Origin of the sequence: Pseudaminobacter soli (ex Li et al. 2025) (assembly GCF_029892515.1) — a bacterium.
Lineage (GTDB): Bacteria > Pseudomonadota > Alphaproteobacteria > Rhizobiales > Rhizobiaceae > Pseudaminobacter > Pseudaminobacter soli_A.
Map to the genome: position 1 here is coordinate 114,707 of NZ_JARXVF010000002.1, position 115,343 is coordinate 230,049.

Here is a 115,343-nt window from a genome sequence, read left to right on the forward strand (position 1 = left end):
CCTCGATGAGCTGCTTGATGTTCTGCATGACCTTGTGGGTCTGCTCGACGGGGTCGTGGCTGTTGATGTTCTTGGCAGTGTCGAGGTCCTGCGGGCACTGGCCGCGCAGGAAAATCGTTGTGCCGCGCGCCACCACCGCCTGACAAAGGTCGTTGTCGAGTTTCTGCTCGGGATAGGTGTCTTTGGTGTTGAACTTGCGAACTCGTTTATGCGCCACGTTGGTCTCCATCAGATCGGGCTCGAGGTCAGGATATCCGTCGCGCATCGTTTGGCTCGACGGCTTTCGCGCAAAAGCCCCTGCGACCGCAGCCCGCATTTCTCGGTCAATTATCCCCAGCGCGGACAGGCTCTAAAGAACAGTCTTTCTCATCCCTGCTAAGGATGCTCCTAATCAGGGGACGGGAGCCCGAGGGCGCCGGGCTTCACCGCCATGGGACCAGAAAGCTTACGCGGGCTCGGTCTCACGCTTTGCAGCGTGATACGCCAGGTACTTGCGCTGCGTTGAGATGCGATCTGCCAGATGCTTGGCGTCGTGCCAGACACCCCAGATGAAGCTGGACCCCCTGCGGGACTGCCATGGCAGTCCCAGGAAATAGATCCCCGGCTCTACCGACACGCCGCGTTGGTGCTTCGGCCTGCCCTTGTCGTCGAAGGCGTCAACCTTCAACCAGCTGTAATCGACTGTATAACCCGTCGCCCAGATGATCGAGGTAATCCCGGCCTCCGCCAGATTCAATTCCAGAACAGGATTGGACACGCACTCGGGATCCGGATCGAGCTTGCGGGCGTCGGGCTCTTCGGGAAGATCAAGGCCGTTGCGGGCGACATAGGCGTCGGCTTCGTCTAGCAGCGACATCAGATTGGCATCCCCGCGTGCAATGTTCTGGCCGAGATCGCGCGCGAAGGTCATGACGCCATCATTGTAGGTTTCCGTCCGTCCGACCAACCTCATGCCCTGCGCGGCAAGACGCCGGAAGTCGATCGTCTCCCCGCCACGTGCACCGCTCACCGCGATCGTGACATGCTCGGTACCAGGCCCGGGCGTTTCGGCATCCCACTTGCCAAGAACCCCCAGCCACCAGCAAAAATCACGCCCGCGATAGCCGCGGGGAGGGCGGTCGTGCGGACCGACCGAGAGATAGACGCGTTTTCCCGCGCGAACGAGCTCGTCCGCGATCTGTACGCCCGAGGACCCCGCGCCAACCACCAGTACCGCTCCCTCGGGCAACTGCCCAGGATTGCGGTAGGCGCTGGAATGGATCTGCAAAAGCCTAGCATCTTCAGGCACGAGGTTCGGAAAGATGGGGTGCTGGAAGGGGCCGGTGGCGGCGACCACGTTGGCGGCCTCGATGACACCATGCGAGGTTTCGACACGGAAGCCGGGCCGACCCACGTTCTTTCGCACTTCCTTCACTTCCACCCCACAGCGGATCGGGGCGGCGATCCTTTCCGCATAGGCGACGAAATAGTCCGCGACCTCTTCCTTGCCGACAAAGGCATCGGGATCGGCACCGGGAAACTCCATGCCCGGAAACCGGTCATGCCAGGCAGGACCGTTGGCAACTAGCGAGTCCCACCTTTCGGAGCGCCAGCGCTCGGCAATGCGGTGCCGTTCAAGGACAAGATGAGGCACGCCGCACTTGCTCAGATGCTCGCTCATGGCCACCCCCGCCTGGCCACCACCAACAATAAGCGTATCTACTTTCTCAACTGACATTTCAGTGTCCCTTCTTGGGCCCCCGAGAATTTCTGCGGATGCGGCGGAGGTCTGGTCGAGGGTTTACTGGAGGGGCCTGAACGCGAAAATTACGATTTCATGTTGCAGTGGTTAGCCTGTCCCTAAATGCCGGGGAGGGATCGCTGAGGCGCGGGGAATGAATCTCCGATGTAAGGGATAGCAATTTCCGAATTTCGCCTGCGCGCGACCGCCAAATATAGTTGCGGCAGTCATCGCGCCGCAGCGCGGGACGCAAGCTTGCCGCTTCCCATTCGAGATCATCTTCATGGATATGAACCGCGCGCTCCAACAGAAGAAGGCGGTGGAGATCAAAGGCGTCTCCAAGGCGTTCGGTACCTACCAGGCGCTGAAGCCCGTCACCTTCGACATATACGAGAACGAGTTCTTCACGCTGCTTGGCCCTTCCGGCTGCGGCAAGACCACGCTGCTGAGGATGATCGCCGGTTTCGAACAGCCCAGCACGGGAGAGATCTCGTTGCGCGGCTCGAACATACAGGGTCAGCCGCCCCACAAGCGGCGCGTCAACACCGTCTTCCAAAGCTATGCGCTGTTCCCGCACATGACGCTGGAGCAGAACGTCGCCTTCGGGCTGGAGAACCTCGGTTGGGCGAAGGACAAGCGCGAGGCTCGCGTGGCCGACATGCTGCGCCTCGTTCACATGGACAAGTTCGCCGCGCGCAGGCCGCAGCAACTGTCAGGTGGCCAGCGGCAGCGCATTGCGCTCGCCCGAGCGCTGGCGCCGGAGCCGGAGGTGCTGCTGCTGGACGAACCGCTCTCAGCACTCGACCTGAAGTTGAGGCAGGCCATGCGTGATGAATTGCGCACCTTGCAGCGCCAGACCGGCATCACCTTCGTCTTCGTCACCCACGACCAGGAAGAAGCGCTCGACATGTCGGACCGCATCTGTGTGCTGGGCGATGGCGAGATCCAGCAATTGGGGACGCCGGCCGACGTCTACGAGGAGCCCTCGAACCGCTTTGTCGCCGACTTCATCGGCGAGACCAATTTCCTCGATGCCCAGGTGATCTCGGTGGATGGCGAGCGCGCCACAGTGTCGATCCCATTCGGAATGACGTTGAACGTGCTCCATAAGGGGGCCGTCGCCGGCGGCAAGGCCGTGATGTCGATCCGCCCCGAAAAGATCAACCTGCCTTCGCAGGACGGGCAGGTCTCCGTCGCCGGCACCATCGTTAGCGCCAATTATCTCGGCGGATATACCCACTACCTGGTGGACGCGGGCGGTGCGCAGCTGCGCGTTTCCAAACGCAATAGTGTCAGCCGCGACCGCATGCTGGAGGTTGGACGGCCGATCACCGTTAGCTTTGCGGCGGAGTCCGCAAGGGTGCTGGGCGCATGACGCGGCGGCCGAAATCGCCGGGCTGGAACGTGCTGGGCCTGCTGCCGGCTCAGCTCATCATGTTACTGACCCTCATCATCCCGGTCGGCATCATTGTCGTGGTGTCGTTCTCCACGCGCGGGCCCTATGGCGGCTTCGACTTCATCTTTACCACCGCTCCCTACAAGCAAATCCTGTTCAACGAGGGTTGGACCGGTGAACTCGAGTTCAATCCGCAATATCTGATCGTGGTGGCCCGCACGGTCGTCCTGTCACTGGTAACGACCGCCATCTGTACGCTGCTGAGCTTTCCGGTCGCCTATTTCATCTCGCTGCAGAAAGCTTCGGTGAAGATGGCGCTAATCTATCTCGTCACCTTGCCTTTCTGGGTGTCGATGATCGTGCGCGTCTATTCCTGGATCATCATCCTCGGTAACGACGGCGTCATCGCCAAGGCATTGCGTGCGTTGGGTCTCGTCGACAACATGGGCAGCCTGCTGTTCACCGACACTGCCATGCTGGTAGGCTTGGTCTACAGCTACATCCCGTTGATGATCCTGCCGGTCTTTGCCTCGATCGAGAAACTCGATCCTGCGTTGGTCGAGGCCTCGCACGACCTATACGGCAGTCGCTTCACCACGCTGCGCCGCGTGATACTGCCGCTCTGCAAGCCTGGAATGGTGGCCGGCGCGATCCTCGTCTTCGTGCCCAGTCTCGGGGCGGTGCTTGAGCCGACGCTTCTGGGCGGCGGCAAGACGATGATGATGGGCAATCTGATCCAGCTACAGTTCGGCGCGGCCCGCAACTGGCCGCTTGGGGCAGCCATTTCGATCGTGCTGATGTCGGCGGTGCTGATCTTCTTGATGTGGCGGGGGCTTCAGGCAATGCGCAAGGACGGGCGGGAGGGCGACGCATGAGCGACGGCAATGTCAGACGCTATCCGGGCTTTGGCCTCTTCAGCCTGCTCTTCTTCGTCTACCTTTATCTGCCCATCGCGGTGGTGATCTTCTATTCATTCAACGCCAACCGCATCGTCGCGAACTGGGGCGGTTTCTCGCTTCACTGGTATACGACGGCACTCTCGAACACCGCGCTGATGGATGCGGTCAAGACATCGCTGCTGGTCGCCGCCATAGCCACTGCGGTTTCCACGGTCGTCGCGCTGATGGCAGCCCTTGTTCTGGTGCGCGGCAAGAACGTGCGCTTCCCCCGCGTGTCCGAAACGATCGTCAACCTGCCGCTGCTGTTGCCGGAGATCGTCGTGGCGGTGGCAGTGCTGATCCTGTTCTCGCAGCTGGGGCTCACCAACGGCCTCCTGAAACTGACCATCGCCCACACCACCTTCTGCATTCCCTTTGCATTCCTGCCGATCCGCGCCCGCCTGCAGGGCATGGACGCGGACCTTGAGGAGGCGGCGCGCGATCTCTATGCGTCGAGCTGGGTTGCCTTCCGGCGGGTCACGCTGCCGCTTATCCTGCCCGGCGTGTTTGCTGGCGCGATGCTCGCCTTCGTTATTTCCATGGATGACTTCATCACCAGCAGCCTGCTGAACTCGGGCGGCGCGACCACGTTGCCGGTCTACATCTTCTCGCTCATCAAGCAAGGCGTGTCGCCGCAGCTCAACGCCATCTCGACACTGATCATGATCGTATCGGTGGCGCTGGCGACCGTGGCTTTCCTGCTTCAGCGCAGGCAGTAGAAGAGAGCGAAGTTTTTCCTAACCAACGCGTCGGGCAAATCAAATTTATCAGCCCGGCCCGTTTGCTATCGTTCTTCTACAAAAGCACCTCAGAGGGAAAAACATGTCTGTACGCACCCGCATCGCAGCGCTTGCCGCGGCTAGCGCCATGAGCCTTCTTGCCACCGTCTCTGCCCAGGCCGAAGGCACGCTCTCGATCTATGCCTGGGCCGATTCCATCTCGCCCGATATGGTAGCCAAGTTCGAGAAGGAAACCGGCATCAAGGTCACGGTGGACGCTTTCTCCTCCAACGAGGACCTGCTGACCAAACTCCAGGCGGGATCGTCGGGCTATGACATCGTCACGCCCTCGCAGCACTTCGTGAAGATCATGGTCGACAGCGGTCTGCTCGAGGATATCGGCGCTTCATCGATGTCCGCCTTCCAGCAGATCCTGCCCGAATGGCAGAAGCAGTGGTGGGACCCAACCGGCAACTATTCGGTGCCGCTCGCCTTCGGCAATGCCGGCTTCACCGTCAACCGCGATCTCTACAAAGGCCCCGTGGATAGCTGGAAGATCTATTTCGAACCGTCCGAGGAACTGAAGGGTAAGATTGCCAGCCTGGCCCAGCCTGACGAGGTGATCCCAGCCGCCGAGAATTATCTCGGGATCCCCTATTGCAGCGAGGACCCGAAAGAGATGAAGCGGGTGCTCGACCTGCTGCAGGCGCAGAAGCCGTTCGTGGCCGCTTATTCCAGTGACAACATCGAGAACCGCGTCGGCAGCGGCGAAGTGGCGATGCACTTCTGGTGGGACGGCAACACCATGCGGCTGCGCCGCAACGACAAGGCAAACGTCGAATATGCCATGCCCAAGGAAGGGCTGGTGGGTTGGCTGGATTCCTATGTTGTTCCGAAGGGTGCGGCAAACATCGAGAACGCCAAGAAGTTCATCAACTTCATGGCGCAGTTGGACAACGCCACCGAGCAGTACAACTACTACGGCCATTCCTCGCCGGTGCAGGTCGATCACGACAAGGCACTCTACAACAAGGAAAACGCGCCGGAGCTGTTCCCGACCGTACCCGTCAAGATGGGGCAGGCCTGCTCGCCCGCCGCACAGGAACTCGTCACCAAGGTCTGGACGCAGCTTCTCCAGTAGGTGGGACTCCGGTGACCCTGAGACGACGGCATCGATCATGACCGAAACATATGACTACATCGTCGTCGGCTCAGGCTCGGCGGGTTGCGTGCTCGCAAACCGCCTTAGCGCCGATCCGGCCATCCGGGTCTGCCTGATCGAAGGTGGCGGCAGCGACCGTAGCCTGCGCGTGAAGGTGCCGGCCGGCATCCTGTCGCTCTATGGCAACCCGAATTTCGACTATTGCTATGTCGGCGTGCCGCAGCCGTACCTCAACAACCGGAGGATTCCGGTCAACCGCGGCAAGGCACTCGGCGGCTCCACCTCGATCAATTCGATGGTCTACATCCGAGGCGCCGCAGCCGATTATGACGAATGGGCTGAACTCGGCTGCCAGGGCTGGTCCTACGCCGATGTCCTGCCGGTTTTCAAACGCCTGGAATGCAACCTGCTGGCGCAGGACCGGCGCTTCCACGGCACGGAAGGCGAGCTTCTGGTCGACAATCCACGCGACCCGAACGCCTTGTGCCATATGTTCGTGGCGGCCGGCAGGGACGCGGGCCTCCCGGAAAACACCGACTTCAATGCCGAAAGCCAGTTCGGCCTCGGCGTTTACAACGTCACGCAGGATCGGGGGCAGCGCTTCAGCGCCTTCACCGCCTTCGTGCGTCCGGCCATGAGCCGTCCGAACCTGACGGTCCTGAGCGGATGTGAAGCCCGCACTGTGGTTGTTTCGGGCAAGCGGGCCATCGGGGTGCGCGTTCGGCATCAGGGTACCGAGCGCGTGTTGACCGCTTCCCGCGAGGTAGTGCTTTCGGCCGGCGCGATCAACTCGCCGCAGATACTGCTGGAATCCGGTATTGGCCCCGCCGGGGAACTGCAACGGATCGGGATCGAACCGGTGCACGATCTGCCAGGCGTCGGCAAAAACCTTCAGGACCATGTGGACGGCATGATCACCGTCCGTTCGTCCAGCACGCGCACGCTCGGCCTCTCTGTCTCCAACCTGCCTCGCATGCTAGCCGCGCCCTTCCAGTATGTCGCGCGCCGCAAGGGGATGCTCACCACCAACTATGTCGAGGCGGGCGGTTTCGCGCGCACCAGATACGCTGAGGGCGTGCCCGACATCCAATTCCATTTTGTGCCGGGCTACCGCAGTCATCGCGGCAGGCTGGTGGAGTACGGCCATGGCTACGCAATTCACACCTGCGTGTTGCGACCGAGAAGCGTCGGCGAAATCACGCTTTCGAGCGATGCGTCCAAGCGCCAGGCGCTGATCGACCACCGCTTCTTCTCCGACGAGCACGACGCGAAAGTTCTCGTCGAAGGCATCAAGATCGCGCGCAGCATCTTAGCTTCGCAGGCTTTTGACGCGGTGCGGGGAGTGGAAATGTTGCCCGGCAAAGATGTGCGTTCCGACGACGAGATCCTGGCTTATCTGCGCGCCGAGGCGCTGACCGTCTATCACCCGGTGGGCACCTGCAAGATGGGCACTGGCGACATGGCCGTGGTCGATCCCCGGACATTGAAAGTGCGCGGCATCGACGGGCTGCGCGTCGCTGACGCCTCGATCATGCCGAAACTGATCGGCGGCAATACCAACGCGCCATCCATGATGATCGGCCAAATGGCGTCAGATATGATTTTGAGGCGCAACGTGGCCGCGTGAAGGCTCTCTTGGACCTTGATGAATCTTGCTGGGTAGTTCCCGGCGGTCAGGCCACGAGGGGAAATACCGCGTTGACCTGGCCTGTGCCAGACGACGTGAAGTAGTCCGTCAGGATTTCGGCACTTCCTGAATATTGCCCGCCACCGAGCGCGCCGAAGAGCATGGCTGTGTCGTGCATGAAGCCTTCGCCGTGACAAAGCTTCGAATAGAGCGGCAGCATCTTCACGAACTCCTCATTGCGCCCCTCGCGCCATAGGTCGAGAACGCGCAGATCCACCTGTTTGTAAAATTCGTCCGAGATGGTGTGAATACCAGCGGGCGCGTTGTTGTTGTCATGAATGCGGTGGGAGAGCGAGCCGCTCGCGAGAAGAGCGACGTTTTGGTTGCTAGCCTCGATGACTTTGCGCACGGCCTGGCCGATGCGAAAGCTCTCGTCCATCTCGTGCCAAGGGCACCAGGCGGCTATGGAAAGAACCCGGAAGCGGCCATCGGCATTGATGTAGCGCATCGGAACCAACGTGCCGTATTCCAACTCCAACGTGTCGACGTGGTGTGACATCATTCGGATGCCATCTGCCGAAACCAGCTTTGCGATTTCGTCGCCCAGTTCCGGCGCGCCGGAATAGTCGTATTCGAGGTTCTGGATGAAGTGTGGGAACTCATTGCTGGTATAGACGCCCTTGTATCGTTCGCGGGCGTTCACGTGGTAGGCGGTATTCACCAGCCAATGCGTGTCCAAGACCACAATGGTGTCAACGCCGAGGGCGTCGCAGCGGCGGCCGATTTCCTTCAGGCCGTCGATTGCCTGCTCGCGGCAACCGTGGTTCGGACCGGGCATTTCGGAAAGGAACATCGACGGTACGTGAGTGATCTTCGCGGCCAGCGACAGCTTGCCCATGGCTTTCCCCCTTCGTGCTTTGCCGGAATGCGAACGTTTCCAGCGCTACCAACACGTCACCGCAAGATTGCACCGCGTGCTTTGATCCAAATCAATTACTGAATATGTTAATTATAAATGGGGCGATGCCTATGGACTGCGACGCGAAAATAGCCGCCCAGTTCTAGCATCTCCGTATCCTCGACCTTGTTTCTCCACATCGCCCGAAAGATGGTCGACCTATGTTGTCTAGTCTTCTCGGGGGCAGCTTAATCGTAACGTCAAGGATGACGATGAGAGGGCGCTTTGGCGGTTGCGTTCCAGGCGCACGAGGCAGATCGAAAAACTCGCTTGGTGTATCCGACAAAGCCATCGAATGGATGTGTGGTCGGCATCAATTCCTGAGTTTCATTTCCGTCTCGGTGGATGACAGAAATCGCGATTGACAGTGAGTATGGCCATTAATAAGTTCGGTGACAGAACGAATTAAAGAGGCCATGGTGAGCGACAGCTTGCGCATATCCCGGAAGTTCTCGCAGCGCTCCGTTATGGAAGCGATCGTGCAGGGTGGCCCCATATCGCGGGCATCCATTGCCAAGCAGACGGGGCTTTCCAAGCAGACGATTTCAGAGATTGTCCGCGTACTGGAGCAGGAGGGGTGGGTCCAGGAAACAGGCCGCACCAGCGGTCATGTCGGTCGGACGGCGGTGACCTACGAACTCATCTATGATGCCGCGTATATCGTCGCAGTTGATCTCGGCGGCACGAAGGTGCGGGTCGCGATCACAGACCTCGCTTGCCAGATCTTTGCTGAAGATACGGCTCCCACAGACCCGCGTGGGGGCCACTTTATCGTTGACCAGATTGCAGCTCTTGCCTTTCAGGCGGCCGCGCGTCAGGGCATTTCCCGCGAAAAGATCAAGCTCGCCGTTATCGGCGTGCCAGGGGCGCCCGACAGCGCCACCGGTCGCGTACTTCTCGCACCCAACATCACCGATTTCGATACCATGGATGTGGTCGGTGCCTTCGAGAAGGCGTTCGGATTCGATGCAATGCTCGAGAATGACGTGAATCTGGCCGTTCTCGGTGAGAACTGGCTTGGGCAGGGGCAGGGCATCGACAACCTTGCCTATGTTGCGCTCGGAACTGGCGTTGGTAGCGGTCTAATGGTCGGCGGTCACCTTGTCCGCGGCGCTATCAACGCCGCCGGTGAAATGGGCTTCCTGCCGCTTGGTGCTGATCCGTTTGAGGCTGAATCGTTGCGAACCGGTGCCTTCGAGCGTGCCGTCGCCTCTCATGGCATCATGGAGCGCTACACCGCACTCACGGGCAAGCATCTTGATGTGCCAGCCATCTTCGAGGGTGCGGCGCATGACGACACTGCGGCGCTGACAGTGCTGGACGACACCGCCCGGCACCTTGCCCGGGGCATCGGCGCGATCGCGGCGATCGCCAACCCGGAAAAGGTGATCCTTGGCGGCTCGATCGGCCTTCGGCCGGAGATCTTGTCGCGGGTCAAGACCTTCTTGCCTCAGTGTTTCCCCTATCCTGTCGATGTCGAGACGGGCGAACTGGGGTCGCGGGCGGCGATCATCGGGGCGGCGGCGATCGGCCTTGGTCAACTGCACAACGCGCTTTTCGGCGTCGATGCACCCGACGGCCGGATCTCTTTGCCCAAGGTGGACATGCACTCGCTCAAGGAGCCGGTGTGATGGCGAACTCGAACGCCCTTGTTGCCCGTCTGCGCGCCGCGCTCGACCAGGATGCTGCGCTTGAACTCTTTCGTGGAGCCATTGGACGGCAGAGCATCACCGGCAACGAGGCCAATTTTGTTGCCTATCTCAAGGACAGGATGGAAGCGCTTGGCGTTTCAACGCTGAGTACTGCAGACTTTCTCCCGGGGCGACCGAATATCTGGGGCGAACGCAAGGGAGCGGGGGGCGGCAAGCGCCTGCTCTTCATCGGACACACCGATACGGTGCATGTCGACGGCTGGCGCGAGCACTGGGCCGGCACCGAACGCGAGGACCCATTCGCCGCGCCGATCATCGATGACGCTGTTTGGGGACGCGGCTCAGGTGATCTCAAAGCAGGCATCTCGGCTTCGCTCGCAGCCCTGGCGCTGCTCGACAAGGCAGGCATTCGACTTGCCGGAGACGTATCCTTCGCTTTTGTAGGTGACGAAGAAAGCGGTCAGCCAGGAACTGGCGTCTCGGCAGGCGTCAAGGATTTTGTTGCTCGCATCGAAAGCGGGGAGGTGGCGCGTCCCGACTTCACCGTTTATGTCGAGCCGACGCGGCTTGCCGTTTATCCGGCTCAGATCGGCTTCTTCATCGCGGACATCAGCATAACCGGCAAATCGGCATATTTCGGCGTACCGGAACTCGGTAAGGATGCGTTGCGTGCTGGTCATGCAGCGATGACAGCGCTTTGGGCGCACTCCGACGAGGTCGCCGCACGGGCCGAGCATGAATTGGTTGGCCGCGGCTTCCTTTTGATCACCGGACTTACCGGCGGCGGCTATATCGCCGTGCCGGAACGCTGCACCCTGTCGCTGATCCGCAAGCTGCTCCCAGGTGAGAACCTCGACACCGCTGCAGCTGAAATCGAGGCTGCCGTGCGTTCGGCCATCACCGATCCTGAGATCAAGGTCGAGTTCGCCTATCCTGCAGGGCGCGACCATGTGCTCGGGGGTACCGCCGCGGAAATCGACCCGGCCAGGCCCGAGGTCGCGATGCTGTCGGGCGTGCTGTCAGATGTGCTTGAAGGACGCGGCCGGATCGAAGGCGCCCCATTCTGGTCGGAATCGCCGTTCTTCGTGAACCGACTGGGCGTTCCGGCTGTCTATTGTGCACCCGGCGACATCCGCAACTGCCACACATACGACGAACACGTCGAGGTGGAGGAATATCTCGCCGGCGTCATCGCCTTTGCCGCCTTCATGGCCCGCTACTGCGGGGTGATCGAGTGAACAGCCAACTTCGCTAAATCTGATCGGGAGGAAGACATGATAGTGAGGAAAATGCTTGCGGCAGCTCTGACCAGCTGCCTGTTGTTTGGCGCCGGTGCCGCGTGTGCCCAGACCGTGGGGCCGTCGGGAGAAACTGCGACGCCGAGCGCCGACGTCAGTCTGTCGGATGCTGACATTGGGGCGCTTAGGGGAAAAGGCTACAAAGCCGCGCTTCTTTGGCACACCTCGTCTGATTTCACCAATGCCGTATCGGCCGGTGCCAAGGATGAGTTTGCTCGTGCCGGGGTGGAAATTGCGGTGACGACCGACGCCGGTTTTGATGCCGCGCGTCAGCGGAGCGACATCGAAACAGCGCTCGCGGCTAAGCCCAACGTCATTCTGGCGCTGCCTCTCGACCCCGCCACCTCGGCCGAGGCATTCCGCCAGGCGGTGAAGGATGGCACCAAGCTGGTGTTCCTGTCGAACCTGCCCAGTGGCTACAAACACGGCGCCGACTATGCCGCGATTGTCACCGACGACTTGTTCCAGATGGGCAAGCAGGCCGCCGATGCGCTGGCCAAGGCGATCGGTGGCAAGGGCAAGGTTGGCTACATCTTCCACGACGCCACCTACTATGTCACCAACCAGCGCGACCAGGCGTTCAAGTCGACGATCGAGAAGGACTATCCGGATATCAAGATCGTCGCCGAGCAAGGCATTTCCGATCCGGCGCGTGCCGAGGAACTGGCCAGCGCGATGCTGCTGCAAAATCCTGATCTCGATGGCGTCTACGTCACCTGGGCCGAGCCTGCCGATGGTGTGCTCACGGCCTTGCGTGCGAGTGGCAACGCAAAGACCAAGGTCGTGACGCTCGACCTGGCCGAGCCTGTCGCACTCGACATGGTCAAGGGCGGCAATGTCACGGCGCTGGTTGCCGACAAGGCCTATGAACTTGGACGCGCCATGGCCGCTGCCGGCCTCAAGTCACTGCTGGACCAGCAGACGCCGGCCTTCATCGTCGCCCCGGCTCTTACAGTGACGAAGGAAAATGTGGCCGATGGTTGGAAGGAATCCCTGAACCGTGATGCGCCGCAATCGGTGCTCGACGCTGCTAAGTAAATCCATACCCCGGGAGCAGTCCGCTGCCGGAAGCCATTTTCTAGGAGGAACAATCATGAATACGGGATTGAGAGGGCTTGCCCTCTTTGCTGGTCTGCTCGCAGCTACCACTGCATTTGCGGCTGGTGGTGCGACCAAGGGGCCAAACGGCGAACAGCCGACTCCGGCAAACAGCGTTGTGCTGACGCCGGATCAGGAACAGAAAATCAAGGACGGGAAATATACTGCCGCGCTCGTGTGGCACGAGATGAGCGAGTACACCAATGCGGTGAATGCGGGCGCACATGATGAGTTCAAGCGTCTCGGCATAGAGGTGATCGCCCAGACGGATGCCGGCTTCGACGCTGCCCGCCAGAAGGCCGATGTCGAGACAGTGATGGCCAAAAAGCCGTCGATCATCGTCTCGTTGCCGGTTGATCCAGCCACGGCCTCGGTCGTCTATGATCCGGCGCGCGACGCTGGCGTAAAGCTTGCCTTCGTCGACAACTCGCCTGCCGGCTATGTTCACGGCAAGGACTATGTCACGATCGTCTCCGACGACCTGTTCCAGATGGGCAACAAGGCCGCAGTTGCCATGGCCGACGCGCTCGGCGCCAAAGGCAAGCTGGGCTACATCTTCCACGACGCTGACTTCTACGTCACCAACCAGCGCGACGGTGCCTTCAAGACGACCATCGAGCAGGACTATCCCGACATGAAGATCGTCGCGGAAGCCGGTATGGCTGACCCCGCGCGCAGCGAGGAAATCGCCCAGGCGATGGTTACCCAGCACCCGGACCTCGATGGTATCTACGTGACCTGGGCGGAGCCGGCGCTGAGTGTACTGTCGGCGCTGCGCAGCGCGGGCAACACGCACACCAAGATCGTGACGCTCGACCTCAACGAGCCTGCGGCACTTGACATGGTCAAGGGCGGAAACATCGCCGCGCTCGTGGCTGACGAGGCATACAACATCGGCGTCACCGCAGCTCGCGCCGCGGCCGGTTCCCTACTCGGCGTCGACGCGAAGCCCTTCCTGGTCGTGGATTCGCTGGCCGTCACCAAGGCTAATGTCGCCGACGGCTGGAAGAAGTCACTCAACAAGGAAATGCCCGCGAGCGTCACCGACGCTGCGAAGTAAAATCCAGCGGGGGGACGGGCTCCCCCTGCATTCTGGAGGAAGAACGATGCCCTTAGCCAATACGAGCGTGACCGGCCAGCCAGCCGGTTTCGCCAGCCGTATCAATCTGCAGCAGTATGTCGTTTATCTCGGCTTCGTGGCGATCTTCCTGTTCTTCGCCGTCGTGTTGAGAGACAGTGGCTTTCTGACCGTCCGCAACCTCTCGAACATCGTGCTGCAGACCACACCGGCCACCATAATGGCGATCGGATTGGTGTTCGTCATGTCGGCTGGCGAGATCGATCTTTCTATCGGTTCCACCGTCGCGGTGGCTGCACTTGCCGCGGCAGTCACGGTGAACGAATACGGGATCTTTGCCGGCGTGCTTGCCGGTCTTGGGTCGGGCCTGCTTATCGGCCTGCTCAACGGCGCGCTGGTTGCCTATGTGCGGCTGCCTTCGTTCCTGGTGACCTTGGCGACGATGGGTTTGTTTGCAGGGGTCGCCCGCTCGATGACAAACCTGCGTTCCATCCCTGTCACCGACAGCACATTCACCGGCTTCTTCGGCTCTGGCGCCTTCCTTGGAATTCCTTCCTTGATCTGGTGGACGGCGATCGCCGTAGCCGTCGGCCACATAATCTATCGCGAAACGCGCTTCGGTGCCCACGTGCTGGCCATCGGCGACAATAATCGCGCGGCGAGTGTATCGGGCATCAGCGTTCCGCGCATAAGGCTCGCCGTGCTTACGCTCAGCGGCTGCCTCGCTGGCCTCGCCGGCCTGCTCTATGCCGGCCGACTTCAGGCGGCCAAGTATACGCTCGGCGAGACTGATTTGATGACGGTCATCGCCGCAGTCATCGTCGGCGGCACGCTGCTCAACGGTGGCAAGGGCTCCATTGTCGGCGCTCTCGTTGGCTCACTGATGATGGGCATGCTCAACAACGGCCTGATCCTGATGGGCCTTTCCGTTTCCGACCAGATGATCGTTCGCGGTCTTATCATCCTCGCCGCGGTGGCCGTATCGCTGCGCGAAAAGTCCCGCTGATGGAGATGTTTCATGTTTCTTGACGTCCTGCGCCGCCGCAACCCGGCCTTCATTGAAGCCGCAATGGCACTGCACCAAGAAGGCAAGATTCCTGCTAACGCCTATGTGCTCGACCTCGATGCAGTCGAGCGTAACGCCCGCGTCCTCAGCGACGAGGCGCGCCGCCACGGCCTCAAGATCTTCGCTATGACCAAGCAGGTCGGTCGTTCGAGCTCCTTCTGCCAGGCCGTCAAACGCGGCGGCATCGACGGGGCTGTGGCGGTCGACATGGCCTGCGCCCGCGCCACGCATAGGGCAGGGCTGAAGGTCGCTCATCTCGGCCATCTCCAGCAGGTGGCGCGTGCCGAGGCAGCGGCCGCGGCGGCGACTTTCAAGCCGGACTACTGGACGGTGTTCAACGACACAAAGGCCGCGGAGGCTGCTGCCGGAGCCAATGCCGCGGGTCGCACGCAGGACCTGCTTGCGCGTATCCATGCCGAGGGCGACACCTTCTATCGCGGTCACGAGGGCGGCTTCGACGCTGCAGACGTGGTATCCGTCGCGGACCGGTTCGATGCGCTCGCAGGTGGCCGCTTTGCCGGTATCACGACCTTCCCGGCATTGCTGTTCGACCATTCGAGCCGCAAGGTTTTGCCGACGAACAACCTTGCCACCCTTTCCAAGGCAGCCGAAGCCTTGGCCAAGGCTGGCCGCAAGGGCATAGAGGTCAACGCTCCGGGGACTACGTCGAGCGTCATGCTCGCTGCACTTGCCGAAGCCGGTGCCACGCAGTGCGAGCCGGGCAATGGCTTGCATGGCACGACGGCCCTCCATGTCATGGAAGACCTGCCCGAACTGCCTGCGGTGCTTTATCTGACCGAGGTTTCCCACCTTTCCGGCGGCAAGGCCTACTGCTTCGGTGGTGGGTTCTATATTGACCCGATTTTCCCCGACTATGACGTCCAGGCTGTTGTCGGCAGTGACCCGACGACGGCAGCTGGCGCCGTGCGCAGCGTCGAGGTGCCGCCACCCTCGGCTATCGACTATTACGCCATGATCGACGCCAGCGGCGCGAATGCGCCGAAGCCGGGCGACACGGCGGTGTTCGGGTTCCGTGGCCAAGCCTTCGTCACCCGCGCCTACGTCGTCGGCGTCTCCGGCATCTCGAAAGGCGCGCCAAAGGTGGAAACGATCGAGAACGGCTTCGGCGAAACAGCCGCTTGGCCGGTCTAGGAGGTTCGGGATGACAGCGATGAACGCAGCAGAACCCATTCTCAAGCTGAACGATATCCGCAAGACCTTCGGCGGCATCACCGCGATCGAGAATTTCTCACTCGACATCTTTCCGGGTGAGATCGTAGCACTTGTTGGCGACAATGGCGCCGGCAAGTCGACCCTGATCAAGATCATCTCCGGGGTGTATACGCCGACCTCCGGGACAATCACCATTGAAGGTGAGACGGTGGCCATGTCCAACGCGACCATGGCGCGGGCGCATGGCATCGAGGTCGTCTACCAGGACCTTGCGCTGGCCGACCAACAGACGGTCTACATGAACATGTTCCTTGGCCGCGAGCCGGTGAACAGTTTCGGCCTGCTCGATCGCCGCAAGATGATCGCCGAGACCGAGCAACTGGTGAAAGAACTGGATGTTCGTATTCCTTCGGCGTACGCCACGATCCGTGACCTCTCAGGTGGTCAGCGCCAGGGCGTCGCGATTGCCCGCGCCACCCACTGGGCTAGTAAACTCATCCTGCTCGATGAGCCGACGGCAGCGCTCGGCGTGGCCGAAACCGCGAAAGTCGAAGAGATCGTCCAGTCGCTCAAGCAGCGGAATATTGGCGTGCTCATCATCAGCCATAGCCTCGATCAGGTATTCAAGCTCTCCGACCGCATTTGCGTGCTGAGGCGTGGTCGACAGATTGGCGTCCGCGAGACGGCAAAGACCGACAAGAACGAGATTATCGCGATGATCACGGGCCTGCAGCACCATTAGGTGCTGCAGTTGATCTATGAGGGGCCGCAGCGGCTGTACCTCATCCGCCAAGTTGGATGAGGCACGAAGCCCCTTCGTCATTCGCCCGGCCGGAACGCCTTGCAGCCATCCTCGAAGACGTCGAAGAACCGGTGGCAGATGTCCAGCCGCGTCGATTCCTCGCCGTCGTCCATCATCTGGTCTATCCGCCAATAGACTGGCTCTGCCTCGCCAGCATCAAATTCGGCGCGGCCCTCGCAGTAGCGCGAAGCGGAAATATAGGTCGTTGCGGTCGCATACTGGTTCGCGGAGGCGGGTGGCGCTGCCAACACATCCGCTACGGGGGCGAGTTCGACGAAGCGGCGCCCCGAGGCCATCTGTTCGACATTCCCAAGGTGCCCACGGATTTGCCCCCGTATCACCTCGTCCATGCAGGCTGGCGGTTCGGCGGCAAACGCATTCGTGGCGAAGGCGGCGGCTGCGACGAGCATCGACGTCCGGATGCCCCTGAACGCGGAGCGGAAGGGATTTCCTGCTCCTTCCGACTTGGAACGGTTTTCCGCAACCTTTTTGAGCATCGTCCTGTCCATGTTCATCCCCCAAGGTGCCGACAGTTTGTCACCATCTTATCCGTTCCAGCGACATTTGCCTCAACCGTTCGGTTGAGGTGCATGGGTCACCGTTAGCCTACACTCTCATCGACGGCCGTTCGCGGCCGATCTACCGGTTGAGGTTAGGTTCTGGAATCATGGTTAGTAAGGACAGCCTCGTCGCAGCCTTTGCCGCTCTCATAGCCATTCGGCTCGCAAGCGTGACCGAAGCCGGCACCACTTTGCAATCGGCGGGCGATGGTGGACCCAGGAAAGCCGGCCACGTGTTCGGTAGTTTCAGTGTCGACCAACGAGCGACCTGCTCGTAGTCGGACCTTCGACAAGCGCCATTCCAGTAAGTGGTCTGCTTGAAAACCATGCCCGCGGATCGCACGACGCGGCAGTGCAGGCGACTGCGAAAAAGGATCGTGGTGACAGCGCGGCACGTGTTGTACTGGCTGCGCGCTCGATCGGAGGGTGGAAACGCGTTCGTCTGTGGAAATACACCAAACAGGAACAATACCAGTTTAATATCAGAAAAGAAATTTGGTAAGGAATGGGCCCCTGGAGGGCGTTTCCCATGACCGATCAGCCAATCCTCGACTTCCTCGCCAGGCAGCTTTCATATCAGAGCGACGAGCCGCTCTACCGACGGCTGGAAGACGCCATAAAGCAGGCTGTCGCCTCCTCGCATGTCAAGCGCGGCGCCGTCATTCCCAGCGAGCGTGTGCTGAGCGAGGCGCTCGGAATTTCGCGCGTCACGGTCCGCAAGGCGATTGACGGCCTCGTATCGGACGGGTTGCTCGACCGCCGCCAGGGCGCCAAGACAGTGGTTTCGTCACGCTTTGAAAAGTCGCTGGCGACCATGACCAGTTTCTCCGAGGATATGCGCTCGCGCGGGCTGGAACCCGGTTGCGTTTGGATTTCGCGCGAGATTTCACGGCCTTCGCCGGCCGAAATGATGGCCTTGGGCATCTCCGGCAGTGAGAAGGTGGTGCGCCTAAGGCGCCTGCGGACGGCCGATGGCACCCCGATCGCCATCGAGATCGCGACCCTTCCGGCCCGCTTCGTGCCCGACCCGCGGGAGGTCAAGGAATCGCTCTACGAATATCTCGAAGCTACCGGTGCCTTGCCGGTGCGGGCGCTGCAGCGCATGCAGGCCAAGCCCGCAACCGAGGAGGAGCGTCTGCTCCTCGCAACGCCGGGGGACATCTCGCTGCTGGTCATGGAGCGCCGCTGCTTCCTCGCCGACGGCCAGATCGTCGAGTTCACCCAGACCAAATATCGCGGCGACGTCTACGACTTTGTCATCGAGCTGATACGATAATACCAGTTGAAGGCCTGTTGCAATCTGGTCTTATATTGTTACCGTCAGGGCGTCATAGGAGATGCTCGGCGTGCCGCTTGATATCGAAACCCTGAGGAATGGCCTCATCGTGTCCTGCCAGCCGGTGAAGGGCGGTGCGATGGACAATGCGGCGATGGTTGTCGGCTTCGCGCTGGCGGCAATCGACGGGGGCGCCGCCGGTCTGCGCATTGAATCGGCCGACTATGTCGCCGCCGTGCGCGCCGCCACCGACAAGCCCATCATCGGCCTGGTCAAGCGTGACCTTGACGACAGCCCGGTCCGCATCACCCCGTGGCTGGAGGATGTCGACGCGCTCGCCGCCGCAGGGGCCGACATCATCGCCTATGACGCCACCCAGCGCACCCGCCCGGTGCCCAGCAAGGCGCTTGTCGAACGCATCCATGCCCATGGCCGCGTCGCCATGGCCGACTGCTCGATCATTGCGGACGCCGGGCAGGCGCTGGCCGAGGGCGCCGATGTTCTTGGCTCCACGCTCGCCGGCTACATCGGCCCGGTCGAACCCACTGAGCCCGATCTCGAACTGATCTCGGCTATGCGCAAGCTCACCCCGCATGTCGTGGCCGAGGGCAATGTGCGCACGCCCGCCCTGGCCCAGGAAGCGCTTGCCGCGGGCGCGGCGATGGTCGTCGTCGGCTCGGCCATCACCCGGCCCGAACATGTCACCCAGTGGTTCCGTGCCGCGCTTGATGAAACTATCGCCAGGGAGGGAGCCTGATCGCCATGGAGCGCTCCAACACCATCCTCGCGCTCGACATCGGCGGCACCAAGATGCTCGCCGCGCTGGTTGTTGGAGATGCGGTGCTCGAAACCAAGAAGATGCCGACGCCGCGCAGCGGCGACCCCGAGCAATGGCTCGTTTCCCTGTTCGACGCGATTGCCGGCTGGAAGGGCCGCTACGACAAGGTCGGCGTCGCCGTCACCGGCATCATCGACGACGGCTGCTGGTCGCCGCTCAACCGCAAGACGCTCGACATCCCGGACCGCTTCCCGCTGGTCAAGACGGTCGCTCGACTGTCGGGCTGCGAAGCCGTGCTCGCCGCCAACGACGCCCAGGCCGCGGCCTGGGGCGAATATTCTCTCGGGGCCGGCCAGGGCCAGGATCTTGTGTTTCTGACCATCTCCACCGGCATCGGTGGCGGCATCGTCATCAACGGCCGCCTGCTCGGCGGGCTTGCCGGTCATTTCGGCCTTCTCCGCAGCCTCGACGAAGGTGCCGGCGTGCTCGAGGACCTCGTCTCCGGGAACTGGATTGCCGCCCAGGCGGCTCCTCACCAGCCCGGCGCCACCGCCCGCGAGGTCTTCGCGGCCGCGGCGACAGGACAGAGCTGGGCAAACGACATCATCCAGGCGTCGGTGCGCCAGACCGCGCTCCTGTGCCGAAACATCCAGCTCATGCTCGACCCTGCCCGCATCGTCATCGGCGGCGGCATCGGTCTGGCGCCGGGCTATCTCGAATCCGTCCGGCAGGCGCTGGGAAGCCTGCCGCCACGGCTCGCCCCGCAACTTCACGCCGCCGCACTCGCGGAGAGCGCCGGCGTCGTGGGCATTGCGGACCTTGCAAGACAAAAGAACTGACCCGGAGGAGATTTCGAAATGCCATTTGCCAAGATGAGGAAGGGCGGACTGCTCGCCGTCACCATCGCCAGCCTGCTGGCAAGCCCCGCATTCGCCAAAGTGACCGTGCTTGGCTGGCCGGGCGGTCCCGAGGAAACGGCCCTGCGCGCCGCTGCCGCCGCCTACAACGCCAAGGCTGATGTCGCCGATAATGACAAGGTCGAACTGCTGTTCTTCAATCGCGACGGCTTCTGGGACAAGCTGCAGGCCGACCTCGCGGCCGGCTCGAAGGCCTTCGACGCCAACCTGCTCGCCACCTACTCCATCGGCCGCTATGCGCCCTTCATGGAGCCGGTCGAACTGTCGGACGAAGCCAAGGCCGTCTATGGCGACTCGGTGCTCACCACCATGCAGTACGAAGGCAAGCAGTACGGCGTCCCGACCGACCTGTCGCTGCACTTCATGTACTACCGCAAGGACCTGATCGACGCGCTGCTCAAGGACGACGCCGCCAAGGCCAAGTTCGCGGAGATCTCCGAGAAGCATCTCGGCAAGAAACTCGAGCCGAAGAACCCGGAGGAGTGGACCTGGGATGACTATGCCGCGACCGCCCTCTACTTCACCCAGGCGGTGAACCCGGACAGCCCGACCCGTTACGGCACCGTGCTGCAACTAAAGAACCTGCTGTTCAACATGATGGTGTTCCAGTCGCTGCCGCGCGCCTATGGCGGCAATTGGATGGACGCCGACGGCAAGATCACGGTCAACTCCGACGCCTATCGCAAGGGCCTCGAGACCTACAAGCTGCTCTACGATGCTGGCGCCACGCCGCGCGACTCGCTGTCCTACGAGTTCGCCGAGGCCAATGCCGCATACGCCTCGGGCCAGGTCGCCGCGATGGTGCAGTGGAATGCTGCCGCTTCCGACCTGACCTCGAAGGAGAAGTCGCCGGCCGTCGCCGAGGTCACCGCGACCAAAGCGCCGCCTGCCGGCCCGGAAGGTCGCTTCACCCACATCCACGGCCTCGGCTTCGGTCTCAACAAGAACGCCGAGAACAAGGAAGGCGCCAAGGCCTTCATCAAGTGGCTGTCGTCCAAGGAAGCGGCGCTGATCTACGCCAAGAACAGCGGCGCACCGGCGCTAACGCCTGACGTGGTCAAGGAAGTCGCCGCCGAGCGTCCCGACCTGGTCCAGCTCGGCGAGTTCGCCTCCAAGTACGGCTACGTCATGAATGGCGGCACCTCGGCCAAGGCGCTTTCGGTCTACGAGCTCCAGGCCAAGGAGTTCACCGGCTACTGGTCGGGTCAGCAGTCGCTCGACGACGCGCTGAAAAACACCGAAAAGGGCATGGCCGAACTGCTCAAGTAAGCAAGCCGGCCGATGGCGGCGGCCCCGCCGCCATCGGCCCATCCCCTCACAGGTTCAGGACTCGGCACCTCCGCCACTTGCATGTTGTGGCGATCCTGGTGCGTTCTGTTTTCCCGCCGTGCGGGTCGGGTCAGAATGCCGAGTCCTGAGCCTGTGGAAGGGCGGGCCGCGAGGCCTTCCTGACTTCGGTCCAACCAGCCACTGTCGCTTCCATCGGAAGCCAGCCTTAGATCGATTGATGACAACGCTGACGCGACGCGCCCCTTCTTCCGAATTCAAGCTGCTAACGACGCCGCTGGTTCTGTTCCTGCTGGTGTTCCTCGGCTTCCCGGCAATCGTCAACCTCGTCTATTCGGTCTCCGAGGTCACCTTCGAGAACCTGCGGAATCCTCAGGTCACCGGCTTCGCCAACTTCGCCTCCGTCTGGAACGATGCCTCTTTCTGGCAGGCGAGTTGGTTCTCGCTGCGCTTCGGCCTGCTCGCCGCCGTCCTCGAATGCGCGCTCGGGCTGTTTCTCGCAATTTTCCTGTCGCCGCTGATCGAAAAGCGCAGCTGGCTGATGGCGATCCTGATGCTGCCGCTGATGGTGGCGCCGGCACTGGTCGGCCTGATGTATCGCCTCGTCCTGCACGAGTTCGTAGGCCCGGTGCCCTACTATCTCTGGACCTGGTTCGGGGCCAGCTTCTCGTTCCTGGGCCCGACCTCCGCCTTCTGGACGCTGATTGTGGTCGAGACCCTGCAGTGGACGCCTTTCGCGCTGCTCCTGTTCTACATGGCCTATCAGGCGATCCCGAAAGAGATCGTCGAGGCCTCCGCCATGGATGGCGCCCGCTATCGCCATCGGCTCTGGTACATCGAACTGCCGCTGATGGCGCCGACCATCGTCGTCGCCCTGCTGATCCGCTTCATCGACGGCTTCCGCGTCTTCGACAACGTCTATGTGCTGACCGGCAGCGGCCCCGGCGGCTCTACCGCCTCGCTCTCGATCTACATCTACGAGGCCTTCTTCAAGCAGGGTGCCATCGGCAACGCGGTTGCGGCTTCCGTCATCCTGTTCGCGGTGTCCTTCGCCGTGCTCTACGGCCTCAACTACCTCGCCAGCCGCCGCAGGGGAGCTATCAGATGATCACCGCCCTCCGCTGGCTCGTCTTCGCCGTCGCTGCCTTCGCGATGAACTTTCCGATCCTGGTGACGCTCGCCACCTCGTTCAAGAGCGCGCGCGAGTTGTCGACCAATCCCGGCCTCTGGGTCTATGCGCCGACGCTGGAAAACTACGCCGCTGTCTTCACCGTCTCCGACCGGCTAAACATCTTCCTCTACCTGTTCAACAGCATCGCCGTCGCCCTGCTCGGCACCGGCCTGGCGGTGGCGCTCGCCTTGCCCGCAGCCTATGCGATTGCGCGTGGCAAGGTCGGCGAGCGAACGCTGCTACCCTTCATCGTCAACCTGCGCGCCGTGCCGCTGATCATCTTCGCCATCCCCCTCTACATGATGTTCCAGTGGCTGGGGCTGCTCGACACCCGCCTCGGCCTCGGCCTGATCCTCACCATCGTCAACCTACCGCTGGCGCTAGTCATCCTCGCCAACGCCATCCGCGACGTGCCTGGTGAACTCGACGAGGCCGCCCTGATGGACGGCGCCGGCCGTACGCAGATCCTGTTCAGCGTAATCGCCCCGGTGTGCCGGCCGGCCATCGTCACCAGCCTGATCTTCGGCTTCATCACCGCCTGGAATGAGTTCCTGTTCGGCCTGATGCTGACCACCTCCGAGGCGGTGCCGATCACTGTTGGCGCGTCCTTCTTCTTCGCCGCCAGCGGCGGTGGCGTGCAGTGGGGTGTGGCGTCCGCTGTCATGGTCGTCGGCGCGCTGCCGCCGATCCTCCTTGGCCTCATCATGTATCGCCAGATCAGCGGCTCCATGACTGCCGGTGCGGTCAAAGGCTGAGCTCTCGGAGGAACCTATGAGTACGATTTCGCTGCGGAAGGCGGGCAAACAATATGGCGCCACCGAGATCATAGGGGATCTCAATCTGGAGATCGCCGACGGCGAGTTCGTCGTCATCGTCGGCCCCTCTGGCCAATTCCTCAAGGCCGGCGATCATGCGCAGCAGTATTTTGAGAGTTCTCTATTGACTCATTCATAGCTCGCCGGTTATTGATTAGATCAATAGCCAGGGAGTTATGCGTTTTGATGCCGTCCAGTTACGACATGCTCTTCAAGACCCTCGGGGATCCGACCCGACGGGCGATCTTCGAGCGGTTATGCCGCGAAGGTGAGTAGACGGTTAGCGCCATAACCGCCCAGGCCGGCATCTCGCAGCCGGCCGTCTCGAAGCATCTTGGCGTCCTGAAAAAGGCCGGTCTGGTGAAAGATCGCCACCACGGCCGCCAGACGCATTACAGCGCGCGGCCCGGAGCTCTCGTCCCGCTGACCGATTGGGCCGAGCAAATGACCGGCTTCTGGCAGAGCCGGTTTGATACCCTCGAAGACTTGCTGAAAAGGATGGATCAATGAACGAAGCCGTGACCGAAACGCTCTCAGTCGTCGTCGAACGCGAGATTGCGTATCCGCCGGAGAAAATCTGGCGTGCGCTCACCCAGCCCCATTTGATCGAGGAGTGGCTGATGAAGAACGATTTTGCGCCGGTAGTGGGCCACCGCTTTGATCTCCGCGCCGACTGGGGCGGCGTTAGCTGCGAGGTACTCCAAATCGAGCCAGGCAAGACCTTGTCCTACACATGGAGCGCCGCAGGGCTCGACAGTATCGTCACCTGGACTCTCACGCCCTCGGACACCGGGACCCAGCTGCGTATGGAGCAGACGGGTTTCCGGCCGGATCAGCAGCAGGCCTATTACGGCGCGAAGGCCGGGTGGCCGCGGTTCCTCGAAAATCTGGAGCAGATATTGGCGCGGATCGACTGAAATCCGTCGGGCCGATTGAGAGTTTCGTCGCAAAGGAGGTCATATTGAATTGGAACGCATGGATTCGGCAAAGCCACCGCTGGCTGTCGATTGCTTTTACGGCGACTGTTATCGCCAACTTCCTCGTACGGGCTTTTGGTGAGCCTCCCGCTTGGGTGACCTACTCGCCGCTGCCGCCGCTGTTCTTGCTGCTGTTCAGCGGCCTGTACATGTTCGCGCTTCCCTATGTCGCCGGACGGCGCAGCGTGCGACGCGTCACCGGGCAGGGGTGAACACAAGGAACAAGAGGAATCGGCCGCGCTTGCGCGGCCGACACTGTGGGCAATTTTCTCAGTTAGCAGATTGCTTGTTAGGCCTTGAAGCGGTCAAACGCGGTAAGGCGCCTGACCGGTGGGTCGGCTTCATCCCACCGATAGATTTCCGAGCGCAGGTAGCGGAGTTCGTTCTCGAGTGCATCTTCCGCAAGCTCGATCCACCAGGATTTCGGTCGCCCGTCACTGCCGTCAGACCAGCGATAGCCGCGCGCTTTCAGGTGGTCCTTCATGTCGAACGGGCTGTTTGCCGCAAAGATGCGAACGCGGGATCGCTGGCTGGCTGCGTAGAGCTCGGCAAACGGCGTGCGTCCCGGCTCTCCCTCACTCTGCGCGAGAACCTCGAGCAGGGCAAAGCAGTCATCGACGGCTCGGTGGCCCTCGTGAAAATAGCCCGCTTGGCCGATCAGATAGCCGAGTTTGGTGCCTTCGAAGCCGCGAAACGCCCAATCGACTTCCGAAACCGAGCAGGCCCAGGCTTTCCCAGCGAAGATTGACGAGAAGGCCTCGCAGAATGGCCGATCGAAGCTGGCGTTGTGGGCGATAACGAGATCAGCAGGTTCGACGATGGCGCGAAGCCGGTGGACATCAATCATCTGACCGGCGACCATGTTGTCGGTAATGCCGGTCAGACGCGTGATCTCCGGTGGGATCGAAATGCTCGGTTGCTGCAATCCTCCGTAGACGCCGATGACATCGCCGATATTGCCAGCCTCATCAAATGTGAAGGCAATGGCGCCGATCTCAATAATCTCGTCCTTGCGGTGATTGAGGCCGGTGGTCTCGGTGTCGAGGATTACGCCCTTCAAGGGATATCCAGGCCGCGAGGCCGCCATGACAGGACGAGGCTCGAGCATTTTCAAGATGCGGTAGCGACCGGTCGCCTGCAGGTGCCGCACCATGTCGTCTTCATTCAATCCAGGCGATGGCGGGTGTTTCATCGCCGACGGAACAGACTTCTTTCCAGGAGCCGTCGCTTTCGAAACAAACAAATCGAACTGCTGCGCCATTCACCTATCTCGAGCTCATGCTCAAAAATTCTCCGGACTGCATCGTCGGTCAAATTCGCTATAAGGCATCCACCCGAACAAATCAGGAGAAAACATGGAAACCGTGGAAATCAGCAACCGTAGCGATTTCGCCCTGTGGGCGATTCAGCGGGCGCAGGAAATCGTTACGGTAGAAGGTGCCACCTTTGCGATTGCCGCTCGTGACATGAACGAGGAAGCCCTGACGGAGACCGCCGCCGCGCTTGGCAAGGCGATCAGTGACGCCATGCTTGAGGTCTTCGACGGCCTGATAGGTGACTAGGCGGTGTGGACGGATTGCCGCATGTATTGCGTTTGGGATTCCTGACTTGAGCTTTGTCTGATTCATGGAGTGCCGACTGATTTGGAGGTCGGTAAGGGAGCGTCATGAAGGTATATTTCCATCCAGATCAGCTTCTTCATCACCCACAGTCCTATTACTCGCGCGGCAAGATGCGGGTCCCGCAGGAGGTGCCGAACAGGGCCGAGCGGCTGTTGCAGGCCGCCCTCGACATCGGCATGACCAGGGAGACCCCGGCCGATTTCGGGGTCGAGCCGCTTGCCGCGGTCCACAGCCGCGCATACCTCGCTTTCCTCGCAGAGGCTCACGCCCGCTGGAAAGAAGTCCCGGAGGACTGGGGCGACGAAGTCATGTCCAACATCTTCGTCCGCGAGCCGAACGCGATGCGGGGGGTTCTCGCCCAGGCAGGTCGTTACCTTGCCGACGGCAGTTGCCCGATCGGCCCCCAGACCTGGCGCTCGGCCTATTGGTCGGCGCAAAGTGCTGTGGCAGGAGCCCGTGCGCTCGTCGATGGTGAAAAGGCGGCCTACGCGCTCTGCCGTCCACCAGGTCACCACGCCCGCGTCGACGCGGCCGGCGGCTTCTGCTACCTCGACAACGCCGCCATCGCCGCCCAGGAACTGCGGACACGGTTCGGACGGGTCGCGATCCTGGACACCGACATGCATCACGGGCAGGGTATCCAGGAAATCTTCTACGACAGGAGCGACGTGCTCTATGTCTCCATCCACGGCGACCCCACGAACTTCTATCCGGCCGTTGCGGGGTTCGAAGACGAGCGCGGCCGGGCGGAGGGCGAAGGGTTCAACCTCAACCTTCCGATGCCCCACGGTTCCGGCGAGGGCGTTTTCTTCGAACGGTTGGCGACGGCCATCGATGCCGTCGCCGACTTCCGCGCGGACGCTCTGGTGCTGTCGCTCGGCTTCGATATCTACGAGTTGGACCCACAAGCGAAGGTCGCCGTTTCGACCGCCGGGTTTGCGCGTTTGGGCGCGGCCATACGAGCGATGAACCTTCCCTGCCTCATTGTGCAGGAAGGCGGATATCATCTGTCGTCACTGCATGAGAATGCACATGCGTTCTTCGGTCATCCGGACGATTGGACAGGCATTTGATTTTGCGCTCATTCCGATCATTTGATAATTTCCCGACGACCAACCAATCGCACACAGGCCAGATCGAAACCAGCACCTACCGTATCCCTGGCACGAACCGGTGAAGGTGATGTGGAACTGGGCGAGGAGGTATACGCCTCAGGCCGGCCATCGCTGGCCGCATCGAGTCGCTGCGCGGTATAGCTCGCCGCGGTGGCGAGTATCACCCGGACGCGGTCGCAGCCTGGTTCGATTTCCACGGCGACCTCAATACGCCTGAGGCAAGCGCGACAGGGTATCCGGACTTGGGGCTTGCGATCGCATGCCTCAAAGTCGGGCGTCACTGGTGCCATTTTTATCCGCTCTTTCGCCGCGAGTTGCTCCTTTTCTCTCGGGTCAATACCGACCTTTCGAATGGCTTCCCATTCGCGAGCTTTTCCCGGGCTTGCGCGAGAGTGGTGTAGCCTGGCCCAGCTATCTCTTCGTCCGTTTCAGCAAATGTTCCAAGCTTGCGTGAGGGGGCGCTTGTGACTCCCTGCTTCCAACGTGCGAACTATAGAATGTCTTGGATCTCGGCGTCACTCGGATGCAAAGATATGTGGTTTTACCCGCGTCCGAGACCTCGTACATGCCGATAAAGACCGAGATTGGCTTGATAGCGGCCAGTCCGTTTCTTGAGATTGGAAGGGACAGGCCGCCGTCAGAGGGCGCTACTTCAGCGGCAAAAACAGCTCCGCGACCGTTTCATGTGCCGGCACCTCCGGGAAGAAGGAAAGCCGCTGGCAATAGATCGGGAAGTCGCGTGCTTCCTCGCCGCTGGCCGGAAGCCAGTCGCGATAAAGGTAGAGCGCGGCGGGCTCCAGATTGTCGGTGTTGCCGACGATACGTAGGACCGCGCAGCGGCCACCAGGGATCTCGCCGGCTTTGATGTGCTCGCCGTTCGGCTCGATCGGCGGGTTGGTCCCGACACAAAGGTCCACGCTATAATCTGCTGGCGACGCGGGACGCCGCTCGGAACGCCAGACGTTGAAGGTCGGACTTGTCTTGGGGTGCAGGCCAGCGGCCTTGCGCCACGCGATGAACCGCTGGATGGTGGCGCCGAGCGTCGCCGGGTCGCCCCGATGCTCCATGATCGCCACCGGCGTGGGGGGCACATCGCGGATCGTCACGTCGTCAGGGGTAAAAGTCTTCTGCATGAGCTTGTTCCTCGCGTTGTCGAGAGGCCCGAAGGCCGCAAGCCACGGCTCCAAGTCGGGAGACTTCCGGAACGATGAAGGCGATTGCCCGAACCGTTGCCGAAAAGCGCGGGCGAAGGCATCCGGTGCCTCGTAACCGGCATCCATCGCTATGTCCGTGACGGATTGGGCGTCCGTGTAGGCCAGCCGGTACGAAGCGCGCTTCATACGGGCAAGCTGGACATAGCGATGCACGGACAACCCGAAGGTCGCCGTGAACTGCCGGTGGAAATGAAACTTCGAGAAGGCCGCAACACCGCTCACCGTTTCGAGGTCCAGATCACTGTCAAGATGCCGGTCAATATAGTCCAGCACCCGCCGCATCCGGGCCTGATAGTTTTGAAGCGCCGCCTTCATCGTCCCTGCTCCGTGGCTACCCCAGTTAGGCGCACGCAGATGTGACGCGCTCGACCGATCTTGCGGTTTTGTCACGGCTCGCAGAACATCGCCAAGGACCGCTTGCGGGCACGCCCAATTTATGGATGAACGGCGAAAAGGGGGCGTTTGCAGACTGGTGGCTTTCATACCGTGCCGCACTCTGATTCAAGCTCAAAATGAGCCGATATGACCAGACCGACTTCGAATGGCACGTGACCAAGCCGCTGCTGCCCAACAAGCCGTTCCCCACCGTCTTGCTCGCGATCCTGGCTGTTGTCTCAACAACGGCGTGTATGCAATAGCCATGCGTACCGCCTCTGCGTCGCTCCGTTGGTCAAACCATCGGATTGCCATTGGACGAGGTTTCGGGGACCGCCTCCTTGACGTCCCAATGCTCCACCAGTCGTCCGTTCATGATGCGATAGACATCGACAACAGCCGTTCCGCGATCATCCGCGTTGGCCTGGAACAAGGTATGCGCAACGACAAGATCGTCATCGGCGATCAGGCGCGCGATGGTGAAATGCCCTTCCGGCACGGCCTCGAACAGTGGGCCGAGGAAGGCTTCCAAAGCAGCGCGACCATTGCCGACATGCGGATTGTGCTGAATGTAGTCGTCGGCAACGAAGTCGGCGACCGCGCCGAGACTTTTAGCGTTCCAGACCTTGGCGTAAAAGTCTGCGACGAGCGTCTTGTGGGTGTCGAGTTTAGTGGTCATTGCGTTCTCCTTTAGATTGGGAAATCAGGTTCGATCCGGACAGCTTATGTTGCGGTGGCCAGACTGGCGGGCTTCGCCGCTGCCCGGCTCGACAAAGCGAGCGCGGCGATCGCGAGAGCGAGAAAGCCGATGGAAGCGAGCGGCAGGGATGAAAGTCCGAACACCGGATAGAGGGTGCCGGCCGTAAACGATCCTGCGGCCATGCCGACGTAAATGGCGGAGGAATTGAGAGCGAGCACAAGACCCCGCGCCTCCGGTGCAAGTTCGACCATGCGGCGCTGCTGCGAGGGCATGAAAAGATCGCTTGCCGTAGCCCACACGATCAGCAATGCGAGAGCTGCCGGATACCAGGCAGGCGCGAGGAAGAGAGTTGCGAACACGAGGGTCAGCGCCGTGAGTGCAACCGTGACGGCGCGGTTTGCAGACCAGCGTTGGGAAACCCATCGCGCGACGTAGTTCCCGCCGATGCCAGCAAGGCCGAAGATCATCAGCGCTGTTGACACGGCCTCGGGTCCAGCGCCGAAACGGTCACGTAAGATCAGCGTGATCATGGTGTAGGTGACGAACACGCCGGACATTTCCAGCACCATCACGGCGATACCAGCGGCGGTCGCCGGTCGCCTGGCGATAGCGGCCAGATCGCTCGGACGAACGCGCTCGCCGCCCTCGCGGTTATCGACAAAGATCGCGATCAGGCCAGCCGCGATGAGCGTCGCGACACCGATCAGGGCAAAAGTTGGTCGCCACCCAAGCGCCGCGCCGCCCCATGCCGAAAGTGGCACGCCGAGAACAGAGGCGATCGTCATGCCGCTGAAAACGACGGCGAGCGCGTGCCCCTGGCGCTCTTGCGCGACCAGGCTCGCGCCAAGCGCGGATGCGACTGGCCCGATCGCGGCGGCACCAAGGCCGGCGCAGACACGAGCGGCGAACAATACTGCGTAGTTCGGCGCGAGCGCTGTGCCGAAAGCGCCGACGGCCATGAGAGCAAGCCCGATCAGGATCAATGTCCGGCGCGGCCATTGGCCGGCGACCATCTGCAATCCGGGCGCGCTGACAGCGAAGGTGACGGCAAGCATCGAAACCAGCATCGCGACAGCGCCGCGCTCGAGTGAGAGCGATGCTGCGATCTCGGGTAGCGTGCCGACGATGGCGAGCGTGCCGGTTCCCATCGTGAAATAGGAAAGGCTCAAAATGCGAAGAGAGATGTTTGTCGAGCGCTCGGTCATGTGGCCCTCCATGCGGCTTCAGATGCGTTGGACGTGACTTAGCGCGAAGCGATGGTATACTTGAAATCGATTGTCGGTATGGGACCAATAGCCATGAGTGATACGAGAGGCATTGACCTCAATCTGCTGCGGTCCCTGGACGTGCTGATTGAGGAGGCCAATGTCACACACGCCGCCGCGCGCCTCGGCGTGACGCAACCGGGATTGTCGGCGCAACTCGCGCGCCTGCGTGCCATCTTTGACGATCCACTGCTTGTTCCGTCCGAAAAAGGGCGCGGCATGTTGCCGACGAGTCGCGCGCTGGAACTCCGGGAACCCTTGCACGCCGCGCTGAAAGACCTGGAGGCGGTCATCCGCACCCCAGCGCAGTTCGACCCGCGAACGGATGCGCGAACCTTCGCGATCGCCACTACGGACAACGCCGTCGTTGTGCTCGGATTGCCGTTGATCGAGCGCCTTCGCGAAGCGGCCGGTCGAGGGATCAGGCTCTCATTCGCTAACAGCGGGATCGATGTGGCCACCGAATTGGAGCGCGGCGAGATCGACCTGCTCGTCGGCTCGGACCGCATGGTCCCGCCGGCAATGAAGGCGCGCAAGCTGCTGGAGGAAAGCTATGTGATGGTCCAGCGCAAGGGCCATCCGCGCGGCCGTGCGCCGCTCGATCTCGATGCGTATTGCAAGCTGGAGCATGTTCTGGTGTCAACCAGTGGCGGAAGCTTTCACGGCTTCATCGACGAACAGCTCGAAAAGCTCGGCTATCGGCGCAGCGTGACGCTATCGGTTCATCAATTCGTCATGGCACCGATGATCGTCGCATCAACGGACTTCGTTTCGACACTGCCACGACGGTTCGCAGCCCGCTTCGCGGATCGGCTGGACTTATTCGAGCTGCCGTTCTCCGCGCAGGGCTTCAGCCTGTTTGCCGCATGGCATCCGCGCGCCCATGCCGACCCGGCATTGATGTGGCTGCGAAATCAACTGATCGAGATAGCAAGAGAATGATTTCGTCGAACGAAAACGGAACGCTGCTGGAGGGAATGAACAATCGCGTTACAATCCCAACCCCCGCTGCCGCCCGATCTGCCACGAAACCGAGCCGCCTTGCACTACGCCCATAACCGCGCGAGCATCGCGGTAATCTCGGCCCTGATCTCGTCCGCATCTTGATCCGCGTCGATCCAGGCTCCATGCAGATAACTTGCGCGGTGGAAAAAGCGAGGCTTCCACCACCACTGTTACGAGACCTGCCACGTCATTGATAATTGCAAGCGGGGGCATGTCCATGCCGATCACAATCGCACGTGGGTGGCAGGAACATGTACGGGCGCGGGCATGACGTTCTTGTTCGTCGAGGCGAGTGAGGGCGCACGCCGCCTCTTTGAACGTCGCGGCTTTCGCATCGATGCTCGAAACGACTACACGATCAACGGTGTCGCGATCCACAACTGCCGCATGTCAAAGCTGATCCCTTGAAGTGGAGCCTTGGGAAGTCTGGAGCTCGCTTGTGTGGCCCGAAAGCCGTCCGTCTCCCTTCCACCCAACGAAGCCGATCGTCGTTTGCCTCGCGCTGCCGTCTCACCCGTATTGCATTTCTGCCTGGGTCGACCACAGGCACCGCCCGCTGATGCCCTTCATCCTCAGGCGACGCGAAGGCAAGCAAGAGCCCGTTCAGTGTGTGTTCTGCAGGCCCGTCAGGATCTGGTATGCGGCCTTCACGCGCGCCGGGATGGGGTAGTTCTTATTGGCCAGCATGACGATCCCGATGTCCTTGGCGGGAACAAAGGCGACATAGGCACCGAAGCCGTTCGTCGAGCCGTTCTTATTGATCAGCACGTCCTTCCTGGGCGGTAGCGGCGGAGAAAGTCTCATCGCCGCATTGGCCTCCAGGGTCATCTTGGCGGAATTCCCGGCAAGCAGACGATCGAGGCCCAACGGCCACGGATACATCTCCCATCCCAAACCCTGCGTCATCTCCCCGACCTGGTAGTACCCAACTTGCGTCGATGCGATCGCGCTCTGGAACGTGTCGTCGAGCTCTGAGTTGTCCATGTTCGCCTCGACGAAGCGGATCATGTCGGCCGCCGTCGTCTTCACGCCGTAAGCCTCCGCGTCGAGGATTCCGGGCGTCACACGGATCGGCCTGCCGTCCTTGGAATAACCGAAGGCATAGTCGCGCATCCGGCCCTGCGGGACCCGGATATAGGTATGGGTGAGGCCGAGCGCCGGAAAAAGGTCTTCTTTCATTAGGTCTTCGAAATTCTTGCTCATGCTTCTGGCGGCGAGATAGCCGAACAGGCCGATGCTCGGGTTCGAATAGCGCCGATGAGTGCCCACGGCATGGTCTGGTCGCCAGGCTTTGTAATAGGTGATCATCTCTTCCTGATCGCTGACATCGTCCGGAAACTGCAGGGGCAGCCCGCCCGCCGTGTAGGTCGCGAGGTCAAGAAGACTGATATTGTCGAAGGCGCTGCCGGCGAGCGCCGGCAGATATTGGCTCGCGTTATCGGAAAGCGACAGAGCGCCGCGCACCTGCGCATAAGATCCCAGCGTTGCGGTAAGGGTCTTGCTGATCGAACCGATCTCGAAAAGTGTGTCCTCGCTGACTTTTTGCCCGCTCGCCTTCGATGCGAGGCCGTAGTTGAAGAAATGGCGCTTTCCCCCGACCGTGACCGCCACGGCCATCCCAGGGATACCGTGCGCTTTCATGACGGGCCGGATCGCCCCGTCCACGACACGAGCGATCTCGTTCTGGTCCTGATTGCCGGCAGCGTGGGCGGATGCGCCGTAAAGCATGGCCGCGGTTGTCAAAATTCCGAGCTTTTGAAGGGAATTGATTCTCATCACAGATACACCATCCTCCTGTTTGTGTGGTCGGCCGCGCTTGCGGCCTTGGTGGCCCTCGCTGCCAGGATGTAGGTATGCGGAAGCTTGGCCCTCGCCAAACGATGAATTCTCTGCACTGTCATGAGAAAATCTTGGCCAGGAGATTCGACCGATGGAAGTTTCGCAACTGCCCCTCAACGCCCTGCGGGCCTTCGAAGCGTCGGCGCGCCTCGGCAGTTTCACGCGCGCCGGCCTTGAATTGCGGGTCACGCAGACCGCGATCAGCCACCAGGTCAAGGCACTGGAAGAGACACTTGGTGCAACTCTGTTCAAACGCCTTCCGCGCGGAATATCCCTGACCGACGAGGGGCACGCGCTGTTGCCGGTGCTCACCGACGCGTTCCGTCGCATGAGTGCCACGCTCAGCCAATTCGAAGAAGGCAATTACCGGGAGATCCTCACTGTCGGCGTAGTCGGTACATTTGCGATCGGCTGGCTCCTGCCGCGATTGAACACGTTCAAGCAGCAGCATCCGCACGTGGATCTGCGCCTCAAAACGAACAACAACCGTGCCGACATGCTCCTCGACGGCTTGGATTTTTTTATTCGGTTCGGTGATGGCGCATGGAATGGAACCTCGGTGGTCCACCTAATGGACGCTCCGCTCTCGCCGGTTTGCATGCCGTCGGTTGGTGCGCGCCTTGGCAGCCCGGCGGACTTGGCGAACGAGGACCTGCTGCGGTCTTACCGGATCGACGAATGGCCCCGCTGGTTCAGATCCGCGGGGATCGAGCCGCCGAGCATTCGTGGCTGGATATTCGATTCCTCCCGGGCCCTTGTGGAAGCGGCAGCACAAGGGGCGGGGATTGCTCTCGTCCCTGTGGCTATGTTCGCTCGGGAGATCGGCGAGCGGCGGATCATTCAGCCCTTCGACATAGCAGTGTCCGCGGGAAGCTATTGGCTGACGCATTTCAAGGCCCAAACCGAAACGCCGGCGATGAAGGCTTTTCGGAACTGGATCTTGGCTGAGATAGATGGAAGCGCCAAAGCGGGCGGTCCGAATCCGGGTCGGATAGCCATGCGAGCGCGACAGCAAGAGGCTTGATTGCAATGACGTGCATGGAAGAACGCGCGCCACAACACCATGTCGCGTGGGACAACATGGCGAACATTTGTAGTCCGCCGCCCACGTTGCCCCCAGGGGGCGAAATCTGGTCGCTGGTTTTGAAGCCGGGCGGGCAGTTTTCGGTGCGCGCCCGCACAACTGTACGATCGGACTGCTCGTGCCGACGAAGTTGGAAACCCGGATATTGTCATTGCCATTCACCGTCACCGCCCACGGGCGTGGGAGACCGCCACCTGTGAACGGTGAGCCCGGATAAGGGCTGCCATCCGCCGCGGGAGCGTGTGAGGGCATCCTTTGGGTCGGTGACAATTTCACGATCGGTTGGCAGGGCACTAATGCATTGTGGAAGGGCCACGCCACCAAATTCGACCCGAACGGCAAGCCGCTTTCGCCGATCACCGGCGGCGGGACGGAGCACCGACTGTCCTCGCAGGCTACGCCGTGCGCAGGTTCCAAGACTCAGCTAAACCAAGCTGGTTTGCATCTGGACCTAAACGAAATTGATGGCAGAGACTGATCTCTATCTTCCACTGAAGGCCTTCATGGAAGGCGCTGGTTATTCCGTCAAAGGCGAGGTTAACGGCTGTGACCTGGTCGGAGTGAAAGACAGCGACCCGCCCGTGCTCATCGTTTGCGAGATGAAGCTGACCGTTAATCTTGAGTTGATCATGCAGGGCGTCAACCGGGCGGCAATCTGCGACGAGGTTTGGCTTGCGGCGCGATCCTCCAAGGCCGGAAAAGGTCGGGAGCACGACGCGCGTTTCCGTAATCTGTGCCGGCGTCTTGGCTTCGGGCTCATAGCCGTTTCAGCGTCTGGAACGGTGGAGGTCATCGTCGCGCCATTTGCAGCAACGCCTCGCCGAGATCCCAAAAGGCGCTCTCGGCTTCTTGAGGAGCACCGGCGTCGGGTAGGAGATCCCCAGAAGGGCGGAGGTCGCGGCAAGCCGATCATGACCGCCTACAGGCAGGACTGCATGCTATGCGCGACGTCGTTGCTGAACGGACCACAAAGCCCCAAACAGCTACAGACACTGGTTGCGAGAGCGCCGACAATCCTGCGAAGCAATGTATATGGGTGGTTTGTGCGGGAGAGTAGGGGAATCTACGGCCTAACGGACCTCGGCAGGGCCGCTGTGCTGCCATCTCAGGATTGATCGGCCGCTTGCGAGCCGGATGACGCGCTCAGCGCCATTTCAAGAATGTCCGCTTTGGGGGAGCGGCGACTATCACATCGACCAACATGGGGCGCGAAGAACATGCACTGCGCTGCCCATAAGAATCTGCTGCGGGTCACAACTCGACTGAGGACGGCCCATAGATAAACTTGGAGCTATCCAGCATTAAATCGCTATCCGAAGCAAATGTCGGTATCGGTGGTTGCGAGCCCCCGCAACCACTTCCAATATAACTCACTCGCCGTCCCGATTTGATCATCGGGGCGGCGAACGTGTATCACGGCTGATGAGCGATATGTCGAGCCCGACGCGCCGTTGAGCGGCAGCGCACAGGCTGGTCGTCCCTGGATGACTAATGTGCGCGGGGGCACCAGCTATCTCGCGCCTGCCACCTTGAGGCCGGCCAGGATCGTTGCTTCCACCCAAGCATTGCCCTGGCCGGCCCTGCCGGTCCCACCAAACCGGCATCCGGGAGATTTGATCCGAAGCCCGCGCCGGCCGGAAAAAGCCGGTCAAGGCGGCTTCCACAACAAGCTGCGCCTTGACCGACTTCACCGCCCGGGCTTCCTTGCAGAGAAGCGTCGGGCGGAATTCGGCGGGCTGATCGCCCGCCGTTGAGGCTGGGCTGGGGCGGACAGCACTCATCCTGCGCTGTCAAATCCTCATGCGCGGCTGCCGCTTCGCCCGCTCACGTTCCCAGGAAAAAATCTCCCGGCGTCATGCGGCGTCCGATCCGCACCAGGTCGTCGCGGGCCGAGCGGATTTGTGGCCAGGGAAAGTCCGAAGAACATTCTTGCCATGCCTCGCCCTCGCGCATCACCGCATCGAGCTTGCCCGCCACGCCGGCAAGCGAGGTTGCCGGTGTCGTCGATAGCTCTTCCAGCAAGACGTTGATCCGCCGGAAGCCTTCCTGCTCGGCCCTCAGCCCCGAAAAGTAACCGATCTCTTCGGCCACAGCCTCGAACCGCGCCTTCTTGGATGCAAGCTCGGCTTTTACCTTCGCGCGAATAGAGGCCATATCCGTTCGCGTGCCGACCACTCGGTCGAGCCCTTCCATCGAGCAAACATAGACCGGCTCGCCTCCCGGAACGGTGACCGTCGTCCCCAGGCAATCCACCCGGTCGGCTAGCGCCACTTCCAGTTCTTGCTGCCGACGGCACAAAAGCTGGACCCTCTCATGCACGGCAGCCCACTCGCGCCACAGCGAAACAGCAGGGTCGGTTGCCGCGCCCGGTGACGCAAGAGTTTGCGCCTGCGCATCTTGCCAAAGCGTCCAGCCGGTTACGGCGGCAACACCGCCCCAAAGCGCCACCCGACGCGTGACGGAGACAAATCTCGTGCTATGGTCGGAATCAGCCATGATCCGAGCTCCCTTACAGCTTAGGTTGTGGTCAGGCCGGGTGATGTGTTGCCTCACATCGCTCGGCTGCATTCTAGTCTAAGCACCGGAACTCACCGGCATTGGCGGTTACGGGATGCTTATGCCAAAGAGATTCCTACCACATACACTACAAAAGATCATTTTGCAATCATATGATATGAAAACGATCACTGGTGCTCAAATAAGAGCTGCGCGTGCATTGATACGATGGAGCGCGGAGGAACTAGCCAGCGCGGCGAGCGTGGGCATCGCCACAGTCAGGCGTGCAGAAGCCGAGGATGGATTACCATCAACGACAATTGCGAATCTGACAGCGATCCGTCATGCCCTCGAAGCAGCGGGTGTGAAGTTCCTCTCGGAGAATAGCGATGGTCCCGGTGTGAGGCTTACGCGCGCCCCCGGAAAAGAATGATCCCGCAGGCGAGTGAAAGACGCTAACTCAAAGACGACGTTTGCCCTTCGGGCGACAAATGGCCGCTTCGCGCCCCATGTCGGCCGTAGGGTTGACTTTTGCCGTTGCCCAAAAGCAGACATCGTCGGCTAGCACGCTGCAGGTCACGGCGCGGCGGCGCGATGGTCCGGGCTGCAAGCCTTCGGGTTGGATGGTGAGGTGGTGCTTCATTTCTTCCCCACAGGTTACGGAAGGTTCTATCGACCTCGACTAGCCATGACGCAATTATTGATCCGACCTTCAGACAACGCGCATGCCACCTTGCAGAAAAGTTCGCGACTGCGTGCCGCCGTCGCGGGTCACGATTGTGGAAATGCTTCAGCCGAAGGTGAAGGCGTAGGCCTCGACGCCGGGATCGAGGAATTGGATCTCGAAATTCCGCGCTTCAACATCTCCGGACTGGCGGACGAGTTGGTAGAGCCTGGTCGAGGTCACCGTGCCGTTGCCGGCTGCATCGGTATCCGCGCCGTGGTCGGCCCCCGGCGCCTTGCCGTCGATCGTCACCTGGAAGCGGACGGGTTTGCCGGAAGCGTCGGGGCCGAGGACGAGATGCAGGTCACGCGCACTGAACCGGTAAGCGATGCTGCCATATGCCTGATCGAGCGTCGCCTGTTCCGCTCCAACGGTCCAGGTACCTGAGAGGCCCCATTCGTTAAGACCCGGTTTTTCGACCAAATATTGGCGAGCGGCATCGGCGCGCAGGCTTTCCCGCGAGGCGAAGTTGGTGGCGCGTTCGTAGCCAAGATAGGTCTCGCCGGATCGGATGTTCTTCAGGTCCGGACTAACCTCGGCACCCTTCGTATCCGGGATCACCAGAGCACTCGTCGCTACGTCGCTGCCGGCCTCGCGCAGCAGGTCCTGGATCGCCTGCTCGGTCTGGCGGTATTTGCCTTCGCCAAAGTGATGATAGCGGACCTGGCCCTTGGCATCGATCAGGTAATGGGCTGGCCAGTAGTTGTTTTCGAAGGCACGCCAGATCTTGTAGTCGTTGTCGATCGCGACCGGATAGCCGATGTTGAAGTCGCTGACGGCCCTTTTAACGTTGTCGATCTTCTTCTCGAAGGCGAATTCGGGGGCATGCACGCCGATCACCACGAGACCCTGATCCTTGTACTTCTCGGCCCAAGCGCGGACGAAGGGCGTGGTGCGGATGCAGTTGATGCAGGAATAGGTCCAGAAATCGACGAGCACGACCTTGCCACGCAACTGTTCGGTGGTGAGTGGCGGCGAGTTCAGCCATTCGACCGCGCCGTTCAGCGAAGGCGCACGACCCTCGATCGGCAGGTTGGCGCGGAACGGCCGGGTAGTGTCGGCAGCCGTCATCATGCTGTTGCTGGCGACTTCGGCCGGTGCAGCGGCATCCTGGCTTGCACGCAGCCGGTCGAGGAGCGCCTGTTCGAAGGAGGCGGTGCTGGCATAGGAAAGCCGTGCCAGGAAGCCGGTGTCGAGACCGAGCGCAATGGCGGCAACGCCGGCCAGAACCGCAGCGCCCAGGACCTGGCGGATGCGCTCGCTCATGCCGAGTGACCGCTTCATGCCGGCAAAGACCTTGCCTCCGACAAGGAGAGCGACGGCAAGCGAGGTAGCCGCGCCGGCGGCATAGGCGAGCAGCAGGAAGGTGGTTCCAAGGTTGGCTCCCTGCAGGGCGGCGCCCGTCAGCACGAGGCCGAGGATCGGTCCGGCGCAGGGCGCCCAGAGCAGACCGGTCGCCACGCCCAATATCAGCGAGCTTGCGGCGGCCGGCGCGGACCCGGATTTGCCCGAGGCGTTCAGCAGCCGGTTGCCAAGATCGACGATCGGCTGGGCGATGGTGCTCGCGACACGGGGCGAAAGCAGACTGACGCCGAAGACGGCAAGCAGTGCGATTGCGGCGAGGCGTCCGTATTCGTTGGCATGGATTGCCCAGTTGCCGCCGACCGCAGCAAGCGAGGCAACGACGGCGAACGTGGCGGCCATGCCGATGAGCATCGGCAGCGTGCTGCGAATGAAAGGCTGCCCCGCGCGGGCGAAGACGAAGGGGAGGATCGGCAGGATGCAAGGGCTGAGAATGGTCAGCACCCCGCCGAAATAAGCGATGACAAGAAGCGACATGATCGTTTCCTTTGAAACCGAGGTTCGGGCTCTGGGCAGCGATGCGGCTCGACCAGCAACGAGGCCAATCTGGTCGGTGTGACGTATCCCGGATGTGTCCGGCTTTAAGGGGAAATGTATCGAAGTGTAGGGATTGCCCCGGGGGGCTACAGAGCGAGACAATCGGCCGGCAAAGACGGGTCGCCGGCCTGCGTTGCGTTCGGCGAATTGTATCAGAACGTATCCGGACGGCCGTATGCTACATTGGAATGCAATTGCGCTCCGGCTGGCACACATCGGGGATACATGCCGCGGGTCTTCTGACGACCGTGATCAACACGGATCGGGGGAGAACCGTGGGAGACGTTGCGCCGCATGCAGATCCTTCTGTTTATGCCGGCAGGTTCTCCGGAACGCACGAACATCGAAACATCAGCGATAGCATCGGCCACAACCTGCCGCAGTAAGCACCGGAGGCCCTGCCAAGGCTGTTCTGGATGTTGCGAGGCTCTAGGTCACGATCACCTGCCGCGAGGAGATTTCCGCGCTTCGCGGCAACCGAATCCGGGTCTAAAGAAGAGGGCGTTGCGTCGCCATATCGAAAGAGGATTTGAAGGTCCGAAAATGGAGCATATCGATCATATCCTGATCGTCGATGACGACCGCGAAATCCGCGAGCTGGTGTCGAGCTATCTGAAGAAGAACGGTCTTCGGGCGACGGTGGCCGCCGACGGGCGCCAGATGCGCAGTTTCCTCGAGAGCAATGCGGTCGACCTGATCGTGCTCGACGTGATGATGCCGGGCGACGACGGGCTGGTCCTGTGTCGTGAACTGCGCGCCGGCAAGCACAAGGCGACGCCAATCCTGATGCTGACAGCCCGCAGCGACGAGATGGATCGCATCATCGGGCTCGAAATGGGTGCCGACGACTATCTGCCGAAGCCGTTTGCGGCGCGTGAACTGCTCGCCCGCATCAAGGCCGTATTGCGCCGGACGCGCATGCTGCCGCCTAACCTGCAAATCAGCGAAGCCGGCCAGATCCTGACCTTCGGTGACTGGCGTCTCGATACGGTCGGCCGGCATCTCCTCGACAAGCAAGGCACGGAGATTGCGCTGAGCGGTGCGGAATACCGTCTGCTGCGCGTCTTTATCGACCACCCCCAGCGCGTTCTCAACCGCGACCAGTTGCTGAACCTCACTCAGGGCCGCGATGCCGAGCTGTTCGACCGCTCGATCGACCTTCTCGTCAGCCGGCTGCGCCAGCGGCTCGGCGACGATGCGCGCGAGCCAACCTACATCAAGACCGTGCGGGCGGAAGGATATGTCTTTTCCGTCCCTGTCGAGATTTCGGAGCCGAGGGCATGACGGTCGGCGACACGTCGCGTCGTGGCTGGTGGCCGAGCACGCTTCGTTCGCGGCTTTTCCTCATCCTGTTCGCCGGGCTGGCAATCGCTTACGGCCTGTCGTTCAGCATCCTTTTCCTCGAACGCTACATGTCAGCCAAGGCCGTCATGCTCGGCACATTGGAAAGCGATCTGGCGACCTCGATCGCCGTGATCGACCGCCTCCCGGCCAATGAACGTCACGATTGGCTCGATCGTCTTAGCCGTGGCAATTATCGCCTCGTGCTCGGCCCCGGACTGCCCGGTGTGCCGGACATGTCGGGCCGCGGCGCCGAGATCGCCGAGCGGATCGAAGAGGCGGCTGGCCACAAATTCCCCTTACGGATCGAGTCCATTCCCGGCGACAGCAAACGGTTGCAGGGGCATCTGACGCTGTCCGACGGTTCGCCCCTGACGATCGACGTCACCCCGACCGGCGTGATGCCAATCGCCGAATGGCTTCCTTACGTCTTTGCCGTGCAGATGGCGCTTCTGCTGCTTTGCACCTGGTTTGCGGTTCGCCAGGCGATCCGCCCGCTCGGAGAGCTGGCCGCGGCAGCGGATGCGCTCGACCCGAACAAAAAGGGCGAGCCGATGAGCGAGGCCGGGCCGAGCGAAGTGTCTCACGCTGCACGCGCGTTTAACGCGATGCGTGAGCGGATCGCCCACTATCTCGAAGAGCGGGTGCAGATCCTCGCGGCGATTTCCCACGACCTTCAGACTCCCATCACCCGCATGCGGTTACGCGCCGATATGGCGGACGACTCGCCCGAAAAGGACAAGCTCGTCAATGATCTGCGAGAAATCGAGCGACTGGTGCAGGACGGCATTGCCTATGCCCGCAGTTCGCACGGCAATGGCGAAAAGACCTCCCGGATCGATCTTTCCTCCTTCATCGACAGCATCGCCTATGACTATCAGGACACTGGAAAGGTGGTGACCGTACTCGGCATCGTGCAGGGCACTGCCTCGACCAAGCCGCATGCACTGCGCCGCATCCTCACCAACTTCATCGACAATGCGATTAAGTTTGCCGGCGCTGCCGAGCTTACCGTCGAACGGAAAGGTGAGGGCGATATCGTCATCACAGTGCTGGATCGCGGGCCGGGTATTCCGGAGGATATGCTGAATGCCGCGATGCAGCCCTTTTTCCGGCTGGAGCAGTCCCGTAACCGCGAAACCGGCGGCACGGGGCTCGGGCTTGCCATTGCTCAGCAATTGGCGGGCACGATCGGCGGCTCCGTCCGCCTCTACAATCGCACTGGCGGTGGGCTTGCGGCGGAAGTGACGTTCCACTGAGCAAAAATCCTGGCTCTTTGTGTGGGAAGATGTCCTGCCCCCCTGTAGCTACGCTTTGATACAACTCCGGCATCTTGAGAAACATGCCGGATACGTTGGTCCTCCAAAACACTCCCCGTCAGCGGATGTCGCAGGTTGCGACGAAACAAAGGAGTGTTCCATGACGAAGATTGAAAAGGTTCTCTATACCGGCAAGACCCACACCACCGGCGGACGCGAGGGCTTCGCCCGCAGCGATGACGCCGCGCTGGACATCAAGCTTTCGACTCCTGGAAGTGGGCGGCCGGGCTCCAACCCGGAACAACTCTTTGCCGCCGGCTGGTCCGCTTGTTTTATCGGCGCGATGACCAAGGCGGCTGGCAAGCGGCAGATGCGGCTTCCAGCCGACACCGCTGTGGACGCGGAGGTGGATCTGGGCACGACGGAAGGCGACTTCTTCCTTCAGGCGAGGCTGGCAGTCAATCTGCCGGGCATCGAGCCCGAACTTGCGCAAGCAATCATTGAGGAAGCTCATCAGATTTGCCCTTATTCCAAGGCCACCCGCGGCAATATCAGCGTCGAACTGAGCATTGTGTGATGACAAGCAAAAAACCTTTGGGTCTGAGATGGGTGGCAATTGGCCTCATCGGCGCAGGTGTCTTGGCGACGCCGTGTATATATGACACTACGTCAAACGAACCCTCGCCGCTCGCGGGGCTCGTTGACCTGTCCGCTAGCACCGGGTTTTCCGGCTCCAGCGTGTATCAATTTACCAAAGGCGCTCATACTGCGATGGTGAAGGGAGCCGCTCTCGACCTTGCGCACGCCGCACCACCGTGAACAATGTCCAGCCGGGTACCTCCGATACAGACATCAATATTGATGCGATCGGAATGTTATCCGATCGGAGCCCGCACATCCTAAGGAGATCGCAGCGTTGATTTCCTACTTGGTCCGGGACGAGCCCACTTATTTGGCTTGCGCAAGCCTGACACTCGAGGGCGGTTACACGCTCTGACAAAGCCTATCATGGGAGCGCCGACTTCCGGCGCTCTCATTCGACCCGTCACCTCTACTTACTCAGGTAGGAGGAATGCGGCTGCGGCTGAATCTAGGCGAGTGGCGGGCTTTTCCCGTTCAAGGCGCCATCGAAAAGCGGACAGACAGCTCTCGGCCCATTGCGGTCGTGAATCAGCATGACCTGAGCTTCTGCAAAGGGTGGGAAGCTGACGTAGAAACGGACGAGTTGCTCGGTATCGAGAGTGGGAACTCTGCCGTAGATTACGCCAGCTTCGTGATGGCCAAGAGACCAGAGATGACGGTGCCCGCTAATCAAGCGCGACCACGGCTTCCACCTCGAAGAGCATGGTGTCAATTGCAAGCTTTGGAACGGGAACCAGAGTCTGTGCCGGCAGCGCCTCGCCGAACATTTCCTTGACGTTCTTGGTCAACACCTCAAGCTTGGACATATCGTGATCGACCACGAAAACCGTGAGCTTGGCGACCTGATCCGGCCTGGCACCAAGCGCATCGAGGGCGGTGCTTAAATTTGCGTAGGCCTGCCTAACCTGGACAGCGAAGTCGGGCGACAAGGCCCCAGTGCTGTCTTGGCCGCCCTGTCCGGAGATGTACGCCACCCGGGCTTCGCGAGGCACAATCACCGCCGTGCTGTAGCCATTCGGTGTCGGGTCGTAGAGGTTCTGCGGATTGACGATGGTCAGCTTGAGATCATTCTCATTCGCTGCCGTCGCAGTGGGAACTCCCATGGTCATGATGATTAGCCCTCCGATAAGTAGGCGCTTGATGGCGCGTGACATGATTTTCTCTTGGTTCTGACGACCGCGAGCAACGTAGCCTCGCGGCCTGTAGGATTGAACTTTAACCCATCGCCCGTATAACCGACTCGTACGACGTACGATTCAATTGCATCGTACGTCGTACGAGTCAATCGTTCAGAATCGACATTCGTTGCATTGTCGGCCAAAAATCGACGTTCAGATCAGCAAGGAAGACCGATGCCAGCCAAACGTAGCGGCGCTCAGAGCAAACGGCCTCAACGGAAAGGTATGTCCGTGCAGGAGCCGCACAGTGAACCGCCTCTCTCTCTGGAACGGATCGTGGCGATCGCGGTAGAACTGCTGGACGCCCAAGGACTCGACGGATTGAAGATGCGTCGGCTGGCCGATCGCCTCGGCTCGGGCGCGATGAGCCTATATTGGCACGTCGACAACAAAGAGGAGGTCCTTGATCTGGCGCTTGACACGGTGCTGGAATATCGCAGACCGCCGCAAATAGCCGAGTCCCAAGACTGGCGCGGGGAAGTCGTTGATATGCTCGAAGACTGGCGCGCCAGCATGCTGCGCCATCCTTGGTCGGCATCGCTGTTGCCGCGCCGGGCACTCGGCCCGAACATCCTCGGTCGCTTGGAACTGTTGAGCAAGACCTTGTCCGGAGCCGGTGTAACTGACGCGGATTTGAACGTCGCAATATGGTCGCTCTGGAACTATGTGATCGGCGCTACCATCACTCGGGCAAGCTTCGACCTGTCTGACGACGACATGGCCGCCGCACAGCAGCGCCTTACACGTCTCAGCCAACACTGCCCGACAATCGAACGCTCTCGTCTGTTGTTGGATAACGATTGGGACGGCGCTTTCAGGAAAGGCCTAGACTTCCTGCTCGATGGCCTCGCTCCGGGACCATGAACATTCGTCAATTCCTGGACGAAACCGTGCCGGATTCCATGCGCGCGTTCGATCCTGCGTCGAAGGCTGTCGTCGAATATGGCGGGCGCGGTGCCGTGTCAGTGGGCGATCATCGCACGGCCATCATTGCTTTGCCCAGTTCCTTGTGCAGTCGCGCCTGTTCGTCGGGACTGAGCTTCATCGGCTCGGCGCATCTATTCGATAAGAAGATATATCCGGAGCTATCACTCTCGCTTGGATCAGTCGCTGGCGGGAGAAGAAAAGCCTAGGCCGAAATCAGCGCCGCCGAATGCTAGCCCGCTAATGCAAGGTGGCGGGCTTTTCCCGTTTCATGGCGCCGTTTTCCCTGACCTGACCGTCAATTCGGTCCGAGCTAGTCTGGATCGATGGTCTGGGAACTGCCGCCTCGGTCTCCGGGGCAGCCCTTTTTGCGGGAAGTTACAGGGCAGACCGCCTATCACAATTCGTCGCTGGCGACGTCGGGACGACCGATTGAGCAAACCTCGGATCTCAGCACCGCCGAACGCTAGCCCGCTAACGCAGGTGATGGGCTTTTCTCGTATCATGGCCGCCGCTTTCACCGAAAACCTGACCGACTGTTCTGCCCACTGCTCCATGGTCTGGGAGCACCACATTCGCCAAGGGGAATTGCCCGCTTGATCTCCGAGGCGGGCTTGCGCGAAGTGCCTGGCGTGATCAGCGGCTTCCATCGGACGCCAGACAAGCCCGCCCGTCGTCTCAACCGAGGCGGCGGGCTTTGCATGCCTTCTATTTTGAACGTCTGCCCGCCACAGCATTGACTGGGCGCCTGCGCGCCTGGTCGGCGGATTGCTCTTTGCTGTCCTTGGATGGGGCGTTGCGCTTGTTCTTCCTTGAGCCCATGGCGGGCTCTGCGGCCTCCCTTGCAAGGCGAGCCTGACGAAGGCGTTGTGTCTTCGCTTCTCGGTTTACAACCTCCGCGTCGACTATCTCACGAGCGATCCTTGTCGTTGTCTCGTTGTCCCGCTTGGCCCGTTTCGACATGAAACTGTCCTTGGCTCCATTCATCATGGTCATCCTAGGGACGAAAAAGGTCGGGAAGTTTCCGATCTTCAGCAGAAGGCCAGACGGCCAACAAATTCGCGGTCAAAGACCGGGAACACTATTGCGTCATGCCGCCTGCAGGTTATCTGCCGAGATCTTTCCCTTGCGGGGGTCGCGCACCACTTCGAATGAAAGCTTCTGGCCCTCGACGAGGGTACGCATGCCGGCGCGCTCGACGGCGGAAATGTGGACGAAAACGTCCGGGCCGCCCTCATCCGGGGCGATAAAGCCAAAGCCTTTGGCGGAATTGAAGAATTTTACTGTTCCGGTGGCCATGAGGTTTCCTTTCAAATCGGTGCTCAATGACGGTTGGCCGAGCCAAAAAGCTAGTTGTCGATATTGAGAAGGAAATCGTCTGGGCACCAAGGCGCAGAAACAACGTTCGTCAGCAAGATCGATGCGAAGATATAGGCGCGCCCCTGGATTGCGGCAATCCGCGCGCCCGCTGCCGGGCCGCTCAACTGCACTGGCTCCGCAGCCGATGGGGGCTCGTTCGAAGTGCGGCATCAGTTCCGGCCGCGGGCTACGCAGCGGCAGGCCACCGCGGTGTTATTTGGGATTTCGGCTGAAGGAGTTCGGGGCCGCCGTCTCAACGACCAAAGGCGACGGCCCCGACCGGAAGGCAACTTAGTTGCCGTTGCCGTTGCCGTTACCGTTGTACCAGCCGGGGTTCATGTTGCCGTTGTAATTGCCGTTCCAGGAGCCCCAGTTCCTGTTGCCGTTGCCATTGCAGCGTTGATTTCCTACTTGGTCCGGGACGAGCCCACTTATTTGGCTTGCGCAAGCTGACACTCGAGGGCGGTTACACGCTCTGACAAAGCCTATCATGGGAGCGCCGACTTCCGGCGCTCTCATTCGACCCGTCACCTCGATCGGCAGCTTTCGTGAATCCGCTAGCTACCTCCGAATGTCCGAGATGAACTCGGATGCCGAATGGCAGCTAGTCGCCAATCGGGATCGAAACCGGACAGGCTGCTAACGGCCGGTTGGAGGTGTGCATGACGGCTTCGCGCCCAAGTCGGCCATTCGCATAGGCTTCGCCACTTCCTGAAAGCTGACATTGCTGGCTTAACGCTGCAGGTCGCCGACGCATCCACAAAACGCATTGATTAAGTCCGGTTCAGTGCCTCTCCATCATTCAGGGCGGGCAGGCTGACCGGCCATTTCAGTGATGATTTCAAACGCGATGCGGTGGCTCAGATCACCGAACGGGGCTATCCATGGGCTCACCCATCCAGCCAGGCTGCGAGACCGTCCAGCGTCTGCAGTCCGTATTCCACCGCGCCGAAGCCGATGACCACCTGACGCCGTTCGCGGCTGGGGTGGAGCTGGCGCATGGTCAGGACCGTCTTACCGTCGGCCTGCTCGTCGAAGGTCACCGTGACGCGGAAACGGTTGGGGTCGTCAGGGTTGGGCGTACCATGATCCATCACGATCCGCTCGTTCGGCACGATCTCCAGGAAACGCATGAGATTGGGAAAGCGCTGTTGCTTGCCCTCGAACATGCCCACCATGTCGAAACGCCAGACCCCGCCTTCGCGTATATCGGCTTCGTGGCTCTCGATGCTGACGGCGGTCGGGCCGAACCATTGGGCGAGCGCCTCAGGCTTCATCCAGGCGGCAAACACCTTGCTGCGCGGGTGGTTCAGAAGCTTCACCAGCACGATCTCGCGATCGAGCGACCAGCTCTCAAATGGGCTTGCCACGTCTTTCATTCATCCCTCTTTCGTCGTGTCCAGGTAGACTTCCAGCCGCTCCAGCCGCATGGCCCAGTTCCGGCGCTCCGCTTCCATCCAGTTCGCCGCCTCGTCGAAGCGCGCCTTCACCAACCGGCACCAGCGGCGGCGCCCGCGCTTCTCGCTGGCGATCAGCCCGCACTCCTCCAGCACCCGGAGATGCTGGGCGAAGGAGGGCAGCGCCATGTCGAACGGTTCGGCCAGAATGCTGACCGGCAACTCGCCCTCGGCCAGCCGTGACACCACCGCGCGGCGGGTCGGGTCGCTGAGAGCGTGAAAGGCAAGGTCGAGAGGGGTCGAATGGTAAGGCATGTGTATGCGTAAAATGGCTGGAGCCATCGGTCAACGACAAAAAGGCACTTGCCTTAGCATTCGCGTTCGACATAAAGGTATCTACCTTAGTAATCAGCCCGCACCGGGCGACCACAAGCAGGAGGCCCCCGTGGCAGTTCGTGTCGATCTCAACATCTCCCTCGACGGTTTCGCGACAACGACGGACCAGACGCCCGAGCAGCCGATGGGTGAGGACTGGATGCGCCTCGTCGGTGCTTATATGGCGACAAGGACTTTCCGCGAGCGCCTGTTCAAGGACACTAGCGGTCAAGGGACGACCGGCATCGACGACCAATATGCCAGCGCGTATTTCGACAATATCGGCGCAGAGATCATGGGCGCCGGCATGTTCGGGCTGCACAATTTCCCCAATGATCCGGACTGGAAGGGCTGGTGGGGCGACGAGCCGCCATTCCGCTGCCCGGTCTTCGTGCTTACCCACAGCAAGCGGCCCTCGATCGAAATGGCTGGCGGCACGACATTCCATTTCATCGACACAACGCCGGCCGAGGCGCTCCGGCAGGCTGTTGCCGTCGCGGGTGGAAAGGACGTGCGGGTTGGCGGCGGAGCCAGCACCGTCCGCGATTTCCTCAGGGCGGGGCACGTCGACCGCCTCCATGTCGCCATCGCCCCAATCCTGCTCGGACGCGGCATCCGTCTCTGGGACGATCTGCGTGACTTCGAGCTTGGCTATACGGTAGAGTCAGAAACGGCAGAGAGCGGCACCATTCACTTGACATTTCGACGCTAACCCTAGCGCGTGAACAGCGCGATCATGAACTGCCCGCAGGCGCCCACAATGTCAGCTTTTCGAATAGTCAACCCAGATGCCGACATTCTGGTTCCGGCCTCCTCCCGCCTTGCAAAGCCTATGAAGTTTCGCTCGGCGTATCCGAGCGTCTCATGAAGCGGCCGGGTGGCAGGCCGACATGACGGCTGAAGGCCGTGCTGAACGTGCTCGCAGAGCCGTAGCCGATGCGTCTGGCCACCTCGTCGAGCGCCACCCCTCCGCTGCGCAACAGGTTCTTTGCGGCGGCCATGCGCCAGGCGAGCAAATACGCCATCGGCCGGACCCCGACCATGCGGACGAAGCGGTCGAAGAAAGCGGAACGGGACATGCCCGCCTCGCGCGCGAGGTCGGGGATGGTCCAGGACCGTTCGACATCGCCGTGCATGCTGCGCAGTGCGGCGGCGATCCGGGGATCGCCCAGACCGCGCAGGAGGCCGGGCTGGGCTGCCTGCGCCGGCGCGGCCCGAAGCGCCTCGATCAGGAGGATTTCCACGAGGCGCTCAAGAATAAGGTCGCGGCCAATGTCGTCGCGCGCCGCCTCCTCGCCGACGAGACGGACCAATTGGCTCAGCCGCGGAATCCCACGGATGTGGATCATGCGCGGCAAGAGCGAGACGACGAGTGCGGCATCCGGCGAACCGAAGGAGAAATAGCCTCCGAATTGCCGGACATCGGGCGGCCCATTTGGTCGGCCATGGCGGATTTCTCTGTCGGGCGGCGCGGCCATTTTCGGGTCGATCCGCAAGGGGCGGGCGGACTCCAAGCCCGACATGGTAAAGGCTGGCGTGGCGGGCAGCAGAACGAAATCGCCCTCTTCAAGGACGACTGGCGCCTCGCCATCGACGGCAAGGCGGCATCGCCCCTCGGTCACGGCGCAAAAGCCCGGTTGGCCGAACTCGGCATAGCGCACTGCCCAACGACCAGCCCCGCTGATCCCTTTCGAGAACACGGCACGAGGCTGCAGAAGCTGGATCACCTGGCAAAGCGGATCGGCCATTTCGGACTACTGCCAATAGAATTAGGATCATTGATTGATGATAGTCCTGATCATGCCTGTAAGATCGGTCGCGTCAACACCAAACACAGGAGACCGACATGAAAACCGTCCTCATCACCGGCTGCTCGTCCGGCTACGGGTTGGAAAGCGCCCGCCACTTTCACGCGCAGGGCTGGAGCGTCATTGCCACCATGCGCAACCCGCGCAAGGGAGTGCTTCCCGAAACGGAGCGCATCCGCATCCTGCCGCTTGACGTCACCAATCCCGAAAGCATCGCGGCCGCAATCGAAGCGGCGGGGCCGATCGACGTCTTGGTGAACAATGCCGGTATCGGCGTGGTCGGAGCATTCGAGGTGACGCCGATATCGCATGTGCGCAAGGTGTTCGAGACCAATACCTTCGGCGTCATGGCGATGACGCAGGCGGTGATCCCGCAGATGCGGGCGCGCCGTTCGGGTGTCATCGTGAACGTCACCTCCAGCGTGACGCTCGCATCGATGCCGCTCGCGGCAGCCTATACGGCCAGCAAGCAGGCCGTCGCAGGCTTCACCGGATCGCTGGCACATGAACTGGGCGCTTTCGGTGTCCGGGTCAAACTGGTGGAGCCCGGCTATGCGCCGACGACGCGGTTCACGGCCAACACCGACATTCCCGTCACGGACCTGATCCCCGAGGCCTATGCGGATTTCGCGCGACCAATCTTTGCCGACTTCGCCAACCCGGCGCTGACCACGAACGAAAGCGACGTGGCCGAAGCGGTGTGGCTGGCCGCGAACGACACCTCGAACCGGCTCCACTATCCGGCCGGTCCCGACGCCGTCGGCCTTGCGCAGGTCGCTTGATTGCCCCGGCACCGATCATCGGCTTGTCTTCATGATCGGTGCCCGAAATCATCCGCCTCGCCGCCAAACCGGAGCCTGGCGAATCGTCCGCTATGTCGACCGTTGCCGTCGCCCCGTGGCTTGGCGTGAGTGTCGCCTTCCAGGCCAGATCGAGGCAGGGGCAGCCTCGGCCGTGACGCCTTGTGATCCGAACCTCTACTTTTTGGCTTTCTACGCCAAAAGCCCCGCACGTCTCGCCGGGCCAAAACGCTGATGTTCCGCTTAGGTTTCATTAGAATATACAAATATGCCCGTCGCCTCGGGGGAGGCGACGGGCGCGTCGGGCGTCCGATAGAAGCCGCTAATTACGCCAGACACTTCGCACGATTGATGCACGCCCCGGAGATCGAGCGGGCAATTCCCCCTTGGCGAAGATGGTGCTCCCAGACCATGGAAGCAGTCTAGCTCTGGCAGAACAGGTGGTCAGGTCGGGTTAAACGGCGGCCTGAAACGGGAAAAGCCCGACCGGTGGACCGCGGTGGTCGCGGGGTGGAAGCCCATCGTGCAAGTCAGGCAAAGCCCGCCTGCCACCGCGACGGGGAAAGCACACAGTTGATGGCCGACCTTCGTTCCCGATTCCCGGACGGTGTCTATGCGCTTAGTTTGTCCTCCTGGGACTTCCCGGGCCTGAGATCGTAAACGCGGCCAAGGAATGGGAGGCGGACCTGGTTGTCGTTGGCGGTCATATCCGCAAGGGCCTTGCCAGGGTCTCGGTCGGGAGCGTCGCAGAAACAGTCATGCGGGAGGCACTTTGTCCCCTGCTGGTTGTCCGGGCCAAGCAATGAAAGTCCGATAGCCTGGCGTTGTTCTGCAGCCACTGACGAACTCGTCCGCTACGATTGGACCGCAAGGTAAGGTGTATTGACTTCAGCGTCGGGTATAGGCGGCTTTACCCAAATCTGTACGGCCCCACCATCACTCGCCCTGGCATCACTTTTTTGCCCAGAGGTCAGTTGCTTGCACGCCGCGAATAGCTATGGAACAGTCTTCCGGGCAGAATGATTTCGGTTTCTACTCCGCCTTCTGCGAACCTGCGCGTATAGGTGCCATGCAGTTGCGACTTGATTGTGAGATCGAGGAGCTTGGAGCCAAAGCCACTGACGCCGACTTCTGGTTGAACGTTCGTCTTGGGGACTCTCTCTGTCCACATGATATGCAGTTCGTCCATGCTGCGCCAGACCTGGACTTCCAGAACCCCCTGCGGATCGCTCAAGGCACCGTATTTGGTCGAGTTGGTCGCCAGTTCGTGGAAAATGAGAGCTAAGGAGGTAACCATTCCTCTGTCGACAAAGGCGTCCTCGTCAACGACAATCCTCCTCTCCGCCCCATTCGCATAGGGCCTGAGCAAAACGCCAATCAGCTCCCGCAGCGAAGTTCGCGCGCTGGTGGTGCCGGTCGACTGCCCATCCCAGATGAGGCCATGCGCGATCCTCAAGGCCGTAAGACGATTCCTGAGGACGTCTGCCAGCGGTCTCATGGCAGGGCGATCGCGAACTGAGAGGCCAATCAAACCATTGACCAGCGCGAACAGGTTCTTGATCCGATGATCAAGTTCCCTGGATACGATTTCGCGTTCTGCGGCGAGAGCTTTCGTCTGTGTCAGATACTCGTTTCTCGTCACGGTCGTCGTCGAGACGATGAGCGGGCTCAAAGAGATGAGCGCACCTGCCATGCTGATCGAGAGAACCATCGTTTCATTGAAATTCGACACGTCGATATAGCCGATGGTCGTCGAGATGATTGACCAGGTGCAGAATGTGAATGTCAACAAGGCCGTCAGGAAAACCCGATAAGATATGGCACACCAAAGAAGGGCCGGAATCGGGAAAGCGAATGCCGCTATTCCGCCGAACAAAATTCCCACGACGGCGGAAAGTACCAGCGCTAGGATGGGCACTTGATCGTGAAAGGAGAGGGGCAGTTGCTGCGCCCATTGCCCTCGTTCGGGGAGAGTAAGGATCACCGGCAACAAGGTGAGTTGGTTCAATAGCTCGACCGAAAACCAGAACCGGAAGCCGCTGACTTCTAGCGGGTTGAAATACAAGGAGCTGACCAGGACCGGGCCTGCAATTCCGCCAAACAGGCATGCAGGAACAACAGCGGCGAGAAGGCAAAATACCGAGGTTGGCCGCTCTAGACGCTGATCAATCCGATCGAAACGAGAGAGCAGGATATAGCCGATGGCGACAATCCCGAAATTGTAGGCTGCCAGCCCGACGCTGACGGCAATTCCATAACCGACAATCCAGATGCCGATTGCGAAGCCGAGAAGACAAGCGATCCAACCGGGAAAACGCGCCAACAGAGGAAAGCGGACGATCATCCCGAGCATAAACGCGTTTGCCGGCCAAATCAGACCCAGGACGATGTTGTCTTCCGTGTAGACACCAAGAAGGAACAGTGCCGAATAGGCAGCACCAAGTATTGGATAGAGAGGCCAGGCCCGACCCGTGAAATATCTTCTCGCTTTGATGTCGATTTCGTCGGCGCTGGGCATGGTTTGCCCTCTCAGGAATGCCATTCATCCCAGGATCGTTGGGCTACAATGCCAGGAAACCACGGATGCTTCGGGCCGACAAGCGAAGACCCCCGTCTCCGCTGAACGCGGTTCCGAGAGTTCTGCCGTGATGGCAGGCGTTGCCGCTCGTCAGGCCAGCTTCGGGTCGTCTGCCGAACGTCCACTTCAGCCAAATGTATTTCGAAAGCGGACCGACAGTTGTCGCTTCCTGAAGGCAGACATGGCCAGACCACGCTGGAGGTCGTGATTGCGCCAAAAGCCGCCAGGTGCGACTTCATCCATAGCCTAATTGACGGCGACGGCTCATCGACTGCATCTCGAATCAATGGCGCGGGAATTCCGCAGTGCTTCGCCTTACATGCGCTTCGGACCCATCCGGCCAAGTCTGCAGCAGGACTATGCTAGCCTTGCTCACAACGTCGCATGATTGGTCGGAGAACCGCGCTCCTCACTCCGGCAGCCCCGCCTTCCGCAACCCATCCATGAAGGTCGCGAGGTCCTCCGGCCGACGGATCGGGAGCCAATCTGCGAGATTGGAGACGCGCAGCGTGGGGTCGAGCTCGCGCAGATGCTTCATCGCGCGCTGCGCCTCTTCCGGCCGACCCGCGAGCGCATGGCTCGCCGCGATGACACTGACGACCATCAGGAAGCTCGGCAATTCCCGGAAGGCTTTCTCCGCCCACGACGACGCGGCGTCAAAGCGCCCCGCGAACAGATGCGCGGCTGCCAGTCCGGCCTGCATGCGGTAGAGCTCGGGGTCGAGTGGGCTCAGCCTCATTGCGTGCGCGATATGCTCGATGGCGGCGTCCGGCTCGCCGTTCCAGGTCCGCAGGAAGCCGGCGAGGAACCAGGCCGACGCGAGATTGGGATTGAGCACGAGCGCCCGGTCGAGCAAGGCGATTCCGCCGGCGACGTCATCGGTGAGGTGGGCGAGCGCATGCCCGCCGCGGGTGAGCGCGACCGCATCGTCCCGGCCCAAGTCGACGGCCAGGCGCGCCAGGCGGGCGCCCTCGGCGATCTCGGCTGGGCGATCGGTCATCCAGCCGTTGACCTTGCGCCAGAAATAGCACCACGCCGCCATCGCGTAGGCCGACGCGAAATTCGGGTCGCGCATGAGCGCGGGGTTGAACTGGCCGAGCGCTGCGTCGATCGACTCCCTGGATCCCAGATGGAGGTACGCCATGCCGCGCAGATAGTAGTCGTAGGCGTCGAGGCTTTCGGTTGACTTGTGTTTCGCGCGCTCGATCTCGGCCCGCTCGAGCTGCGGCGCGATCGCGCCGACGACCGCCTCGGTGACCTGATCCTGTAGCTCGAAAATATCGTCGAGCGCGCTTTCGAAGCGCTCGGCCCACAGATGCGCCCCGGTGGTTGCATCGATAAGCTGCCCGCTGATGCGCACCTTGTGCGCCGCCTTGCGCACGCTGCCTTCCAGCACATAGCGCACACCGAGCTCGCGGCCGACCTGTTTCACGTCGACCGCGCGGCCCTTGTAGGTGAAGCTCGAATTGCGTGCGATCACGAACAGCCAGCGAATGCGCGACAAGGCCGTGATGATGTCCTCCACCACGCCGTCGGTGAAGTACTCTTGCTCGATGTCGCCGCTAAGGTTCAGGAACGGGAGCGCGGCAATGGAGGGCCTGTCGGGGAGGGCCGGCGCCTCGGCGATGGTTTTGCCCGGCGCGTCGGGCTCGGTGCTGACCGCGGCGGAGCGACTGACAATCTCGCTGACGTCGCCGACGAACCGGAATCCCTTGCGGGCGATCGTTCGAAGCAGGCGCTGGTCCCGCCCGCTGTCGCCGATGGCCTTGCGCGCCGCGTTTATGTGACTGGTCAGGGTCGATTCAGAGACGATCCGCCCGGCCCACACGGCATCCAGGAGCTCGTTCTTGCTGACGACGTGCTCGCTGTTCCGCACTAAATGGAGCAACAGATCGAAGACCTGCGGCCCGACGGCGATCGGCTCAGCGCTGCGCGTGAGCTCCCGCCGGTCCGAGTCGATCACGAAGTCCTCGAACGCGTACTGCACGTAGCCCTCTCATCGCCGCTCATCGCCATGGCCGGCAGGCCATTGATAGCACGGTGATCATCGCCGAAGCTCGCGCGAGTTGTCCCGCCGGGAAAGCAAGCGGAAACTGCCGGAACGCGGGGCGCTTTCTTGGCTCGTCTTGCTCTTTTGTCTTGCTGTCTTGACAGAAATCCAAGCGAAATTCAATCGCGCCTCAAGGCTGCCACAAGGCTTTCCGGCCGCCGATCCGGTATCCTACGCCGCTTCGACTACGAGACAACCTGACACTCCCTTGCATACCCTTGGAGGGCAAGTCATGAAAATTGTCGTCATCGGAGGCACCGGCCTCATCGGATCAAAGCTCGTCAAGAAACTGCAGGAGAAGGGTCACGATGCCATCGCGGCCGCGCCCAATACCGGCGTCAACACCATCACGGGCGAGGGACTGAAAGAGGCGCTCTCCGGCGCGCAGGTCGTCGTCGATCTGGCGAACGCGCCGGTGTGGGAGGACAAGGCGGTGCTCGAATTCTTCGAGACCTCAGGCCGCAACCTGATGGCCGCGGAAACGGCCGCCGGCGTGAAGCATCATTTGGCATTGTCGATCGTCGGCAGCGACCGCAGTCCCGACAGCGGCTACCTCCGCGCCAAGGTGGCGCAGGAGAACCTGATCAAGGCGTCCGGCATTCCCTATACGATCCTGCGCTCGACGCAGTTCTTCGAGTTTGTCGGCGGCATCGTCAATTCGGGCGCAGAGGGCGACGTGGTCCGGCTGTCGCCCGCGCTGTTCCAGCCGATTGCCTCTGACGACGTGGTCGCCAACCTGGTCGAGTTGACGCTCGCACCGCCGCTGAACGACACCGTCGAGGTTGCGGGTCCGGAGGCCTGTCCGATGGACCAGTTCGGGCGCAAGTTCCTGGCCGCCAACGGCGACAAGCGCAAAGTGATCGCTGACGTGCATTGGCGCTACTTCGGCGCGGAGTTAAACGACCGATCGCTGACGCCCGGCGATCGCCCGCGCCTCGGAGCCATCCGCTTCGACGACTGGCTCAGCCGCAATGCGGTTCATAGCTGAAGCACAGGAGATAACCATGATCATCCGAATCCTCTGCGCGGCGGCGCTGGCGGCGACTTATGGCGGCTCGGCGCATGCCCATGATGACGGAAAGGCCAAGGTGACGCTCGTCTACGACCACGTGCTCCCCAACGTGCCCGGCAAGAGCATCAAGGGCGTGCTGGTCGAGTATGCGCCGGGCGGCACATCGCCGGCGCACATCCATCCGGCATCCGCCTTCATCTACGCGACGGTCCTGCAGGGAGCGATCCGCAGCCAGGTCAACGACGGCCCGGTCGTGACCTATCACGCCGGCGAAAGCTTCTCGGAGAATCCCGGTGATCGTCACAGTGTGAGCGAGAACGCGAGCAGCACGGAGCCCGCGCGTCTGCTCGCCGTGTTCGTGGTCGATACCAAGGAGACCACGCTGACAACGCCAATTGAGAAGTGAAACGAACCGTGTGTCCCGCACGCAACGCGGCGCTAGCGCCGCGTACACTGCCTTTGCCACGGTCCCGGCAAACGTGGCGATCAACAGGAGGCAAACATGAGCTTGGAAAACACCTCACACCTCGATAGACCGGGGCTCGACGAGTTGGTTCCGTCGCGCTACGCGCTGCGGGTCGGCGAGATTGACGTGCTGGTGGTCAGCGATGGGGTGCTATCGCTGCCAGGCACGATGTTGGGCCACAACGCCGACCCGGCCGTCCGGGCGGCCTGGCTGAACGATATGTTCCTGCCGCCGGACCTGCTCGAGTGGGCACTGAACGTGGTCGTGGTGCGTAGCGGCGGCCGGACCATACTCATCGACGCTGGGATGGGGGCCGAGTTCCCGGACCTGCCGCGAGCCGGGCGGACGGTCCAGCGACTGCAGGCCGCCGGCATCGATCTCACATCCGTGACCGACGTGGTGCTCACCCACTTGCACATGGACCACGTTGGCGGGCTGCTCGTCGACGGAGTGAGGGACCGGCTGCGTCCGGACCTGCGCATCCATGTGGCGGCCGCCGAAACCAAGTTCTGGGAGTCGCCAGATTTCTCCCGCGTCTCGATGCCGCCGGGGTTCCCGGACGCGCTTCGGCGGACGGCCAAGCGGTTCTTGCACGAGTACCAGAGCCAGTTGCGGACGTTCGAGGAGAAGCACGAGGTGGCGCCGGGGGTGCTCGTCACGCGCACTGGCGGCCACACCCCCGGGCACAGCGTGGTCCGCCTGGCATCCGGTAGCGACCGGCTGACGTTCGCTGGCGACGCCGTGTTCCAGGTCGGGTTCGAGCACCCCGACTGGTACAACGGCTTCGAACACGACCCCGAGGAGGCGGCCCGCGTCCGGGTCCGGCTTTTGCGGGAGCTGGCAGCGAACCGCGAGTCGCTGGTGGCAACTCACCTGTCGTTCCCGTCCGTCTGCCATGTGGCGGTCGACGGCGACGTCTTTCGTTGGGTCCCGGGTCCCTGGGAGTACTGACCGCTTGTTGGGTTAGGGCCGAACGAGACGACCGCATGCGTTTGAACGAAACGGATGGCCGGCGGCAGGGAGGCGATCAACATGGACGTATATGAGGCAGTCACAAGCCGACGTTCGGTGCGCGGGTTCAAAGACGAGCCTGTGTCTAGGGAAGTGCTTGAGCGCGTGCTGTCCGCCGCAGCTTGGTCGCCGTCCGGATCGAACATCCAGCCGTGGAACACCTACGTGCTGACCGGCGCGGCGTTGGCCGAGCTTAAGACGCGCGCCGTCGAGCGCGTGTGCAGGGACGAGCGGCAGTACGAGATGTACCCGCCCGTGCTGAAGTCCCCGTACGGGGAGCGCCGATCCGCCTTCGGCAAGGAGCGCTACAGCGCGCTCGGCATTACGCGCGAGGACTGGGAGGCGCGCCAGCGGGCGGCCATCGGCAACTGGAACTGTTTCGGCGCGCCCGCCGCCCTGTTCTGCTACATCGACCGCGACCCTGGGCCGGCCCCAATGGGCCGACGTCGGCATGTATCTGCAGACAATCATGCTGCCGCTCCGCGCCGAAGGGCTGCACAGTTGCCCGCAGATGGCGTGGTCGCAGGTTCGCGAGACTGTCGCGGAGGTCCTGTCGCCCTCGGACCGGCTCATCCTCTTCTGCGGCATGTCGATCGGGTACGAGGACCCCACGGTGAGTTACGCCCGTACGGGCCGCGCCCCGCTCCAGGAGACGGTCACGTTCGTCGGCGGTTAGCCGCAACCCGCTAATCGACCATTGCCCGGTTTCATAGGATAGTTCGGTGCTCGCTTGCCGAATGTCCGCTTCAGCCAAATGTATTTCGTAAGCGGACCGGCAGATTTCGGCCCCAAAGCTTGCGGGCGGCAACGCGCCGATCCTTGTCGTTGGGCATCCAGATTGTTGGTTCCCAAAGTCGGCCATTCATTCAGGCGCCGAGGTGCTAACGCGAGCGCATTAAAGTGCTGCTCAGCGCTGCGGTGGCCATAAGGGTCAGGACCGCGACCGCGCCAAGAAACAGCCCGTCATAGCCAAAGCCCGATACGGCCGGCGTGCTGAGCAAGGGAGAGCAGAACTGACCGATGAACACCGAGGCGGTCAGAATGCCGCCTGCCACCCCCCGCCGATGCGGTGGCGCAAGATGGAGCGTCAGGGTGACAAAGGTGGGCGCGACCAACGCGTAACCTGCGCCGATCAGTCCAGCGCCGGCGAACGTCACGAACACCGGTGGCGACAGTACCAGCAGGAGAAACCCGGCCGCCATCGCGGCATAGCCAAACGCAAAAACGCCCGCATAGTTGATAGCGCGTTGGATGCGCGTGTAGAGCAGCGCCATGCAGCCGCCGGTCAGCATCAGTACGCTCAGGGTCATGCCCGTCAACGTGGCGCTGTCATAGCCCTGGGCATCCAGAAAGAAGGGCAACTGCGTCGGCATGATGAAGAAGAACATGTTCGTCATCGACTGGAGCGCCACCAAGCCCAGGAACGGCATGCGCCAACGCCGCTGCTCGCCAGTCAAAGTTTCTGGGCCGGATTGCTGCTTGGCCAAGCTTCGGCGCGGCTCAACAATCGCCATCCACGTCAGGGGCAGCACGAGAACCGCCAGTCCATAGACGCCGAAAGCCAGACGTGGCGATATTGCCGCAGCCGAGCCGGCCAGCAGGATAAATACCAAGCCTCCAAAGTTTCGCGCCGAAATCTGCAACCCAGTCAGCGCGGTTCTGGTGTCGCCGGTGAAATAGTCGCCGATCAGAGCGGTTTGCGCGGTCATGATCAACGCAACCGCCACCCCCAGAATGATGCGGCTCATGAAGATCGTCGGGAGATCCGGCAGGTACAGTCCGGCGCTTCCCGAAATCACGAACAGCAGGATGCCGGTGAGCAGCAGGGATCGGCGTCCGAACCGATCGACGGCAAGGCCTGTAAGTGGCGCCAGCAGGGCAACGCTCAACGATGGTGCGGGAACCAGCAGACGCGTCAGCATCGCTGCGTAAGGATCGTCCGCAAAGAGGTGCTGCAGTCCCGGCAGTGCTGGGCTGATGGTGGCGTTTGCCATAACCGTCAGGGTCGCCGCCAACAAAAGCGCCACCGCCCGGCTGTCCCGCCAGACCGTTGTTTGCGCTGCATCCACCCCGCTTGTCATCGTCGTCCCTCTTGCCAAGATCGCCATTGTGACGGAGGCTACAACTTCAAGCCAACTTGAGGTCAAGTATGAAATTGATGGATATTGGCGAGGTCGCGGAGCGCTCTGGCATCCCCCCTTCAACGCTGCGGTATTACGAGGAAATCGGCTTGATCCGCCCCATTGGCAGGCGTGGATTGCGCAGGCAGTTCGATCCGGATGTTCTGTTGAAGCTTTCCCTGATCTCCCTTGGGAGAGCAGCCGGTTTCTCGCTCCTGGAGATTGCGGCGATGTTCGGTCAGGACGGTCAACTCGACGTGCCGCGCGACGAACTCCACGCCAAGGCAGATGATTTGCAGCGGCAGATCGCAAAACTTCGTGTTTTGCGTGACATGCTCCGGCATGTCGCCGACTGCAAGGCGCCGAGCCATCTGGAATGCCCAACGTTCCGTAAGCTCATGAAGACAGCATCGCGCACGACGAGGCCAAAGAAGCTGCCATCAAGAGCTGGGGCTTAGCGGTATCTGGCGCCTGAGCGCGTCTTGATCTACGGTCGAATCCTTGAGTAGAAAGTGAAGAGTGACCCGCTTCAGTCATCAGGGTCTGCTCGCGAAACGGCGCACGTTGACGCCTGGCTGTCCTGTTTCCAGTGAACGGCCGTGTCGGAATATGGATGGAACATAGAGTCCAGCTCGGCTGGCTAGCCGTTTGTCACATTCGTTTACGTAAATGACCGTTTCGCGCTCCATGACGGCCACGGGGACAGCGTCGACGCTGGTCAGGGCGATGATGCGCCATCGATTTCCCCTGAAGACCACGCTTTTGCGCCCCTGACAGCACTTCCAGTGCGGCTCTCTGAAGGCGCTGAGATATCAAAGGCAGGCTAATCTGCACATCAGCCCTAGGCCAGTTTCGCGTACTGTTCGGCGCTAAGCACTTCGATGCACTGGAACGGTACCTTGCCTTCCACCCAGGCGTCGTGGCCGGGCGGGATCGTGTAGGACATGCCTTCGCTGAAGGACATTTGCGTCCCGTCGTTCATTCGGACGGTGATTGTCCCGGACACGACATAGCCGACATGTGAGAGCTGGCAGCTCTCGGTCTTGACCACCGGCTTCACGCATTCGGACCATCGCCAGCCCGGCTCCATGTTCATCCGCGCGAGCGTGTAGCCCGGCAGCCGCACCACCTCGACGCGCGTCTTAGCGGGCGAGCGCACCTCGTCAGGCTTGTCATGCGATTTGGCGTCCAGTTTCGTGACGTTCATTGCAGCTTCGGCCATGACAACCTCTCTTCTTTTGAAGCGGAGCCCGACACTGCAACGCCCGGGACCGCTGTCGGATTCATACACCATTTGATCAGTATTAGCTAATGCAACAGGCATGGTTCGGCGTCGTTGGATACAACTGACACAAGCTTGGCCGGAATGAATCCGTGTGATTGAATAGCCTGAGCCGTCCATTGGCGGTACGAAACAGCACTAAGCGCCAAACAAAGCCTGCAACGGGTCAAAGGGCGCCCGTCGCCACGTCGCTTTTTCTCCGACTGAATGTCAGCTTGTGGCGCAATTCGTCTGTTGCCTCGGCATCAGCGATGTCCGCTTTTGATGCACGGACGGGATCGTTGGAATGACGGACATGCGGCCCGTTGTCGTGGAGGCAACTGGTTTGTGAACCGCCCCTGGACTTGGCACAATGAGTCAGGAACGGCCTATTTGAGGTCGGGAACTGACTGGCAGCTCGAGTTCGTTCCCATCCATAAGCGGTCAGTCGGGTTTCGGCCCAACTGCGACGTTCCTCAGGTGTTGTATGAGAACGCGGCCGCGCAGGCAGGTGGACGATGCCGCGGTCTCCTTCAAGAACCATGACCCGCTCCAATTCCTAGCGTGTCTTAGCCCCTGCGTACACTGGATGCCGAAGAGCCCGTCGTTTTTTGTCCTTCAATGGCGGGGATGGGGCGGCACCTCCATGAAGTCTTTAGAAGTGTCCAGTCTCTGGGAATTTTCTCGTTGGCGATGCGTTTGTCTAGGAGGTCCGGTAGAGGCCCAACCCCGACGATCATCGCACCAAGGTCAATCCTCCCCCTGCGATCAGCGGGCATTGGGCTCCACGGACGATTTCCCTTGGAGAAGACAATGAAACGCTATCTATCAGCACTCGCGTGCTCGGGATTGTTGAGCATTGGAGCACTCTACGGCACTCCTGCTTTTGCCAGCAGCATCGCCAGCTCACCTTCCGCAAAGCCCGCAACAGACGGCCAGACGTGGAATTTGTCCTGCACCACAGCAGCCTGCCAAGGCAAGTTTGAGTCAGCCGTCCTGGTGCGCAAACCCGGTGATCCTGGCGGCGGCGTGCAACTCGTTCGCGGTGGCATGGGTGGCGGCGGTCACGGGATGGGCGGCGGCGGCTTCATGATGCACGGCGGCGGCGGCTTTGGCGGCTTCCGTGGCTTCCATGGAATGGGCGGCTTCCACGGCGGCTTCCCCGGGATGGGAGGCTTCCGCCGGTTTGACCGTGGCTTCCACGGCATGGGTGGCTTCCATGGCTTCCGCAGTGAAGGCTTCCATGGCTTCCATGGCTTCGGCGGTGAAGGCTCCCGTGGCTTCCATGGCTTCGGCGGTGAAGGCTTCCGTCGCTTCCATGGCTTCGGCGGTGAAGGCTCCCGTGGCTTCCATGGCTTCGGCGGTGAAGGCTTCCGTCGCTTCCATGGCTTCGGCGGTGAAGGCTTCCGTGGCTTCCATGGCTTCGGCGGTGAAGGCTTCCGTGGCTTCCATGGCTTCCGCGGTGAAGGCTTCCATGGCTTCGGCGGTGAAGGCTTCCGTGGCTTCCATGGCTTCGGCGGTGAAGGCTTCCGTGGCTTCCGTGGCTTCCGTGGCTTCCATGGTGAACGCTTCCGTGGCTTCAACGGCTTCGGCGGTGAAGGCTTCCGTGGCTTCCATGGCTTCGGCGGTGAACGCTTCCGTGGCTTCAATGGCTTCGGCGGTGAAGGCTTCCGTGGCTTCCATGGCTTCCGCGGGGAAGGCTTCCGTGATGGCCGCTTCTTCCATCATCGGCACTTCTTCCGTGACCACGACAACGTCTTCTTCGGTCTAGGCGTGCCCTGATCTAACTGCGATCCGTGGGTCTACCGCTACTATGGCACCTGCTACCCGGGATACTATTCAAAGTACGCTTTGGTCTTGGCCAACGTCCAGGTCTCCCATTGAGTAGCCGAGTTCGAAGCACCCCTCCACGAGGCGGGCTGTCCCTGTTTCAGCCGCCGTTTTCCCCGACGTGACCGACTATTCTGCCAGATCCATTCATCATGGTCACAGGAGCGAAGCTAGCCGTGATCTTGTTGCGCCGAGGGGCAAGTAGCCAACGGCGCGCGGATTGCCGCAGTCCAGTGTCGCGCCTATATCTTCGCATCGATCTTGCTGACGAACATTGTTTCTGCGCCTTGGTGCCCAGACGATCTTCCTTCTCAATATCGACAACTCGCATTTTGGCACTCGGCCAAGCGCGACACTGTATTCCGATTTGAACGGAAACCTCATGGCCACCGGAACAGTAAAGTTTTTCAACTCCACCAAAGGCTTTGGCTTTATCACCCCGGATGAGGGCGGCCCGGACGTTTTCGTCCACATTTCGGCCGTCGAACGCGCCGGCATGCGTACCCTCGTCGAGGGCCAGAAGCTTTCATTCGAAGTGGTGCGCGACCCCCGCAAGGGAAAGATCTCGGCGGACAACCTTCAGGCGGTATGACGCAATAGCGCTTCCGGTCTTGGACCGCGTGTTTGTTGGCCGTCTGGCCATCAGCAAAAGGTCGGGAGGTTCCCGGCCTTTTTTCCTTACCCCTCGCGAGTTGTCGGAGCGTTACAGCGGCCGTATTCATATGCGCACTCTTGCGAACTGGCGCTCCGCTCGCAGGGGACCGCCGTTCATGCGACTAGGTGGTGCTGTCCTGTATGAGCTCACCGCAATCGAGCAGTGGGAGCGGGACAGCATCATAAGCGCCGCCCAGCCGACGAAGACCTGCTAACGAGGTTTTGGAGGCGTCCACTCCATATCCGGCGCTCCGGGCCCTCGCGGCGACGTTGACCAAAAGAAAAGCCCCAGCTTTCGCTGGGGCTAGAGGTCACCGAGGGAGTGCAGGTCAGAAGTGTATGTGATCCCACAGGGGATTTCGCTCAGAAATACGTAATCGGTCTGCCGTGGCATTCTATTGCATTTCTGATTCGTCTTTCATGGGTCATGTATATCTGAAATTTGGCGTGACATTCAAGTCGAACATAGTTAAATATTTTATTGCCTGAACAGCAAATTTTCCAATGCAGCTCGTCTCGTCCCTCCACGAGGCGGGCTATTCTATATTCTACGTAGCATGTATTCGGTAAAAGCTTGGTTGGTTCTTTCTATTTACGTGGGGTTTTGGGCATTGTTACCGCTCGCGCAAGTTCGTCTTTACAAAAATCGCTCAGGCCGCCAAGGGCGGTCTTCAGGCAAACCTCGAACCGTCCCCCTCCACGCTCGACCTGCCCACACTGTTGCTTAAGGTAGTCACCGCACTCTGGGTGCAGCCGGCGAACCTTGGCGAACTTTGCAAGCTGCATTAGGCATCGATCTGAGACCTCGTGGAGATGCTCCCTCATGCAGAGGCGGAGGCGATCGTTTCCCGGTTGAACATTTGGACACAGCGTCCTGAGGTCTGCTCCGCAAGGTCCCAATTTTTCTTGCGCCGTCGCACTAGATGACAACAACATCAAGGTGGCGCCAATCGTCAGAATGATCTTCACCATGGAAGGTCCTCCCGCCGCCGTTTGCCCAGTCGAAGGAAACCCTTCCACATGGCTTTTACGGAACTCATGGCATGCTACTGCAACACAGGGTTGGAAAACGGGTAGGGGTGGCTATCGTTCCGGCTTATGAAGGCCACTGGCAAACGCGCTGGTGTCGCCATCGCGACAGCCGCGCGCCTTGCAGGTCGTCTCCCGCTCGATTTCATCGAGATAAAGAAACGCATTACCGAACAGATGCGCGTTGAAGCCGTCATGGAAGGCATCGAAGCCAAGCGCTAGACCTATCGGTGGATTGGTAAAGTCAGTTACGCTTAAGCAGAAGGCGCGGGCTTTACTGCGCAAGTGAAAGAAATGAGTCCTGTGAAAAGCGGGCATTTCAGCCTGGCGAGGTCGCTGCAAGTTCGCGAATCAAATAAATACTAAGTCGGCCTAACTCCACGACCGGTCACGGAACACGCCCTGATACGGGCGGGGCGCATCCCGCGTTCCGGTCATCCGGGGACCATCCCGGCGGAGGACACGAACATGGTTGCATGTTCATGGCCCAAGTCCGTGCACGTCACCTGGTACGTGCGTGTACGGTTCGGACGAATTGAGTTTGTCCGAGAGCACTGCCAAGCAGCGACAAGCAGCCGTTCCGCTGACGATCGGAATCTCGTTAGCCCCGACTCAATTTGCAGTCATGACCCGTTGACGACTTCGGTCGTCCGCACGGCGACTAGCGGTCTTGCGCCCGCTGCATGGCCATCCTGTGTCCGGACATAGACGTCGGCTTCGGGCCAATTCGGGTGCTCAGCCAAGCTCAGAGGCGCTTAGACGGCAGCCGGCGCGACAAGAGCGTTGTCCGCCGGCTGAGGCGGCTAGGGTCCTAGAAGCCCATTGTGAAGCCGACGGTGCCCTTGAGGCTGCGGCTACCCTCGAAGCTGGTGGCGGCGAGCGCCTCGCCATGCAGCGCATATTTGCCGCCCGCCCAGCCGTAGGCGCCACCGAGGCCAAGCTCGGCGCCGAAGCGCTGCGGCTTAGTGACTGTATTCAATATGTTGGTGCTGACGGTGTCGTCCGGTCGTCGGCACTCGGCCAGCTCGGAACAACTCGGCGGAACGAAGGGCTCAATTGACCTGGTGCCCATGACTGCAAAGGTCGTCTGTAGAACTGTCGCGCCATGGCAAGTGACCGACGGGCTGTTTGTGATGTGACAGCCCGGCCGCACGGCGCATAGTACTTGGTGCAACCACAGGTACTGGAGGTTTGACCGAGACACCACCAGGGAGGTATCGATGACCAAGCTCCTCGTGCCATTTGTCACGGCGCTATTCTTAGGGTTGTCCTCGCTTCTTTCTCATGCAGACCCAGCCGCAGATGTGAAGGCCAGTTATGCGGCCTGGGATCAAGCCTTTAACAAAGGGGACGCCAAGGCGCTTGCGGCCCTCTACGCGGACGATGCGCTGTTCCTTCCAGCTACCCAAGACGTGATCATTGGCCGACCGGGTATCGAGAAATTCTTCGCTTCCCTGTTCGCCATGGGCGTCAAGGCCCACAAGCTGGACCTGATCCAGGCGTCTGGAGACGACAAGCTGATGTTCGGCGTCGCCAAATGGTCGGCGGACGGCAAGGACAAGGCTGGAAAGGATCAGCCGTGGGGCGGCGTCGCCACCCACATCTTCGAGCGCCAGCCGGATGGCAGCATGAAGCTCAAGGTGCACACGTTCAACTGAGCCGGATCACAGCCAAGGATCGATTTCGGGTTGGGGGCTAGTGCCGAAGGGCTAGGCCCGCACCCGACCTCGATGGGAAAGATGCATCACAAGTACAAGCGGGGTTTGCCCACTACAGGTGGCCGAGTCAACCGCTTGTCACTGCCTTTGCGACGACGAGTCGTGGGCGTCAGATCGTGGCCGGCATCAACGAGGCGATGCGATCGCGCAGCCCTCACGCTTGAGACTACCAACAACACTATGAGGCGGCTCGGGGAGTGCCCTTAGCCGCCTCATCGTTGCTCGCACAAGTCGAATGGCTATTTGCGCTTTTTGGTGTCCGACTTGATGAGCATCAGCAGCCTGACCACTTCATAAAACAGCTCGTTTATGGCTTGCAGCCAGGCTCGCGCTCGACCCATCCGGACAATCCTTGTCGACAAAGTCGAAGCCAAGCATGCTTCTTGTGCTTGCGCATCGGACGTTTGGGGGAGAAATTAAGCGCAATCGTCTTGGGTGGCGTGCCGCGACGAGCCGGCTAAACGGCCGCGGCAGCGGAGGGCATAGTCATGACCAGCCTTCTGTCGGAGCGAAGGTTCTCCCCACTGATCGGAACGATCTACGATTGCACCCTCGATCCCTCACGCTGGGATGCGACGCTTGCCGACGTAAAGGATGTGTTCGATGGCGAGTCCATCATACTTTCCTTGAACGACATGCGTTCGGATCGGCTGCTGATCGACAGAAGCGTCGGCTGGATGCCCGAATGGCGGGAGCGCCGGGACCGTCATCTGACGGAAATCCATGCACGGGTTTCGGAATGGTTGGCCGTCGCGCCGTCGCTCGACGCCCCATTCATAGCCTCGCGCCATCTCCCTGCGGACAATGCCGTCGTGTCTCCCTACGCGAAGGATGTGCTCGTCCCACTGGGCATCGCCGATGTGATGCATCTGTTCCTCATGCAGACGCCGACGCATGTCTCCGAACTGGTCATCATGCATCATCAGCGATATGGCGTCGCGACCGAGCGGGAAATCGAACTCGCCGCGCTGCTCCTGCCGCATTTGCGACGGGCCGTCACCATCAGTCAGGTGCTTGAAGCCAAAACCATAGAGCACCGGCGGCTCGCGGACGCGCTGGACGCGCTATCCTGTGGTGTAGTGCTGACCGACAAGCGCGGCACCGTACTGCATCCCAACCGCGCCGCCGAGCAAATGTTGTGCCCAGGCGGCCCGCTGCAAAGTGACGGTGGCGTCTTACGCGCTCGCCATCCGGCCGCCGCGCGGGAGTTGCGGGCAGCGATCCTGCATGCAGCGGAGGATGAAACCGCTATCGGTGCGACCGGTCTTGCCGTCCGCCTCACCGCGTCCGACGACCAGCCGATGTTGGCTCATGTGCTGCCGATGGCCGGCAGTGATCGGCGCCGGGAGATGCATCCGGACGCCGTCGCAGCAATCTTCGTCGGCCAACCGCCGGATGAACGGGAAGCAGCCAAGGCACTCGCCACTGCCTTCCAACTCACTCACGCGGAAACGCGCTTTCTTGCCAACCTCCTGTCCGGAAAGACCCTTGCGGAAGTGGCGACGCACCTCGACATTGCGCCTTCCACGGCCAAGACACATCTTGGCAACGTCTTTGCCAAGACCGGCACCTGCCGTCAGGCTGACCTGATGCGGCTGGCCATGCAAATGCTGCCCCGGGCGAGGTAGAGCAGCCAATTTTCTATGGTCTTTACAGACATCGCCCACCGCGAGTCTGCTCTTGCCGACAGGCTAAGACAGGTCTGCCCCGACATCTTTGGCCTAACCCGCCCAACTTGCTCGCCACGCCCGCTCTGTTACAGAAAGGCCATGTCCGCTGATGCCCGGAAATTGTCCCGGTGGAACGTCGCCCAAAACTGATTGCGCCTGTAGCGGCCGACCAGGCGCTGATACAGCGGAAATGGCAACAGGATGAGGCGTCCATAGCCGGCCACCAGCGCTTCGACCAGTCGCGAACCGAGCGCTCGCCCCAGCCCGTACCAGCACACGGAACCGATCGTCGACCCGACCGTCGTGGCGACCACCATGGCCGCGAGGCCGGAGCCGTCGCTCGCGGCCATGCCCAGCACCATCAGCAGGATATAGGAGGGCATGATGGGGACGAACTTTTCCGCGACGGCCAGGCAGGTGACACCAGTGACGCCGAAGCCGAGCATGGCGATGATGGCGGAAGACATCTCCATGGCCTGCTCACAACGCTGACGGCAAAAGGGATCGGTGCCGCATAATCCGATAGACCGATGCCGGTGGCAGGTTACGCATCGTCCAGCCGGTACGATCGAGAATTGCCCGCGGGACCGGGCAACGCGGACCATAGGTGATCTGATAGAAGGCCCCGCCCGGAACCATGCAGGCGAAAGCACCGCTGAGAATGGCCGAAGCCTTGTCCGCAGGCATCGCGAGGATGCCCAGCCCGCTGATCACCGCGCCGACCGTCGCGCCGGCGTAGAGGCCGGCTGCCGTCAGTTCCGCCGCGTCCATGTGGAGCACCCGGGCGAGCGGAAAGCGGCGAGCCAGCAGGCGGGCGAAGGTCGCATCATATTCCACCAATGTGATGTTCTGCTCCGGCACGCCCCGCTCGAGCAGAGCCTGGGTGAAGGGGCCCGTTCCGGGGCCGAGTTCGAGAATTGGCCCGGTTCCGGGCGTGATGTCCTGGGTCATTAGGGAGGCCACCGCGCTGCCGGAGGGGGCGACGGCCGCCACGCGAAGCGGGTTGCTGATCCAAGCCCGGAAGAATGCCAGAGCATCAGAGACCGACATCGCGGCCTCCCTTGATCGAAGGTTGCTCGGCCGGAACGATGCCCTGCGGGGTGGGCTGGTCGATGAATTGCGATAACATTCTCAGGTCATCCACGGCATGAGGACTGTCACCCATTCGCTATGAACGGGCGATCGAACGGCCCCGCGGCTTCCAATGGTTCGCGGGGCGGCCAGATCGATCGTGTAACTGTGTCCCACGCACGGATTGCGGGAGCCTGTCACGCAGCGCTTCAATGGGAAGGCGGGGCCGAACCGCTGAAGTCGTTGGGAATGGCCGATCCTATCTCCGCCAACCTCGTGACTTGCTTCCTGGAGTGGACCCTCACGGATCGCTTTGAATGAAATCCACCCTTCCAGATGGTCTCGACTGGGTCAGGTTCTGGCAAACGTCTGCTTTTCGGCCGCGAGAAGAGACGGCATGACGATCTTGTTCGCAAAGGCGAGGAAGGGCGCACGCAGCCCCTTCGAACCGGAAACCTAGCCAACTCGCACGAAGCCCATATTGTCACCGATGACGGTCGTCGGCCCAATCGGCAGCGGCTCGGGGTTGCTGATGCCAAGCTCGACGAATTCGAGCTTGTCGTTCCATGCCTTCCTGAGAAAATCCGAGAAGGCATGAATGGTCAGTTGTTCGCCGGGACACCGCCGGTAACCGAACCCGAAAGGCGCAAAGCCCGCATAGTCACACACCGGAAGCGGCTTACCGTCGACTTTCCCAAACACAGTCCCGAAGGCACTGTTTTCCATCGAGCCTTTGCGGCCGTCCTTCAGATCGAAGCCCGTCTTGTCGAACGGGCATTTCGCAAAGCCCATGGAAAGCGTCTTGGCTTCATCGATGTCCTGGCTGGTTGGTTGGTGCTCGTAGCGAGACGGGTCGAAATCGGTCGGATTCTTCCAGTGTACCGGGTCTTTGCTCGTGGATGTATGCGGGGTCACGATGTAGCCATGTCGCTCGTAATATGGCGGCCTGGTTTCCGTGAGTGCGGAAATGCTGCCGCCATTGGGCGAGATGGTGCGGAACAGTTCCATCGTGAAGCGCTCCAGCGGCGTGAACGGAGCCCCGTTGGCGTTGTCGAAGTCGCCCTCCATGGTTGTCTTGAACCACGACTTGGCTTCCGGGTCCCCGGTGCCAGTGCCGAGCTTTAACATGATGTTGTAAAGCATGTTTCCCCACTGGCTGAAGGCCACGAAGTTGTGGAAACACTCGAAAACGACGTCCTTGGAAGCGAAATACTCTCCGTCTCCGGCATTCTTGATCCAGTACCAGGCAAAGGTCTTGTCCGGGTTCTGGATCTTTCCTCCCTTCAAGTCGGAAATCTTCTCGTCGATCCAGGCCTTGAGGTACCCCAGGTTCGAGTGAACGATCATGTAGTTGTCGTAGACGATGCGTTGTGTCGGGTCGCGATAGGCAAGGACCGTGTTGAAGCTGTTGCCGATCTGGCGGATGCGATCCGGGATCTGATCGTGCGACAGGCCGAGATGAAGGTCCCAATAGAGGTCCCAATAAGCCTCGAGATAGGGCCGCATCAGCGGCTTCCCGGCATTCCCGTCCGACAGGAGCTTGTCGAAAAATGCCGCGACTTTCCCGCCATATTTCTCGTTGTAGAGATCGGGGGTCACGGCCGACATGTAGATGCGCTTTCTGCGATTGTCCGGACCGCGCTTCTCAAGCCCCTGCAGGAACACCGTCACCCCGTGCTCGGGAGCCGGTCGCCAGGTTTCGCTCAGCAAGCCCCAGAGATCGTAGGGAAGCGCATTTTCCTTGGTGAGGGCGACCCCGATCATGGGAAGCATCGGCTCTTCCCCTTGATAGGTGCTCACGAGGAAATACGGGACGATAACGTTCTCGAAATAGCCCGGGTCGAAAGCGCTGGCAAATTGGGCTCGCAGGCGAGCCGCAGCCGAAGCGGCATCGGCCGGCGACAAGGGCTGGCCAGCCGCTGGCGGTGATTGTGGATGGGCAATATTCGGGGACAGCGCAGCAGCGGCGGCGGTTGCCCCGCCGGTCAGGAACGTACGCCTTTTCATGATCGGCTCCTCTGGGGCGAGTGGTCGCTTCGAAAACCTGCCAAGTGCCATCACAGAACTAGGCTGGCCTCTCGGTCCGACAAGCCACAGCCGCGCTAGCCTCTACCTGCTTCTGAAGACCAGCAACCGACACCAGGGCCATGATCGTGCCGTTCGTGCTCCGCGGCATCGACGGCTGCTCTCGCGAGCGCGACCTCCAGCATGGTTCCCCGCGATGTCTGCTTCCGGCGGAGCCAAAGATCACTCACTGGACGAGATGCGCCGGACGGGGTCGACGGTGGAAGGTCTGCTTGCTAGCAAAATCTCCCCGTAACGGACCGACAGCTTCCGGCCCAAGGCTGCCAGTCTGCAACGCGCCCATCTCGATCGTTGAGACCAACTTCGCCGCTTCCTGAAACCGGACATAATGGGGCCACGCTCGGCCCGCTTCGGTCTCCGTAGCGGGCCATTTTTCTTCACAGCACCAGCGACCGCCGCAGCACCTCGAAACCGCGCCTTGCATCTAAAATCGCACGAGTTCGACGCGGCGGTTTCGTGCGCGGCCTTCCGACGTGGCGTTGTCGGCCAACGCCTTGTCCGCACCAAAGCCAGCGGACTTCAGCCGTTCAGGAGCGACGCCCTTGGTGACGAGCGCCTCAACCATGCTTTGCGCTCGCTGTAGCGACAGTTTGCGATTCGACCCGGCACTTCCGATGTCGTCGGTGTGGCCTTCGATCGACAGGCGCAGCGCCGGATCGGTCCGGAGCAGGGCCAGCACCTGGTCGATGACCGGCGTTGCATCTGGTTTTAGCGTCGCCTTGGCGAAGTCAAAATTGACGTGGAGCGAAACGCGGCCGTCTTTGTCGAGTGCGGTCCGTAACTCGTCAGCCCGGGGCGGTGTGATCGAAGCCTGGAACGGCTTTTCCTCAATCACCGTCAGCTCGATGTCGGCCTCTTGGCTGAACAGCTTGAGCCAGAACACCTGGCCTTCGTGGACGAAGCGCGCATAGGTCCATTGATGGTCGCTGTGCAGCACCTCGCCGCCGAGCTTCTTCACCGCCATCCGATAGTTCGCATGGATGTCTGCGTCGCTCGCTGGCTTGCTGCGGTCGGCGGCTTCGTAGCGAACGAAGAAGCGCGCGCCGTTTACGTCGATGTCGCGCACGTCGCCGTCATCGCCGTCGATGCTGATCGTGGCCTCATCGAAACTGCGCCGCTCGGGTGGGCCGGCGACGTAGTCGGGCATATGCCCGAGCAGGCGATGGTCGGACGGCCCCGGCGCAGTCAGCACAAAGTCCGCCTCCTGCTGCTGCACGACGGTGACCTCGATGGAAGTTTCCTGGCTCCAGATGTGGAACCAGGTCGTGGCGCCGTTCTTCGTCAACTTCGCCGTAGTGTTGTTGCGGTCGCTGTTGAGCACGGTCGCGCCGAGCGCGCGCATTTGCGTGCGGTAGTTCTCCTGGATTTCCAGGTCGCTCATCAGCCTGTCGTCGTTCTTCGGCACATACCTGGCGTGGCACTGGCGCCCGGCGATGTCGTCCCAGCGCGCGCCGCCGTCGGTATCCTCGACTGGAAACTGATGAACGTCGTGAATGCGCAACTGCACGCCATCCTCGTCCAGCCGATACAACGGCAGCGCGCCGAGCGGCGCACAAGTAGTCTGTGCCGCCTGAGCCGATGTTGCGGCCAAACAAAGTGCGAACAGCCCGATTGCTCGGCGCATGTTTGAATTCGACATATTGCCCCCATGTAATACTTGAAGCGCACCTAACCCCCTCCCGGAGGAATCCGGGGTCCTGCGGCTACAGTGGAATTGTCGCCCGTATCGGCAGGGCGACCAGTTCGGCCCAGCGATGGGTGCGTGTTTTCTGGAACAGGTTCCGTAAGCGAAACTTACAATAGGAGTGTCAGAACCAGAGGGATACGAGCAGGCCGAGGCGCGAGCAGGAGGGGCGACTGACCCCACCTGTCACGCCATTCGGTGATCAGATCCCCAGTGTCCCGGCTTTCGCGGCGGCGAAACGCTCGGAAACCCTCTTCCAGTTCACCGCATTCCACCACGCCTTCAAGTAGTCCGCCCGGCGGTTCTGATAGTTGAGATAATAGGCGTGCTCCCAGACATCGTTGCCCATCAGCACACGCTTGCCGTCCATCAGCGGCGTATCCTGGTTAGGGCGGGCCTCGATGGCAAGCTTGCCTTCCTTGGTGACCGTTACGAACACCCAGCCGGAGCCGAACTGTCGCGTGCCGGCGGTGTTGAAGTCGTTTTGAAACTTCTCCATGCCGCCAAGGTCGCGCTCGATCGCGGCCAGCACCTCGCCCTCCGGTTTGCCACCGTTGGGACCCATGATCTGCCAGAACATGCTGTGGTTGGCGTGACCGCCGAGATTGTTGCGTATGGTCGCCCGAATTGTTTCATCGAGCGACGAGAGATTGGAGAGCACGGTTTCGATCGGCGTCGTGGCGATCTGCGGATGGGTTTTGGCGACGACATTCACCGCCGTTACATAGGCCGCGTGGTGCTTGCCGTGGTGCAGTTCCATGGTTTTCGCATCGATATGCGGCTCGAGCGCGATCACGGGATAGCTCAACGGGGGGACTGTGAAGGGGCCGGTCGATGCCGGCGCCGGGGTTGTCGCCTGCGCGAAGACGACCTTTGGAGCGGCGGCCATCGCCACAAGACTGCTTGCGGCAAGAACGAGGCGGCGACGTGAAAGCATTGGCATGTATATCTCCATTTTTGGCAGGCAGGCGTGACGCGCGAAGCGTGCATCTGGGCAATGGTCTGCGCCACATGCAGGCTTATGCCGGTTTCGATGCCGACCACGGCTTGGGAGCGGGAAACGATTCTGCCCAGTTCATGCGGAGCAATACGGGGAACGCCCACGAGTATCTTGGGCGATACCGTATGCCTTTTTGCACCGAGCGAACTGACAGTCGGCTGGACAATTGCACAGCCCTCATCCTGAGAAGCGCAACGAGCGCGCCTTGAAGAATTTGAGCCGTGAAAGCCTCCAAACGGGCTCTGACACGCCGCTCTGTTCTACGAGGAGAGTCGCCTGATCTCCGAAGGCGTGACATTGAAGCGCTGGCGAAACGCGCGGCTGAACGAGGACAAATCGGAGAAACCGACATCGTAGGCGATTCCAGTGATCGTACTGGGAGCCTCGCCGCGTTCCTGAAGAAGACGGAAGGCGAGATCGAGCCTGCAATCGCGAACGAAATCGGTAAAGGTCGTCCCTTCGCTCGCGAACAAGTGCTGGATGTAGCGCGGCGACACGCCCTGGCGCCGCGCGACAGCGTCGATGTGGAGCCCTGGGTTGGACAATCTATCGCGAATATCCCTCTGAACGAGCTTCAACCGTGCTGCCGCGTTGCTGCGCTCATTGCGCTCAGCGCCGCCACGGACGAAGCCGTCGAGAACCAGTGCCGTAAGGTCGTAGACATGACGGGATGCGACCTCACCAGCCTTAATCGAACACGGTGGATGGCGGCGCAGCGTTTCGACATAAGCCGCCAGCAGCGGTACACCACCAGCCGTCGACGGTACTACATAGCACGCCTCCATATCGATCCTGGGGACGAGGCCGGCAAGTAATCGACGGTCGAGCGTGACGATATCGAAGGAGGAGGGTTTGCCGTGCCAGCATTCATGGAAAATCCCCTCATTCACCAGCACGAGGTCGCCTGGGGCGATCCTGACCGGCGCCTTGCCCTCGACTGAAATCTCGCGCTCATCGTTCTGGATCATCCAAATATAATTCTCGCGCCCGTCCTGCAGCAAGTCGCGCGCCCGCACACCGTGCATCGGGGTGAACAGGCCGCGGGCAACGACCAGACCGCCGGGCAGCGACATTGCCTCCAAGTCGACGCGAATATTGCCAGGGTCGGCCGGAAAGAAACGGCGTCCGCTGATTTGGCGTGCCACGAAATCATGCACGAATGCCAGTTGCTGTCGCTGCGGAATGCTTTCCGTGGACAGTAGCTGTATCGGAAATGGGATGGCGCTCACCTAAGCTTCCTATCGCCTCGCCTGTTCAAAAGGCATTCAACCGCTTCAAACAATATTGCGGCGCAGGACCGGTTCTACGCCTTCTGGGAGGACTTTTACAGCAAGCGGCACGCGATTTGCTTTGCTGAGGGCGAATGTAATTTCACATGAGGCGAACAGATAATGCCTGCACAGCGGCCATTGCGAGTTCGGTACGCATGCAGCGTACGCGCTGACTAGCAGCATGACGGACGCGACAAGATATCTCTGCCTCCGGCGAAGCGTAGCGTGACGGCAGCGGTTGGGGCGATGCGTTAGCGCGCGTTTGGAGGCTTTCACGGCTCAAATTTTTCAAGGCGCGCTCGTTGCGCTTCTCAGGATGAGGGCTGTGCAATTGTCCAGCCGACTGTCAGTTCGCTCGGTGCAAAAAGGCATTCGGTATCGCCCAAGATACTCGTGGGCGTTCCCCGTATTGCTCCGCATGAACTGGGCAGAATCGTTGGCCCGTGTCTTTGGGGATATCATTATGAAAAATTGCATTATCGCTTCGGCACTTCTCGTCGCCAGCATTACCGGCGCCAAAGCCGCCGACGTCGTTGTTCAGGAACCTGTTGCCGCCTACAACTGGTCGGGTATCTATGTCGGTGGCCAGATCGGCTATGTGGCCGGGGGAAAGGTCAATCACGCGTATGATATCGCCCAATACGGTGAAGACAGCCAGTGGAACTACCGGCTGAATCCGAAGGGTGGGTTTGGCGGAGTTTTCGGCGGCTACAACTACCAACTTGATGGTGGTGTCGTTCTCGGCGTCGAAGGCGACCTCGTCTGGGGCAACGTCAAAGCCGACGGTGCCAATGTCTCGGCGACATCCTTCATGAGCAATACAAAGCTCGACTGGATTGGCACCGCTCGGGCGCGGGTTGGGTATGCGTTTGACCGGTTCATGCCTTACATAGCCGGTGGTCTCTCCGTTGCTCGCTTCCGTTTTGGAGAGGTCAATGTCGATCACTCGGACTTTCCGAGCACCGGTGCCAGCACTGCCTCGGGCACCATGACCGGATGGACGATAGGTGCAGGTGCGGAATACGCTGTGACGGAAAATTGGACAGTACGCGGCGAGTATCGTTACACCCAGTATGGGAAGAAGGACTTCACCGCGACCCCAGAATCTAATTCCTGGGAGGATCCGTGGACTGCCCGAGTTCGCACACACGATGTCCGCTTGGGTGTAGCCTACAAGTTCTGATCTGCATCACCAAACGATCTCCGGTCCGGGCGAAAGCCGGGGCATCATTCAGTGAGCTGCAAAAGACCCGGCGTCGGCGGGCCGACGCCGCCGTTCCTGCGAACCAGTCCGACGACATGTCTCCGCGCCCTGGCTTTGCGTTGGCAAAATGGGTCTGGCATCGCAAAGCGCGATACGGCATGAGTGAAAGTATGACCGCTTGCTACTGAGTTCGCCCCAAAGCGGACCGACCACTTCCGGCCCCAAGCGGTCATTGACGCCATGATTTGAAGGGGATACCTCGAAAAATTCTGCCAGTTCCGCGATCAGGTGGCGCGGACGCTGCGTCATGCAACCCGCCTCACCGGGCCCCCACGTGCTACAAGCGCAAAGGCTCAGCTTACGAGAGGGATAGCAAAGGCGCAGCGCAAGCCTTCGGGCTGCCATAGAAACTCGACCTCACCGCCAAGAGCATTGTTGACCATCCGCCTGATCAGGCCCGAGCCAAAGCCCGTTCTGGGCGGTACGGCTGTGGTGAGACCACCTTGCTCACTCCAGACCACAGATAGCTGTGGCCGGTCCGCGTCCGCTGCAGTCGACCAAGTTACCCGCAATTGGCCATCCTCACAGGCCAGGGACCCGTACTTGGCCGAATTAGTCGTCAATTCATGAAACATGAGCGTGAGCGGTATGAGCATTGACTGCGGCACTATGACGTCTGGGCCCTCAAGCATAATTCGCTTGTCTTGCTTCACCTCAAAGGGGCCTGTTTCGGTAAGCAGCAAATCCGCAAGCGATACTCCCCGGCCACTGTCCTTGATCAGTAGATCATGTGTCGCAGAGAGCGCCCCCAAGCGCGAAACAAGGCGCTCCGCAAAGCTTTGAACGTCCGTCTCCTCACGCGCCGTCTGACGGGCGAGCGCCTGTACTACAGCGAGATTGTTTCGGATTCTGTGGTGCATCTCCCGCACGATCTCACGCTTGCGCTCATCTTCCTGACGCTGCTCGGTAACGTCGAGTGCAACACCATCCAGTTCGATCGGCTGCCCCAGCGCATCCCGTGTCGTGTGGACCGACAGTTCCAACCAACGCACCGAACCATCTGGTCGGATAATGCGATAACTCGATTTGGATGTTCCCGCTTGGGCAGTAATCGTCTCCGCCAATGCTGCCTCGGCAAGGCCGCGATCGTCAGGGTGTACAATCGCCAGCCACTCTGCAAAGTCCATGCTGGTTTGCGTGACAGGTAGACCAACCATCGTGGCGAAGGCTGGTGACCATCTCCCGCGATCCTCCTTGAGGTCATACGAGACGGAGCCGAGACGGCCAGCCTCAAGAGCGGCATGCAACCGACGATCAGCTTCCTTTGCGTCTTTCAGCATCTGATCCGTCCGCACTATCATGGCTTGCAAGATTCCGCCAACGAGGACCATCGCGGCGCCAAAGAAGCAGAACAGCGCCAGATTGAGCACACTAGCAGTCGTGCCGATCTGGAAGGGGTGGATAGGGTCAATAAACAGAACCCAAGCCGAAGCAGCAGACAGTAAAAGAGCGAGTGCCCCAGGGCCTCCACCACCAAGAACAGACGCCAGAAAAACGGCCAGAAACACAGTGACAAAGGGAGAAACATTGACTTCTAGAAGTCCGATGCCAACGCGAATGAGAACGGCTACGAGTACACATCCAACAGCAAACGCATAGGCCAATGCTCGATTGGCGATAAAGTTGGCGTGATAGGTTCGGATCAACTGGCCCGCAACATCGTGTTTCCATTCCTGCATGAACCACCCCCTCCCTAGCGCCACCCGCAGCCACGTCAGCACGGTTTGTGTTGAACGCGCAAGGGGACAGGCAACGCGCGAAATTGTCCGGCATATCCGCCATGCCATGGCGCGGCCACACCAGACTACCTGATCCTGATCTGTTGCCACGATCCTCGCCGGCGCGGTGCGAGCTGTCCAAGACGACCCCCAGAGATGGATAGATTAACCGGGCTCCACCAGGCCGCTGGCCGCGATAGGTCACAGCAGCCTCCCTGCCGCCGGCTATGGTCTCCAGATGAGGGGCGATTCCTGTGGATTTGCGTGCGGTGAAGCCTTGTCCGCAACTCGAGGGTGACCGATCCTGACCACGGGCATTGTTGGGTACGGAGCACCGTGCATGGGGATGAGGCGTTTCCACAAACCAGTGCGCATTCAAATTGGTCGAATTGATCGCGACCGCATTGTGTGCGGCACGGAAGATGCCGCCAAAATTCTGCTGCGCGCTTGGCCGTCTACCCACAATGAAAAAAGGCAAGCGGCCATGAGAGCTTGCCTTGAGGTCCTCAAGGGCCAGAAGCCTCCCAGCGTCGCTCGGAGGGCATTCATCGAAGCCGCACAGGAGGCCCGCGTTCTTCTCGACGAGGACACTCGCGCCTGATCTCATGCCGTCACGGAACCGCTTCAGGATCGCGCCCCAAGTCAGCCATAGAGAGCGCTTGGCCGCGGCCTGAAAGCAGACGCTCCAGAAGCCTGGAGAAACCGTTGAGTGTCATCTCTCGTGACACGTGGTGCGCTGGGAGGCTCACAGCGGTATCTTTACTCCGCCGCGAACGTCGACGGTGAAGGCGTCGCCGCTGTCGTGCCCGGCTTCCGCCCCGAGGAAGAAGCTTGAGTGAAATTACGCTAGTCAACCAAGCCCAATAGCTCCACGTGCAGCCGGCGAACGAATGCACCTACTAGCCGTCAGACGTAAGAAGATATTTTGTCGGACGCGGGCCGGGCGACATCACCCATTGTCGCAGGTATTGCTGCGCTGACTTCATCTGGAATGATCTCGTCGCCAAAGCGGCGGCGCATAAGGCGGGCCAAGCCTACAATCACGTTTTCCTTCGCCTCGTGGGGGCGAAAAAGGCGCGCGCTTATGTAGTAGCTCCAGAGCACTGCTGCGCGGGCATATTTTCGCGGGCTAAGTGCAAGGTGAATGCGAACGGGCAAAGACGGCGCAGTCTCGTTTGGATTGGCATAAAGAAGCCTGTAGGGACCTTTGCTTATCGGGCTTTTGGTCAGCGATTCAAGTTCACGGTCCTTCGCCTCGAAGTTGCCCGAAGCCAACAGAACCTGGCAAATGCACGAAGTAATGTAGCGTTCGAATACAGACCCAGGCTTGCACAAGGGCCGTGCGCGGTGAAGCAATTCAAGCGCGCCATCGAAATCTCCCGCGAAGCCGCGCAAACGCCCAAGTATTGAGAGAGCGTCGGCCAGTGCCGTCGATCTGGCAAACGCCTCCTCCGCGATTTCCAACGCCAGCACTTGGTGGGCCGGCCCCATGAAACTGAGAACATGTGCCGCAGACAGCGCATTCTGGGGATCATCCAGCAGGTCGGGCAGAACCTCAAGGATGAGTCCCTCCAGATCAGCTTGATCGCGTTCGCGGGGATCCTCGTTGGCCAGAAAGCGCCAACCATCGATGATGTAGCCAGTATAAATGTTGACCGCCAGCATCAGTCGCGTAGCGGGGGGTGCATTCCCATTACGAATTAACTGGCGCAACCGCACATCATTCTTGCGCCAGATAGAAGACGACGGGAACGCTTCTCCCTTCAGTTTGGCTATTTCGCTGTGCAATCCGGCAGCGCTGTCGTCGGCAAACAGCTCGCCAGCCTCGACCAATCTAACGGCCAAGGGTGCCTCATCTGAGGCGCCTGGGCCCGTTCGGTCGACCTGGAATTGCCAAAGTGCGGAAAGGTGACTTTCGGCCAACGAGTTGACGTCGATGTCGTGGCAGCTATCGCGCCGCACAAGGATGACCTTTGTGTTCTCCCTGCTTTGGAGACAAGAAACACATTCCCTCCTGCCGCCAGATACGATGAAAGTCAGATTGATCCGAAAGGTGAAACCAGCTTCGGTTTTATCGGGTCTGACGGACACGACGCGCCCGACGGGCAGTTGCTTCCTGAGGGCCTGCGCAACCGCTTCGGCAAACTCGATGTCGTGGCTGTCAGCGCTCTTCTGCCCGATTGTGACAATGGGGCCCACAACGACGTAGCTTTCCGCCAGAGGACCTGTTTGCACGGAATGGGGGCCAACCCAAACATATCCTTCGCCATACCGAGTGCCGATGAATTTCGGGTTCTTGGCCGAGTCCCGAATCTTGCTTCTAAGTCGATTTATGAAGAAATCCACGTTGCGGTCCGAAGAGTCGGATCCGACCTGTGAAACAGCGTCCAGCAGTTGTTCACGACTTCGCAGCATTCCGGCATGGGCGATCAGATCCGCGAGCAACAGTCGTTCTGCTCGCGTGAACTTTATCATTTTGCCGTCGTCGCCATGAGCATATGAATAGTCTGGCGCGAAAGTCAGGTTTTGGTAATTGACACCCACCATTTGCTGGCACCAAGCCGGAATTACCTAGTGCGTGTCTACAGCAAAGCAAATGTGGAATCGAGAAAAATGAAGTACACCTGATGTACCAAAAATGACGTCTCTTGGACGGAGTGCTCCATCGTGCTCAACGCGTCCCATGCCGAGCTTAGGGGCAAACCATTTAGCATCTGGCAGGCCCGTCATATCAGCTATTTGCCGCAACTACTTCGCCGCACCGGATATGATGCAACTTGATTGGATTCCGTTCCAATCAGAGGCGGTGCTTTTTGCGTTCGATACTTCGGCTTTCCCGCGACCCGACGTGAGAAGGAAAATTACCGCCCCAACTCGCCGAGGCGGGCTTCGTTTCTGAAAGATTCAGGCTCAACCCAATCGATGTCCGACACGCCGACCATTGCGGTCTTTGCTTGCTCTCGATGTCTTCTTCTTTCTCGATCAAGCTCCCGGTTCTCTTCTGGCAAGACGTACAACTGCCGGCTTGACCCACCCGTCTGGCGACAGCAGCATCCAATCGGCCGCGGCCCATATCAGGCAACAAGTCATAAAGCTCAGAGACAACAGCAGTTCCTGCATGTTTTCCAGCAGCGCAAGCTCCCGCCAGAGCGCAGCCGCGCCTACAAGGACCGCTGGCACACGGCTTACCAGGACCAGATCCTTGCAGAAATCGGCCACGCGCGATTGGGCAAAGGAACCTTGCCTCGTTGCCGTGCCACCCAAGGCAGCGCCGAATTTCCCCGTTGCGTGTAGTAAACCGGCCGAAGCGGCAAGCCACGGATTGCCCATGATGACCAATCCGATCCCGAGAAGGATTGCGCCGATGCCAGAAAGCACATCGCCTTGTCGATTGAGCTTGGGATCGGGTGGCGCACCGTTTGACCAGGCCCTGGTGTAGAGGAGGCCGCCCCAGAAAAACACTGATGTGGCGCCGGTTAACGCGGCCGCCGCCGGACTGCCCACAACATGGGCAATGACGCGGCCCCACACAGTGGCCCCGTCATCGCGGGAAGCATCCGCTGCAAGTGCGACGCCAAGCCCGACGATGAAGCCCAGTGAATTACCCAAATTGTAGAGCATGCCGGGATCCCGCATGCGGCTCTCGATCCGCTGACGAGCTCTACTATCAGTCATCGGAACACCGCCTGGTCACATGTAGTAAGGAGGGGGTTGCACGCGACGGGCTTCCACTAGCAGAAGCGGAGGGCGGCGCGGGGCACCTCATCGTGCCGTTTGTCCAGTGACGTTGCTGGCATATTGCGCGCCAGTGGCGCCGCCGATCTGCCTGTCGCTGATCTCCAGTACAAGCTTGCGCCGAAGCGCAATTGCATATTCTTCCGGCTTGCGCGGCGCGATCACAAAGGCTCCCGCCCCCGTCATGACGTTGTTTTCCAAATATCCCGGCAGGTCATCAGTTATTCCGGGCTCGCCCCGCGAAACCGCAATGCCGTTGACGATGTAGCCGACCTCGAATGCTCGCGTCCGACTGTCGATGAGCGGTAGCCCGTCATTGTTGGTGCCGTTCGTGGAAACGTCGATGACCTTGCGCCCCGCGTGGCCGGGGTATCTGTCGAGCAGCAATCTGCCGGCGTCGATGGCGAACGAAAGCGAGGTTCTGCCGCCCCCCTTCGCTCGATGCCGTCGCTTCCACGTTTAAGGATGAGGCGCGCCGCATTGCTGGCATCTTCGGCGCCGCATAGTCTCGTCCAGGGGAGGATGACGGCCAGCTCCCCAACGCTCGACCATTCGACATAGGCGATCGCGACGCATCCGATCGGACCGCTTGCAATGGCTTTGGCGACCTCGGCGGATCGTAGTGCCTCGACATGACCGTTGAGCTGCAACTGAGCCGTACCGGGGCCGATAGAGGAGGACTTGTCTACGGCGAAGATAACCGCCGTGTCCACCGCGTCGCCCTCGATGGCAAATGCCGCGTCGAGCGAGAACGCTACCGAGTGCAAGGCCACGATTGCGACAGCAAGTGAGCCGCAAAAGGCGCCCCTTTTTCGAGCAAAAAATTTCCGCCCGGCTGAACATATGCTCAACGCGGCCGGGCGTGAGCGTACTTCGATGGCGAGGGCCGAGTTTGCCATATACATGCGAGAGTCTCCGGTTCGGGAAATCGGCTTTGGCTTCAGGCACGGATCGCGTCCGGTCATCGCTCGTCGAAATCGAGCGGCGGCCGGCCCTTTTGGCGCTGGTCCCAACTGGAAGGCGCCCGCATCAGCATCAACAGCCTGATGGCATCGTGAAGCGCTTCGGAGATCTCTCTCAGCCAAAAGCGTATCATTTTGCGCTCCCTCGCCACACGCTGTCTTGCCAATGTTGACATGACTGTACCTTCCGGCAGGAGACTTAAGCCTCGCTCCGCCGAACGCGTTACAGATATGCTCTTCCAGCATCTGTGATGGTTATGGAGTGATTGTTGTGAAAATATTTGAGCTTGATAAAATAAAGCCTTGCCAAGGAGGAATGAGCCAGTTGAGGCAGAATTTATTCGTACTTCTTCTTGCGGCGGCGTGAAGAGGAATGCGGACGACGCGCTTCGTCGTGGTGCCGCGTTTACGGGGCCAGCACTGATCTTGTTGCGCGGCTGGTTGGCTCCTTAGGGCTCTGCCGTGCTCATCGATTGTCCGCATTCGAAGCATTCGACACCAAAGCGGACGGTCCACTTCCGGCCCAAGGCTGTCAGTCAGCATCGCGCCCCTGAGCGGTCATTCCTGATGCTTCCCTGGCTCAGGCAAGCGGACGTTCAGCACAACAAGCGCGCATGGCCCGATCCGGCCGTTCTCACGGTAAGTTTCCACCCAATGACAGGCAATAATGGCGATCCGCTCGTTGAAAGACCGCCGTTCCGCCCTAGAATTTCGAGACCAGTCTTCGTCCTAGTACAGGCGCGAGGATTCCCCCGACGGGTCGCGAAGGCCGTACTACGGCTACGGACTATAGGGCGACGGGCAGTGCGGTTATTGCCCCTATCCCTCCTGCTACTGAAGCGGTACGCCGACTCGGCGCCGCTGATAGGAAGGAGAAGGTGCGGGCGCCCGACCGATGATGGCGGCGCTGGCATCGCGCCAGGTCGACTATCGTTCCAGATGCCATATGCGGAAAAGCTCGCAAACACTGACTATGCTGGCTTGAAGGCGCAATGAGCAAATTGATCCACTCTGTAGGCGCAATCGACCGGCGGGAGCGAAATCTGCCTAACCGCGCGACAGGGCATCGACGCAATTTCGCCGTTGCCAGCATTTGGAAAGGTGCGTTCAGGGAGGCGAAACCATGAAAAGCCTAAAGCGAGATGTTTTCTGTGCCATTGCGCTGGTTTTGATGGCGCTCACGACACACGCGGACCCACTCACAACAATGGACGAGGTTGGAGCGACCATCATGTCGTGCTGGAAACCACCGGCCGGCGTTAAAAAGTCCACCGTTACGCTGAGCTTCAGCCTCAAGAGCGATGGAGCACTAATTGGTCCGCCACAGGTCAAGTTCATCAAGGTCGCTGGCGACGAGAAGGTACGTCAGCAGTTTGTCGATGCTGCCTTGGACGCCGTGGACCGATGCACACCCGTTGAACTGTCGCCCGCCTTGGCCACGGAGATTGGGGGTCAACCATTTACGATGGAATTTACGTCAGCCGATAACGCTAAAACCATCTCGCCCGAGGACTAGCCTGGAGACCGCGGTACGGTTCGACTAACAAGCCCAATGCTTCCCAATGCGCTTCTCCACAGGTGCAATCGGAAGGCTCCTGCTGAAGTCGAAGGTGGATGGCAGCTCCAGCTCGTTCCATTCCGAAAGCCGCCGGTCCCCTGTCTGCTTGTCAGGCGGCTATGCGCCTCATGTCGGCCGTAGGGGGAAGTTTTGCCGTTGCCCGAAAGCAGCCATCACCAGAATACGCTGTAGGTCGCGGTTGTACGCGGGCGACGAGCCTCTCCGGAGTCGTGCGCGACCGTGGGCTCGCTATTCAGAGGAACGCCCATCCAGTTCGAAATCGCCGAGCAGACTCGGATTGCGTTCAAGTTGTCTCGATCGAATACCGCTTTTGTGCATTGCCTTGCCTGGCAGCCAGATCCGGGAAACGAGTTTTGAGTTCCGGCGGGATTACGCCCGCGCCATGCATGTTGACGAGATGAACAGACAGTCCCAACAACACGTTCTTCTGGTGGTGCCGGCGGGCAAACTGGCGTGCCGAGATCCTGTACAGGTACATGAGCATGCGTTGCCCCTGGGTCATGGTCACAGCCGCCAGAACCGGCTTGAGCACCGCCGGGACAAGGCGGGCCTTGGGTGGCAGGAAGAACAGGCCGACCCTGAGCCGGCTGGCCGGGTCAAGCGCATGAAGCTCGGCCGTCAATTGGGCGATATCGCCGCGACGGTCCGCGGCAAGCAAGGCGGTCCCCTTGATGACCAGAAGATAGATATGGAACTGCGATCCGGCCTTGCTGAGCTCAATTGCCCTGTCGTAGAGCTCGATCGCACGCTCGATATCGCCCTGGCTGGCGTGGATTTGCCCCTTCATGGCAAAGGCCGCAGCAAAGGCGGTACTCGTCAGGAAGGCTTCGTCGGTGAGCCTGCACGCCAGTTGCAGATGGCCTCGGTCGAGGAAGCGCAGCACTTTTGCGATTCCCATGAGCAGCATGGGCTTGCCCCCGGCTTGCGGCAGCGCTCCCAGCACCAGCCGTTCCATCTCATCCTCGATGGCCAGCCATTCGGCATCCGTGAGGGGCGGTGTCTCCGGCATGAAAGGCGCCAGGACCAATTGGGCGTAGCGGTTGAGCGCGCGCAGAACAGCAATGGTGGGATCATCGGGATTGGCGGCATGACCCTCTGCGAGCCTGGGCGCATTTTCGCGCCAGCTTTCGCAACCAGCCGAGACTAGTAGGGCCGCGTCGTGCAAACGCAAATGCAATGGCCGATCGGTCGGCTCCGGGGGCTGGCCGTCGGGCAAGGCCGCGTGGGCCCAGATCGACTGGACCAGTGATTGAGCGAAGACTTCCAGATCCGCAGTACGCGACGGGCCTGGCAAGGTGATCCGGAAGGGCGCAATCGGCGAGTTGGTTCCACCATCCCTGAGAACCAGCGCCATATGAACCTGCTCCTCGTCGGACAGCAGGCTCACTTCCAGGCTATGGCCAATGGTGCCTGCCGCGCCTTGCTCGAACCGCCACTGCGGCATGCACAGAACCTTACGCTCGTCCCCGAGCGCAGATCCAACATGCTTCGCAAGGCGCTCGACGATCGCCCCGAGCGGGCCCGCGTCCTGTGCGAGACCATAAACAGGGCCGATCAGCATGAAGGCCGAGACGGTTTCGGCCGCGACCGCGTCGGCGACCCACAGATAGCCCTCGCCATACTGCGTCGCGATGAAACGAGGAGCGCGGGCATTGTCTCCCAGCCGCTTGCGCAGGCGGTTGACCAGATAGTCGACATTGCGTTCGCCGAGCTCGCCAGCGAGGTCGCCCAGGCCTTCCAGCAATTGCGCTCGGGTAATCAGTTTGTGTGGCTGGCGGCTCAAGTGCAGGATCAGAGCCCGCTCCTGCCGGGTCAGTCGCAGGACCGTTCCGTCATCTCTCGTGGCGGAGAGCATGTCGGGCTGGAACATTAGATCGGCATAGCGCACGGATTGCATGGCTCTCCCGGCGGGTTGGCGGAGCAAGCCTTGGCGTCGTGCCGGCTCCTCCGGTTCTGTCGCAATCGGCTGGCGCCTGGTCAGGTCATCTCTAAAGGATGTCCAGTAATAGTCATCATGCATGACTTAGGAAAAATGTCTTGGCATTTTGAAGAAAATAAATCGCAGAAAACGACATCAAAACATCTCGACCAAATATTGGTGCGAGAATGTTTTGTTATGGCTGCCTCGGACGGAAATGGTGCAGGCACCTACGCAGCCGGGGGGAAGTATATGAATCGACCATTTGAGGCCAGCCGCCGGCAGGCTGCACACGGCGTGCTTGACGCAAGCGTTTCGGCAGATGCTCTCACGGTTGCGTTAAGCGTCCCGGCGGCGGCTCGGCATTGCCGAGCCTCGTATTTCTCCACCGCACTTGCCGCTATTTTCTGGGCGAGCGGCGGGTTCCAGCCAGCGCAGGCACAAACGGTGACGATCAACGGCGACGTGGATCCAGCCGGAGCTACATCGCCGATATGGAACGCCGGTGCCCTCCTCTATGTCGGCGAGTTCGGGGCCGGCACGCTGACCATCGCGGATGGTGGCAAGGTCACCAACGCATACGGTAAAATCGGCGTCAACGCCAGATCGACCGGCACGGTGACGGTCTCCAGCACGGACGCCATCGGCAACGCATCGACCTGGGCGAATTCCGACTCGCTTTCTGTCGGCGAGTTCGGTACCGGCACGCTGACCATCGAGGGCGGCGGCAAGGTCACCAACACGACTGGCTATATCGGCGCCTACGGCAGTTCGACGGGCACGGTAACGGTCTCTGGCGCAGACAGCGCGGGCAACGCCTCGACCTGGACGAATTCCGGCCTCCTTTCTGTCGGCAATTCCGGCACCGGCACGCTGGCCATCGCGGATGGTGGCAAGGTCACCAACACGATTGGCTATATCGGCAATGGCTCTCGCTCGACGGGCACGGTGACGGTCTCCGGCACGGATGCAGGCGGCAATGCCTCGACCTGGACGAATTTGGACAACCTCCTTGTCGGTGGCACCGGCACCGGCACGCTGACCGTCGCGGGTGGCGGCAGGGTCACCAACGCATACGGCTATATCGGCGCGTTCTCCGGCTCGACGGGCACGGTGACGGTCTCTGGCGCAGACAGCGGGGGCAACGCCTCGACCTGGACGAATTCCGGCCTCCTTTCTGTCGGCAATTCCGGCACCGGCACGCTGGCCATCGAGGCCGGCGGCAGGGTCACCAACACGATTGGCTATATCGGCAATGGCTCCAATTCGACGGGCACGGTAACGGTCTCCGGCACCGACGCCAGCGGCAACGCCTCGAGCTGGGCGAATTCCGGCGAGCTTTTTGTCGGCGTCTTCGGCATTGGCACGCTGACCGTCGCGGATGGCGGCAAGGTCAGCAACTCGACCGGCAATATCGGCTATGAGCGCGGCTCGACGGGCACGGTGACGGTCTCCGGTACGGACGCAAGCGGCAACGCCTCGACCTGGGTGAATTCCGACTACCTCTCTGTCGGCTCCGCTGGCACCGGCACGCTGACCATCGTGGACGGCGGCAAGGTCAGCAACACGAACGGCTATATCGGCGATGCCTCCGGCTCGACCGGCACGGTTACGGTCTCCGGTGCGGACGCGAGCGGCAACGGCTCCACCTGGACGAATTCCGGTATCCTTGCTGTCGGCGCTTCCGGAACCGGCACGCTGACCATTGCGGACGGCGGCAGGGTCACCAACACGAGTGGCTATATCGGCTTCGGCTCCAACTCGACGAACACCGTGACGGTTACCGGCACAGATGCGAGCGGCAACGCCTCGACTTGGGCGAATTCCGCCAACCTCTATGTCGGCTTCGTCGGCACAGGTACGCTCACCATCGCGGATGGTGGCATTGTCTCCGCCGACTTTGTTGGAGCGAGACTAGGCTGGAAGGCTGCTGCCAACGGCACGATCAACATCGGCGCGGCGGCGGGCGACGCAGCCGTCGCCGCCGGCACGCTGGAGGCGACGATGGTCCAGTTCGGCGACGGTGCCGGCACGATCGTCTTCAACCACAGCGGCGCCACCACCTTCGCGGCGCCGCTGCTCAGCAACGGCACGGGCACCCATGCCGTCGAACATTACGCCGGCACGACCACGCTGACCGGCCTCAGTTCCTTCTTTTCCGGTACGACGACGGTATCGGGCGGCAGCCTGATCGTCGGCCTGAACGGCATGGGCGCGCTCGGCGGATCGCTGACCGTTGGCGCGGGTGGCCTCCTCGGCGGTACCGGCAATCTCGGCTCGACCGGCTCGATCGTCACCATCGCGGCGGGTGCTGTGCATGCGCCAGGCAATTCCATCGGGGTCCAGCACGTGCTTGGTGATTACGTCAATCACGGCACGCTGCGCATCGAGGCGACCCCCAGCGAGGCCGACAGGATCGTCGTTGCCGGATCGGTCGACATCACGGGCGCAACCCTCGACTTGGTGCTGTCTCCGACGGCTGCGGCAAGCTTGAACGTCTTCAACGGCCCCTTCACCATCCTCGAAAAGCAGAGCGCCGGCGTTATCGTCGGGACCTTCGGCCCGGTGACCCAAAACCTGCTTTTTCTCGATGCTCTGCTCGACTATGCCGGGGGCGACGGCAACGACGTGACGCTAGAACTGCGCCGCAACGACCTGGCCTTCGCCAGCGTCGGCCGGACCCGCAACCAAAGCGCCACTGGCGGCGCCATCGGTACGCTCGACAACAGCCATGCTGTCTGGCGCTCGATCGCGCTCACTGCCTTCCCCGACACCGTGCGCCGGAGCTTTGATGCACTCTCGGGCGAAATCCACGCCTCGGCCAAGTCCGCGCTCATCGAGGACAGCCGTTTCGTGCGCAACGCCATCGACGAGCGTCTGCGCGCCGCCTTTGCCGCTCCGGGCACCTCGCACGCACCGGTGCTGGCCTATGGACCGGGCGACACGCCCGTCGCGGTTGCCCCCGACCACGCCGGCCCGGTGGTCTGGAGCTACGGCTTCGGTTCCTGGGGCTCGATCGACAGCGACGACAATGCCGCCAGCCTTGAACGCTCCACCGGCGGCCTGCTGATCGGCACCGATGGCCTGGTTGGCGACTGGCGGGTTGGTCTGCTGGCCGGCTACAGCCATTCCCGCTTCGACGTGAATGACCGCTTCTCTTCTGGTTCGAGCGACAACTATCATCTCGGTCTCTATGGCGGCACCGAATGGGGCAATTTGGCCTTCAGGAGCGGCCTTGCCTATACGTGGAACGATCTCTCCACCCGCCGCACTGTCGCCATTCCCGGCATCGCCGAGAGCCTCGCTGTCGGCTACCACGCCGGCACGCTGCAAGCCTTCGGCGAGGTCGGCTATGGCATCGAGGCCGGCCCAGCCCGCTTCGAGCCCTTTGCCAACCTCGCCCATGTCCGCCTGCACACCAATGGCTTTACCGAGAATGGCGGCGTGGCGGCGCTGTCCGGCTGCAGCGACACGACCGACACCACCTTCACCACGCTGGGCCTGCGTGCCGAGCACAAGCTTGGCTTCGGCACGGTCGACGCCACCCTGCGCGGCGTACTCGGCTGGCGGCATGCCTTCGGCGACACCACGCCCACGGCAACGCAGGCATTCTCGGCCGGCGACGCGTTCACCATAGCCGGCGTGCCGATCGCCAAGGACAGTGCGGTGATCGAGGCTGGGCTTGACCTCAAGCTGACCCCCGAGGCGAGCTTCGGCCTGTCTTATATCGGCCAGTTCGCCTCCGGCGCACGGGAAAACGGTTTCAAGGCAAACCTCGCGGTGAGGTTCTGAGGATGAGATGTCTTCCAGCATTACGCTCAACCGCGGCCTGCCTCTCGCCGCCATGCTGATCGCGGATGACCGTAACCGGTCGGCACCAGAAGGACCGCTTTAGCCGTGTAGCTCCCGTAACCTGACTGTCTGCTCCCGGCCGATACTGTTGAAAAACGCGCTGTTGCTGGCGCTTGGGACGCATGATTCAATCCTCTGAGTGATTTGCAGGGGATCATGCGAATGATGGGATTTCAGGCGGCTCCAGCGCAGCTCTTTTACGATTTCAGTCTCGATGAGCACGTGCCGGCCGATCATCTCCTTCGCCGCATCGACCACCACTTGGACCTTGAGGGCATCCGCACGCAGTTAAAGCCGTACTACAGCAGCACAGGTCGCCCCTCGATCGATCCTGACCTGATGATGCGAATGCTGATCGTCGGTTACAGCATGGGCATCCGATCGGAACGACGGCTGTGTGAGGAGGTCCATCTCAATCTCGCCTACCGTTGGTTCTGCCGGCTGGGGCTGGACGGCAAGGTGCCCGACCATTCGAGCTTCTCGAAGAACCGCCACGGGCGTTTCCGGCAAAGTGATATCCTGCGGCATCTGTTCGAGACGGTGGTGGAGCGCTGCCTGGCACAGGGGCTGGTCGGTGCGGAAGGCTTGCCGTCGACGCCAGCCTGATTGCCGCCGACGCCAACAAGCAGCGCTCGGTGCCTGGCGTGGAATGGAACCTCGATGATGCGAAGGACGGTGCCAGTCGCTCGGTGCAGGAATATCTGGAAGTGCTCGATGATGCGGCCTTCGGCGCGGCCTCGCCGGTGACGCCGAAGTTCATCTCCGCTTCCGATCCGGCGGCCCAGTGGACCGGAGCCCATAAGGGCCATGCCTTCTTTGCCTATGCCACCAACTACCTGATCGACACCGACCATGGCGTCATCCTCGATGTCGAGGCGACGCGTGCCATCCGTCAGGCAGAGGTCGGAGCATCCCGCACGATGATCGACCGAACCGAGGAGCGCTTCGGCTTGAAGCCGGATTATCTGGTGGCCGACAGCGCCTATGGCTCGGCCGAGAATCTTGCCTGGCTCGTCAAGCACAAGACAATCGCACCGCACATCCCGGTCTTCGACAAATCCACCCGAACCGATGGAAGCTTCTCGCGCGCCGACTTCGTCTGGGACGGCGAACACGATCGTTACGTCTGCCCGGCGGGAAAGGAATTGCTGCAGTTCCATCGCAACTATGCGACGCCTCGATCGGGCATCACCAGTGAAGGCACCCGGCTTTACCGAGCCCGCAAGCAGGATTGCGATGCGTGCGAACTTAAACCACGCTGCTGCCCGAACGCGCCCACGCGCAAGGTGCCCCGCGATCTCCATGAAGACGCACGCGATGTCGCCAGAGCAATTGCTGGCACGCCGGCCTATGAGCGCTCGCGCCACCGGCGCAAGAAGGTGGAGATGCTGTTCGCTCACCTCAAGCGCATCCTGCGGATGGCTCGCCTGAGGCTGCGAGGCCCGTGCGGGGCACGCGACGAATTCCTCCTTGCCGCAACCGCCCAAAACCTCAGGAGACTGGCAAAGCTCAGGCCGCCGTGCCGCTTGGCCGCGGCAGCAGCCCTGTGAGGAGCGCGTCGAACTCCCGCCGCCGCCGCGAGCGATCGCCAGTTCGGTAAGATTCTAGGACGCCTCGGCGGCCTCAGCGCTGTGAACGATCTCACCGTCGAGTTTTTCAACGAAATCCGCCCAAAGCGGCCAGTCCGCAACGCGCCCCATGTCGGCCGTAGAGATCGGCTTCGCGGCTTTCTGAAAGCAGATCTTGTGATGCGATAGTCGTGCGTCTGTGAAGACGCCGCTGCCTCAAGGCAGCGACAGCTTCGATATGCGAACCTCAGAGCCAGCCTTTGAGGCTGGCCAGATCCAGATTCCCGCCCGAGATCACGAGGACGAGCGGGCCGGAACCGTTCAGGTCACCAGGCCTTGCAAGGGCCACCGCCAAGCCTGCGCAGGCCGCGGGCTCGGGCATGATCTTCAGCCGGGCCATGAGAACTTTCATCGCCTCAAGAATCTGCGCATCGCTCACCAGATGAACGCCTTCGAAACGCTCCCTCACCAGCGCGTAGCACAATTCGCCCGCGGAGGGCGCGGCCAGACCGTCGGCGATGGTGGAAACGACCGGCAACCTGACCGCCTTGCCGGTCTCGAGGCTTTGCGACATGGCCGCCGCCCCCTCCGGCTCGGCTCCCCAAAGACGGACTTTGTGGCCTTGGGCGATTGCCGCCTTGGCCATGCCTCCGGCCATGCCACCGCCGCCAATCCCGAGAATGATATCCGCGACAGCAGGCAGATCCTCGAAAATCTCGGCCCCAAGCGAAGCGTGACCCGTCATCAGTTCATCGTCGTCATAGCTGGAAATGTAGGTCAACCCCTCGCTGGCAGCGAGGTCGAGACAGAACTGCGCGGCCTCCTGTGGAGTTCCATGCTGGATCACCCTTGCGCCATAGCCCTTGGTAGCGGCGACCTTGGTGGGATTGGCGCTCGCCGACATCACGACCGTGGTGGAAATTCCGAGAACCCCGCCCGCGTAGGCCAGGCCTTGAGCCGCATTGCCGGCCGAAAAGGTGACAGTACCGCGCGCCCGTGCCTCGGGTGAAAGCTGCATCATCGCCCAGAGCATGCCGCGCGGCTTGTAGGAGCCGGTGCGCTGGAAGAGCTCGGCCTTGATCCACGTCTCGCGCCCCAGCAACTCGGAGAGATGGCGCGAATGCCACAGCGGCGTGCGATGGATATGCGGCGCAAGGGCCGCGCGTACCTCGTTCAAACGGGTCATGGTAATCATCAGTTGCCCTTTCGGCCGGATCAGAAGGGAACGCGCGCGCCGAGATTGCGCTGGCGAGCGGTCTGGAACAGGTGGTTGGCGCAGATCAGATCTTCTGCCGGAATGCCCAGGGACTTGTAGATCGTCACCTCGCCAGGCGCCTGCCGTCCCGGATGGCGTCCGGCCAGAACTTCCCCGGTTTCCGCAAGAATATGGTCTTCTGTCACCAGACCTGCTTCCTTGGCGGCAAGAAACTCACCGGCCTGAAGCAGCGCCGAAGGGCGGTAGTCGACGAAGAAGCGCGCGCGCTGGACAAGGGTGTTGCCGATTTCGGCGGCCGAAGCGATCGACGAACCGACCACATTGATATGCGTGCCATCGGCGACCTGAGCGTTTTCCAGAATCGGCTCGGCCGCAGCCGTCACCGTGCAGATCAAGTCGGCGTCGCGCACCGCCTCAGTTACGTTGGCGCAAATCTCGATCGGCACCGGGCTGCGCGCGGCGTTCTCCCGCGCAAAGGCCTCGGCGCGGCCAGAATCGCGCCCCCAAATACGCACCCTGCGGAGGCTGCGCACGCAGGACATCGCCAACAGATGTTCGCGCGCCTGCTCGCCACAGCCCAGGATCGCCAGATCGCCGGCCTCGGGACTCGAAAGCACCCGCGTTGCCAAGCCAGAGGCGGCAGCAGTGCGGATCGCCGTGACCTCGCCGCCATGGACGATCGCCACGGGTGTGCCGACTGCCGCATCGAAGAGGACGATCGCGCCTTGATGCGACTGAAGCCCCCTGGCACCGTTCTCCGGATAGACCGCCGTCAGCTTGGCACCGAAGACATCAGGCGCCAGCATGGCCCCAGGCATCAGGCCGAAGCCGCGATCCCGCCCGGACGGCAGGCCAATGATCCAGCGCGGCGGCTGGCAGGTTGCCCCCGCCGCCGTTTGTAGCATCGCGGTTTCCATCAGGCCAATGCATGTCTCCATTGGCAGGAGTTCCCGCACCAGGCTACGATCGATTATCTGCAATTCCACTTTTTCGCCTTTCCTGATCTTCAGTCGATCTGGCCAATGCGTGCGGTCAGCTCGCGCAGCACCTGCCGCCCGCGAACCCAAACCATCTCGCGCCAATCGTCGCGGTCCGGGACATGAAGCTGCCTCCATCTGCGGCGCGCGTCACGGGTTTCCTGTTCAAGCGGGTCGCGATCCCGCCACATGAGCGCGTCCGCGCGCTCAAGCAATGCGCGCTGGCCAGGACGAAGCACCTCGCCGCCGAATTCGAAGCACATCGCGATGACGTCCCGGCCCGGCAGGCGAGCCATGACATGGCCGTAAAGATGGCCGTGTTGGATGAACTCATCCTCCGCGCCCTCGCCGGCGAGCGGAGCCTCCAGCGTCGGGCCGAAGAGCAGCCGGGCCTTGTCGAGCTGCCGGCCCGGGCTGAGGTGCCAGAGCGGAATGCCGTATCCGTAGGGCCCATAGCCGGTATGGAAGTCGCAAACCACGACACGCTCTGCCCTGGCGCAATGCGTTGCGAGGATGCGGTCGAGTACCTCGTGGCTCCAGCAGGGCGCCGCGCCGCCGAAAGAAGGCGCGTCAGGATAGTGATACTGGCCGCCTTGAAGAACCATTCCGTAATGGCGACGCCCGGCGCGCTGTAGGAAGGCGGCAAGCCGCGCATCCGCCGCCCGGCGTACCTCCGGATCGGTATCCGGACACATGACATCCGCGACATGCTCGGAATATTCGTGATCGTCGGGCAGCTTGGCGAAGTCCACGAAATGCCGGTTCAGGTCGATATTGTCCTCTTGCTGGCGGCGGTCCCAGGCCATGCCCCAGGGGTTGATCGCATGGATGTGCAGCATGGCAACGTCGGCGGGAAGCCTCGTTGCCTGCCCCTCATGGCACCAGGCGACTTGACAGGCCGAGCCTGCCCAACCCTCGACCCCGTGCAAGCCGGAAATGGTGACGATCAGATGCCGCGCCGCCGGGTTTCCGAAGAACGCGACATCACAGGCAAGCCGTTCTCCGTCAGGTCCAGCAAGCTGGTGATCGAAGCTCTCTACCCGCGCGGCGCCTGCCGCCCTAGCCGCGTTGAGGAACTTGTCGCGCGCCTGCGCAAGGTCGCTTGAGAAGGCCTTCACCCAACCGGGCTCGATCCCATTTACATCCATGGCGACTCCGCGCTCCTCCAGTGAAATACAAATAGTCCATACTGGACATTACGTCGATCTTGCTGGCGTCTTTTACAGGGATTGTCGCTAAGTTTTCAATTGACAAAACGTCCATCGTGGACGTTTTATGCAGACATGACGCATGAGCTGGACAAGTATCTTCCCGTTGCCGAGGCTGTCGCGGCCCTGCTGAGGCCGCATGCCGAGGTGGTGATCCATGACCTCGAAACGGGCAATATCCGTCATATCGTCAATCCGCTATCGCGCCGTCAGGCCGGAGCCAGCTCGATGACCGAGATGGAGGTTGCCTCATCGCTCGAGGCCTCGGTGATCGGGCCTTACCGCAAAACGAACTGGGACAGACGCCAGCTTCGCTCTGTGACGGCAGTGTTGCGCAACGATGCCGGGCATCCAGTCGGTCTGCTGTGCATCAATCTCGACATCTCGGCTTTCGAGGGAGCGGTCGCCTTCATTCGGCGGCTAATCGAATTCTCGCCCGCGCCGGTACTCCATTCGGACCTGTTCAAGCCCGAATGGAAGGAGACGGCCAGCACGATCCTGAGCGCCTATCTCGCCTCGAACAAGCTCACCGAAGCCGCGATGAGCCGTGACGATCATCTGGCGGTGCTGCGGCTTCTGGACGAAGCGGGGATTTTCGACATGCGTGGCGCCATGCCCCATGTCACCCAGATGCTCAGGCTCTCGCGCTCGACCGTCTACAACATGCTCAACGAAATCAGGAAGAACCCCTGACCCCGAACGCTGGGGCGGGACAGGCACGCGGTGCCGCATAACGGAGAGGAGTTTCCAATGCTATTTCGTAAACTGATCGGCGCGATCTCGGTCGCCGCCGCCCTGACGATGCCTGCGCTGGCCCAAGACAAGGATCTGCTCGCGACCGTCAAAGAGCGCGGGGAGCTAGTCGTCGGCACCGAGATGCAGTTCCCGCCCTTCGACTTCATCGAAAACGGCAAGCAGGTGGGCTTCAACGCCGATCTCTTCGCCGAGATCGGCAAGGAACTGGGCGTCAAGGTGAAGTTCATCGACCTGCCCTGGAGCAACGTGCTCCCCGGCCTCGAAGCGGGCAAATTCGACATGGTTGCGGGCCCCAACACGTTAACTGCCGCACGGCTGGAGAAGTACTATTTCAACCTGCCAATCTCGGGCGGAGCGATCTCGATCATGAAACTGGCGAAAAACACCGGCTTCACCTCGGCGGAGGATATCGAAGGCCGCACCTTCGGCGCGCAGCGTGAGACCGTCTCGGCCACCAAGATCCGTGAGGTGGGCGAGGGCAAGAACATCACCGTGCGTGACTATGGCGACAACAACCAGGCCTATGCCGATCTGGTTGCGGGCCGCCTCGACGGGGTCGTGGCGCAATCGACCAACCTGTATTACGCAGCCAAGCTGCGCGAGGGGATGTTCGAGGTGCTCCAGCCGGCAATCGGCCCGATGGCCTGGTTCAGCTATGTCGGCCGCAGGGATGAGAACTCGCTGGCGCTGATGAAGGCTATCGACGAGGCCATTCTCAAGGTCAGCAAGGACGGTCGCATGGCCGAAATTCAGCTCAAGTGGTTCGGCGTGACGATGGATCTGCCGGAAACCCTGCCCAATCCCCAGATGTGACCGGTGCGGGGGGCGGCGATGTTGGAATTTTCCGGAGCACTGAACGAGTTTCCCTTGTTCCTTCAGGGAGCCTGGGCCTCGATCTTATATGCCGTGGGTTGCCTGACCCTCGGGTTCCTGCTGGCAGTCATGATCTGCATGGCACGGATCTCCACCGTCCGCATCGCGTCCCTCTCCGCCAGGGTCTACATCAATGTCATCCGCGCCACGCCCCTTCTCGTGGTGCTGCTGATCGTGTTCAACATCCTGCCCTTTGTCGGGGTTGAGCTTTCGCCGGAAGCCTCGGCTCTCTTGTCGCTGACCGTCTGCACCGCGGGCTATCAGGCCGAGATACTGCGTGGCGGCTTTGCCGGCGTGTCTCAGGGCCAGATCGAGGCCGGCCGCATCACCGGCATGAGCGAATGGCAGATCTTTCGGCACATAAAGCTGCCGCAGGCGTTTCGCCTGACGCTACCCGCCCTGATCAACGAGACGACGATCATGATCAAGGGCACGTCCCTGATCTCCACAGTAGGCATCCTGGAGCTGACGCGGGTGGCCCAAAATGTGGGAAATTCCAATTTCCGTCCGCTCGAGGCCCTGTTGATCGCGGCTGCGCTCTACTGGTTGATGACCACAGCAATGACCATTGCCGGTGATGCGCTGATCCACCGCTACGCGCGGGAGAAACAGTCATGAGTTTCGATCCCGCCATTATCACCGATAACCTGCCGCAGATTGTCGACGGCTTGCGTCTGACGATCCTGCTGTGGCTGGCCGGCACCATAACCGGCATGGCGCTCGGCTTCATGCTTGCGCTTTTGCAAACCTCGCGCCTTGGGCCGGTCCGGTTTCTCGTCAGGATCTATCAGTCGATCTTCCGGGGAACGCCCTTTCTGGTGCAGATCTTCCTGCTCTATTACGGCGGCCCGATGATCGGCCTTCTGTTGAACGCCGAGACAGCCGGTGTGCTAGGCCTCGCGCTCTATTCAGCCGCCTACTTCACCGAAATCTTCCGGGCGGGTTTTGGCGCGGTCAGTGTCGGGCAGGCGGAGGCAGGACGGATCTGCGGCCTGAGCGAATTCCAGATCCTGTGTCATATCCAACTTCCCCAGATGATGGTGACGATCACCCCCGCTCTCGTCGGCATGTTCATCGTCATGAGCAAGGAAACGGCTATCCTTTCGGTCATGACCGTGCCCGAGATCACCGCCGTCCTTTCCGGGATCGGTTCCGCCACTTTCACATACGTCGAGACATTGCTGACGCTGGTGCTTTGCTACTGGGTCCTCGTCGGCGCAACCACCTGGATCGGAAGCCGGGTCGAGCGGCATATGCAAAGACATCTCTTGCCTGAAAACGGAAAGACAGCATGACAAACCGGGAAAGCGCCATCGAGATCCGCGGGCTGAAGAAGAGCTTCGGCAAATTCCCGGTCCTCGACGACATCGATCTCGACATCCCGCGCTCGGCTGTTACCTGCATCATTGGCCCCTCCGGTTCCGGCAAGTCGACGCTCCTGCGCTGCATGGCTTTTCTGACCGATTTCGAGGCAGGTTCGATCCTGATCGAAGGCCAACCCCTGGGCTTCGTCGGGGAAGGGGCCGCGCGTCGTGCCTGCACGAACAAGGAGATCAATGCCGCGCGCGAGAGGGTCGGCTTCGTCTTCCAGCAGTTCAATCTCTGGCCGCATCTGACCGTACTCGAAAACGTCGCCATGCCGCTCAGGCTGGTGAACAAGCTTTCGAAGTCCGAGGCGGCGGGAAAGGCACGCAAAGCTCTGGCGAAGGTGGGGCTTGCCGATCACGTCTCGAAATACCCGACTTTTCTCTCCGGTGGCCAGCAGCAGCGCGTCGGCATTGCGCGGGCGCTGGCGCAAGATCCGCATATCATTCTCTTCGACGAACCGACCTCGGCGCTTGACCCCGAACTGGTGGGAGAGGTGCTGCAGGTGATGCGCGATCTTGCCGCTGACGGTATGACCATGGTGGTGGTGACCCACGAGATGGGGTTCGCCAGTCAGGTCGCCGATCAGGTGGTCTTTACCGACAAGGGCGTGATTGCCGCCAAGGGCAGTCCGGCCGAGATCTTCGGCAATCCGGACAATCCACGGGTGCGGAGCTTCCTCGCCAATTATTTCGAGCGCAACACGATCCGGTCTCGGCCGGCCGGTCGTGACGTGCCGGCGGCTGCAGGGCAACTTGGATGGGGGATGCCTTTGGTGGAAGGAAGCGGTAGGGCCTGAGCGGCAGTCGGGCTACCATGCGTTTGCTGTCAGGCAGGCGAAAGAATCTGGCGCCCGCAGAAGCGCATCGCAATGGTTCTGTTGCAACGGCCGATTGGAAGCGAAAAGCGCCCGATAGAATGCGCAAGTAACGTGCTGTTGTTACATTTCCGCGACACCTTCGGCGGCTGCAGCAATGCCGTTTTCCCCGACATCACGCGCGGCGCAAGTTTGGATAAACTGCCTCTCGCCTGAACTAGCCTTCTTCGATGATGATCGCCCGCCCCGGTCCCCGAGGCGGGCATTTTCTTGCTTGGATCTAAGGCCGTTCTTCGGGTGGCTTGATGTGGCGAAACTGGACCAGCACCAACAGGTCGTAGCTGATTTTCAGCGCGCCACAGATGAGGAGCGGCCACGCCCGAAGTGAGGCGGCGAATAGCAGCCCCGCCAAGGTCGGGCTAATCGCGGCAGCGAGGCTGCGCGGCACCGAGGTGAAGCTGGCAGCGGCGGGGCGCTCCCTCTCGGTCACCACCGCCATGACGTAGGACGAGCGCGTCGGCACATCCATCTGCGATAACGCCGCTCGAACAAGCAAAAGAGCGAGCGCCACGGGCAAGGTTGGCGCAACCGCGGCCAGCATCAGGGCAATACTGGAGGGGATATGAGTGAACACCATGGTGTTGATGAGCCCGATGCGTCGCGACAGCCAGGCGGCGACCGGATAGGAAGCCGCCGAGAGCACGCCGGACCAGAAGAAGAATGTGCCGGCCTGCGACAGCGACAGGTTGAACGTCTCAAACAACCACAGCGCCAGCAGGGACTGAACGACAAAGCCGCCGGCGAACGCATCGAGACTGAACAGCGCCGCCAGCTTGATGACGACGTGGCGGGAGGGCCCGAGCGTGGCCGCTGATTTGATTTGTCGGGTTGCCTCACGCTCGGGGATACGAGCGTAGAGCGCGCCTCCGAACACGCCCAGCAATGTGTAAAGGACGAACATGGCCCTTATGCCGCCGAGCCGGTCGAGACCGAACATCGCCAGATGATCCGGAATTGCCGCGGCCAGTCCGCCAAACGCTGCGGCAATGGCTCCCACGAAACTGTAGCGGGCGAACATCTCGGTGCGCGCGGATGATGTGACTTCGCGCGCGAGAACGGCATGTTCCAGTGGCACAAAAATGCTGACGCTGCCGGCGGATGGGTTGACCGTTCCGGCGAAGGCAACGAGCAACAGCGGCCCATAGCCTCGAAGACCGACGAACGCCGCGCCGGTTGCAACCATCAGGCCGGCAGCGGCAAGCAAAAGCTGGCGATGATCGTGCCCGGCACCGAGCAAGCCGATGCCGATGGTGAGGAGAGCGGACCCCAACAGCGACGCGGTCGCAACAATCCCGACCTGCAGCGGCGTAAACCCGAGCGCGAGCAGATAGACCGGCAACAGCACGGCCACGTAAGCGTCGCCGAAGTCGCGCAAGGCACGCGCCGCGAGCAAATACTTTGCCGGTTGGATTCGCATTTGTTCTGCCAGCCGAAATCGACGCAGGCAGAAGTAGATTACTCCATTTCCATTGGTCGTGCGCAGGCCGAGGGGCGAACGCGAGTTAGGATCCGAACGTCTGCTCTTTGGCCTTCTGCGCCAAAAGCTGCCAGTTCGCCTACAGCCCTAAACTGCCAGTCCGCTTCGCGCCCATGTCGGCCATAGGGACCAGCTTTGCCTGTTGCTGAAAGCAGACATTGCCGGTCACGTGTTGCGGGTCGAAGCCGCGCCGTGAGCGTGCTGCAGCTTTCGCGATTGGTTGACTGCTTTGGCTGTTAGCCGACCACTTTGCCAGCCGAGATAATTGACACCGATCCCCGCTGATTGCCGTATGAATATCGTGTTGGAGGAAGTTTCCGTCCCAACTCATTCACCCTCGAAAGCGAAACGCATCCACAAACAACGTGAAGGCTGTCGACGCGTGCCGCCGGTGCGGATAGTAGAGATGGTACCCGGGCAGGTCGGGCGTGAAGCGGTTTAGCGCGCGCAGGAGCTGGCCTTCGTCGAGATGGTGCTGGACCTGATCGAGCGGCAGATAGGCGAGGCCGTGGCCGTCAAGTGCTGCCTCGCGGATCAGGTCGATGTTGTTGAAGGCAAGCGGCCCGTCGACGCTCACTCGCGTCTCCCGGCCGCCGCGCATCGGCAGGCGCAGGTTGATTGCGCGATGATCGATCAGCCTTGCGGGTGAAGTCGGCATGGCATGACGCCGGGAATAGTCCGGTGAGCCGACGATCGCCATGGGAATATCCGGTCCGATCCGCACCGCGATCATGTCCTTGGCGATTTCCCCGCCGAGTCGGATGCCAGCATCGAAGCGATCGGCCACCACGTCGACCAATCCATAATCGACCGTTACTTCGATATTGATGTCGGGGTTGTCCGGGAGCAGCCGCTTCAAGGTGGGAACGAGGATTGTTTTGGCCGCGTGCTCGACGGTGGTGATACGGATCGTGCCGGACGGCCGGTCGCGCAAACAGAATGGCGGCGGCCATGATCGTAGCGTGCGACGCCAATGCCCCCCTTGCCGCGTCATCCATGCCTCAATGAGCGACGATGTAACAATCGAAGCGACGTGCCGAGCCTCGCAGAAATGCCGCGCATTGCGTCGGAATATTGTGGCGATGGCTAACGGATCCGGAGGAAATATAGCGGTGCAGTCAAGTACTCGAAAATCTCTCCGGCCGCCTTCCCGTTTAGAGGATCAGAATGTTCCTTACCGATACGGTTCAAGTGCAAAGCAATGGCTGCGGTGACAAGTAAAGCGACCCACAACATCAGCGGCAGAAACACAGCCAGTCTTGCCGTTCAGTCCTTGGCAAGATGGATCCTGTCGAGCGCCGCGCGCAGCCCATGGGTAAGCTTGGTCACGTCATCATTCGCCCAGAAGTGCATGAAGAACAGATGCGGCTTGTCGTCGAGCATATGATTGTGCAGCGCCGTCACATCGATGCCGTTCTCGCGCAGGGCTCGCTGCACAGGCCCGACTTCTGTCGCGATGAGCACGAAATCACCGGTGACCGCCGCTCTGCTGTTGCCGGTCGGCTGGAAGTTAATGGAGTTCGCGGACCCCATGGCTTCCGGCAGGTCCATGCCGCCTTCGCTGATCTTTTCCGCCCGTGGAATGCTGACCTGATACACGCCGCCGTTCACCTTGCCCTTGTGGCCAAGCGTCTGGTCGATGAGGGCTGTGTCGAGATCGACGGAAGTCGAGGGTGATGCGGCATTCGCCCCTGCGTCGGAGAGTGGTGTCCGGCTTTCCTCCAGGGCGTCATGTAGGCTGGCGGCGAGCTTCACGGGGTCACCGCGCCCCAGAACATGCATGTACACTGTGGCCGGATCGGAGCGCAGCAGGTGATTGTGGAGTGCGGTGATCTCGATGTCGCCTTTGATCAGCTTCATCATCACCGGATTGACCTCCGGCGGGGTCAACACGAGGTCGCCCATGACCGTGACCTCGCTGTCATTCATCGACCTGAACGCCAACCAAGAGCCGAGTGCCAGAGCTGGCTTGAGCTCCACGCCGTCGAGAACGACCTTCAGGTCCGAGCGAGGCAGCCCCACGCGGTAGATGCCGCCAGACACCAGCGTGCCGGATTTGCCAAGCGCCTTGCCGACCGCCGTCCAGTCAGGCTCTGCGTGGGCCTGGCCAAGAAAAATTGCAAGCAGGATAGCGCCGATAGGGAATTTCGCGTGCATTCCAGTCTCCGTCGCCTCCGATCCAAGGGGTGTATCCCCGCAAAGCTTCACGTAACGGCCGTTCCCATTGCTGGCGGCCAGCTGTGCGTTTCTGTCTTGCGCCGCGATGCCCAGGCGTAGAGAGCGTCGTAAATGACAAAGCCGTGTCTCAGTACCTCATGGTCGTCCGGAGACACGTCCCGAAGTCCCAGGGAGATCGCCAGAAGGCCAGCTGACTGAGGCGTGAGGTCATGTCGGTCGGTGTCGGCACCGCGGACGATCGCGGCGATCGTCACGATCGCCGGATCATGGCCAAGGCCGTGCTTCGCGACGAAGGCGTCGAAGCTGCAGCCTTCGCCGACATGCGTGTATTCGACACCGGGCACGTCGTACGGGATCGCCCCGGTCTCCTCGGCGACCTTGATCACCTGATCCGGCGGCACAAACAGGAACTCGGGATCCTTGTCGATGAACCGCGCGACAAGCCAGGGGCAGGCGATGCGGTCGATGACCGGGCGTTCGCGTGTAACCCATTTCATGGTTTCATCTCCCTTCTGTTTGCGAAAGCGGCACCGTTGGCGCGCCAATGGCGTGCCAGGCGGCGATGCCGCCCGCCGGGTTGTGCGCGTCTAGCCCGCGGCGACGAAGTTCGGCGGCGACGTCGGCGCTGACCCGGAGGCCATAGATGCCGTATACGATGATCGGCTTGTCCGTCGGCAGGTCGCCAGCCCAGCCCGCGATCTTCTCCGGAGCACGCACGAGTGCCCCCGGTAACATGTCGTGGCGCTTTGCCATGACGTCGGCGAGGCAGACGTCGAGGAGAGCAATATCCTCCTTCGCCTCCAGGTGGATCAGCAGCCGCCGGTGTCGTTCCGACCAGGTGAGCAGGGTCCAGCCCGAGCCGCCCGCCTGGGCCTTGGCGCAGGCGGTGAAGTGGATACGCCAGCGCGCGACACTGCCAAAATCCCGTTCGATGTCATGGGTCAGATCGCCGCGCACGTCACTCGAACCACCTAATCCTTCGAAGTAGATCTCGTGCAGGATCGCCGAGTTGGCGGCGACAAGCTCCTCGCGTTTCAGGCCATTTATGTCGAAGATCGGGGCTGTGCCCCAGTCGAGGTCATCCAGGCGGCGCTCGATTGCGTTCAGTCGGCGGACGGCACCCCCGTAGTTGTTCTCGTAGTGGCTGGCGAGAAGGCGTTCGCAGAGACCGTCAAGGCGGTTGGGTTTAAAGGGCAGTGGGATGATCTGGTGCATGGCGTCCTCGCTTGGGGTACGCAACCGATTGAATGCTACGCCTTAGTCCAATATGATACAAGTGTTGCATACGTGAGATTTGATGATACGGTATGGATATGATCGATGACTTGATAGTTGCGGAGCAGCGCTGGCTGTTCCTGATCCACCAACTGCCGAGCAAGCCCGCCTACTTCCGGGTGAAGATCTGGCGTCGCCTGCAAGGGATCGGAGCGGTCGCCGTCAAGAGCACGGTCTATGCGCTGCCTGCGAACGCCGAGACGCAGGAGGACTTCGAATGGCTTCTGAAGGAGATCGTCGAGGGTGGCGGCGAGGCCTTGGTGTGTGAGGCACGCCTCATCGACGGCCTTTCAGACGCTCAGGCGCGCGGGCTCTTCGATGCCGCGCGCGACGAGGACTACGAGGAAATCGCCAAGGAAGCGCGGGCGCTTTGGGCGCGGCTCGAGGACACTGCTGCGCCCGACGAAATGGCCGATGCCCGAACGCAGTCGTGTCGTCTGCGCAAGCGGCTTACGGAAATCGCGGCGATCGACTTCTTCGGCGCGACCGGTCGCCTCTCGGCCGAAAGCCTGGTCGCGGAGCTGGAGCGCAGGCTCACGGAGGATACGGACATGACCAAAGACTTGCCAGAAGCGCCGCCGCCGTTGGCGGGCGATCTCAAAGGACGAATTTGGGTCACGCGCAAGGGCGTGCATGTCGACCGCATCGCCTGCAGTTGGCTGATCCGTCGATTCATCGATCCCGACGCGGTCATCCGCTTTGTTCCGGGAAAGGGCTATGCCCCGGACGCGGGAGAATTGCGGTTCGACATGTTCGAAGGGGAGATCACCCATGAAGGCGACCACTGCAGTTTTGAGGTCTTGCTCAATCGGGCCCACATCAATGACCCGGCGCTTCAGGCCATTGGCGAGATCGTCCACGACATCGACCTAAAGGACGCGAAGTTCGGTCGAGAGGAGACGAGCGGCATTGCCAGTCTCATCGCCGGAATCTGCGTGGCGAACCCCGAGGATGAACAGCGGATCGCCCAAGGCGCACCCGTCTTCGACAACCTGTATCAGTATTTCCACACCAAGGGCGGATAACGCACAGGAACGAAACCATGAGCAAGATTGGCGACATACACGCCGTCCCGGACCGACACTCTGATGCTCCTGCCCATGGCATTCCGTTCGGCGAAGCGGTTCGCGTCTGGGCGCGTGTCGCGGCCCTGAGCTTTGGCGGCCCTGTGGGGCAGATCGCGGTAATGCATCGCATATTGGTCGATGAGAAGCGTTGGATCGGAGAAGCCAGGTTCCTTCACGCCCTCAACTACTGCATGCTGCTCCCAGGGCCCGAGGCCCAGCAGTTGGCGGTCTATGTCGGATGGCTGCTCCACAAAACGAAAGGCGGCCTCGTTGCCGGCGCGCTGTTCGTGCTTCCGGGCTTCCTATCGATTCTGGCGCTGAGCTACGTCTACGCAGCGTTCGGCAAGGTCGGAATTGTCGAAGGGCTCTTCTTCGGGCTCAAGGCAGCGGTGCTGACCATCGTTGTGCAGGCCGTGATCCGGATAGGCCAGCGTGCCTTGAGGAACACCGTCATGGTGGGGATCTCGGTCGCGGCATTCGTGGCGATCTTCTTCTTCCGCGTGCCTTTCCCAATCATCATTCTCGTCGCCGGGGTGGCCGGATACGTTGGAGGACGCAGGGGGTCGCCCCTGTTTCGTGTCGGCGGTGGGCACAAAGCTGGCGACAATGCGGCGCTGGACGAGGACTCGGCTCTGGGCAAGGACACGCCCCGACACGCGCGCCCAAACATCGCCTGGTCGTTGAAGATATCCGGAATCTTTCTACTGCTATGGCTGTTGCCCGTTGCGATTTGCCTCGCTCTGTTGGGACGAGACAGCGTCTTTAGTCAGATCGCAGTGTTCTTCAGCCAAATGGCGATGGTAACGTTCGGCGGTGCCTATGCGGTGCTGGCCTATGTCGCGCAGGAGGCAGTCCAACACTTCGGATGGCTGCAGCCAGGGGAGATGCTGGACGGGTTGGGAATGGCGGAAACGACACCGGGCCCCCTGATCATGGTTGTCCAGTTCGTCGGTTTCATGGGCGCGTTCCGGCATCCTGGCATCCTCAATCCGATGCTGGCTGGGACGCTTGGAGCGATACTCACCACTTGGGTTACGTTCGTGCCATGCTTCCTGTGGATCTTCCTGGGCGCGCCATACATTGAGGTTCTGCGGGGCAACGCGGCACTGACCGGAGCGATGTCGGCGATCACCGCCGCGGTCGTCGGCGTGGTCATGAACCTGGCCACATGGTTCGCACTGCACACCCTGTTCGGACAACTGAACCCATGGCAAGGATATGGCATTCTCGTCGACGTGCCCGTCTGGCTGACGGCGAATGTTCCCGCCATGGTGCTGACCGCAGCCGCTGCCATCGCCACGTTCGGATTCGGCACCAAGATGATTCCGACGCTCCTGGCCTGTTCGATCGCAGGAATGGCCTGGTACCTGGCAGGTGGCAACATTTGACGACTGCCCGCCTTCTCCGAACCAGCATCGCCCTGGGGCTATGGACGTTGGCCCTATTAGATCCTGACAGGGCTCGTAGCGATCTTCGTCATCTGGGCACTGATATCCTTGAGTCGGCACCGCATGTCAGCAATCACGAAATCAGGCGAGGTCCCGATAGGTGCGGAGTGACGCCGCCGCGAGGCCAAATTTGTGAAGGAGTGGGCCGCCGCGACCTTACAGCTGCTATGTAAGGCGCGTCCCGATTCCCCAATCGGGGCAGGCCCGGCTTTCCCAGGCCCCCATACCCCTGCCTTGTGGGATGTCGGGCCAACTTACTCGCGTTCTTGATCGCTTCGGCCGACTGGGTGATGAGAGGACAGCTCCGCAATGTTCAGCAACAAGCCCGCCATCTCTGGTGAGAAGACGGGCTCGTTGCGGTGGCCCCCGCCACCAATGCGCCTAGTTGGGATGTTCCGCTTAGGTTCCATTAGCGTATACGAATATGCCCGTCGCCTCGGGGGAGGCGACGGGCGCGTCGGGCGTCCGATGGAGCCGCTAATTACGCCAGACACTTCGCACGATTGATGCACGCCCCGGAGATCGAGCGAGCAGTTCCCCCTTGGCGAAGATGGTGCTGCCAGACCATGAAAGCAGTCTAGCTTTGGCAGAACAGTCGGTCAGGTCGGGGAAAACGGCGGCCTGATCCGGGAAAAGCCCGCCCTGTGGACCGAGGTGGGCTATAGTGTGGTGCAAAACGGCACAGGCCGCAACCACTGCGCCGGCGTCCTGAAAGCAAGTGCCGCCAAGCCTCAATAGCTATTGCGACCGTATTGGTTGGTACGATCTCCCGCGTTCACGTTCGGCGCAGCCCGGCGAGTGGGGGTGATGCCGTAGGTTCCGGCGTGAGTCCTGCGGGCTAACGTGCGACCATGGTGGTAGCGGGGAGGCGCCGTGACCCCGTGCGCCCCGCCGCCTACGGTGCGACCGTAGTGGTAGTTGGCAGGAGCAGTGATCCCGTATGTACCACCAACTCCCGACATCGAGCATGCTGAAGCAAGAGTCATCAGGCCCATGAGCGCTCCAATGCTCAACAATCCCGAGCACGCGAGTTTTGAAAGATAACGTTTCATTGTCTTCTCCAAGGGAAATTATCCGTGGAGCCCAATGCCTGCGATGATCGTGGGGGGATTGACCTCGATGCGATGATCGTTGGGGTGGGGCTCTATCGGACCTGCTAGACAAACGAATTACCAACGAGAAAATTCCCAGAGATTGGACCTTTCTCAAGGCACTTCATGGAGGCTGCCGCCCGCCCCTGCCGTCGAGGGACAAAATAGCCCGCCGCCTCGGATGAAACGGCGGGCTTTCGACTTAATGACAGGCTGCACGGTGAAAAATTGGGTCGACAAAAGTGGCTATTTCTTAAAATAGCCAACGTAGTAGATGCCGATCACGTGCTTCTCAGAAAGTCAGGCGCTTGAGGGATTGACGGCCTGGCAAATTCTGCGCGCCACTTGCAGATCGTCCCAAGCCTCAATGCTGAGTTCACGGCGTCATGCCGCAGTGTGAAACAGCAGGGTTTCCGCGATCAATCCGGGTCCAAACGACATAGCGCAACCGGTGCGACCGCACGCACCCGAACCCAACAGCCTGTTGAGCACAAACATGACAGTCGCGGACGACATGTTGCCATAGCGTCTCAGGATCTCGCGCGACTCCGCCAGCGCCGCTGGCGGGAGTTCGAGAGCGCGCTCAACAGCGTCGAGCACAGTACGTCCTCCGGGATGCACTGCCCAAAGATCGATCGATGTAGTGGATGCTCCAGCAAGAATCTCATCAGCGTGCACCCTCATGCCATCATGGATTGCGGCAGGAACACGTCCCGACAGTGTCATATCGAATCCTGAATCCCCGATATTCCAGGTAATCAGTTCGCGGGTGTTCGGTACTAGCACCGCGTGGAAGCTGTCGAGTGCGACGCCGACCGGTTCTGCGCTCACGACAGATGCTGCACAGCCGTCGCCGAACAGAAGAAACAAGAGCATCTGCTCAAGGTCGGTCGTGTCCTGCAGATGCAGGGTACAAAGCTCAAGATTAACGATAAGCACTCGGGCGGAGGCTTCGGAGCGAACGATGTGATGCGCCAGCTTCAACGCGTTGATGGCTGCGTAGCAGCCCATGAATCCGACTACGGTGCGTTCGACCTTGCTCGAAAGGCTGCAGCGTTCGACGAGTTCGAGAACAAGGCCGGGCGCAGAGAAACCGGTACAACATGTCACCACGAGATGGGTGATGCGGTCACGATCCGCTCCGAGTTGCAACATATCGACGGCCCTTTGCGCCAACAGCGGCGCATGCTGCTCGAATTTCTGCATTCGCGCTGCCGTGTCGGGAAAATCGCAGCGCAGGTAGAAGCCTTCGGCGTCGAGGCGGTCACCTTCCGGCAGATTGCTCGGCGCGAGGCACGAGTAGCGATGCTCGATTCCAGACTTGTCGGCCATACGCTGGAACAGCAGCGAGTTACGGCGGTCATCGTGAAGCATCGACTGTGCGAAGCGGCGAAAGGCTTCGTGAACGTCGTAGGGTGGCACAGCCGTGGCTACGCGATTGATATACGCAGTTTGCATCGTCAACTTCTCCGCTCGCGGCGGTGCCACCGCGAGCGCGGATTCCACACCGAAAGAACGCTAGCCGAATGGGAAATATTGCGGCGGTGCCGTGAGATCAGGGTCAACACTGCGTGAAGGGTCGGGTCCGGGTGAGAGAAGCGCAAACAGCCATTAGGCCAAACGCGAAAGCCCACCCTGGAGACGAAGTGGGCTTCGCTTTCGTCACTGGAGAATCCGGCTATTTCGCAGCTACGGTGATATGACCCTTCATGCTTGGGTGAATGCTGCAGTGGTAATTGAACTCTCCTGCCTTCTTCACGACCTCGCTCGCAGCCTTGTTCGGCGGGAGGGTCAAATCCCAGCCGCCCTTGGCCGTTACCGTATGACCCACCGAGTCCTCGTTGACCCATTTTATCGTATCGCCGACTTTGGCATGAATATCTGCCGGTGCGAACGCGTGGTGCTTGATCGTGACTTGAATAGTTTCAGCTTGCACGGCACCACTCATGATTAGCGTCATAAAAGTGGTGATCAACAGAGATTTCCTTGACAACATCCATACCTCCCTGTTTTGCGACACATCGAATGCCGCCCGAAGAAAGGCGTTCCATAAAGCGTCAACTCACAAGACCGTCAGTTCAACATCGCTATGGCCATTTAAGGACATCGATGCTCTGATCATGTGAGCTCTATCGGACCGCTTATATTAAACGCTTCGCCAACGAGAAATATTCCCGGAGATTGGACATTTCTAAGGGCACTTCACGGCGGAGCGCCCAATCCCCGCCATCGAGAGACAAAAAAGTGCCCGCCGCCTCGGTGAGACGACGAGCTCTGAGGCATCCAGCGTTAGCAGGGGCAAAAACACGCCAGGAAGCCATGACTGTTTGGAAACACGTTGTTGCTGCCGATGTTCCTCGGCCGAAAAGAGAGCCCGTCATCTGCAGACAACGGGCAAAGCATGGAATGACACATTCGGGGGGACAACTCGCATGCCGCCCTGTTGTTCCGGGTTCGTCTGACCTTCTCGCAAGCTGCCTGCACTCATGCTGCGGGAACGACGCCCGCCGGGCATCTAGTCGGACTCAGTTTCCAAGATTGAGGGAGAGCAACCTGCGCATGACAGCACTCCTGCGCATGCCACGATGATACGCCGGAGGGGATCACGACGACAAACCAGCGCGCGTTCAAAAAGAAGAAGCCCGCCGTCTGTCTGAAAGGCGGCGGGCAATAGTTTAGCCATTGATGTGCTCGAAACGATTGAACTGTGATGAGGTTCCCGGTGGATGGGGCTTTTTTTGGCACGCACAAAAAATTGCCCGCCACCTCGAGCGAGACGACGGGCTAACAACTGACGGCTCAACCTAGCGCAGCCGCCAGCAAAACAATGCCACTATGGATATGGCGCGGACTAGCCTGGGTTCCAGGTCTTTCATCAAAAAAAGCTCGCCTCGGCGATTGGCTGCGACCGTGCCAGGTCGAACATGACATGGTCTTTCGGCGTGCCGATTGCACCAGCGCGCGCGGTAAAGCTTGCGGTACAGCTTGGCCCCGGCGGAGCGCGCAACTTGCCCGCGACGGCCATTGGTGGTTACTTTGCGTTTGGCCCAAAGATGCCTGGATGCATAGTCCCCGGGGTGGCGGATCATGCTCAGTGCCCGTGAAGTCGACGCGAAGGCAAGAAGACTATTCACCTCGAACCGAGGCTGGCTACCTTACCTGCTATTCGGAGGCGCTTATGCGGCACTCTTCGCCCTTGGCGTCTACACGGATGTCAACAGCGTACTTGCGCTGGCCTGGCCTGCCAACGCGTTCATGCTCGGCATTCTGGTACGTTTTCCTCTGTTGGCGCGCCCCCTCGGCTGGATTGCCTGTCTTGTCGGGCTTGCGATCGCCAGTGCGATAATCGGTTACGGGATAGTCGAAGGCGCGAAACTGGCCGCATATAATTTCGGAATCGCTGCCATCGGCTATTTTGTGCTTTCGAGTTTCAGTCGGGTTGACCAGCGGCTGGAGCGCCCGATCTCGATCTTCTACATGCTGGCGGCCGTGGTCCCCGCGTCGCTTTACGCTGGGGTGGCGGGCTCAATGCTAGATGGGTCTTTGTTTGGCATGGCCGGAACCGTGAACGTTCTTCGTTACTGGTTTTCAGTCGAGCTTTTGAACCAGCTTGCTTTTTTGCCTATGATCCTGGCGCTTCCGGAAGGGGGCCAATGGTCACGGCAGCTGCCACTGAGCTTTCACGATCAGGCACCGATCATCGTGCTGGTCCTTTCGGCCGCCGTGGGCACCATGTTCGGCGGGCTGGCGGCGCTCGCATTCCCGGTTCCGGCCCTGCTTTTGTGTGCGATTTCCTATCGCGTTTTCCTGACGGCTTTGCTGACGTTCGCCTACTGCGTTTGGACCGTTATTGCGACGACGTTGGCCTATGTCGACTTGTCGAATATCAATCAGTCGCTGGTGTTGTCTGTGGCAATGGGGCGCGCACTGGTCACTTTGGGTCCGCTCATCATCTCCACGACCACGGCGAAACGAAACGAGGTTCTTGAACAACTGAGATACCTCGCTGCCGAGCGTGAAATCGTGTCCAACGAACTCGAGCATCGGATCAAGAACCTGTTCGCCCTGGTGAGCGGGCTAATCAGTCTGTCCATCAGGGACAACCCCGATCTGAAACCGTTGGCGGATACTTTGAGAAATCGTCTGGTCGCGCTCCAGCATGCGCATGGTCTCATACGGACCATGAACGCATCCACCGGTGTTCCAGGTGAACTTACTTCGCTGAAGGCGTTGATCGGTGTTCTGCTTAGACCATATGACGGTCGCGTCGAAAAGCACCTCGTTGTCGATGGCGACGATGCTTTCATTGATGGTGGAACCGTCACCCTGCTAGCTCTCGTTTTTCACGAGTTGGCGACGAACTCGGCCAAATATGGTGCGCTCAGCGACCCAGAGGGGACCCTGGAGGTTCACATCAAGCACCACATTGACGAGTTGCATGTGAAGTGGATCGAGAAGGTTCCTAGAGCAAGCGGCCAGGTGGCTGCCGCCGACAGCGGCTTTGGCTCGAAGCTCTTGGACCTCACGATCATAAGGCAATTGCGCGGAAGCTATACTCGTAGCCAGACAATCGGCGGTGTGAGCGTGGAGATCATCCTGCCGAGCAAACTGTTCCATCGCAAAGCAGGCCGCTGACCACGGCGACTAAGTGGACATGGCACACGCTGCCTTGTTGTTCCGACCTACTCTGGCTTTCTCGGAAGCTTTGTGCGCTGCCGCTCTGCCTTGATCCGCTTCGGCGTTGATGTTTCTGAGCGACGGCCGCCAGCCAGGCTGCCGGTCAGGTCACGGAAAACGGCACCTGGTAGGCAAAATCCACCATCTCGCTAGGCATCGGGTGAATGCACTCATCACATTGCCGGACTTGTGCTTGCCGGCTCGTATGGCGACGCTATCAGCGCTGCCAGCGCTTCGGCAGCAGAGGCCCGGTGAATAGCTCCCCCGACTGGCATCATCGGGCCTCACCTCATGGGTATGAGCAAAAAAAGCCCGCAGATAGGCACTCATATCGCCACCACCTTTGGCGGAAGGTCATGCAACCGAGAGCCAGATCGCTCGACCACTGGCGCTTGCCGTAACCTGGGCTCTTCCACATCAACCTGTGTTCCAGCCGGAGGAAGGCCTCTATGAACGCCAAGCGTTTCTCTCAGCCTGTCGAGATCTATGTCGGACCTGGATCCCCCCGAGTGATCGAGAATGCCGGGCAAGCATTCGATGTGCTGAACAAATGGAGCGGGAGCCGTGGTCCGTGGCATGCCCAGGCACTCAGCAAGTGCCAGAGCGCGTTGACCAATCATGGCGACGTTGCAGCCGCTCGCATTGCATTTGTGGCCTTTGCGCGGGCGAGAGGGATACTGGTGCCCGATGTGCTCACGGCTGCCATGACCGAGGCTGCACGGGAGTGGCTGAAGCACTGATTTCGTGCAACCGCCCTCCCGGGATGGCGTTGATGCGCTGTGGAGGTCGAGCGATGGATCGCGGCGAATTCTTTCCTGTTGCGGTGACGCTTAGCGACGGAACCGAGTTCTGCGTCGCCGATGTCCTGCAGGCAGGTGATTTTCTGCTGCATCAGTGGCCGAGAGGCGACAGCCTCAGTCAGTCCAAGGCACGGCGTGCCTGCCTCAAATTCATCGAGGGACGCGCCACTGTCGAGGAGGTTCGCAGAGCCTTCGAGCAAGCAGCCGAAGACGCTGGGATATTGGTGCACCGAATGGCCGCCCCCGGTTGATGGGCTTTGGAGGCTGTGCCATGGATCACGGCTGGTTCCGACTCGTTCCAATTACGTTCGGGCGAGGCATCGTCTACAAGGTCGACAACGTTAACCAGGTGGCGAACATGCTGCTGACCCGCTGGCCGATGCCAGACAGCCCCACACAGGTTGCGGCGCGCAGGGCGTGCTTTGCGTTCATGAATGGCAGCGGCACCGCGGAAGCTGTGCGCGAAGCCTTTGAACGAGCCGCGGAGGAAGCCGGGATATTGGTGCGGTGAGGTCACGCCAATGCCCATGACCTCAATTCTAGCAGGCGCGACAGCCAGACGCTGTCGAGGTCCGGTGACATTTGGCTCTACCTAAACAGCGCGCTAGCTCTGCACCTTCCTATTCAATAGTATCACAGCGGCAGCGGGAGCCCGGACATGTCGCCCAACCTGCAATCGCAACTTCGTTCATCTAGCTCCGCGTTTGCGGCGGCAGGTTTCGCCCTATGTGCTGCGGCGAGTGCTTATGTCTTGCCAGCCTGGGATGAGGTTTTGCCTGGGGGAGCAATCATCTGGCAGGCGGTGGCGCTTGTGACAGCCTGCTTGGGGGCGGTGAGGGCTTGGCGGCGACTGCCCATCGAAACGTCATGGTCGCCGGCTATGGTCGTCCGATTCATTGCTGCGGCGGCGCTGTTGATGGCGCTGCTTTGGCTCATAGGCGTGGGGATACTCTGGCTGGTGTGGCCGCGCTAACCGTTGGCCCACCTTATCACCTCTCATCGCGCTTTTTACCATCCTGCCAGAGCCGCGCCGACAACGACGAAGCCCAAGCTAGACTTGCTTACGCTGGCTGGGCACCACATGCATCAATTCACCAGGTCGCCAGTACAACGCTGCGTTACTCATCCACGGCGAAAACCCATAAAGACCCGCCCCAGCGGACCGGAGCGGGCAAATCACTGGCTTAAATGTAGCTCTCAACACTAATAAGTCCAAACCTGCCAGTTGGAGGACGTGACGCACGGCTCGACGCAGCAGTCGACCTGCATCCGGTCGCCTTCCTTTGCGAATTTGGGCAGCCTAAAACCGTGTATCCGGCACTGTTAGTATCCCGAATAGTATGGCGGATAGCAGGTGCCGTAGTAGCGGTAGACCCACGGGTCGCAGTAAGAAGAATACCACCATGGCACGCCTATTCCGAAGAAGAACGCGTTGTCGTGGTCGCGGAAGAAGCGCCGATGATGGATGAAGAAGCGCCCATGATGGAAGAAGCGGCCGTCACGGAAGCGTTCACCGCGGAAGCCGTGGAAGCCACGGAAGCCTTCAGCGCGGAATCCGTGGAAACCACCCATGCCACGGAAGCCGCCCATGCCGTGGAAGCCACCCATGCCATGGAAGCCGCCAGGGAAGCCGCCATGAAAGCCGCCAAAGCCGCCATGGAAACCACCAAAGCCGCCGCCACCGTGGAAGCCGCCAAAGCCGCCGCCGCCATGGAACCCACCAAAGCCGCCACCGCCGTGCATGAAGCCGCCACCACCCATGCCACCGCGAACAAGCTGCACGCTGCCGCCAGGATCACCGGATTTGCGCACCAGGACGGCTGACTCAAACTTGCCTTGGCAGACTGCCGTGGTGCAGAGCAAGTTCCAAATCTGGCCGTCTGAAGTCGGCTTTGCGGAAAGCGACTGGAAGGCCTCGTCGGCCGCGTTGACCGTCGAAGCAATGTCGGGAACAGCGCTGGGGATGCTCTCGGCAAAGGCAGGGGCATTGGAGAGCGCTCCAATGCCCAGCAACCCCGAACATGCGAGTGTAGAGAGATAACGTCTCATTGTCTTCTCCAAGG

100 protein-coding genes and 6 pseudogenes (1 of these 106 cut by a window edge) are annotated in these 115,343 nt (G+C 61.0%); 59 read left to right on the plus strand and 47 right to left on the minus strand.

Annotation, left to right across the window (positions count from 1 at the left end; translation table 11 throughout):
- Positions 1-217: the 5' portion of a RidA family protein gene (locus M2281_RS11320; RefSeq protein ID WP_280821837.1), read on the minus strand. 197 nt of this gene lie to the left of the window's left edge; 217 of the gene's 414 nt are visible here — the first part of the coding sequence; its start codon is at positions 215-217; the stop codon falls past the left edge of the window.
- 228 nt (positions 218-445) lie between these two features.
- Complete coding sequence (locus M2281_RS11325; protein WP_280821275.1) at positions 446-1,717, minus strand: flavin-containing monooxygenase; 1,272 nt, start codon at positions 1,715-1,717, stop codon at positions 446-448.
- Positions 1,718-2,003: 286 nt separating this feature from the next.
- Here M2281_RS11325 and M2281_RS11330 point away from each other — a divergent pair, with 286 nt between their 5' ends.
- The 5 genes from M2281_RS11330 (at position 2,004) to M2281_RS11350 (ending at position 7,562) form a co-directional block, all read left to right on the plus strand.
- Positions 2,004-3,095 (plus strand): ABC transporter ATP-binding protein, encoded by a 1,092-nt coding sequence (locus M2281_RS11330; protein ID WP_425537714.1) that lies wholly within the window; start codon positions 2,004-2,006, stop codon positions 3,093-3,095.
- Positions 3,092-3,991, plus strand: a complete 900-nt coding sequence (locus M2281_RS11335) for an ABC transporter permease (protein ID WP_280821276.1) — start codon at positions 3,092-3,094, stop codon at positions 3,989-3,991. The genes M2281_RS11330 and M2281_RS11335 overlap by 4 nt, the downstream gene beginning before the upstream one ends.
- Positions 3,988-4,773: an ABC transporter permease gene (locus M2281_RS11340; protein WP_280821277.1), complete on the plus strand. Its 786-nt coding sequence runs from the start codon at positions 3,988-3,990 to the stop codon at positions 4,771-4,773. The genes M2281_RS11335 and M2281_RS11340 overlap by 4 nt, the downstream gene beginning before the upstream one ends.
- A 103-nt stretch (positions 4,774-4,876) precedes the next feature.
- Positions 4,877-5,914, plus strand: coding sequence for an extracellular solute-binding protein (locus tag M2281_RS11345; protein ID WP_280821278.1), 1,038 nt, complete (start codon positions 4,877-4,879; stop codon positions 5,912-5,914).
- Positions 5,915-5,951: 37 nt separating this feature from the next.
- Positions 5,952-7,562 carry a GMC family oxidoreductase gene (locus tag M2281_RS11350; protein ID WP_280821279.1) on the plus strand — a complete coding sequence of 537 codons (1,611 nt, stop codon included), beginning with the start codon at positions 5,952-5,954 and terminating at the stop codon, positions 7,560-7,562.
- A 46-nt stretch (positions 7,563-7,608) separates the two neighbouring features.
- Here the strand turns inward: M2281_RS11350 and hpaD are convergent, their stop codons facing one another.
- Entirely contained in the window at positions 7,609-8,460 is an 852-nt protein-coding gene (hpaD, locus tag M2281_RS11355) for a 3,4-dihydroxyphenylacetate 2,3-dioxygenase (RefSeq protein WP_280821280.1), read from the minus strand.
- A gap of 476 nt (positions 8,461-8,936) precedes the next feature.
- On the opposite strand from hpaD, the gene M2281_RS11360 reads away from it, so the two are divergent.
- From M2281_RS11360 to M2281_RS11390, 7 genes are read left to right on the plus strand one after another with little or no spacing between them, the layout of a single operon-like run.
- Positions 8,937-10,151 (plus strand): ROK family transcriptional regulator, encoded by a 1,215-nt coding sequence (locus M2281_RS11360; protein ID WP_280821281.1) that lies wholly within the window; start codon positions 8,937-8,939, stop codon positions 10,149-10,151.
- Complete coding sequence (locus M2281_RS11365) at positions 10,151-11,410, plus strand: M20 family metallopeptidase (RefSeq protein WP_280821282.1); 1,260 nt, start codon at positions 10,151-10,153, stop codon at positions 11,408-11,410. The genes M2281_RS11360 and M2281_RS11365 overlap by 1 nt, the downstream gene beginning before the upstream one ends.
- 36 nt (positions 11,411-11,446) lie before the next feature.
- Positions 11,447-12,508, plus strand: a complete 1,062-nt coding sequence (locus M2281_RS11370; protein WP_280821283.1) for a substrate-binding domain-containing protein — start codon at positions 11,447-11,449, stop codon at positions 12,506-12,508.
- Between the two features lie 55 nt (positions 12,509-12,563).
- Complete coding sequence (locus M2281_RS11375; protein ID WP_280821284.1) at positions 12,564-13,628, plus strand: substrate-binding domain-containing protein; 1,065 nt, start codon at positions 12,564-12,566, stop codon at positions 13,626-13,628.
- Between the two features lie 46 nt (positions 13,629-13,674).
- On the plus strand, positions 13,675-14,652 hold the full coding sequence (locus M2281_RS11380) for an ABC transporter permease (protein ID WP_280821285.1): 978 nt from the start codon (positions 13,675-13,677) through the stop codon (positions 14,650-14,652).
- Positions 14,653-14,664: 12 nt separating this feature from the next.
- Positions 14,665-15,864 (plus strand): alanine racemase, encoded by a 1,200-nt coding sequence (locus M2281_RS11385; protein WP_280821286.1) that lies wholly within the window; start codon positions 14,665-14,667, stop codon positions 15,862-15,864.
- A 10-nt stretch (positions 15,865-15,874) separates the two neighbouring features.
- The gene (locus tag M2281_RS11390; protein WP_280821287.1) at positions 15,875-16,627 is read left to right on the plus strand and encodes an ATP-binding cassette domain-containing protein; all 753 of its coding nucleotides are present in this window, start codon (positions 15,875-15,877) and stop codon (positions 16,625-16,627) included.
- Between the two features lie 77 nt (positions 16,628-16,704).
- Here M2281_RS11390 and M2281_RS11395 read toward each other — a convergent pair whose 3' ends face one another.
- Complete coding sequence (locus tag M2281_RS11395) at positions 16,705-17,184, minus strand: hypothetical protein (protein ID WP_280821288.1); 480 nt, start codon at positions 17,182-17,184, stop codon at positions 16,705-16,707.
- Positions 17,185-17,776: 592 nt separating this feature from the next.
- Here M2281_RS11395 and M2281_RS11400 point away from each other — a divergent pair.
- The 9 genes and pseudogenes from M2281_RS11400 to M2281_RS11445 all read left to right on the plus strand — a co-directional run bounded on the left by M2281_RS11400 (position 17,777) and on the right by M2281_RS11445 (position 24,680).
- Positions 17,777-18,523, plus strand: coding sequence for a GntR family transcriptional regulator (locus tag M2281_RS11400; RefSeq protein WP_280821289.1), 747 nt, complete (start codon positions 17,777-17,779; stop codon positions 18,521-18,523).
- 61 nt (positions 18,524-18,584) lie between these two features.
- Positions 18,585-20,140: pseudogene (locus M2281_RS29200) on the plus strand (putative N-acetylmannosamine-6-phosphate 2-epimerase).
- 18 nt (positions 20,141-20,158) lie between these two features.
- A complete protein-coding gene (locus M2281_RS11415; protein ID WP_280821292.1) occupies positions 20,159-21,487 on the plus strand; it encodes an extracellular solute-binding protein in 1,329 nt (442 codons plus the stop codon).
- Between the two features lie 238 nt (positions 21,488-21,725).
- A complete protein-coding gene (locus M2281_RS11420) occupies positions 21,726-22,613 on the plus strand; it encodes a carbohydrate ABC transporter permease (RefSeq protein WP_280821293.1) in 888 nt (295 codons plus the stop codon).
- On the plus strand, positions 22,610-23,431 hold the full coding sequence (locus M2281_RS11425; protein WP_280821294.1) for a carbohydrate ABC transporter permease: 822 nt from the start codon (positions 22,610-22,612) through the stop codon (positions 23,429-23,431). The genes M2281_RS11420 and M2281_RS11425 overlap by 4 nt, the downstream gene beginning before the upstream one ends.
- 16 nt (positions 23,432-23,447) lie before the next feature.
- Entirely contained in the window at positions 23,448-23,630 is a 183-nt protein-coding gene (locus tag M2281_RS11430; RefSeq protein ID WP_280821295.1) for a hypothetical protein, read from the plus strand.
- A gap of 47 nt (positions 23,631-23,677) precedes the next feature.
- Positions 23,678-24,001, plus strand: a pseudogene (locus M2281_RS11435) (ArsR/SmtB family transcription factor).
- Positions 23,998-24,408, plus strand: a complete 411-nt coding sequence (locus M2281_RS11440) for an SRPBCC family protein (RefSeq protein ID WP_280821296.1) — start codon at positions 23,998-24,000, stop codon at positions 24,406-24,408. The pseudogene M2281_RS11435 and the gene M2281_RS11440 overlap by 4 nt, the downstream one beginning before the upstream one ends.
- A gap of 44 nt (positions 24,409-24,452) precedes the next feature.
- Entirely contained in the window at positions 24,453-24,680 is a 228-nt protein-coding gene (locus M2281_RS11445) for a hypothetical protein (protein ID WP_280821297.1), read from the plus strand.
- Between the two features lie 77 nt (positions 24,681-24,757).
- On the opposite strand, the gene M2281_RS11450 is transcribed toward M2281_RS11445, so the two are convergent.
- The gene (locus M2281_RS11450) at positions 24,758-25,660 is read right to left on the minus strand and encodes a 3'-5' exonuclease (RefSeq protein WP_280821839.1); all 903 of its coding nucleotides are present in this window, start codon (positions 25,658-25,660) and stop codon (positions 24,758-24,760) included.
- A 163-nt stretch (positions 25,661-25,823) separates the two neighbouring features.
- Between M2281_RS11450 and M2281_RS11455 the strand changes: the two genes are divergently transcribed.
- Positions 25,824-26,030 (plus strand): hypothetical protein, encoded by a 207-nt coding sequence (locus M2281_RS11455; protein ID WP_280821298.1) that lies wholly within the window; start codon positions 25,824-25,826, stop codon positions 26,028-26,030.
- Positions 26,031-26,200: 170 nt separating this feature from the next.
- A complete protein-coding gene (locus M2281_RS11460; protein ID WP_425537727.1) occupies positions 26,201-27,163 on the plus strand; it encodes a histone deacetylase family protein in 963 nt (320 codons plus the stop codon).
- A gap of 689 nt (positions 27,164-27,852) precedes the next feature.
- On the opposite strand, the gene M2281_RS11465 is transcribed toward M2281_RS11460, so the two are convergent.
- The 3 genes from M2281_RS11465 to M2281_RS11475 all read right to left on the minus strand — a co-directional run bounded on the left by M2281_RS11465 (position 27,853) and on the right by M2281_RS11475 (position 30,699).
- Positions 27,853-28,734 (minus strand): AraC family transcriptional regulator, encoded by an 882-nt coding sequence (locus tag M2281_RS11465; RefSeq protein WP_280821300.1) that lies wholly within the window; start codon positions 28,732-28,734, stop codon positions 27,853-27,855.
- A 355-nt stretch (positions 28,735-29,089) separates the two neighbouring features.
- On the minus strand, positions 29,090-29,473 hold the full coding sequence (locus M2281_RS11470; protein WP_280821301.1) for a nuclear transport factor 2 family protein: 384 nt from the start codon (positions 29,471-29,473) through the stop codon (positions 29,090-29,092).
- Between the two features lie 44 nt (positions 29,474-29,517).
- Complete coding sequence (locus M2281_RS11475; RefSeq protein ID WP_280821302.1) at positions 29,518-30,699, minus strand: MFS transporter; 1,182 nt, start codon at positions 30,697-30,699, stop codon at positions 29,518-29,520.
- A gap of 93 nt (positions 30,700-30,792) precedes the next feature.
- On the opposite strand from M2281_RS11475, the gene M2281_RS11480 reads away from it, so the two are divergent.
- Both M2281_RS11480 and M2281_RS11485 read left to right on the plus strand, forming a co-directional pair.
- A complete protein-coding gene (locus tag M2281_RS11480) occupies positions 30,793-31,701 on the plus strand; it encodes a LysR family transcriptional regulator (RefSeq protein ID WP_280821303.1) in 909 nt (302 codons plus the stop codon).
- 330 nt (positions 31,702-32,031) lie between these two features.
- Positions 32,032-32,172, plus strand: a complete 141-nt coding sequence (locus M2281_RS11485) for a hypothetical protein (RefSeq protein ID WP_280821304.1) — start codon at positions 32,032-32,034, stop codon at positions 32,170-32,172.
- 195 nt (positions 32,173-32,367) lie between these two features.
- Here the strand turns inward: M2281_RS11485 and ampC are convergent, their stop codons facing one another.
- A complete protein-coding gene (gene ampC, locus M2281_RS11490) occupies positions 32,368-33,540 on the minus strand; it encodes a class C beta-lactamase (RefSeq protein ID WP_280821840.1) in 1,173 nt (390 codons plus the stop codon).
- 154 nt (positions 33,541-33,694) lie between these two features.
- On the opposite strand from ampC, the gene M2281_RS11495 reads away from it, so the two are divergent.
- Together M2281_RS11495 and M2281_RS11500 are read left to right on the plus strand one after the other, a co-directional pair.
- Complete coding sequence (locus M2281_RS11495; RefSeq protein ID WP_280821305.1) at positions 33,695-34,627, plus strand: LysR family transcriptional regulator; 933 nt, start codon at positions 33,695-33,697, stop codon at positions 34,625-34,627.
- 524 nt (positions 34,628-35,151) lie between these two features.
- The gene (locus M2281_RS11500; RefSeq protein WP_280821306.1) at positions 35,152-35,802 is read left to right on the plus strand and encodes a DUF2161 domain-containing phosphodiesterase; all 651 of its coding nucleotides are present in this window, start codon (positions 35,152-35,154) and stop codon (positions 35,800-35,802) included.
- A gap of 709 nt (positions 35,803-36,511) precedes the next feature.
- Here M2281_RS11500 and M2281_RS11505 read toward each other — a convergent pair.
- Positions 36,512-37,183 (minus strand): hypothetical protein, encoded by a 672-nt coding sequence (locus M2281_RS11505; protein WP_280821307.1) that lies wholly within the window; start codon positions 37,181-37,183, stop codon positions 36,512-36,514.
- A 178-nt stretch (positions 37,184-37,361) separates the two neighbouring features.
- Here M2281_RS11505 and M2281_RS11510 point away from each other — a divergent pair, with 178 nt between their 5' ends.
- Positions 37,362-37,616 carry a transcriptional regulator gene (locus tag M2281_RS11510; RefSeq protein ID WP_280821308.1) on the plus strand — a complete coding sequence of 85 codons (255 nt, stop codon included), beginning with the start codon at positions 37,362-37,364 and terminating at the stop codon, positions 37,614-37,616.
- A 357-nt stretch (positions 37,617-37,973) separates the two neighbouring features.
- Here the strand turns inward: M2281_RS11510 and M2281_RS11515 are convergent, their stop codons facing one another.
- Positions 37,974-39,746, minus strand: a complete 1,773-nt coding sequence (locus M2281_RS11515) for a cytochrome c biogenesis protein DipZ (protein WP_280821309.1) — start codon at positions 39,744-39,746, stop codon at positions 37,974-37,976.
- A 603-nt stretch (positions 39,747-40,349) separates the two neighbouring features.
- On the opposite strand from M2281_RS11515, the gene M2281_RS11520 reads away from it, so the two are divergent.
- The 3 genes from M2281_RS11520 (at position 40,350) to M2281_RS11530 (ending at position 42,983) form a co-directional block, all read left to right on the plus strand.
- Positions 40,350-41,090 (plus strand): response regulator, encoded by a 741-nt coding sequence (locus M2281_RS11520; protein WP_280821310.1) that lies wholly within the window; start codon positions 40,350-40,352, stop codon positions 41,088-41,090.
- Positions 41,087-42,406, plus strand: coding sequence for an ATP-binding protein (locus tag M2281_RS11525; RefSeq protein WP_280821311.1), 1,320 nt, complete (start codon positions 41,087-41,089; stop codon positions 42,404-42,406). Before M2281_RS11520 ends, M2281_RS11525 begins: the two co-directional genes overlap by 4 nt.
- Before the next feature lie 160 nt (positions 42,407-42,566).
- Complete coding sequence (locus M2281_RS11530) at positions 42,567-42,983, plus strand: organic hydroperoxide resistance protein (protein WP_280821312.1); 417 nt, start codon at positions 42,567-42,569, stop codon at positions 42,981-42,983.
- 730 nt (positions 42,984-43,713) lie between these two features.
- On the opposite strand, the gene M2281_RS11535 is transcribed toward M2281_RS11530, so the two are convergent.
- Positions 43,714-44,202, minus strand: coding sequence for a RidA family protein (locus tag M2281_RS11535; RefSeq protein WP_280821313.1), 489 nt, complete (start codon positions 44,200-44,202; stop codon positions 43,714-43,716).
- Positions 44,203-44,400: 198 nt separating this feature from the next.
- Here M2281_RS11535 and M2281_RS11540 point away from each other — a divergent pair, with 198 nt between their 5' ends.
- On the plus strand, positions 44,401-45,090 hold the full coding sequence (locus M2281_RS11540; RefSeq protein ID WP_280821314.1) for a TetR/AcrR family transcriptional regulator: 690 nt from the start codon (positions 44,401-44,403) through the stop codon (positions 45,088-45,090).
- A 1,149-nt stretch (positions 45,091-46,239) separates the two neighbouring features.
- Here M2281_RS11540 and M2281_RS11545 read toward each other — a convergent pair.
- The 3 genes from M2281_RS11545 to M2281_RS11555 form a co-directional block, all read right to left on the minus strand.
- Positions 46,240-46,449, minus strand: a complete 210-nt coding sequence (locus M2281_RS11545) for a cold-shock protein (RefSeq protein WP_280821841.1) — start codon at positions 46,447-46,449, stop codon at positions 46,240-46,242.
- Positions 46,450-47,399: 950 nt separating this feature from the next.
- On the minus strand, positions 47,400-47,888 hold the full coding sequence (locus M2281_RS11550; protein WP_280821315.1) for an SRPBCC family protein: 489 nt from the start codon (positions 47,886-47,888) through the stop codon (positions 47,400-47,402).
- Positions 47,889-48,221, minus strand: a complete 333-nt coding sequence (locus M2281_RS11555) for an ArsR/SmtB family transcription factor (protein WP_280821316.1) — start codon at positions 48,219-48,221, stop codon at positions 47,889-47,891.
- A gap of 130 nt (positions 48,222-48,351) precedes the next feature.
- Between M2281_RS11555 and M2281_RS11560 the strand changes: the two genes are divergently transcribed.
- Positions 48,352-48,993, plus strand: a complete 642-nt coding sequence (locus M2281_RS11560) for a dihydrofolate reductase family protein (RefSeq protein WP_280821317.1) — start codon at positions 48,352-48,354, stop codon at positions 48,991-48,993.
- Positions 48,994-49,111: 118 nt separating this feature from the next.
- Here M2281_RS11560 and M2281_RS11565 read toward each other — a convergent pair whose 3' ends face one another.
- Positions 49,112-50,029 (minus strand): AraC family transcriptional regulator, encoded by a 918-nt coding sequence (locus M2281_RS11565; protein WP_280821318.1) that lies wholly within the window; start codon positions 50,027-50,029, stop codon positions 49,112-49,114.
- Positions 50,030-50,127: 98 nt separating this feature from the next.
- Between M2281_RS11565 and M2281_RS11570 the strand changes: the two genes are divergently transcribed.
- A complete protein-coding gene (locus tag M2281_RS11570) occupies positions 50,128-50,871 on the plus strand; it encodes an SDR family oxidoreductase (RefSeq protein WP_280821319.1) in 744 nt (247 codons plus the stop codon).
- Positions 50,872-51,521: 650 nt separating this feature from the next.
- Positions 51,522-51,695, plus strand: coding sequence for a universal stress protein (locus tag M2281_RS29205; protein WP_425537728.1), 174 nt, complete (start codon positions 51,522-51,524; stop codon positions 51,693-51,695).
- A 164-nt stretch (positions 51,696-51,859) separates the two neighbouring features.
- On the opposite strand, the gene M2281_RS11575 is transcribed toward M2281_RS29205, so the two are convergent.
- Both M2281_RS11575 and M2281_RS11580 read right to left on the minus strand, forming a co-directional pair.
- A complete protein-coding gene (locus M2281_RS11575; protein WP_280821320.1) occupies positions 51,860-53,407 on the minus strand; it encodes an HWE histidine kinase domain-containing protein in 1,548 nt (515 codons plus the stop codon).
- A gap of 469 nt (positions 53,408-53,876) precedes the next feature.
- Complete coding sequence (locus M2281_RS11580; RefSeq protein WP_280821321.1) at positions 53,877-55,454, minus strand: winged helix-turn-helix domain-containing tetratricopeptide repeat protein; 1,578 nt, start codon at positions 55,452-55,454, stop codon at positions 53,877-53,879.
- A 295-nt stretch (positions 55,455-55,749) separates the two neighbouring features.
- Here M2281_RS11580 and M2281_RS11585 point away from each other — a divergent pair, with 295 nt between their 5' ends.
- The 4 genes and pseudogenes from M2281_RS11585 to M2281_RS11600 all read left to right on the plus strand — a co-directional run bounded on the left by M2281_RS11585 (position 55,750) and on the right by M2281_RS11600 (position 58,682).
- Positions 55,750-56,505 (plus strand): SDR family oxidoreductase, encoded by a 756-nt coding sequence (locus M2281_RS11585; RefSeq protein ID WP_280821322.1) that lies wholly within the window; start codon positions 55,750-55,752, stop codon positions 56,503-56,505.
- Between the two features lie 16 nt (positions 56,506-56,521).
- Positions 56,522-56,935, plus strand: coding sequence for a cupin domain-containing protein (locus tag M2281_RS11590; RefSeq protein WP_280821323.1), 414 nt, complete (start codon positions 56,522-56,524; stop codon positions 56,933-56,935).
- Between the two features lie 96 nt (positions 56,936-57,031).
- Positions 57,032-57,946 (plus strand): MBL fold metallo-hydrolase, encoded by a 915-nt coding sequence (locus M2281_RS11595; RefSeq protein ID WP_280821324.1) that lies wholly within the window; start codon positions 57,032-57,034, stop codon positions 57,944-57,946.
- Positions 57,947-58,027: 81 nt separating this feature from the next.
- Positions 58,028-58,682, plus strand: a pseudogene (locus M2281_RS11600) (nitroreductase).
- 205 nt (positions 58,683-58,887) lie between these two features.
- On the opposite strand, the gene M2281_RS11605 reads toward M2281_RS11600, so the two are convergent.
- On the minus strand, positions 58,888-60,087 hold the full coding sequence (locus M2281_RS11605) for an MFS transporter (RefSeq protein WP_280821325.1): 1,200 nt from the start codon (positions 60,085-60,087) through the stop codon (positions 58,888-58,890).
- A gap of 68 nt (positions 60,088-60,155) precedes the next feature.
- On the opposite strand from M2281_RS11605, the gene M2281_RS11610 reads away from it, so the two are divergent.
- Positions 60,156-60,584, plus strand: coding sequence for a helix-turn-helix domain-containing protein (locus M2281_RS11610; protein WP_280821326.1), 429 nt, complete (start codon positions 60,156-60,158; stop codon positions 60,582-60,584).
- Positions 60,585-60,967: 383 nt separating this feature from the next.
- Here the strand turns inward: M2281_RS11610 and M2281_RS11615 are convergent, their stop codons facing one another.
- A complete protein-coding gene (locus tag M2281_RS11615; protein WP_280821327.1) occupies positions 60,968-61,348 on the minus strand; it encodes a cupin domain-containing protein in 381 nt (126 codons plus the stop codon).
- 1,026 nt (positions 61,349-62,374) lie between these two features.
- Positions 62,375-63,136, minus strand: coding sequence for a hypothetical protein (locus M2281_RS11620; protein ID WP_280821328.1), 762 nt, complete (start codon positions 63,134-63,136; stop codon positions 62,375-62,377).
- Positions 63,137-63,599: 463 nt separating this feature from the next.
- Here M2281_RS11620 and M2281_RS11625 point away from each other — a divergent pair, with 463 nt between their 5' ends.
- On the plus strand, positions 63,600-63,809 hold the full coding sequence (locus M2281_RS11625; protein WP_280821329.1) for a cold-shock protein: 210 nt from the start codon (positions 63,600-63,602) through the stop codon (positions 63,807-63,809).
- A 1,145-nt stretch (positions 63,810-64,954) separates the two neighbouring features.
- On the opposite strand, the gene M2281_RS11630 is transcribed toward M2281_RS11625, so the two are convergent.
- Positions 64,955-65,185 (minus strand): hypothetical protein, encoded by a 231-nt coding sequence (locus M2281_RS11630; protein WP_280821330.1) that lies wholly within the window; start codon positions 65,183-65,185, stop codon positions 64,955-64,957.
- 526 nt (positions 65,186-65,711) lie between these two features.
- Entirely contained in the window at positions 65,712-65,879 is a 168-nt protein-coding gene (locus M2281_RS11635; protein ID WP_280821331.1) for a hypothetical protein, read from the minus strand.
- Between the two features lie 241 nt (positions 65,880-66,120).
- On the opposite strand from M2281_RS11635, the gene M2281_RS11640 reads away from it, so the two are divergent.
- Complete coding sequence (locus M2281_RS11640) at positions 66,121-66,558, plus strand: YybH family protein (RefSeq protein WP_280821332.1); 438 nt, start codon at positions 66,121-66,123, stop codon at positions 66,556-66,558.
- 695 nt (positions 66,559-67,253) lie between these two features.
- On the plus strand, positions 67,254-68,246 hold the full coding sequence (locus tag M2281_RS11645; RefSeq protein ID WP_280821842.1) for a helix-turn-helix transcriptional regulator: 993 nt from the start codon (positions 67,254-67,256) through the stop codon (positions 68,244-68,246).
- A 128-nt stretch (positions 68,247-68,374) separates the two neighbouring features.
- Here the strand turns inward: M2281_RS11645 and M2281_RS11650 are convergent, their stop codons facing one another.
- The 6 genes from M2281_RS11650 to M2281_RS11675 form a co-directional block, all read right to left on the minus strand.
- Positions 68,375-68,761, minus strand: coding sequence for a DedA family protein (locus M2281_RS11650; protein ID WP_280821333.1), 387 nt, complete (start codon positions 68,759-68,761; stop codon positions 68,375-68,377).
- A gap of 7 nt (positions 68,762-68,768) precedes the next feature.
- Positions 68,769-69,338 (minus strand): class I SAM-dependent methyltransferase, encoded by a 570-nt coding sequence (locus tag M2281_RS11655; RefSeq protein ID WP_280821334.1) that lies wholly within the window; start codon positions 69,336-69,338, stop codon positions 68,769-68,771.
- Positions 69,339-69,815: 477 nt separating this feature from the next.
- The gene (locus M2281_RS11660) at positions 69,816-71,366 is read right to left on the minus strand and encodes a hypothetical protein (protein WP_280821335.1); all 1,551 of its coding nucleotides are present in this window, start codon (positions 71,364-71,366) and stop codon (positions 69,816-69,818) included.
- A 502-nt stretch (positions 71,367-71,868) separates the two neighbouring features.
- On the minus strand, positions 71,869-72,951 hold the full coding sequence (locus M2281_RS11665) for an OmpA family protein (RefSeq protein ID WP_280821336.1): 1,083 nt from the start codon (positions 72,949-72,951) through the stop codon (positions 71,869-71,871).
- Positions 72,952-73,330: 379 nt separating this feature from the next.
- Entirely contained in the window at positions 73,331-74,071 is a 741-nt protein-coding gene (locus tag M2281_RS11670) for a superoxide dismutase (RefSeq protein WP_280821337.1), read from the minus strand.
- Between the two features lie 317 nt (positions 74,072-74,388).
- Positions 74,389-75,357 carry a helix-turn-helix transcriptional regulator gene (locus M2281_RS11675; protein WP_280821338.1) on the minus strand — a complete coding sequence of 323 codons (969 nt, stop codon included), beginning with the start codon at positions 75,355-75,357 and terminating at the stop codon, positions 74,389-74,391.
- A 505-nt stretch (positions 75,358-75,862) separates the two neighbouring features.
- On the opposite strand from M2281_RS11675, the gene M2281_RS11680 reads away from it, so the two are divergent.
- Positions 75,863-76,582 (plus strand): outer membrane protein, encoded by a 720-nt coding sequence (locus M2281_RS11680; RefSeq protein WP_280821339.1) that lies wholly within the window; start codon positions 75,863-75,865, stop codon positions 76,580-76,582.
- A 374-nt stretch (positions 76,583-76,956) separates the two neighbouring features.
- Here the strand turns inward: M2281_RS11680 and M2281_RS11685 are convergent, their stop codons facing one another.
- Complete coding sequence (locus tag M2281_RS11685; RefSeq protein WP_280821340.1) at positions 76,957-78,342, minus strand: sensor histidine kinase; 1,386 nt, start codon at positions 78,340-78,342, stop codon at positions 76,957-76,959.
- Between the two features lie 385 nt (positions 78,343-78,727).
- On the opposite strand from M2281_RS11685, the gene M2281_RS11690 reads away from it, so the two are divergent.
- Positions 78,728-78,982: a DUF982 domain-containing protein gene (locus M2281_RS11690; protein ID WP_280821843.1), complete on the plus strand. Its 255-nt coding sequence runs from the start codon at positions 78,728-78,730 to the stop codon at positions 78,980-78,982.
- A gap of 305 nt (positions 78,983-79,287) precedes the next feature.
- Here M2281_RS11690 and M2281_RS11695 read toward each other — a convergent pair whose 3' ends face one another.
- From M2281_RS11695 to M2281_RS11715, 5 genes and pseudogenes are all read right to left on the minus strand, one after another.
- Positions 79,288-80,928 (minus strand): helix-turn-helix domain-containing protein, encoded by a 1,641-nt coding sequence (locus M2281_RS11695; protein ID WP_280821341.1) that lies wholly within the window; start codon positions 80,926-80,928, stop codon positions 79,288-79,290.
- Positions 80,929-81,363: 435 nt separating this feature from the next.
- Positions 81,364-82,002, minus strand: a complete 639-nt coding sequence (locus M2281_RS11700; protein ID WP_280821342.1) for a hypothetical protein — start codon at positions 82,000-82,002, stop codon at positions 81,364-81,366.
- Positions 82,003-82,143: 141 nt separating this feature from the next.
- Entirely contained in the window at positions 82,144-82,503 is a 360-nt protein-coding gene (locus M2281_RS11705) for a DUF1194 domain-containing protein (protein ID WP_280821343.1), read from the minus strand.
- Between the two features lie 128 nt (positions 82,504-82,631).
- Positions 82,632-83,081, minus strand: a pseudogene (locus tag M2281_RS11710) (DUF1194 domain-containing protein); the annotation flags it as partial.
- The gene (locus tag M2281_RS11715; protein ID WP_280821344.1) at positions 83,078-83,212 is read right to left on the minus strand and encodes a hypothetical protein; all 135 of its coding nucleotides are present in this window, start codon (positions 83,210-83,212) and stop codon (positions 83,078-83,080) included. The gene M2281_RS11715 and the pseudogene M2281_RS11710, both read right to left, overlap by 4 nt.
- Positions 83,213-84,201: 989 nt before the next feature.
- Here M2281_RS11715 and M2281_RS11720 point away from each other — a divergent pair.
- Positions 84,202-84,594, plus strand: a complete 393-nt coding sequence (locus tag M2281_RS11720; RefSeq protein WP_280821345.1) for a hypothetical protein — start codon at positions 84,202-84,204, stop codon at positions 84,592-84,594.
- A gap of 346 nt (positions 84,595-84,940) precedes the next feature.
- Here M2281_RS11720 and M2281_RS11725 read toward each other — a convergent pair whose 3' ends face one another.
- Positions 84,941-86,554 (minus strand): winged helix-turn-helix domain-containing protein, encoded by a 1,614-nt coding sequence (locus M2281_RS11725; RefSeq protein ID WP_280821346.1) that lies wholly within the window; start codon positions 86,552-86,554, stop codon positions 84,941-84,943.
- Between the two features lie 273 nt (positions 86,555-86,827).
- On the opposite strand from M2281_RS11725, the gene M2281_RS11730 reads away from it, so the two are divergent.
- The gene (locus M2281_RS11730) at positions 86,828-90,367 is read left to right on the plus strand and encodes an autotransporter domain-containing protein (RefSeq protein WP_280821347.1); all 3,540 of its coding nucleotides are present in this window, start codon (positions 86,828-86,830) and stop codon (positions 90,365-90,367) included.
- Between the two features lie 222 nt (positions 90,368-90,589).
- A pseudogene (locus M2281_RS11735) lies at positions 90,590-91,977 on the plus strand (transposase).
- Positions 91,978-92,242: 265 nt separating this feature from the next.
- Here M2281_RS11735 and M2281_RS11740 read toward each other — a convergent pair.
- From M2281_RS11740 to M2281_RS11750, 3 genes are read right to left on the minus strand one after another with little or no spacing between them, the layout of a single operon-like run.
- A complete protein-coding gene (locus M2281_RS11740; protein WP_280821348.1) occupies positions 92,243-93,181 on the minus strand; it encodes a threonine ammonia-lyase in 939 nt (312 codons plus the stop codon).
- A gap of 29 nt (positions 93,182-93,210) precedes the next feature.
- Positions 93,211-94,197 carry an ornithine cyclodeaminase family protein gene (locus M2281_RS11745; RefSeq protein ID WP_280821349.1) on the minus strand — a complete coding sequence of 329 codons (987 nt, stop codon included), beginning with the start codon at positions 94,195-94,197 and terminating at the stop codon, positions 93,211-93,213.
- Between the two features lie 20 nt (positions 94,198-94,217).
- Entirely contained in the window at positions 94,218-95,336 is a 1,119-nt protein-coding gene (locus tag M2281_RS11750) for a DUF2817 domain-containing protein (protein ID WP_280821350.1), read from the minus strand.
- A 135-nt stretch (positions 95,337-95,471) separates the two neighbouring features.
- On the opposite strand from M2281_RS11750, the gene M2281_RS11755 reads away from it, so the two are divergent.
- From M2281_RS11755 to M2281_RS11775, 5 genes are read left to right on the plus strand one after another with little or no spacing between them, the layout of a single operon-like run.
- Positions 95,472-96,089, plus strand: a complete 618-nt coding sequence (locus tag M2281_RS11755) for a helix-turn-helix transcriptional regulator (protein ID WP_280821351.1) — start codon at positions 95,472-95,474, stop codon at positions 96,087-96,089.
- A gap of 57 nt (positions 96,090-96,146) precedes the next feature.
- Positions 96,147-96,965, plus strand: a complete 819-nt coding sequence (locus M2281_RS11760) for a transporter substrate-binding domain-containing protein (protein WP_280821352.1) — start codon at positions 96,147-96,149, stop codon at positions 96,963-96,965.
- An 18-nt stretch (positions 96,966-96,983) separates the two neighbouring features.
- Positions 96,984-97,643 carry an amino acid ABC transporter permease gene (locus tag M2281_RS11765; RefSeq protein WP_280821353.1) on the plus strand — a complete coding sequence of 220 codons (660 nt, stop codon included), beginning with the start codon at positions 96,984-96,986 and terminating at the stop codon, positions 97,641-97,643.
- Entirely contained in the window at positions 97,640-98,320 is a 681-nt protein-coding gene (locus tag M2281_RS11770) for an amino acid ABC transporter permease (RefSeq protein WP_280821354.1), read from the plus strand. The genes M2281_RS11765 and M2281_RS11770 overlap by 4 nt, the downstream gene beginning before the upstream one ends.
- On the plus strand, positions 98,317-99,189 hold the full coding sequence (locus tag M2281_RS11775) for an amino acid ABC transporter ATP-binding protein (protein WP_280821355.1): 873 nt from the start codon (positions 98,317-98,319) through the stop codon (positions 99,187-99,189). The genes M2281_RS11770 and M2281_RS11775 overlap by 4 nt, the downstream gene beginning before the upstream one ends.
- Before the next feature lie 298 nt (positions 99,190-99,487).
- Here the strand turns inward: M2281_RS11775 and M2281_RS11780 are convergent, their stop codons facing one another.
- The 5 genes and pseudogenes from M2281_RS11780 to M2281_RS11800 all read right to left on the minus strand — a co-directional run bounded on the left by M2281_RS11780 (position 99,488) and on the right by M2281_RS11800 (position 104,137).
- Positions 99,488-100,684 (minus strand): MFS transporter, encoded by a 1,197-nt coding sequence (locus tag M2281_RS11780; protein ID WP_280821356.1) that lies wholly within the window; start codon positions 100,682-100,684, stop codon positions 99,488-99,490.
- Between the two features lie 391 nt (positions 100,685-101,075).
- Positions 101,076-101,678 (minus strand): annotated as a pseudogene (locus M2281_RS11785) (LysR substrate-binding domain-containing protein); the annotation flags it as partial.
- Between the two features lie 332 nt (positions 101,679-102,010).
- Positions 102,011-102,901 (minus strand): DUF1259 domain-containing protein, encoded by an 891-nt coding sequence (locus M2281_RS11790; protein WP_280821357.1) that lies wholly within the window; start codon positions 102,899-102,901, stop codon positions 102,011-102,013.
- A 47-nt stretch (positions 102,902-102,948) separates the two neighbouring features.
- Positions 102,949-103,419: a chromate resistance protein ChrB domain-containing protein gene (locus M2281_RS11795; RefSeq protein WP_280821358.1), complete on the minus strand. Its 471-nt coding sequence runs from the start codon at positions 103,417-103,419 to the stop codon at positions 102,949-102,951.
- Between the two features lie 4 nt (positions 103,420-103,423).
- A complete protein-coding gene (locus M2281_RS11800; RefSeq protein ID WP_280821359.1) occupies positions 103,424-104,137 on the minus strand; it encodes a Fe-Mn family superoxide dismutase in 714 nt (237 codons plus the stop codon).
- Positions 104,138-104,229: 92 nt separating this feature from the next.
- Between M2281_RS11800 and M2281_RS11805 the strand changes: the two genes are divergently transcribed.
- Positions 104,230-105,222 (plus strand): chromate resistance protein ChrB domain-containing protein, encoded by a 993-nt coding sequence (locus M2281_RS11805; protein WP_280821360.1) that lies wholly within the window; start codon positions 104,230-104,232, stop codon positions 105,220-105,222.
- Between the two features lie 17 nt (positions 105,223-105,239).
- The gene (gene chrA, locus M2281_RS11810) at positions 105,240-106,652 is read left to right on the plus strand and encodes a chromate efflux transporter (RefSeq protein ID WP_280821361.1); all 1,413 of its coding nucleotides are present in this window, start codon (positions 105,240-105,242) and stop codon (positions 106,650-106,652) included.
- A gap of 1,535 nt (positions 106,653-108,187) precedes the next feature.
- Here chrA and M2281_RS11815 read toward each other — a convergent pair.
- Together M2281_RS11815 and M2281_RS11820 are read right to left on the minus strand one after the other, a co-directional pair.
- Positions 108,188-109,261: a type III polyketide synthase gene (locus M2281_RS11815; RefSeq protein ID WP_280821362.1), complete on the minus strand. Its 1,074-nt coding sequence runs from the start codon at positions 109,259-109,261 to the stop codon at positions 108,188-108,190.
- A 220-nt stretch (positions 109,262-109,481) separates the two neighbouring features.
- Positions 109,482-109,778, minus strand: a complete 297-nt coding sequence (locus tag M2281_RS11820) for a cupredoxin domain-containing protein (RefSeq protein WP_280821363.1) — start codon at positions 109,776-109,778, stop codon at positions 109,482-109,484.
- Positions 109,779-110,890: 1,112 nt separating this feature from the next.
- Between M2281_RS11820 and M2281_RS11825 the strand changes: the two genes are divergently transcribed.
- The 4 genes from M2281_RS11825 (at position 110,891) to M2281_RS11840 (ending at position 113,791) form a co-directional block, all read left to right on the plus strand.
- Positions 110,891-112,438 carry a sensor histidine kinase gene (locus tag M2281_RS11825; protein ID WP_280821364.1) on the plus strand — a complete coding sequence of 516 codons (1,548 nt, stop codon included), beginning with the start codon at positions 110,891-110,893 and terminating at the stop codon, positions 112,436-112,438.
- Positions 112,439-112,929: 491 nt separating this feature from the next.
- Positions 112,930-113,220, plus strand: a complete 291-nt coding sequence (locus M2281_RS11830) for a DUF982 domain-containing protein (RefSeq protein WP_280821365.1) — start codon at positions 112,930-112,932, stop codon at positions 113,218-113,220.
- A gap of 53 nt (positions 113,221-113,273) precedes the next feature.
- Entirely contained in the window at positions 113,274-113,531 is a 258-nt protein-coding gene (locus M2281_RS11835) for a DUF982 domain-containing protein (RefSeq protein WP_280821366.1), read from the plus strand.
- A 20-nt stretch (positions 113,532-113,551) separates the two neighbouring features.
- On the plus strand, positions 113,552-113,791 hold the full coding sequence (locus tag M2281_RS11840; protein ID WP_280821367.1) for a DUF982 domain-containing protein: 240 nt from the start codon (positions 113,552-113,554) through the stop codon (positions 113,789-113,791).
- Between the two features lie 812 nt (positions 113,792-114,603).
- Here M2281_RS11840 and M2281_RS11845 read toward each other — a convergent pair.
- Entirely contained in the window at positions 114,604-115,329 is a 726-nt protein-coding gene (locus tag M2281_RS11845; protein ID WP_280821368.1) for a hypothetical protein, read from the minus strand.
- Between the last annotated feature and the right edge of the window lie 14 nt (positions 115,330-115,343).

Bases quoted from the DNA above. Each gene is read 5' to 3' on its own strand.
- M2281_RS11670 (WP_280821337.1), bottom strand. From the start codon at position 74,071: ATGCCAATGCTTTCACGTCGCCGCCTCGTTCTTGCCGCAAGCAGTCTT.
- M2281_RS11450 (WP_280821839.1), bottom strand. From the start codon at position 25,660: ATGAAACACCCGCCATCGCCTGGATTGAATGAAGACGACATGGTGCGG.
- M2281_RS11645 (WP_280821842.1), top strand. From the start codon at position 67,254: ATGCGTTCGGATCGGCTGCTGATCGACAGAAGCGTCGGCTGGATGCCC.
- M2281_RS11330 (WP_425537714.1), top strand. From the start codon at position 2,004: ATGGATATGAACCGCGCGCTCCAACAGAAGAAGGCGGTGGAGATCAAA.
- M2281_RS11790 (WP_280821357.1), bottom strand. From the start codon at position 102,901: ATGCACGCGAAATTCCCTATCGGCGCTATCCTGCTTGCAATTTTTCTT.
- M2281_RS11415 (WP_280821292.1), top strand. From the start codon at position 20,159: ATGCCATTTGCCAAGATGAGGAAGGGCGGACTGCTCGCCGTCACCATC.
- M2281_RS11680 (WP_280821339.1), top strand. From the start codon at position 75,863: ATGAAAAATTGCATTATCGCTTCGGCACTTCTCGTCGCCAGCATTACC.
- M2281_RS11515 (WP_280821309.1), bottom strand. From the start codon at position 39,746: ATGTCGCTTCTTGTCATCGCTTATTTCGGCGGGGTGCTGACCATTCTC.
- M2281_RS11640 (WP_280821332.1), top strand. From the start codon at position 66,121: ATGACCAAGCTCCTCGTGCCATTTGTCACGGCGCTATTCTTAGGGTTG.
- M2281_RS11360 (WP_280821281.1), top strand. From the start codon at position 8,937: ATGGTGAGCGACAGCTTGCGCATATCCCGGAAGTTCTCGCAGCGCTCC.
- M2281_RS11760 (WP_280821352.1), top strand. From the start codon at position 96,147: ATGCTATTTCGTAAACTGATCGGCGCGATCTCGGTCGCCGCCGCCCTG.
- M2281_RS11510 (WP_280821308.1), top strand. From the start codon at position 37,362: ATGAAAACGATCACTGGTGCTCAAATAAGAGCTGCGCGTGCATTGATA.
- M2281_RS11540 (WP_280821314.1), top strand. From the start codon at position 44,401: ATGCCAGCCAAACGTAGCGGCGCTCAGAGCAAACGGCCTCAACGGAAA.
- M2281_RS11400 (WP_280821289.1), top strand. From the start codon at position 17,777: ATGACCGATCAGCCAATCCTCGACTTCCTCGCCAGGCAGCTTTCATAT.
- M2281_RS11605 (WP_280821325.1), bottom strand. From the start codon at position 60,087: ATGACAAGCGGGGTGGATGCAGCGCAAACAACGGTCTGGCGGGACAGC.
- M2281_RS11525 (WP_280821311.1), top strand. From the start codon at position 41,087: ATGACGGTCGGCGACACGTCGCGTCGTGGCTGGTGGCCGAGCACGCTT.
- M2281_RS11575 (WP_280821320.1), bottom strand. From the start codon at position 53,407: ATGCCCAGCGCCGACGAAATCGACATCAAAGCGAGAAGATATTTCACG.
- M2281_RS11715 (WP_280821344.1), bottom strand. From the start codon at position 83,212: ATGATACGCTTTTGGCTGAGAGAGATCTCCGAAGCGCTTCACGATGCC.
- M2281_RS11570 (WP_280821319.1), top strand. From the start codon at position 50,128: ATGAAAACCGTCCTCATCACCGGCTGCTCGTCCGGCTACGGGTTGGAA.
- M2281_RS11475 (WP_280821302.1), bottom strand. From the start codon at position 30,699: ATGACCGAGCGCTCGACAAACATCTCTCTTCGCATTTTGAGCCTTTCC.
- M2281_RS11390 (WP_280821287.1), top strand. From the start codon at position 15,875: ATGACAGCGATGAACGCAGCAGAACCCATTCTCAAGCTGAACGATATC.
- M2281_RS11825 (WP_280821364.1), top strand. From the start codon at position 110,891: ATGCTCAGTGCCCGTGAAGTCGACGCGAAGGCAAGAAGACTATTCACC.
- M2281_RS11555 (WP_280821316.1), bottom strand. From the start codon at position 48,221: ATGCCTTACCATTCGACCCCTCTCGACCTTGCCTTTCACGCTCTCAGC.
- M2281_RS11770 (WP_280821354.1), top strand. From the start codon at position 97,640: ATGAGTTTCGATCCCGCCATTATCACCGATAACCTGCCGCAGATTGTC.
- M2281_RS11430 (WP_280821295.1), top strand. From the start codon at position 23,448: ATGAGTACGATTTCGCTGCGGAAGGCGGGCAAACAATATGGCGCCACC.
- M2281_RS11535 (WP_280821313.1), bottom strand. From the start codon at position 44,202: ATGTCACGCGCCATCAAGCGCCTACTTATCGGAGGGCTAATCATCATG.
- M2281_RS11460 (WP_425537727.1), top strand. From the start codon at position 26,201: ATGCGGGTCCCGCAGGAGGTGCCGAACAGGGCCGAGCGGCTGTTGCAG.
- chrA (WP_280821361.1), top strand. From the start codon at position 105,240: ATGAGCAAGATTGGCGACATACACGCCGTCCCGGACCGACACTCTGAT.
- M2281_RS11700 (WP_280821342.1), bottom strand. From the start codon at position 82,002: ATGCTCTACAATTTGGGTAATTCACTGGGCTTCATCGTCGGGCTTGGC.
- M2281_RS11325 (WP_280821275.1), bottom strand. From the start codon at position 1,717: ATGTCAGTTGAGAAAGTAGATACGCTTATTGTTGGTGGTGGCCAGGCG.
- M2281_RS11625 (WP_280821329.1), top strand. From the start codon at position 63,600: ATGGCCACCGGAACAGTAAAGTTTTTCAACTCCACCAAAGGCTTTGGC.
- M2281_RS11495 (WP_280821305.1), top strand. From the start codon at position 33,695: ATGGAAGTTTCGCAACTGCCCCTCAACGCCCTGCGGGCCTTCGAAGCG.
- M2281_RS11370 (WP_280821283.1), top strand. From the start codon at position 11,447: ATGATAGTGAGGAAAATGCTTGCGGCAGCTCTGACCAGCTGCCTGTTG.
- M2281_RS11340 (WP_280821277.1), top strand. From the start codon at position 3,988: ATGAGCGACGGCAATGTCAGACGCTATCCGGGCTTTGGCCTCTTCAGC.
- M2281_RS11480 (WP_280821303.1), top strand. From the start codon at position 30,793: ATGAGTGATACGAGAGGCATTGACCTCAATCTGCTGCGGTCCCTGGAC.
- M2281_RS11335 (WP_280821276.1), top strand. From the start codon at position 3,092: ATGACGCGGCGGCCGAAATCGCCGGGCTGGAACGTGCTGGGCCTGCTG.
- M2281_RS11780 (WP_280821356.1), bottom strand. From the start codon at position 100,684: ATGCGAATCCAACCGGCAAAGTATTTGCTCGCGGCGCGTGCCTTGCGC.
- M2281_RS11650 (WP_280821333.1), bottom strand. From the start codon at position 68,761: ATGGAGATGTCTTCCGCCATCATCGCCATGCTCGGCTTCGGCGTCACT.
- M2281_RS11695 (WP_280821341.1), bottom strand. From the start codon at position 80,928: ATGGTGGGTGTCAATTACCAAAACCTGACTTTCGCGCCAGACTATTCA.
- M2281_RS11365 (WP_280821282.1), top strand. From the start codon at position 10,151: ATGGCGAACTCGAACGCCCTTGTTGCCCGTCTGCGCGCCGCGCTCGAC.
- M2281_RS11520 (WP_280821310.1), top strand. From the start codon at position 40,350: ATGGAGCATATCGATCATATCCTGATCGTCGATGACGACCGCGAAATC.
- M2281_RS11385 (WP_280821286.1), top strand. From the start codon at position 14,665: ATGTTTCTTGACGTCCTGCGCCGCCGCAACCCGGCCTTCATTGAAGCC.
- M2281_RS11775 (WP_280821355.1), top strand. From the start codon at position 98,317: ATGACAAACCGGGAAAGCGCCATCGAGATCCGCGGGCTGAAGAAGAGC.
- M2281_RS11730 (WP_280821347.1), top strand. From the start codon at position 86,828: ATGAATCGACCATTTGAGGCCAGCCGCCGGCAGGCTGCACACGGCGTG.
- M2281_RS11425 (WP_280821294.1), top strand. From the start codon at position 22,610: ATGATCACCGCCCTCCGCTGGCTCGTCTTCGCCGTCGCTGCCTTCGCG.
- M2281_RS11505 (WP_280821307.1), bottom strand. From the start codon at position 37,183: ATGGCTGATTCCGACCATAGCACGAGATTTGTCTCCGTCACGCGTCGG.
- M2281_RS11455 (WP_280821298.1), top strand. From the start codon at position 25,824: ATGGAAACCGTGGAAATCAGCAACCGTAGCGATTTCGCCCTGTGGGCG.
- M2281_RS11500 (WP_280821306.1), top strand. From the start codon at position 35,152: ATGGCAGAGACTGATCTCTATCTTCCACTGAAGGCCTTCATGGAAGGC.
- M2281_RS11550 (WP_280821315.1), bottom strand. From the start codon at position 47,888: ATGAAAGACGTGGCAAGCCCATTTGAGAGCTGGTCGCTCGATCGCGAG.
- M2281_RS11350 (WP_280821279.1), top strand. From the start codon at position 5,952: ATGACCGAAACATATGACTACATCGTCGTCGGCTCAGGCTCGGCGGGT.
- M2281_RS11395 (WP_280821288.1), bottom strand. From the start codon at position 17,184: ATGCTCAAAAAGGTTGCGGAAAACCGTTCCAAGTCGGAAGGAGCAGGA.
- M2281_RS11755 (WP_280821351.1), top strand. From the start codon at position 95,472: ATGACGCATGAGCTGGACAAGTATCTTCCCGTTGCCGAGGCTGTCGCG.
- M2281_RS11660 (WP_280821335.1), bottom strand. From the start codon at position 71,366: ATGAAAAGGCGTACGTTCCTGACCGGCGGGGCAACCGCCGCCGCTGCT.
- M2281_RS11740 (WP_280821348.1), bottom strand. From the start codon at position 93,181: ATGACCCGTTTGAACGAGGTACGCGCGGCCCTTGCGCCGCATATCCAT.
- M2281_RS11750 (WP_280821350.1), bottom strand. From the start codon at position 95,336: ATGGATGTAAATGGGATCGAGCCCGGTTGGGTGAAGGCCTTCTCAAGC.
- M2281_RS11590 (WP_280821323.1), top strand. From the start codon at position 56,522: ATGATCATCCGAATCCTCTGCGCGGCGGCGCTGGCGGCGACTTATGGC.
- M2281_RS11545 (WP_280821841.1), bottom strand. From the start codon at position 46,449: ATGGCCACCGGAACAGTAAAATTCTTCAATTCCGCCAAAGGCTTTGGC.
- M2281_RS11835 (WP_280821366.1), top strand. From the start codon at position 113,274: ATGGATCGCGGCGAATTCTTTCCTGTTGCGGTGACGCTTAGCGACGGA.
- M2281_RS11465 (WP_280821300.1), bottom strand. From the start codon at position 28,734: ATGAAGGCGGCGCTTCAAAACTATCAGGCCCGGATGCGGCGGGTGCTG.
- M2281_RS11615 (WP_280821327.1), bottom strand. From the start codon at position 61,348: ATGGCCGAAGCTGCAATGAACGTCACGAAACTGGACGCCAAATCGCAT.
- M2281_RS11840 (WP_280821367.1), top strand. From the start codon at position 113,552: ATGGATCACGGCTGGTTCCGACTCGTTCCAATTACGTTCGGGCGAGGC.
- M2281_RS11375 (WP_280821284.1), top strand. From the start codon at position 12,564: ATGAATACGGGATTGAGAGGGCTTGCCCTCTTTGCTGGTCTGCTCGCA.
- M2281_RS11565 (WP_280821318.1), bottom strand. From the start codon at position 50,029: ATGGCCGATCCGCTTTGCCAGGTGATCCAGCTTCTGCAGCCTCGTGCC.
- M2281_RS11830 (WP_280821365.1), top strand. From the start codon at position 112,930: ATGAACGCCAAGCGTTTCTCTCAGCCTGTCGAGATCTATGTCGGACCT.
- M2281_RS11720 (WP_280821345.1), top strand. From the start codon at position 84,202: ATGAAAAGCCTAAAGCGAGATGTTTTCTGTGCCATTGCGCTGGTTTTG.
- M2281_RS11595 (WP_280821324.1), top strand. From the start codon at position 57,032: ATGAGCTTGGAAAACACCTCACACCTCGATAGACCGGGGCTCGACGAG.
- M2281_RS11655 (WP_280821334.1), bottom strand. From the start codon at position 69,338: ATGTCGGTCTCTGATGCTCTGGCATTCTTCCGGGCTTGGATCAGCAAC.
- M2281_RS11485 (WP_280821304.1), top strand. From the start codon at position 32,032: ATGACGTTCTTGTTCGTCGAGGCGAGTGAGGGCGCACGCCGCCTCTTT.
- M2281_RS11440 (WP_280821296.1), top strand. From the start codon at position 23,998: ATGAACGAAGCCGTGACCGAAACGCTCTCAGTCGTCGTCGAACGCGAG.
- M2281_RS11800 (WP_280821359.1), bottom strand. From the start codon at position 104,137: ATGCACCAGATCATCCCACTGCCCTTTAAACCCAACCGCCTTGACGGT.
- M2281_RS11765 (WP_280821353.1), top strand. From the start codon at position 96,984: ATGTTGGAATTTTCCGGAGCACTGAACGAGTTTCCCTTGTTCCTTCAG.
- M2281_RS11380 (WP_280821285.1), top strand. From the start codon at position 13,675: ATGCCCTTAGCCAATACGAGCGTGACCGGCCAGCCAGCCGGTTTCGCC.
- M2281_RS11420 (WP_280821293.1), top strand. From the start codon at position 21,726: ATGACAACGCTGACGCGACGCGCCCCTTCTTCCGAATTCAAGCTGCTA.
- M2281_RS11845 (WP_280821368.1), bottom strand. From the start codon at position 115,329: ATGAGACGTTATCTCTCTACACTCGCATGTTCGGGGTTGCTGGGCATT.
- hpaD (WP_280821280.1), bottom strand. From the start codon at position 8,460: ATGGGCAAGCTGTCGCTGGCCGCGAAGATCACTCACGTACCGTCGATG.
- M2281_RS11345 (WP_280821278.1), top strand. From the start codon at position 4,877: ATGTCTGTACGCACCCGCATCGCAGCGCTTGCCGCGGCTAGCGCCATG.
- M2281_RS11690 (WP_280821843.1), top strand. From the start codon at position 78,728: ATGAGGCGTTTCCACAAACCAGTGCGCATTCAAATTGGTCGAATTGAT.
- M2281_RS11470 (WP_280821301.1), bottom strand. From the start codon at position 29,473: ATGACCACTAAACTCGACACCCACAAGACGCTCGTCGCAGACTTTTAC.
- M2281_RS11725 (WP_280821346.1), bottom strand. From the start codon at position 86,554: ATGCAATCCGTGCGCTATGCCGATCTAATGTTCCAGCCCGACATGCTC.
- M2281_RS11805 (WP_280821360.1), top strand. From the start codon at position 104,230: ATGGATATGATCGATGACTTGATAGTTGCGGAGCAGCGCTGGCTGTTC.
- M2281_RS11530 (WP_280821312.1), top strand. From the start codon at position 42,567: ATGACGAAGATTGAAAAGGTTCTCTATACCGGCAAGACCCACACCACC.
- M2281_RS11610 (WP_280821326.1), top strand. From the start codon at position 60,156: ATGAAATTGATGGATATTGGCGAGGTCGCGGAGCGCTCTGGCATCCCC.
- M2281_RS11685 (WP_280821340.1), bottom strand. From the start codon at position 78,342: ATGCAGGAATGGAAACACGATGTTGCGGGCCAGTTGATCCGAACCTAT.
- M2281_RS11815 (WP_280821362.1), bottom strand. From the start codon at position 109,261: ATGCAAACTGCGTATATCAATCGCGTAGCCACGGCTGTGCCACCCTAC.
- M2281_RS11795 (WP_280821358.1), bottom strand. From the start codon at position 103,419: ATGAAATGGGTTACACGCGAACGCCCGGTCATCGACCGCATCGCCTGC.
- ampC (WP_280821840.1), bottom strand. From the start codon at position 33,540: ATGAGAATCAATTCCCTTCAAAAGCTCGGAATTTTGACAACCGCGGCC.
- M2281_RS11585 (WP_280821322.1), top strand. From the start codon at position 55,750: ATGAAAATTGTCGTCATCGGAGGCACCGGCCTCATCGGATCAAAGCTC.